The 115343-nt window shown below is 42.8% G+C and carries 71 protein-coding genes (1 of these 71 running past the window's edge); 52 read left to right on the top strand and 19 right to left on the bottom strand.

Annotated elements, in window-relative coordinates; genetic code table 11:
- The 3 genes from E0E36_RS24855 to E0E36_RS24845 all read left to right on the top strand — a co-directional run.
- Positions 1 to 1104, top strand: the 3' end of a protein-coding gene (locus E0E36_RS24855; protein WP_242627393.1) for a TonB-dependent receptor domain-containing protein. It extends 1353 nt beyond the left edge of the window; 1104 of the gene's 2457 nt are visible here — the last part of the coding sequence; its start codon lies off the left edge, out of view; the stop codon is at positions 1102 to 1104.
- Positions 1105 to 1374: 270 nt separating this feature from the next.
- Positions 1375 to 2712, top strand: coding sequence for a M16 family metallopeptidase (locus E0E36_RS24850; protein WP_130858209.1), 1338 nt, complete (start codon positions 1375 to 1377; stop codon positions 2710 to 2712).
- A gap of 210 nt (positions 2713 to 2922) precedes the next feature.
- Positions 2923 to 4971, top strand: a complete 2049-nt coding sequence (locus tag E0E36_RS24845) for a M16 family metallopeptidase (protein ID WP_130858208.1) — start codon at positions 2923 to 2925, stop codon at positions 4969 to 4971.
- Positions 4972 to 5038: 67 nt separating this feature from the next.
- Here E0E36_RS24845 and E0E36_RS24840 read toward each other — a convergent pair whose 3' ends face one another.
- Complete coding sequence (locus E0E36_RS24840; RefSeq protein WP_013663829.1) at positions 5039 to 5491, bottom strand: GNAT family N-acetyltransferase; 453 nt, start codon at positions 5489 to 5491, stop codon at positions 5039 to 5041.
- A 297-nt stretch (positions 5492 to 5788) separates the two neighbouring features.
- On the opposite strand from E0E36_RS24840, the gene rhaT reads away from it, so the two are divergent.
- The 4 genes from rhaT (at position 5789) to E0E36_RS24820 (ending at position 11972) form a co-directional block, all read left to right on the top strand.
- A complete protein-coding gene (gene rhaT, locus E0E36_RS24835) occupies positions 5789 to 6865 on the top strand; it encodes an L-rhamnose/proton symporter RhaT (RefSeq protein ID WP_013663828.1) in 1077 nt (358 codons plus the stop codon).
- Positions 6866 to 6952: 87 nt separating this feature from the next.
- Positions 6953 to 9079: a bifunctional aldolase/short-chain dehydrogenase gene (locus E0E36_RS24830; RefSeq protein WP_130858207.1), complete on the top strand. Its 2127-nt coding sequence runs from the start codon at positions 6953 to 6955 to the stop codon at positions 9077 to 9079.
- A gap of 103 nt (positions 9080 to 9182) precedes the next feature.
- Positions 9183 to 10457 carry a sugar isomerase gene (locus E0E36_RS24825; protein ID WP_130858206.1) on the top strand — a complete coding sequence of 425 codons (1275 nt, stop codon included), beginning with the start codon at positions 9183 to 9185 and terminating at the stop codon, positions 10455 to 10457.
- A gap of 132 nt (positions 10458 to 10589) precedes the next feature.
- The gene (locus E0E36_RS24820) at positions 10590 to 11972 is read left to right on the top strand and encodes an FGGY-family carbohydrate kinase (RefSeq protein WP_130858205.1); all 1383 of its coding nucleotides are present in this window, start codon (positions 10590 to 10592) and stop codon (positions 11970 to 11972) included.
- A 28-nt stretch (positions 11973 to 12000) separates the two neighbouring features.
- Here E0E36_RS24820 and E0E36_RS24815 read toward each other — a convergent pair whose 3' ends face one another.
- From E0E36_RS24815 to E0E36_RS24800, 4 genes are read right to left on the bottom strand one after another with little or no spacing between them, the layout of a single operon-like run.
- Positions 12001 to 13311, bottom strand: a complete 1311-nt coding sequence (locus tag E0E36_RS24815; protein WP_130858204.1) for a sensor histidine kinase — start codon at positions 13309 to 13311, stop codon at positions 12001 to 12003.
- Between the two features lie 23 nt (positions 13312 to 13334).
- Positions 13335 to 14009 (bottom strand): response regulator transcription factor, encoded by a 675-nt coding sequence (locus E0E36_RS24810; protein ID WP_130858203.1) that lies wholly within the window; start codon positions 14007 to 14009, stop codon positions 13335 to 13337.
- 9 nt (positions 14010 to 14018) lie between these two features.
- Positions 14019 to 14861, bottom strand: a complete 843-nt coding sequence (locus E0E36_RS24805) for a hypothetical protein (protein WP_130858202.1) — start codon at positions 14859 to 14861, stop codon at positions 14019 to 14021.
- A gap of 14 nt (positions 14862 to 14875) precedes the next feature.
- On the bottom strand, positions 14876 to 15172 hold the full coding sequence (locus E0E36_RS24800; RefSeq protein ID WP_013663821.1) for a hypothetical protein: 297 nt from the start codon (positions 15170 to 15172) through the stop codon (positions 14876 to 14878).
- A gap of 243 nt (positions 15173 to 15415) precedes the next feature.
- Between E0E36_RS24800 and E0E36_RS24795 the strand changes: the two genes are divergently transcribed.
- Together E0E36_RS24795 and E0E36_RS24790 are read left to right on the top strand one after the other, a co-directional pair.
- Positions 15416 to 16219 carry a DUF4382 domain-containing protein gene (locus tag E0E36_RS24795; RefSeq protein ID WP_130858201.1) on the top strand — a complete coding sequence of 268 codons (804 nt, stop codon included), beginning with the start codon at positions 15416 to 15418 and terminating at the stop codon, positions 16217 to 16219.
- 40 nt (positions 16220 to 16259) lie between these two features.
- A complete protein-coding gene (locus E0E36_RS24790; RefSeq protein WP_207303810.1) occupies positions 16260 to 16775 on the top strand; it encodes a hypothetical protein in 516 nt (171 codons plus the stop codon).
- Positions 16776 to 17018: 243 nt separating this feature from the next.
- On the opposite strand, the gene E0E36_RS24785 is transcribed toward E0E36_RS24790, so the two are convergent.
- The gene (locus E0E36_RS24785; RefSeq protein WP_013663815.1) at positions 17019 to 17237 is read right to left on the bottom strand and encodes a hypothetical protein; all 219 of its coding nucleotides are present in this window, start codon (positions 17235 to 17237) and stop codon (positions 17019 to 17021) included.
- A 341-nt stretch (positions 17238 to 17578) separates the two neighbouring features.
- Between E0E36_RS24785 and E0E36_RS24780 the strand changes: the two genes are divergently transcribed.
- The gene (locus tag E0E36_RS24780; protein ID WP_130858200.1) at positions 17579 to 19873 is read left to right on the top strand and encodes a GH92 family glycosyl hydrolase; all 2295 of its coding nucleotides are present in this window, start codon (positions 17579 to 17581) and stop codon (positions 19871 to 19873) included.
- A gap of 65 nt (positions 19874 to 19938) precedes the next feature.
- Here the strand turns inward: E0E36_RS24780 and E0E36_RS24775 are convergent, their stop codons facing one another.
- The 4 genes from E0E36_RS24775 to E0E36_RS24760 form a co-directional block, all read right to left on the bottom strand.
- The gene (locus E0E36_RS24775; RefSeq protein ID WP_130858199.1) at positions 19939 to 21423 is read right to left on the bottom strand and encodes a SusD/RagB family nutrient-binding outer membrane lipoprotein; all 1485 of its coding nucleotides are present in this window, start codon (positions 21421 to 21423) and stop codon (positions 19939 to 19941) included.
- 12 nt (positions 21424 to 21435) lie between these two features.
- Complete coding sequence (locus tag E0E36_RS24770) at positions 21436 to 24672, bottom strand: SusC/RagA family TonB-linked outer membrane protein (RefSeq protein WP_130858198.1); 3237 nt, start codon at positions 24670 to 24672, stop codon at positions 21436 to 21438.
- Positions 24673 to 25061: 389 nt separating this feature from the next.
- Positions 25062 to 27953, bottom strand: coding sequence for a glycosyl hydrolase (locus E0E36_RS24765; RefSeq protein WP_130858197.1), 2892 nt, complete (start codon positions 27951 to 27953; stop codon positions 25062 to 25064).
- A gap of 47 nt (positions 27954 to 28000) precedes the next feature.
- Positions 28001 to 29110: a glycoside hydrolase family protein gene (locus E0E36_RS24760; RefSeq protein WP_130858196.1), complete on the bottom strand. Its 1110-nt coding sequence runs from the start codon at positions 29108 to 29110 to the stop codon at positions 28001 to 28003.
- 314 nt (positions 29111 to 29424) lie between these two features.
- Between E0E36_RS24760 and E0E36_RS24755 the strand changes: the two genes are divergently transcribed.
- The 3 genes from E0E36_RS24755 (at position 29425) to E0E36_RS24745 (ending at position 36073) form a co-directional block, all read left to right on the top strand.
- Positions 29425 to 32613, top strand: coding sequence for a SusC/RagA family TonB-linked outer membrane protein (locus E0E36_RS24755; protein ID WP_130858195.1), 3189 nt, complete (start codon positions 29425 to 29427; stop codon positions 32611 to 32613).
- Between the two features lie 12 nt (positions 32614 to 32625).
- Positions 32626 to 34506, top strand: coding sequence for a RagB/SusD family nutrient uptake outer membrane protein (locus tag E0E36_RS24750; RefSeq protein ID WP_130858194.1), 1881 nt, complete (start codon positions 32626 to 32628; stop codon positions 34504 to 34506).
- Between the two features lie 187 nt (positions 34507 to 34693).
- Positions 34694 to 36073, top strand: a complete 1380-nt coding sequence (locus tag E0E36_RS24745; protein WP_130858193.1) for a glycoside hydrolase family 88/105 protein — start codon at positions 34694 to 34696, stop codon at positions 36071 to 36073.
- A 66-nt stretch (positions 36074 to 36139) separates the two neighbouring features.
- On the opposite strand, the gene E0E36_RS24740 is transcribed toward E0E36_RS24745, so the two are convergent.
- The 6 genes from E0E36_RS24740 to E0E36_RS24715 form a co-directional block, all read right to left on the bottom strand.
- Positions 36140 to 37507: a glycoside hydrolase family 28 protein gene (locus E0E36_RS24740; protein ID WP_130858192.1), complete on the bottom strand. Its 1368-nt coding sequence runs from the start codon at positions 37505 to 37507 to the stop codon at positions 36140 to 36142.
- Between the two features lie 211 nt (positions 37508 to 37718).
- Positions 37719 to 40646 (bottom strand): glycosyl hydrolase 115 family protein, encoded by a 2928-nt coding sequence (locus E0E36_RS24735; RefSeq protein WP_130858191.1) that lies wholly within the window; start codon positions 40644 to 40646, stop codon positions 37719 to 37721.
- Between the two features lie 511 nt (positions 40647 to 41157).
- On the bottom strand, positions 41158 to 42582 hold the full coding sequence (locus E0E36_RS24730; RefSeq protein ID WP_130858190.1) for a family 43 glycosylhydrolase: 1425 nt from the start codon (positions 42580 to 42582) through the stop codon (positions 41158 to 41160).
- Between the two features lie 65 nt (positions 42583 to 42647).
- Positions 42648 to 44327: a RagB/SusD family nutrient uptake outer membrane protein gene (locus E0E36_RS24725; protein ID WP_130858189.1), complete on the bottom strand. Its 1680-nt coding sequence runs from the start codon at positions 44325 to 44327 to the stop codon at positions 42648 to 42650.
- Between the two features lie 11 nt (positions 44328 to 44338).
- On the bottom strand, positions 44339 to 47560 hold the full coding sequence (locus E0E36_RS24720) for a SusC/RagA family TonB-linked outer membrane protein (protein WP_242627392.1): 3222 nt from the start codon (positions 47558 to 47560) through the stop codon (positions 44339 to 44341).
- 232 nt (positions 47561 to 47792) lie between these two features.
- A complete protein-coding gene (locus E0E36_RS24715) occupies positions 47793 to 48812 on the bottom strand; it encodes a FecR family protein (protein ID WP_165447071.1) in 1020 nt (339 codons plus the stop codon).
- A 188-nt stretch (positions 48813 to 49000) separates the two neighbouring features.
- On the opposite strand from E0E36_RS24715, the gene E0E36_RS24710 reads away from it, so the two are divergent.
- Complete coding sequence (locus tag E0E36_RS24710) at positions 49001 to 50347, top strand: rhamnogalacturonidase (RefSeq protein ID WP_130858186.1); 1347 nt, start codon at positions 49001 to 49003, stop codon at positions 50345 to 50347.
- Between the two features lie 181 nt (positions 50348 to 50528).
- Here E0E36_RS24710 and E0E36_RS24705 read toward each other — a convergent pair whose 3' ends face one another.
- From E0E36_RS24705 to E0E36_RS24695, 3 genes are all read right to left on the bottom strand, one after another.
- Positions 50529 to 50801 (bottom strand): hypothetical protein, encoded by a 273-nt coding sequence (locus E0E36_RS24705; RefSeq protein ID WP_130858185.1) that lies wholly within the window; start codon positions 50799 to 50801, stop codon positions 50529 to 50531.
- Between the two features lie 36 nt (positions 50802 to 50837).
- Positions 50838 to 51467 carry an RNA polymerase sigma-70 factor gene (locus E0E36_RS24700; RefSeq protein ID WP_165447070.1) on the bottom strand — a complete coding sequence of 210 codons (630 nt, stop codon included), beginning with the start codon at positions 51465 to 51467 and terminating at the stop codon, positions 50838 to 50840.
- Positions 51468 to 51599: 132 nt separating this feature from the next.
- Positions 51600 to 52895 (bottom strand): acetylxylan esterase, encoded by a 1296-nt coding sequence (locus E0E36_RS24695; protein WP_130858183.1) that lies wholly within the window; start codon positions 52893 to 52895, stop codon positions 51600 to 51602.
- 728 nt (positions 52896 to 53623) lie between these two features.
- Between E0E36_RS24695 and E0E36_RS24690 the strand changes: the two genes are divergently transcribed.
- The 38 genes from E0E36_RS24690 (at position 53624) to E0E36_RS24510 (ending at position 115188) form a co-directional block, all read left to right on the top strand.
- Positions 53624 to 55402 carry an alpha-L-rhamnosidase-related protein gene (locus tag E0E36_RS24690; RefSeq protein WP_130858182.1) on the top strand — a complete coding sequence of 593 codons (1779 nt, stop codon included), beginning with the start codon at positions 53624 to 53626 and terminating at the stop codon, positions 55400 to 55402.
- Positions 55403 to 55491: 89 nt separating this feature from the next.
- Positions 55492 to 58362: a glycoside hydrolase family 2 protein gene (locus tag E0E36_RS24685; protein ID WP_130858181.1), complete on the top strand. Its 2871-nt coding sequence runs from the start codon at positions 55492 to 55494 to the stop codon at positions 58360 to 58362.
- Between the two features lie 389 nt (positions 58363 to 58751).
- On the top strand, positions 58752 to 62021 hold the full coding sequence (locus E0E36_RS24680; RefSeq protein WP_130858180.1) for a SusC/RagA family TonB-linked outer membrane protein: 3270 nt from the start codon (positions 58752 to 58754) through the stop codon (positions 62019 to 62021).
- An 18-nt stretch (positions 62022 to 62039) separates the two neighbouring features.
- Entirely contained in the window at positions 62040 to 63851 is a 1812-nt protein-coding gene (locus E0E36_RS24675; protein ID WP_130858179.1) for a RagB/SusD family nutrient uptake outer membrane protein, read from the top strand.
- A gap of 641 nt (positions 63852 to 64492) precedes the next feature.
- A complete protein-coding gene (locus tag E0E36_RS24670) occupies positions 64493 to 67735 on the top strand; it encodes a SusC/RagA family TonB-linked outer membrane protein (protein WP_130858178.1) in 3243 nt (1080 codons plus the stop codon).
- A 58-nt stretch (positions 67736 to 67793) separates the two neighbouring features.
- The gene (locus E0E36_RS24665) at positions 67794 to 69299 is read left to right on the top strand and encodes a RagB/SusD family nutrient uptake outer membrane protein (RefSeq protein ID WP_130858177.1); all 1506 of its coding nucleotides are present in this window, start codon (positions 67794 to 67796) and stop codon (positions 69297 to 69299) included.
- Between the two features lie 480 nt (positions 69300 to 69779).
- Complete coding sequence (locus E0E36_RS24660; RefSeq protein ID WP_130858176.1) at positions 69780 to 71054, top strand: oligogalacturonate lyase family protein; 1275 nt, start codon at positions 69780 to 69782, stop codon at positions 71052 to 71054.
- Positions 71041 to 72123 carry a glycoside hydrolase family protein gene (locus E0E36_RS24655; protein ID WP_130858175.1) on the top strand — a complete coding sequence of 361 codons (1083 nt, stop codon included), beginning with the start codon at positions 71041 to 71043 and terminating at the stop codon, positions 72121 to 72123. Before E0E36_RS24660 ends, E0E36_RS24655 begins: the two co-directional genes overlap by 14 nt.
- A gap of 18 nt (positions 72124 to 72141) precedes the next feature.
- Positions 72142 to 73578 carry a pectate lyase family protein gene (locus E0E36_RS24650; RefSeq protein WP_130858174.1) on the top strand — a complete coding sequence of 479 codons (1437 nt, stop codon included), beginning with the start codon at positions 72142 to 72144 and terminating at the stop codon, positions 73576 to 73578.
- Positions 73579 to 73676: 98 nt separating this feature from the next.
- Positions 73677 to 75056 (top strand): glycoside hydrolase family 28 protein, encoded by a 1380-nt coding sequence (locus E0E36_RS24645; protein WP_242627391.1) that lies wholly within the window; start codon positions 73677 to 73679, stop codon positions 75054 to 75056.
- A gap of 310 nt (positions 75057 to 75366) precedes the next feature.
- Positions 75367 to 78765, top strand: coding sequence for a DUF4450 domain-containing protein (locus E0E36_RS24640; RefSeq protein ID WP_130858172.1), 3399 nt, complete (start codon positions 75367 to 75369; stop codon positions 78763 to 78765).
- A gap of 181 nt (positions 78766 to 78946) precedes the next feature.
- Complete coding sequence (locus E0E36_RS24635) at positions 78947 to 81115, top strand: hypothetical protein (RefSeq protein WP_130858171.1); 2169 nt, start codon at positions 78947 to 78949, stop codon at positions 81113 to 81115.
- A 534-nt stretch (positions 81116 to 81649) separates the two neighbouring features.
- Positions 81650 to 82435, top strand: coding sequence for a rhamnogalacturonan acetylesterase (locus tag E0E36_RS24630; protein ID WP_013663780.1), 786 nt, complete (start codon positions 81650 to 81652; stop codon positions 82433 to 82435).
- 66 nt (positions 82436 to 82501) lie between these two features.
- Positions 82502 to 83659 carry a glycoside hydrolase family 88/105 protein gene (locus E0E36_RS24625; protein ID WP_130858170.1) on the top strand — a complete coding sequence of 386 codons (1158 nt, stop codon included), beginning with the start codon at positions 82502 to 82504 and terminating at the stop codon, positions 83657 to 83659.
- A 55-nt stretch (positions 83660 to 83714) separates the two neighbouring features.
- Positions 83715 to 84023, top strand: a complete 309-nt coding sequence (gene rhaM, locus E0E36_RS24620; RefSeq protein WP_130858169.1) for an L-rhamnose mutarotase — start codon at positions 83715 to 83717, stop codon at positions 84021 to 84023.
- An 84-nt stretch (positions 84024 to 84107) separates the two neighbouring features.
- On the top strand, positions 84108 to 86861 hold the full coding sequence (locus E0E36_RS24615; protein ID WP_130858168.1) for a glycosyl hydrolase: 2754 nt from the start codon (positions 84108 to 84110) through the stop codon (positions 86859 to 86861).
- A 261-nt stretch (positions 86862 to 87122) separates the two neighbouring features.
- The gene (locus E0E36_RS24610) at positions 87123 to 88433 is read left to right on the top strand and encodes a Gfo/Idh/MocA family protein (RefSeq protein ID WP_242627390.1); all 1311 of its coding nucleotides are present in this window, start codon (positions 87123 to 87125) and stop codon (positions 88431 to 88433) included.
- Positions 88434 to 88461: 28 nt separating this feature from the next.
- On the top strand, positions 88462 to 89205 hold the full coding sequence (locus tag E0E36_RS24605; RefSeq protein WP_207303809.1) for a 3-keto-disaccharide hydrolase: 744 nt from the start codon (positions 88462 to 88464) through the stop codon (positions 89203 to 89205).
- A 31-nt stretch (positions 89206 to 89236) separates the two neighbouring features.
- On the top strand, positions 89237 to 91876 hold the full coding sequence (locus tag E0E36_RS24600) for an alpha-L-rhamnosidase (protein WP_242627389.1): 2640 nt from the start codon (positions 89237 to 89239) through the stop codon (positions 91874 to 91876).
- Complete coding sequence (locus E0E36_RS24595) at positions 91860 to 92132, top strand: hypothetical protein (protein ID WP_130858166.1); 273 nt, start codon at positions 91860 to 91862, stop codon at positions 92130 to 92132. Before E0E36_RS24600 ends, E0E36_RS24595 begins: the two co-directional genes overlap by 17 nt.
- A 668-nt stretch (positions 92133 to 92800) precedes the next feature.
- The gene (locus E0E36_RS24590) at positions 92801 to 93367 is read left to right on the top strand and encodes an RNA polymerase sigma-70 factor (RefSeq protein WP_013663773.1); all 567 of its coding nucleotides are present in this window, start codon (positions 92801 to 92803) and stop codon (positions 93365 to 93367) included.
- 109 nt (positions 93368 to 93476) lie between these two features.
- The gene (locus tag E0E36_RS24585) at positions 93477 to 94652 is read left to right on the top strand and encodes a FecR family protein (RefSeq protein WP_130858165.1); all 1176 of its coding nucleotides are present in this window, start codon (positions 93477 to 93479) and stop codon (positions 94650 to 94652) included.
- Between the two features lie 189 nt (positions 94653 to 94841).
- Positions 94842 to 98312, top strand: a complete 3471-nt coding sequence (locus tag E0E36_RS24580; RefSeq protein ID WP_130858164.1) for a TonB-dependent receptor — start codon at positions 94842 to 94844, stop codon at positions 98310 to 98312.
- A gap of 34 nt (positions 98313 to 98346) precedes the next feature.
- Positions 98347 to 99825 (top strand): RagB/SusD family nutrient uptake outer membrane protein, encoded by a 1479-nt coding sequence (locus tag E0E36_RS24575; protein WP_130858163.1) that lies wholly within the window; start codon positions 98347 to 98349, stop codon positions 99823 to 99825.
- A gap of 143 nt (positions 99826 to 99968) precedes the next feature.
- Positions 99969 to 100124: a hypothetical protein gene (locus tag E0E36_RS27855; protein ID WP_165447069.1), complete on the top strand. Its 156-nt coding sequence runs from the start codon at positions 99969 to 99971 to the stop codon at positions 100122 to 100124.
- A gap of 202 nt (positions 100125 to 100326) precedes the next feature.
- Positions 100327 to 103023, top strand: a complete 2697-nt coding sequence (locus E0E36_RS24570; RefSeq protein WP_130858162.1) for a c-type cytochrome — start codon at positions 100327 to 100329, stop codon at positions 103021 to 103023.
- Positions 103020 to 104102 (top strand): aldose 1-epimerase family protein, encoded by a 1083-nt coding sequence (locus E0E36_RS24565; RefSeq protein ID WP_242627388.1) that lies wholly within the window; start codon positions 103020 to 103022, stop codon positions 104100 to 104102. The genes E0E36_RS24570 and E0E36_RS24565 overlap by 4 nt, the downstream gene beginning before the upstream one ends.
- Before the next feature lie 19 nt (positions 104103 to 104121).
- Positions 104122 to 105336, top strand: coding sequence for a cupin domain-containing protein (locus E0E36_RS24560; protein WP_130858161.1), 1215 nt, complete (start codon positions 104122 to 104124; stop codon positions 105334 to 105336).
- A gap of 34 nt (positions 105337 to 105370) precedes the next feature.
- Positions 105371 to 106417 (top strand): TIM barrel protein, encoded by a 1047-nt coding sequence (locus E0E36_RS24555; RefSeq protein ID WP_130858160.1) that lies wholly within the window; start codon positions 105371 to 105373, stop codon positions 106415 to 106417.
- A gap of 25 nt (positions 106418 to 106442) precedes the next feature.
- Positions 106443 to 107606 carry a Gfo/Idh/MocA family protein gene (locus E0E36_RS24550; RefSeq protein ID WP_130858159.1) on the top strand — a complete coding sequence of 388 codons (1164 nt, stop codon included), beginning with the start codon at positions 106443 to 106445 and terminating at the stop codon, positions 107604 to 107606.
- Between the two features lie 24 nt (positions 107607 to 107630).
- Positions 107631 to 108416 carry a 3-keto-disaccharide hydrolase gene (locus tag E0E36_RS24545; protein ID WP_130858158.1) on the top strand — a complete coding sequence of 262 codons (786 nt, stop codon included), beginning with the start codon at positions 107631 to 107633 and terminating at the stop codon, positions 108414 to 108416.
- Positions 108417 to 108427: 11 nt separating this feature from the next.
- On the top strand, positions 108428 to 108799 hold the full coding sequence (locus E0E36_RS24540; protein WP_013663763.1) for a transmembrane 220 family protein: 372 nt from the start codon (positions 108428 to 108430) through the stop codon (positions 108797 to 108799).
- Positions 108800 to 108810: 11 nt separating this feature from the next.
- Positions 108811 to 109521, top strand: coding sequence for an EboA domain-containing protein (locus E0E36_RS24535; protein WP_130858157.1), 711 nt, complete (start codon positions 108811 to 108813; stop codon positions 109519 to 109521).
- Positions 109522 to 109534: 13 nt separating this feature from the next.
- Entirely contained in the window at positions 109535 to 110521 is a 987-nt protein-coding gene (locus tag E0E36_RS24530) for a TatD family hydrolase (RefSeq protein ID WP_130858156.1), read from the top strand.
- Position 110522: 1 nt separating this feature from the next.
- Entirely contained in the window at positions 110523 to 111407 is an 885-nt protein-coding gene (gene eboC, locus E0E36_RS24525) for a UbiA-like protein EboC (RefSeq protein ID WP_130858155.1), read from the top strand.
- Positions 111408 to 111420: 13 nt separating this feature from the next.
- Positions 111421 to 112611, top strand: coding sequence for a 3-dehydroquinate synthase (locus tag E0E36_RS24520; protein ID WP_130858154.1), 1191 nt, complete (start codon positions 111421 to 111423; stop codon positions 112609 to 112611).
- A 10-nt stretch (positions 112612 to 112621) separates the two neighbouring features.
- Positions 112622 to 113824 (top strand): metabolite traffic protein EboE, encoded by a 1203-nt coding sequence (gene eboE / locus E0E36_RS24515; RefSeq protein WP_165447068.1) that lies wholly within the window; start codon positions 112622 to 112624, stop codon positions 113822 to 113824.
- Between the two features lie 5 nt (positions 113825 to 113829).
- The gene (locus E0E36_RS24510; protein ID WP_130858152.1) at positions 113830 to 115188 is read left to right on the top strand and encodes an alkaline phosphatase family protein; all 1359 of its coding nucleotides are present in this window, start codon (positions 113830 to 113832) and stop codon (positions 115186 to 115188) included.
- The last annotated feature ends 155 nt before the right edge of the window (positions 115189 to 115343 follow it).

The following is a 115343-nucleotide window of genomic DNA, read 5'->3' as shown; positions in this document are numbered from 1 at the left end:
TCTTCCGACGTCACGGTCGACACCATGCTGCAGAATGGTTCATATATCAATCATGCACAACGATCTTATGATTTCGGTTACAAACAAAATGTGGGTGCCGGTTATTTTACGGTGAGTGTTCCCTTTGCTAAAGATTATGAATTGAAAGCGGGTGCGCGTTATGAATATACACTGCTTGACGGTGATGCAGTAGCAAACTTTCCGGCCTTTGAAAACAATTATCACAACCTGCTTCCCAGCGTGGTGTTATCGAAAAAGCTGGGGCAGATGTCTAATGTTAAACTAAGCTACAACCAGCGTATCCAAAGGCCAAGCTTGTTCTACTTGAATCCCTTCCGTAATGAAGCAGATCCGGTGAATCAACGGCAGGGAAATCCTGAATTGGATCCCGAGCTATCGCACAACGTTGAATTGGGTTATTCAACCATGATCAAAAGTACGATTCTGAATGCATCGCTTTATTATAGGCGTACAAATGACGTTATAGAGTCAATATACACCAATATTGGAACGGAGGAGCAACCAATCGTACTGCAGAGTTTTGAAAATATCGGACGGAATAATTCATTTGGTACCAACCTGTTTGCTTCTGTCAATCCGATTAAGATTTTGACGTTAAGAGGTAACCTGAATTTGTATACTTATGATATTAACCTTCAAAATATCGATGACAACTTAACTTCGCAAGCAGGTAATGTTTACTGGATGTACCAGGCTTTCCTAAGTGGTACGGTGAATTTAAAAGGAGGGCTTATTGCGGAAACGTTCCTTATATTGAATGCGCCGAGACGTACTTTTCAAGGTTACAACCCTGCATTTAATATGTGGAGTATTGGTATGAAAAAAGAAATATTCAAAAAACAGGCAAGTATCGGGTTGAATATTATCGATCCATTTAATGAGAAAAAGAATTTCAGATCAAAAATTCAAACCGCTAGCTATAAGCAAGAATCGAATTTCGCCGTACCATTCCGTTCCTTCGGTATAACATTCAGCTGGAAATTTGGTAAAATGAATTACAATGCTAAACCGCGAAAAGAACGAGGTATACAGAACGACGATCAAAAAGCGGGTGAAAGTGGACAAGGGCAACAAATACAATAAAGCATAATATCATACCGACTTAAGGAGCTGGGCTATTTATTTAGCCCGGCTTTTTTGTTCAAAATAAACTGATTGCCTCTTCTGTTGAAGTGAGGTCGTGAATAAAGGCATTTGTTAAGCTGGTAGGTCAGAGATAGAATGATTATGGCGCAATTTTTTTTGTATGAGAAAGTAAAAATAGGTTAATTCGTGTAACAATATAGGCTTAAACAGATCAAATGCAAAAATACCAAACCAAATGCTTCCAACGCATTACAACAATCAACACATATGAATAAAGAAAAGCTAGTAATAGGCAGTATGCTGATTGGTCTACTTGGCTCGAGCAGTTTACTGAATGCCCAAGAAAAAATCCAATTCAAAGAATTTAAGCTCGACAACGGATTAGATGTTATTATGCACCAGGATAAAACCACCCCTATTGCAGCCGTTTCTGTGCTTTATCACGTGGGTTCAAAAAATGAAAAACCCGATCGTACGGGATTTGCACATTTCTTTGAGCATTTGCTATTTGAAGGAAGCGAAAATATTGGCAGAGGCGAATTTATGAAAAAGATACAGGGCATAGGAGGGACGCTAAATGCCTATACCTCAAATGACCAAACCTATTACCATGAAGTCGTTCCGTCTAATTATTTGGAAACTGCCTTGTATATGGAAAGTGAACGAATGTTACACGCAAAGATCGACTCAGTTGGAGTGGAAACGCAGAGAGAAGTTGTTAAAGAAGAAAAACGCCAACGAATGGATAATCAGCCTTATGGTTCCATACTGATTGAAGTCTTAAAACGAGCCTATCACAAACATCCGTATCAATGGGCACCCATCGGCTCCATGGATCACTTGAACGCTGCTTCCTTGCAGGAGTTTATGGACTTTTATAAAACCTACTATGTACCTAACAACGCCGTTTTGTCCATCGCCGGAGATATCGATTACGAACAAACGGAAAAGTGGGTTCGTAAATATTTTGCAGAAATACCCAAGGGAGAAAAAGAAATTGTGCGGCCATCAATCGTAGAGCCCAAGCGAAATCAGGAAATCCGTGATGTCGTCTACGATAATATCCAATTGCCGGCAGTGGTGGAAGCATACAACCTTCCGCGTAAGGATAGCCCTGATAGTTACGCACTCAACATGTTGTCTACCTATTTAGCGGGTGGAAAAAGTTCGCTGCTTACAAAAGAAGTAGTGGATAAGCAGCAGAAAGCGGTACAAATAATGGCTATGCCTTTAGATTTGGAAGATGGCGGCCTATTCCTATTTTTAGGGATTGCTAATATGGGTGTCAGCGCTGATTCATTAGAAGTTGCGATTGATGCACAGATTGAAAAACTCAGAACTACCGGAATAACCGATAAAGATTTTGCGAAATTAAGGGCGCAAACAGAAAACGCTGTGGTAAGCCGTCACGCTTCCGTTGCCGGTATCGCCGAAAGCCTGGCCGAAGCGAAGGTGTATTATGGTGATGCAGAAGAAATCAATAAAGAGCTGGCCAATTATAATAAAGTCACCAAGGAGGATATACAACGCGTAGCCAGAGAATACCTGAACAAAGACGGTAGAGTCGTGTTACATTACCTACCTAAAAAAGGAGAAAGCAAATAGATGGGTTGTTTCTAATAAAAATTAAGACTCGATAGCCACGAGCTTCCAAAAAAATAGTTATGAATCGTCCATGTTTAAAATTTCATTTTCATCTCACAGGAATATCAAATTTAAAGCATGGTAAGCTCCATCTGACCGATGGAATAAAAACCGGTTCGCGGTTCATGAGTGCGAAATAGTAAAATAGAATTGACGAATAATTATTTACAGATGAAAAGAATTTATATATATACACTGCTATGTTTTCTATCAACCGGCCTTTCTCAAGCGCAAGTTGATCGTACGAAATATCCTGAGCCTGGTCCCGCTCCTCAAATTAATATTGGCGATGCTGAAACTTTTACACTGCCTAACGGATTAAAAGTATTTGTTGTTGAAAACCATAAACTGCCCCGTGTTACCTATTCGCTAGTGTTGGATCGTTCACCTTTGCTTGAAGGCGAGAAGGCTGGTTTAACCAGCTTGGTAGGAGATATGCTGATGGGAGGTACAAAAAATCGGACGAAAGACCAGATCGACGAGGAGATCGATATGATTGGCGGAAAAATTTCTTTCGGATCTACCTCCGCTAATGCAAGCTCATTAACCAAGTACCAAGATAAACTGTTAACGTTATTTGCAGACATTCTATTGAACCCGTCATTTCCGCAGCCGGAACTTGATAAGCTGAAGAAACAGGCAATTTCCGGCATTGCCAGCTCAAAAGATAGCCCGGATGAAATTTCGGAAAAGGTCTCCAACGTTGTATTATATGGTAAAGACCACCCCTACGGAGAGTTTGCAACCGAAAAGACAGTTTCCAATGTGCAGCTATCTGATATCAGAGAGTACTACAATGCATACTTTAAGCCGAATATTGGATACTTGGCAATTGTTGGTGATATTACAATAAAAGAAGCAGAGCGTTTAACTAAGCAATATTTTGGCGCCTGGCAAAAAGGAGAGGTCAAGAAGCGGGAATGGCCCGTACCTGCTGCGCCGCAAAAAAATGAAGTGATTTTAGTCAACCGCCCTTCGAGTGTACAATCCGTTGTTGACGTAACTTATCCGCTTGCGCTCAAACCTAACGACGCTGATGCAATTCCTGCTCAATTGTTGAACAATATCTTAGGCGGAGGTTCTGCGGGGCGTTTGTTTCTAAACCTTAGAGAACGTAAAGGCTATACGTATGGTGCCTACTCTTCTTTATCGCCTGACAAAATCGTCGGAAATTTCAGCGCCGGGGCGAGTGTTCGGACGGAAGTGACAGACAGCGCTGTATACCAGTTTTTGGAAGAACTGAAACGGATCGATAAAAAGACCATTACTGAACAAGAATTAACCGATTCCAAAGCTATATTAAGTGGTAGTTTTGGCCGTTCGTTGGAACAGCCCGCTACCATTGCCCGCTTTGCCATCAATACGGAGCTGCAAAATCTTCCTAAAGATTATTATAAGAATTATCTTAAAAACCTAAATGCCGTTACCGTTGAACAGCTCAATACCTTAGCCCCTAAATACATAAAGCCTGAACACGCATATATTGTCATTGTTGGAAATACGGATGCTTTTAAAGATCGAATAAAGCAATTTGGTGAAGTAAAATATTATACAAATGCGGGTGAACCGGAGGTGAAAGCCGCTATTCAAGACGCTAGCTTAACGGCAGAGAAAGTGATTGATAAGTATCTTGAAGCGATTGGAGGGAAAGATAGACTTATGAAAGTTAAAACATTGAAAAGCGTGCAAGAAGCAGAGATACAAGGTATGAAAATAACGGCGGAGTTATTGGTTGACCAAACGAAACCCATTGCGATACAGTCAATGAAAATGGGTCCTCAGGTCATGTCGAAGTTTATTATTCGGCAAGATAAGGCTACGATGATTAATCAGGGGCAACAACAGGCTGTGCCTGATGATATGTTCAAATCCTTAAAGAACGCGTTGGAGATTTTTCCGGAACTAAATTATATGAAAAATGGAACGAAGCTTGCTTTGGATGGTATGGTAAAGGTAAATGACGAAGAGACCTATAAAGTGTTAGTTACAACGGCCGATGGATCAAAGTCTGTAAACTATTATAGCGTTGTTAGTGGTTTGAAGTTAAAGTCAGAGAGTGCCAGCGAAGGGGAGGCGGAAATAAATGAATACAAAGACTACAGCGGTATTAAATTGCCGGCCGTTAGTACGATTAAAAGCCCCAACATACCGGTACCACTAAAAATGGTAGCAATTGAACAAGTTATAAACCCGGCACTTACACCGGCTGATTTTCAATAGTAATATACAAGGAGGTAATACATTATAGTATAGCCTCCTTGTTATTGTCGATAACCTTTCCTGCTAGTTAAGAATGACTATTCTCGGTAATAAATTCGTAGTTGATATAATCCGTCTTTCTAAATCCGAATTTTTCAAATAAGGTCTGAGAGTTTACATTATCGACCTTAGTTGCTAGGTATACTTTGCTTTTATTGGTTTTCTTGCTAAAGAAAACAGCTTCGCTGAGCAGCGACTGAGCAACGCCCTGATGCCTATATTCATCAGCAATATAAATATCGTTTAACAACCATATCTCCTTAATTCCTGCTGGTGTAAAGAATGGAAACAGCAGTGTAAATCCCGTAATGCTGTCGTCTATAATGGCGATGAAAATAATGCAATCTTTCTTCGTTAAACGATCTCTTAAAAACTCCTTCCCACCCGCTAGATTGTAGTCTTGGCCCGCAGTTGTTCGGTATTCGGCAAAAACAGCGGCAAGTGGTTCCAAATCTTGCAAATTGGCTTGTCTGATTTTCATTTTGTTCTTTTTAGTAATGAAGCCCCGCTTGTAGCAACCGTATTGTTCAAAAGGGCGTCACAATATAAATGAATTATTCACCATCGTTCTTTTTTCTAATGGAGCCATTAAAAATTTGTATGGTAATGCAATCTCATAATTTCTACTACAAACCTACTATAAAAATTTGCCATTTCCGTCATATAATCGACAATTAATGGAATTTTAATGTGTTTTTGGCATAACAGGGCATGACAGTTCCCTGCTATAGATGCTTTATCTTGCACCACATGATAACCAACAAGAACCTTAGTATATATGCAGGCATTATTAGGTGTATTTTTTCATTTTATCGGTGGTTTTGCTTCAAGCAGTTTTTATATACCTTATAAAAAGGTACATGGCTGGGCTTGGGAAAGTTTTTGGATTGTCGGAGGCTTGTTTTCCTGGCTAATAGTACCACCTTTGGCCGCCTGGCTTACTATTCCAAATTTTGGTCATATTATTAGTCAGACAAGTACAGCAACTTTAGGTTACACGTATCTTTTTGGTCTTCTGTGGGGAATTGGGGGGCTAACCTATGGTTTAGGCGTACGGTACCTGGGCGTTTCTTTGGGTAGTAGCATTATGTTAGGGCTCAGTATGGTTATTGGATCCATGTTGCCATCCATTTACTATGAATTCGTTCCTCAAGAAGGGAAAGACACGATCAGTATGTTCTTTGCAAACGCTTGGGGTTTATATACATTGGGCGGCCTGCTGATTTGTATTATCGGTATTTACCTATGCGGTTTAGCAGGAGTAAGAAAGGAACGGGATCTAGGAGGGCATAGTGATGCCAGTGGAAATAAGGAATTCAATTTAAGCTTGGGTTTGATTGTTGCAATTATCTCAGGAGTATTAAGCGCTTGCTTTAATTTCGGTTTAGAAGCTGGAAAACCCATGGCGATCGTAGCCAACGATCTATGGAAGGCAGCCCATCCAGGCGAAGGGGAATTCCTGTTTCAAAATAACGTTACCTATGTTGTCGTGCTTTGGGGAGGGCTTACCACCAACTTTATCTGGTGTCTTATCTTGAATGTGCGCAACAAAAGTTTCGGGAATTATGTAGACGCAAAAACACCGCTGTTAAGAAATTATGTACTATGTGCATTGGCCGGTACCACCTGGTATCTTCAATTTTTCTTCTATGGGATGGGAGAAAGTAAACTGGGTAACGGCGCCAGCTCATGGATTTTGCATATGGCCTTTATTATCTTATTGGCAAATGTTTGGGGCGTAGTATTAAAAGAGTGGAAAGGTGTAAGTAAGAAAACCTACGCAACAATTTTGGCAGGAATACTTGTTATCATCCTGTCGGTATTGATTGTGGGGTTCGCTAAAGAGATGGGTTAATAAATGGGGTTTAAAATTGGCAAATTAATATTGGTAATAAAGTGACAATGGCCGCTAGGCCTTAAAATGCAGTAAAAACATAAGAACATGGCTGAAATAGAAAAAAGAAAATCATTTAAGCACGTTAGCTATTTATGGGATGATCAAGAAGCCGCCAAACTAGCGGGAGATGAGGTAGGCTTGTTAATTTATCGCTCTAATCTTTTAGGCGCCGATTTGCGCCTTACAAATTACGGTGGAGGGAACACCTCATGTAAAGCCATGGCAAACGATCCGTTAACAGGAGAGGAAGTGGAGGTGATGTGGGTAAAAGGCTCAGGAGGTGATTTGGGAACACTTAAAAGAAGTGGATTGGCGGCGCTTTATGTGGAGCGGTTACGCAATTTGAAAAAGGTTTACAGAGGGATTGACCATGAGGATGAAATGGTGGAACTCTTCAACCATAGTATTTACGATTTAGCGTCTAAAGCGCCCTCTATCGATACACCATTACATGGCTTTCTACCATTCAAACATATCGACCATTTACACCCCGATGCAGCCATTGCCATTGCGGCAGCAAAAGACGGTAAACGCATTACTCAGGAGTTATTTAAAGGTACGATTGGCTGGGTTGAATGGCAGCGGCCCGGTTTTGATCTTGGCTTGAAATTAAAACAATGCCTGGATGAGAACCCTGGAATCAGGGGGATTATGTTAGGTTCGCACGGTCTATTTACTTGGGGAGATACTGCGTACGAAAGCTATATCAATACGTTGGAGGTTATTGAAAGCTGCGCCGAATATCTAGAGCAGCATTATGGTAAAAAAGGGCCTATCTTTGGAGGCCAAAAAATAAGCAGTCTTCCTGCAGAACTTCGTAAAAAACAAGCCGCTGCTATTGCGCCCATACTAAGGGGGTTCTGTTCTTCTGAAAGACCTATGGTGGGCCATTTTACCGACGACGATCGTGTACTTGAATTTATAAACTCCAATGATTTAGACCGACTAGCACCCCTGGGTACAAGTTGTCCTGATCACTTTCTTCGCACCAAGATAAGTCCATTGGTTTTAGAACTGCCGGCTGACGCAGACTTAACGGATGTGGAGCAATTAAAAGTGAAGCTTAAACCTGCATTTGAAGCTTATCGCGCGATGTATGCCGATTATTATGAGACTTGTAAGCATCCCAATAGCCCGGCCATACGTGATAAGAACCCTGTTATTATACTGTTCCCCGGAGTCGGTTTATTCTCTTTTTCAAAAGATAAACAAACAGCCAGAGTGGCAGCGGAATTTTATATCAATGCCATTAATGTCATGAAGGGTGCAGAGGCCATATCGGAGTATACCTCGTTACCTCGACAAGAGGCTTTTAATATCGAGTACTGGCTCTTAGAGGAAGCGAAGTTGCAGCGCATGCCAAAACCGAAAGCTCTCTCTGGTAAAATTGCCCTTATAACGGGAAGTGCAGGCGGTATCGGAAAGGCGATTGCCGTTAAATTTGTGGAAGAGGGAGCGGTGGTCGTTATCAATGATAATGATGGAGAGCGGCTAAAAAAAGCTGACGACGATTTTAAAGGTCGTTATGGAAAAGATGCTTATATCACGGCGAAGCTAGACGTAACCAACGATGCCGACATCGCAGCGGCTTACGATGCAGCAAATTTAGCCTTTGGAGGGGTAGATATTGTGGTTAACTGTGCCGGACTATCTATATCTAAACCGCTACAAGATCATACAGACAAAGATTGGGACTTACTTTATGACGTGCTTGTAAAAGGACAGTTTAAAGTAACGCAGCAAGGTGTAGCGATTTTAAGAAAACAGGAAATCGGAGGAGACGTTATTAACATCGTTAGTAAAAATGCATTGGTGTCCGGACCGAATAATGCGGGATATGGTTCTGCAAAAGCTGCACAACTACATTTGAGTAGACTAAACGCTGCTGAACTTGGTGGCGATAAAATTAGAGTGAATGTGGTAAATCCGGATGCCGTAATTTCAGATAGTAAAATATGGGAAGGTGCGTGGGCAGAGGGGCGTGCTAAAGCATATGGAATAAAAGTGGAAGAACTTCCTGCGTATTATGCAAAACGGACCTTGCTTAATGAGATTATCCTGCCAGAGGATATTGCCAACGCTTGTTTTGTGTTTGTAGGAGGATTACTTAATAAATCAACGGGCAATGTTTTAAATGTGGATGGCGGTGTGGCTATGGCATTTGTGCGATAAATTTGGAATATTAGCTAATTAGCCAATCGGTTAATTAGCTAATGGAAAAACTTGAATGGATTTAGTAAATTCACCTGCTAGTAGTGGCTAACTGATTAGGATTATGAATATAGAAAAGTATAAAATCGAGGAATATAACCAACAAGCAAAAGCGAAACACGTTCGCAAATTGGAAAGTTTGGTTGAAGATATAAATAACTACCATGAGGTTTTAGAGAAACTGATTGATTTTCAGATTGCCATTCCAAGTTGGGCGCTTGGATCAGGGGGAACACGCTTTGGGCGTTTTCCCGGTGGTGGTGAACCCAGAAGTTTAGAGGAGAAAATCGAGGATGTCGGATTACTACATGCCTTGAATCAATCGAGCGGTGCCATTTCTTTGCATATCCCTTGGGATGTGCCAAAAGATTATCAGTCTATAAAGGCCTTAGCGGCACAGTATGGGCTTGGCTTCGACGCGATGAACTCAAATACCTTTCAAGATCAGCCTGATCAAACCTTTAGCTATAAGTTTGGATCTATGCAGCATGTAGACGCTGCCGTTCGTAAGCAGGCAGTCCAGCACAATATCGAGGTCATACAGCATGGGATCGAACTTGGGTCAAAGTCGCTCACAGTTTGGTTGTCTGATGGATCCTGCTTTCCTGGTCAACTGAATTTTAGAAAGGCTTTTCAACGAACCCTGGAGAGCCTTCAGGAAGTGTATGCGGCGTTACCGGCAGATTGGAAAATTTTTGTTGAATATAAAGCTTTTGAACCCAATTTTTATTCAACAACGGTGGGTGATTGGGGCCAGTCGTTATTATATGCCAGTAAATTAGGGCCTAAAGCATATACCTTAGTTGATCTTGGACATCATCTGCCGAATGCCAACATTGAACAGATTGTTTCTTTGTTACTCATGGAGGGTAAACTTGGGGGCTTCCATTTCAACGATTCTAAATATGGTGATGACGATTTAACGGCCGGCAGTATCAAACCCTATCAATTGTTTTTAATATTTAATGAGCTGATTGAAGGTATGGATGCTCGAAAAATGAATCATGCAACTGACTTAGGCTGGATGATCGATGCCTCGCATAATGTAAAGGATCCACTGGAAGATTTACTACAATCTGTTGAGGCAATCATGTTGGCTTATGCACAGGCGCTTTTGGTGGACAGAAAAGCTTTATCCGCTGCACAAGAAGATAATGATGTTGCCAAAGCCCAGGAGATACTACAAGCGGCTTTTCGCACCGATGTTAGACCATTGGTAGCAGAAGCGAGGTTACGTGCAGGAGGTGCTTTAAATCCCATAGAATTGTATCGATCATTAAATGTTCGTGGAGAGCTGATCAGAGAAAGGGGCTCTAAGACAGTGGCCACTGGGTTATAAGTTATAGGTTCTAAGTAATAAGTTTTAAGTGATAGGTTTCGAGGCGTTCCGAGCTTATGACTTAAAGCGTAAAACTTAGAACCTATAACGTACAACTTAAAACGTATAACTTAAAACGTATAGCCAACAACGATGAAGATACCGGTTATTGCCATATTTGATGTAGGAAAGACTAATAAGAAATTATTTTTGTTTGATGAACATTACAGGATTGTATTCGAACGTTCCGCTCGTTTTACTGAAACGGTAGACGAAGATGGCGATCCCTGTGAAAATCTTGCCAGTCTTCGCTTATCCGTTTTTGACTCCTTACATGAAGTATTCAGAAAGGATGAATTCGAGATTAAGGCTATCAATTTCTCAACCTATGGGGCAAGCTTCGTATATATTGATGAGAGTGGTAAACCCTTAACGCCGCTATATAACTATTTAAAGGATTATCCCCAAACCTTAAAAGATCAGTTTTACAAGCAATATGGTGGCGAGGAGAATTTCGCCTTACGGACCGCTTCGCCGGTATTGGGAAGCTTAAACTCCGGTATGCAATTGTATCGATTAAAGCATGAAAAACCGAGCATCTTTAAGCAAGTATATAAAGCCCTGCATTTGCCCCAATATATGAGTTTCCTAATATCGGGTAAGGTTTACAGCGATATGACAAGTATTGGTTGTCACACCAATTTATGGGATTTTCAGAAGAGCGGATACCACGAATGGGTAGAACAGGAAGGAATTTTAGACAAATTGGCGCCCATTGTACCTGCTGATTCAGTCTTTCAGGCCTCCTTTCCGGGTAATAACTATGCTGTTGGTGCGGGCTTTCACGACAGCTCAGCCGCGCTAATTCCTTATTTAGTAAGTTTCACTAAACCTTTTGTGCTCCTTTCTACGGGTACTTGGTGTATCAGTTTAAACCCTTTTAACGAAGAGCCGCTAACAAGTGAGGATTTAAAAGCTGATTGCTTATCCTATATCCACTACCAGGGAAAACCGGTTAAAGCTTCCCGTTTATTTGCCGGATATGAACATGAACAGCAAACCAAGCGAATTGCTGCCCATTTCAACGTGTCTACCGCCAAATTTAAAAACATTGCTTTTGATACGCATTTAGCCAATAAATTGCAAGAACAGACGGATCAATCGGCAGGGATGAGTCCTCAAGAAAGCTTGGCTATTTTCGGTAAACGAGATTTAGGAAAGTTTAGAACCGAAACAGAGGCTTACCATCAGCTGATGATCGATTTGGTGAACGCTCAAAAGATATCAACTACATTGGCTATAGGTGCATCTACCGTGAAAAGACTCTTTGTTGATGGCGGTTTTGGAAAGAATGTTATTTACATGAATCTGCTTGCTGAAGCATTCCCGCAAGTGGAGGTATTCGCAGCTTCTATGGCACAGGCAACAGCGGTCGGTACAGCTTTAGCTATCCATCAATCATGGAATAGCCTCCCTTTTCCGAACGACATCATTGAGTTGAAATATTATGCCCCGGTGAAAAAAGTAGCCTCTTAGCACAAAGATTAACATGTTGTCTTGGGTGTTAAATAGGAAACAGCAGTTTAAAGACAGTTCCTTGATCAGTATCGGATTCAACACTAAGGGCTATATGGTGATAATTGCAAATACTTTTTACAATGGTAAGCCCCAGCCCGTAGCCGCTGTTTTCGCCATCGGTCGACTTTTTGAATCGATCGAAAATAAACGGAATTTGTGCTTCCGGAATGCCAACACCTGTATCTCGAATGCTGATTTCATAACCGGGGATTAAAATACGATCGCTGATATATATACGGCCGTGCGCTCGGTTAAATTTGATGGCATTATTGATTAGATTATAAAACAGATGGAAGAGTAGATCTCTGTTCACGTTTGCTAAATTTTGATTGATGGTTAGGTTTACTTTGGTTTCAATTTGCTTTTCTTCCAGTTTTATTGCCAATTCCTCTAAGATTTCTCGAACCAATTCCAAAGGATAGACTAAGTCTTTTCTCGCAAATTGCGCATTGTCGATTCTTGAGATTAACAATAAAGAACTCGATATTTTTTTTAATCGAGTTAAGGTTTTCATCATTTCAACGATGTGTTGTGCGAACGGTTCTTCAAGCCCTTCTTCTGTTAGTAAATTTTCCATTTTGCTCTGGAGAACGCTGATGGGAGTCATCAGTTCGTGAGAAGCATTTGCTGTAAATTCTTTTTCTTTTTCAAAGGCTTCGTTTACTTGTTTCATTAAGAGTAACAACGATTCATCTAAGTATCTGAAGTCATAAGTACTTGTTTTTATTGAGATTTGTTGGCCTTTAAATGGAAATTTACGATTGAGTAACCGGGTCTTTATAATTTTATTTAGTGGCTGAATCAATAAACGCAAGAAGCTTAAATCAATTACTAAAGTAAAAGCAATTAATACAATCAAGGTATACAACGTGAAGCGCTGAAGTGGTTTGTTGTATTGTGTTATGCTGTTTACTGTCTTCCCTATTTCTAACAAGTAGGTTTGTCCTTTATCTTGGAAAGTATAGCTCAAGATACGGTAATTTAACGTGTCATGTTCTACAATGCGTTGAGACTCTTTTATATTGTCGATGTGCAGGTCGGCAGGCGCAGGTTCGATGGCAATGTACTCTTCTTTTAACATCGTATAGCTTCCGTATTCCTTATCGCCTTGTAAATAGTACTGCAATCCATTCTGCTCCAGATCGGCTAAGACTTTTGTCTTTTGCTGACCTAGGATGTAGTTTGTATATTCAGACGCAATTTGCTCCACAAGCATAGGCAACAGCAGAATAAAAATGATGACGATAATCAACTTTGAACTACTGATAAACAATAAAAGCTTGGTGGATAGTTTCATGATAGAAATCGTGATAAAACTTATTATCCCCTGATTCGATAACCGACACCGCGTACCGTTTCAAGCCATTCGGTACTTGCCCATAGACCGAGTTTTTTTCTAATATTCTTGATATGAGCATCAATGTAGTTTGAGTCATTATCATCTATAGCATAAGAACCCCAAATGTGCTCACTTAATTGCATTCTCGTTAAAACCCTATTCTTATTCAACAGCAAATAGCTTAGCAAATCAAACTCTTTCCGGGAAAGGTCAATCGGGTTACTATCAAATAGAACCAAGCGTTTCGGTAAATCAATACTGAAATCACCTAAGCGTATGAGTTCGTCCTGCAATTTGAATTTCCTTCGTGCAATAGCCTGCATACGCGATTGTAATTCCAAAAGATAAAAAGGTTTTGAAAGGTAGTCATCCGCACCTAGATCCAATCCTATGATCCGATCGTCCAAATTACCTCTTGCTGTCAATATTATATAAGCGGCCTCCTCATTATGTTTTTTTGCTTTCCGTAAAATATCCAGTCCATCCCCGTCCGGTAAACCTAAATCAATCAATATGAAATCATATTGATTCAAGGCGATCTTTTCAGCCCCTTCCTGATAGGTATGAGCTAAATCGCAAATATAAAAGGCCTTCTTTAAGAAATCAGCCATCTCATAGGCTAAGGTTTTTTCATCTTCTACAATGAGTACTTTCATAGTGCGGCTTTAAAATTGATAATAAAAGGCCAATCCAAAAAAAGATTGTGCACGTTTTATTGCTTCATCTGAAGGGACCAAAAGCGATAATTGATAGCTTAATTCTATTAAATAACTACTACGACTATAACTTAAAGGCAGTTTAGCGTTGTATGTAAGCATGGAAAAGGATTTAGATGGAATATATTCGGTCACCCCTCCTGAATTTCCCGGGTTTGTTGGCGGCTTCCCATTTCCTTTATCCTGCCCACGTTGGTTCTTAGCTCGTACATAGGTCTCATAGTAATTTCTCGTTCCTGCTACCAATTCTATAGAAGGTTCTATGCTAATCAGATCTTTATCATCAAATAGGTTGCCCAGACTCGCGTCCTTGGAGTTGGAAAGCGTTAAAAAAATGTCTTGTTCATCTCCAAAAGCATAATCGACATCCAAGGCACTCTTAAACCAAGGCCAGTGATAACTTAACGAGCCATTGAGGTTATTCGTGAGCGATGCTTGAAGCAAAGGGGAATTGGTGGGATAAAACGATCGTGTATAAGCTAAACCGCTCGATATCTTTTCGTTGAAATTGTAATCGTAACCTATGCCTAGATCGGTTCCGGAAATTCCGGATCCGTAATTTAAAAATTTGTATGAACTGGCAGAAAAATATAATCCAAAGGGTAAACGAACTGTTGCATTTAGTAAGACATAAGGCAGCTTCTCATCCGTAACTTGCCCATAATAATTAATATTGCTGTTATAAAGTGCTGCAAAAGTATAGCTTGCGCTTGCTAAACTATCGTTGATTTGCCTAGCTTGCAAGTGCGAAAAAATTAAACAAGTGAATACAATCGAAATAGCTAATTTCATCTGATGCTAATCATTTAATGCTTCTTAATTTTTGGTCGAATCACTTTTGGTTTAACTTTTATATTCGGTTTTACTTTAACAGGTGCGTTTTGTTTCTTCGCTTTTGGTACTTGCTTTACCTCCACTTGCTGTTTAGTTTTTTCCGGTTTCTTATTCTTTCCTTTATCGTCCTGTTGTCTATTAGATGCAATGGAGTACTCATCATTTACCGAATTTGTAACTTCAGGTAATGTGGGTACTGTAAATGCATGGCAAATAGAGGCGTTTAAAAAGAACAAAAATACGGTATGCAAGTGATAGTGCCTCAACATGAGCTTATGATTTTGATAATTCAGAACCCATTTCTGAGTCCTATTAACAAAGATCTGTTCTTTGTATGAAAAATAAATGAAATGTCGAAATAAAAAAGATTTAAAATTTCATGTTGTTTTCATCTTGTCTCCTCAATTTTGAATCAACATCTATTTATGGGAAACATGTTTAAGCAATAGGGTGTGCATGTTAAACGGATGAAACAAGCGCACACACCGAAGGAAACATAAAAAACAGATCGTATGAAAACGAAAAGCGTTTATTTAGCATTAGGAATAGCAATTATAGGACTTTTAGCCTTTGCCGGCTGCGATAAAAACGATGATAGTGCCGGGGGCGGAACAACTAGGGTAGAGGTACGTATGACAGATGCTCCAGGTAACTTTGATGCAATCAATTTACATGTCAAAGAAATTGTATTAAAGTCGGACGAACGATCCTATACTTTTGCCGCTGAAACGGGTTTGTTTAATATTCTCGATTACAGAATCGGAACCGCCAATCCTGATATTTTGGTGGCTTCAGGTGAAATGCCCAGTGGCGACATTACTGAAATCAGGTTGGTGCTTGATGACGGAAATACGATAGTTGTAGATGGAACGGAATATGCATTAACAACACCAAGCGGCCAATCTTCCGGTTGGAAAGTAAAATTGACAGAAAACCCTGTCTTGGTGCCGGGAGTGACTTATACACTTTTATTAGACTTCGACGCGGCTAAGTCCATTGTGCAAACCGGAAATGGAAAATATCTACTAAAGCCTGTTGTTAGGGGAGTGACGGCGGCTACCTCTGGACTTATATCCGGTTCCGTATCACCGATAGAAAGTTACCCCGAAGTACTTGCTATTCAAGGTACCGATACCGTGGGAACCGTTGCCGATCCATCAACAGGCGCATTTACAATCGGAGGTTTAGCTGCGGGAACTTATTCGCTGAAAATTGTTCCGCAGGATACTCTTGCCTTTCCTGATAGCACGATTGCTAATGTATCTGTTTCACTTGGTCAAAATACCAACATGGGTGTTATCAACTTAGAAAATTGATAAACGCGGAGCAGGCAGCCGACAACTAAAAAAAATAAAAATGAAAAAGCTATTATTACTTGTCATTTTAGTGACAATAGGGTTTATACCAATAAAGTCCGCAGCACAGGTGCAAGTAAGCATCAATATAGGATCACAGCCTCTCTGGGGCCCCGTAGGATATGATTATGTCGATTATTATTACTTGCCGGAAATTGAGAGCTATTATTACGTGCCATCCAGACAGTTTATTTATCTAAGCAATGGATCCTGGGTTTTCAGTTTAAATCTACCGCCACGATATAGAGGATATGATCTATACACGGGATATAAGGTAGTGATGAACCAGCCCCGACCTTATATGTATTTTAATAACCATAAGGTTAAATATGTTAAATATAAATCGAATCATTCGCAAGGAGTGATTGCACGGAGTAATAATCCTAAATACTATGTTGTAAAAGGACACCCAAAATACATGAAAGCCGGAAATGGGGGCAAGGGGAAAGGGAACAATCTTATTAAAAAAGGTGGCGGCCAGCACAAGGGACATGGCGGTCACGGACATAGTAAATAAAAGTCCCTATTCTAGCTTTGTGCCATTGCACCTGGCCTAATTTTGGCCGGGTGCATATGGTTTTGCTGACTTGGACCCCGTTGCTTTTTTGACCTGGCCCGGAGGCACTTTTCCACTTCTGCCTGCGGTTCTTGTGGTATAACAGGAACTAAATAAAAGTATGCTAGACAATGTGAGTAAGAAGTAAATCTTTTTCATGGCGTTATTTTTAGCACTTCTATCGAATATAGTGCCAAAAATAAGTTAACTCAAAATCCCCGCGCTTATATATTCCTGCTCTCTAACATCCGGGATGTTATTGCTGATCAACCAACTCTTGAATAGGTTTTCATCCGGGGCAATGTAATGTACAATGCTGCCATCCGTTAAAAGCAAAGTGAAAAGTTCTAAATTACTTATATATCTTTTTATTTTATAGGCTGGATATTCAAATCCGTCCAAATTGGTAAAGGAAGTTTCCATAAGCCAGCGATCATTTAATTTTAATTATAGCCTCTAAATTATTGGTTTTGTTTTGTAAATAGCTGATAAATAAAAAGTTGGTCAATTAACGCGAAAGTGTGTGTATAGCTGTTAAGAGCTTTCCTAGCTTTCAAGAAAATCTGAGTTATTGGGTGACCTTTTTTTACCACAGTTTGCGCAGAATTGTATTTTTTGGCTAAAAAATGTCCATTGATCGTAGCCCTTCACCAAATGATAGGCATACCTCGCCTAATCAAAAAAGCCAATCATTTTGTTTAGTGATTTACTTGATAAATGGTATCTTGCCTTATCAGCTAGCAGCTAGTTTCTTTAACATTCATATGAAAGAATTTTTAATTGTATATAGCACTTTCGTCGCTTTGTTTTTCCATAGTCCTGTTTTTGCCCAACAGTCCCAATTGATTCATTTTGTACAACCTTTGGCAGGAACCGCGGTTAGCGGCACTGACGCAGCAAAAAAGCATAGTGAGGCTAGCTCCGAACAATATGCCAATACAATCCCGGCAGTAAGTACACCGTTTGCTATGACTCAATGGACGGCTCAAACAAGAAAGACGGAACAGAAATGTGTAGCTCCTTACTATTATAGCGATTCGTTAATCAATGGTTTCCGAGCGAGTCATTGGCTAAGCGGTTCTTGTACGCAAGACTATGGTAGTTTCAGTGTAATGCCTGTTAGCGGCTCTTTACAGAAGGCGTTGCGACAGGCATCGAGCTCCTTTTCACACAACAATGAACAAAGCACCCCGGCTTATTATCAGGTAACACTCGATCGTTATCAATTGCTTGTAGAATTAACCGCTACTGCAAGATGTGGTATAATACGGGTCACTGCCCAGAAAAGTGATAGTGTTTATTTGCTAATAAATGCAAATAGCGATCAACATCAAGGGCAGTTGCATTTTGGAGGAAAGGGAAAAGTTCTTGGAAAGAACCCGGTTCATCGTATTTATCAGGGATGGGGTGAATATGCGGGATTCGATGGTCATATGTGTCTAATAACAGAGAGCGTACCATCAATTAGCGGGAGTTTTCATCAGGGTAAGATACAAAAAAGTGTTCTGGGTAGAAGTGACGAGACGAGTGGTATTTACCTGGGGTTTTTTCTAAAAAAAGGAGAGAGTATTTGCTTTAAAATAGGTACTTCCTTTACTGATATAGCCGGCGCCGAACAAAATCTAAAAGAGGAAATTCCCTTTTGGGCATTCGATGAGGTTAGGCAAAAAACAACAGATTTGTGGGAACAAGCTTTGGGAAAAATTGTGGTAGAGGATAATGACCTACAAGGCAAGCGAATCTTTTATACAGCCATGTATCACGCGATGCAACATCCACGCTTGTTTAATGATGTTGATGGCAAGTATCCCCGGTTTGCAGGAAGCAGCGGGTATGCACTGGCCGGACCAGCTGATTATTATGACGACTTTTCAATGTGGGATATCTATCGTGCACAGATACCCTTACTGGAAATTATAGAGCCGGAATTGGTGAATAATTTTGTGAGCTCCCTCATCAACAAGGGCGCACAGGGCGGATGGATGCCGATTTTTCCTTGCTGGAATAGTTATACTGCCGCCATGATCGGCGATCATGCCACGTCGGTCATTAGTTCAGCTTTTCTTAAAGGAATCGGACGGACCGACCCTTATGAAGCTTATGCGCTCCTTCGTAAAAATGCATTTATTGTGCCTGATACGGTCAGTTATCATGAGGGTAAAGGTAGACGCGCTTTGGCAACTTACCTGCAATATAATTATATTCCAATGGAGGATAGTGTGCCAATTGCCTTCCATAAAAAAGAGCAGGTGAGCCGAACACTGGAATATGCTTATGATGATTATGCATTGGCTATGTTCGCAAAATCTATCGGACAAACTGCAGATTATAAGCGGCTGCTCGCACGGGCAAAGAATTATGAAAACGTGTTCGATAAAGAGACGGGGATGGTCCGCGGACGCTATATTAATGGAACATGGTACAAACCATTCAATGCAAATAAGAGGGAACCCTATATTACGGAAGGAACACCGCACCAATATACATTTTATGTGCCTCAGGATATCCCGGGTCTCGCTAAATTGATGGGAGGACGAGACGTATTGAAAAATAGTTTAGATAGTTTATTCTCAAGCGGAGGCTATTGGCACGGCAATGAACCGGGGCACCAGATTCCCTTTCTCTATAATTTTACAAGTTCGCCGTGGAAGACACAGGAACGTGTAAGGCAGCTTTTAAAGGAAGAATATACGGACGGGCCGGGCGGACTCAGTGGGAACGATGATGCCGGGCAGATGTCGGCCTGGTATGTTTTTGCCTCGCTTGGCTTTTACCCGGTGGATCCGATCTCAGGTAGTTATCTGTTGACAAGCCCTTTTTATAAGAAGTATGAAATGTTGCTGCCTGACGGTAAAAAATGGATAGTAACTTGTGATAAAGATCCCGAAGACCATCCCTATATCCGTTCGGTTAGTTTAAATGGACGAGATCTCCGAAGGAACTATATTAAATACGAAGAGATCATGCAAGGCGGCAATTTGAAATTTCAATTGGCAAAAAAGCCCACGCAATGGGGAAGTACTGAAAAAGAACAAGTGCAGGGACTCAGCATTAGATGAAAAAAAGGCCCTTTCTCTTGTAGAGAAAGGGCCGAATATTTGTAACTTCTCAAAGAAGTTAGTAATTACTTAACACCTGTTCGGGTATCCCACCACATTTGTTGGCCCCAAGCGTAATCAGAGACATTGCTTAATACTACGTCTAGATTTTCTCGATTAAAGAGATACTCATTGTTTGGATACGGAATGCGGAAGGGCTGGTCATTGTGCGCGTCGCCGTATATTGAGTTTAGCGATGGATAGTTCGTCGAAGGTATTCCTGTTCTACGATATAGCGCCCAAGCCTCGAAATTATCTTTGAAAAGTGCAACCCATTCATCCCACCAGATGCGCTCTTTAGTATTATCCCATTTGCCCTTCCCCGCAAGGTAGGCTTCGGTAGCTGCTTGGCTAATGCCGTTATCTTCCATTGATAACCGTACGGCGTTTTCGTATGCCTCTTGTGCGCTAATGCCTACATTATAATCCAGCATAGCGGCCTCTGCCATAATATAATAACTTTCACAAGATTTGAAAAAAGGTGTAAAGCCCGCGGCATTCTTCATATAACGGTCGCCTATGTATGAAATCCGGGTTAATACAGGAGGAGGAGTCTTTGCACCATTCTGATAGCCACGATATTCCCCATCCGAAGCAACATTGGCCACGCTGGCAATCCGTGGATCTTCCATTTCTTTTAGGTGATCAATAAAAATATCGGCCATGCCAAAGTTATTTACACGCGAATCCCCGGTATACCCAGTTTCATACCATGGTTCATAATATGGTGCTGCACCAGGCCAGTATAAATAGCAATTAGCCGCATTAGAATTGATTACAGGATATTTCTCGGGTTGCGTGCAAATTTCTTCAATAGTGCTCTTCGCTAAATCTGGGGCAACACCCGAAATATGGATAGCCATACGAAGTCTTAAAGAATTGCAAAAGCGTTGCCATTTTTCCATGTCACCTTGGTAGATAAAATCACCTTCTCCAACTTCATCAGTACCGAAACCTGTGGCCATTTCATCTGCAATGGCTTTTAAACTAGCCATCACTGCGGGATAAATATCCTCCTGTTTGTCATATTTCGCTTTTAATATACTACCTTCTTCTTCAGCCCCCTGAAGCGCTTCCGAATAAGGAACGTCCCGCCAACCATCTGTTAAATATTGCCACATATAACATTGCCACAAACGGGCAACTAAGCGAATATTTTTGTACGCATCGGCAGCTTCTTCCGTTTTAGCCAACAGATCCTTTAATTGTGTATTGTTATAATAGCAAGCATACCATCGGTTGCCATAACCATTATTGGTAGGGACAAGCCCTCCGAAATAGTCCAAATACTGTATTTTGACAATATAGCCAGCAAAAGTGCCATAGCCATCAATATCCCCGCCAAACTGTTCCCCGGAATTTCGTAAAACGTTTGCGAGCATATTCGTTGGTGGTACATCCGGTAGTGCATCCGGATCGGTGTTGACTTCGTCAAAAGTTCTGGAACATCCACTTATCGCCGTCATTATTGCAACGATAGCTACTGTCATCAATCTATTTCTAATTTTCATATTTTTTCTTTGTTAAAATGTAACGCCTAACTTCAATCCAAAACTACGGGATGTAGGTACGGACGCTTGTTCAAAGCCTACACCGCGGCTATCGCTCGACACACCTCCGGTTTCAGGGTCAAGACGCATGGTATTCGATTTATGTACCCAGAGTAAGGCAAGATTAGAGCCGATAAGCGAAATATTCGCCCGTTTAATGCCTTTAAAACGCTGAAGGTATTTTTGCGGAACGGTATAAGTGATGGAAGCTTCACGAAGTTTCAAGAAAGACCCGTCGAACACATACATTTGATCGATACCCCCTGATTCATACCATGTTTGAGCATCCGTAGCGATGGTGTTCTGTACCCAAGATCCGTCCGCTGCTTGCATAGCAAAACGTTCGTTAGGCATGACATCTACACCAGCTACAATGGCTCTTTCACGCACACCATTTTCAGCGGTAATTTCTGCAGTTCCCGCTACATAGCTATGCGCCATGGTTTGCGACCAAATATCCCCTCCCTTACGCATATCTAACATGAACCCGAAAGAAAAGTCTTTAATGGTAAAATCATTACGCCAGCTTAACAGGAAATCAGGATTGATATTTCCCAAATTCTGACTAGCTTTACTTCTGACCAAACCATCAGAGGTTACTTTTATCGCACCTGCCATGGGGCCATCCTCCACACGATCATATCCGGGACCCACCAACATACCCCAAGGCTCTCCGGCTCTAGCCATTGTGGCAATCCCCCAAGTCCAGCCAATCTGATAATCGTTAACGCCTAGTTGTGGATATAGCTCAATTACCTTACTTTGGTTTTTAGCAAAATTAACCGTGCTTCGCCAATTTAAACCGGTCTCTTTTTTAATAATATCGCCATACACCATAATTTCAACACCTTTGTTTTGTATCTCACCGGCATTTAAAACCATGCGGTTAAAGCCTACTACATTGGACGTATTCACATTTAGAATCTGATCCACGGTTTTTTTGTAGTAGTAAGTGAAATCGGCGTGTAAGCGGTTATTTAAAAAGCCTAATTCCGTTCCTACCTCCCAGGTAATAGTGTTTTCAGGTCTTAAGTTCTTATTTGGATAAGTCATACTCTTATACATTTGCGCTACACCGTCAAAAGAATTGTTTTGCGCATAGTAATACAGCTGATTCTGATAAGCTGAGGTCCCTGCACCAATTTCGGCCCAACTGCCACGTAATTTCCAGAATGACAGGACTGTTCCGCTTAGACTAGGAAAGCTTGTAGTAGGCAGCCAAGTTAAACTAAGTGAAGGATAAAAGAAGTCGTCTTTTACGGTTGAGCTCCAATCATTACGCAAACTAGCATCGAGGTACAATTGCTCTCTCCAGCCTAGTGATGCAGACCCATACACGGAATTCGATCGGATATGTGTATGATCCATTTCGGTAATCGCGTCTCCTTTTTTATTGGCAATAGTATAGACTCCCAATACGGTTAACGCATCGGCGCCTTGCATTGTTCTTGACCATTTCGCATCTCGATAGTTGACTCCCGCCATGGCAAATAGGCTGAAATCGTTTAGTTGTTTATTGAAAGATGCAATAAAATCCAGGTTTAACTCCGTGTTATCCTGTTTGATGTCTCTGAACATGCCCTCCCGATAAGAGGTGTTGTAGTAATTCTTTTCCAACGCTTTTGACCCATAGTAGTCAAATCCCATTCTACCTTCAAATTTTAAAAATTCAAAAGGTTGATAATACATGGAGGTTTTTCCGAAGAACCGATCCCGTTGAAAGCTATTGGTGTTTTCATATACATTAAAAAAGGGATTGATATGGTAGCTTTGGTTCCAGTTATAATAGGTATAATCGCCTTTCTCATCCCGCTGATCCCAGTTAGCTTTTAAGCTCGCCATATTAACCTGGCGGCCAGACCAAATGAACCCGTTGATTGGGTTATTTCCTTCGTAACCTTGGTTTAGCAAATTATCACTTTCGGTTCTTGAATAATTACCCATCACGTCGTAGGAAACCTTGTCACTAATATTCATGTTATTATTCAATTGTAAACTGTACCTCCGTTGGTCTGTATTTGGAACAGTACCTTGTTGATTTCTGTACGACATTGATACGCGCGTACTTGATTTATCCGTACGAGAAAGTAATGATACGTTATGATTCATTGAATAGCCGGTGCGTAAAAATTCCCTCACATTATTTGGGTGTGAAATCCAATCGGTTGCTTGGCGCACCCCATCAATTACCGGGCTGTCAAATTGGGGTAACTTTAAGCCTATATCCAAACGAGGGCCCCAAGATTCGTCGAAGCCATCATTGACACTGTTTTCATCATTTCCGGTGCCATCTACATATCTAAAGCTTTTTTGAGCGGCATAATCTTGATAGCTCAAACCGTCTTCGTCTAGACCGTAATGGTACTCGTCACCGTCATGCCCTTGTCCATATAAATTCTGGAGCTTAGGGTAGGTGTACGCGCGATCAAGGGTAAAATTACCATCATAGGATATGCTCACGCCATGGTTGGCATTTTTGCCTGATTTGGTGGTGATTAAAATAACACCATTTCCTGCGCGCATACCATAAAGGGCCGCTGATCCACCTTTTAAAACATTAATCGATTCAATATCCTCTGGATTGATATCATTCAACCCCGAACCGTAGTCAACCCCTTTATAGGTGTTATCGCCCGAGCGCTGGCTATCACCATTAATTGGTACCCCATCCACTACTATAAGTGGCTGCTGATCACTGTTTAATGACGAATTTCCACGGACTGAAATGCGTGAAGAAGCACCAACCGTTCCGCCGAATTGATTCACTTGCACACCTGCTACTTTGCCCGAAAGTGCACCTGTAACGCTTAGCTGTCCGGATTTCGTCAAATCTTCTGACTTTACTTCCTGAACTGCGTATCCTAGAGACTTCCGCTCTCTGGTAATACCAAGTGCAGTGACCACCACCTCATTTAATGTTTGCTCGTCAGCATTTAATACGATTTCTAATGTGGTTTGTTTTTCAATGGTTATTTTCTTTTTTTCGTACCCGATGGCGGTTACGTTTAAAACAGTTGGACCGTCATAAGTAACGGAAAATTCCCCATTAGGTCCTGTTGATGTTCCTGTTCCATTTGCTAATGTAATGGAAACTCCCGGGATTGGCTTTTGTTCGCTGTCTACCACCCTTCCTCGCAGAAGCGTCTGCGCATAAAGAGTAGTAGACAAGAAAAAGCAAAAAACCAAAAAGGTAAAGATCTTTTTTCTCATGGTGTTTAGTTTTTGTTGAATTGGGTTGATCTTTTTATTTTTTTTAAAAAGTACAGCTCAAATTTATCGTTCTGAGTTAGCTGTTTTTAATCGGATTTTAACCTAAATTTATCTAATTTTAACCTTATTTTAATGTGGGGTTATTGAGAGAAGGTGCGATTGTGGTTTGGATTGGTGCTTCTATAGTGTCTGTGGTACTTAATTTGGGTGTTTTTCTGTTTTTTGTGATAGGTTTTTGTTTGTTTTTGAGATATTTTGTGCTATACGTGTGCATTTTCTTTATGCTAACCCTTATATAGTGAATTGTTAATACGTTTTAGCAGAAAAAAATTTAAAAGAATATAGAAAAGCATGCCTGTTCCGGTCGTACTGAGTACTGATAACAAATGTCAATTACCGGAAAGAGTTAATGGAGTTAAAGTAATCTCGCCTATAAGGCCGGATGGTTTTGGTGTCCAATTTTTCGCTGTAAATTTTCCATCTTCGCCCATATTTTTTTTCTTCCGTGCGTTAAAATTTGTATTGTAGAAAATTCGCCACTGAACGTTCCTTTTATCGAGATCAGCAATTCGGTTAGCCATAAGATTCGATACCTTTATCTCCAATTCATCATTGCCTTTCAGTTGATCACTTGGAATTTCTAAACTGTAGGGTGTGCTGAACAACGTTGTTAGATATCTACCATTTAAGTATACGGCAGCACTTTCGTGTACCTCGCCAAGATCCAAGCGCCAGGCATCAGCTTTAGTAGGAAGTGCCGGGATTTTTGTTTTATAGGTTGCGGTTCCTGAAAAGCTTGTATAAGCTTCTCCATAATCTGTCCACGATTGCAATTCTTTTGTGTATAGGCTATTTGGAAGCGTGGGACCACCTTTTATAAAGTTTATTTGCCACTCTTTTGCGAGTGTAATCGCATCGCCACTCACTTCATAGTAAGGGTAATGGTTGCCTTTGTAGCTGCATTTAAAAGTTTCTAATACGATCGATTCAGCTGGTTTCAATTGAAGGTAGATTTCTACCTGATTCCCATGCCGACGTGTCTTGGCGTAACCATCGATACCTGTCATCAAATTATATAAGGCAGCCGACTGATAGTCCGCATTTAAGGTAATCCAACCTTCAAAAAGCGACTGCAATGGATTGTGAATAAAATAATAATAGTTACCATCTTCTTTCACCCTCCGGATGCTTTGAAGTCCAACGGCATATATCCTTTCCGGGACAACGTCGGTATGCCCGCTTAAGTCAACCAACCCTTCGCTCAGGACGATTTGGCCTTTTCCATATTTCGCTATTTGGCTGCCTTGATATCCTGTGAAAGCGAGCTTTTCTTTTAGTAACTGCATTCGTTGCCTAGCTTCAGTCAAATTGGCGAAACCTGGTATGTCAGTTGGCAAGTTTTTGTGAAACACAATGCTTGCTCCCTTTTGCGCAAGCATCATTAGCTTTTTAAAAGTCGCGACAGGCATATGGTGTGTTTCAGGCACTACAATGGTTTTATAACTATTGCCACCAATAAGCAAAGCGGTATTTTGGTACTCAACATCCAATAACTGCTTATCACTAATGGCGTCCCAACTATAACCGTGCTCACTTAAATAAGTTCCGCAAGCTTTTAGTGATAGTTCATCAAAGAAGCGGTTGGAATGAAAATGATGGAGCATACTTTTGCCCGTTTCAGACCAAAGATCGGATACACCAAAATAAAGTAAGATATCGTTCGAGGGTTTGCCGGCTTGTAGGAAGGCCTGTCCTCTTGCTACATATTGATTAAAAGCACCGAAATGATCCCAAAGGCTATTATTAGGTGTAAAATGTACGGCCGCGTAAAAAAGCCATCCGGGCCATGTAGCGTCTTGAGGAGAATAGGCAGTGCCATGATAAAATACATGATTAACACCGGCAAGCCACAATTTATCAATGGCTGTTTTGACATCTCCTAAGTTCGATTCAAAATGCTCGTTTAACCAGGTAGCCGATTCGGAAGAAATTAAGTTCTTTCCTGTCACATGCCCTGCGGACGGAGCACTTTTGAGATTGACGATATCTGTACCTTCAATTTCCGGAATGTCACTGGCTGCATATAAGTCAAGTACATTAGCCGGTGAGCCATGCGCTTGATTGCGGATCCCCTTTCCTTGTTTAGCGGCCCAACGTTGCCAATTTTTGGTGTATACTTCCAATAATAGATCACTAACAGTAAGTCGGTAGTCGTACAATATTCTTTTATTTTTCTCTTCGGTGTCAATTCCCAGCAAAGCCGGGATATGTTGGCGGAGGTCATACCCTCGCATTTTTTTAAATGCTGTAAAAAAGTCGGGTGTCCAATTTGCCTGTCCTTGTGCATCGTCTACTTCATATGAATCATTAAAGAAATAACGGAGGTAACTCAAATCATATCCTTTAAAGGCTTTGTCAAATTGGAGCAGATATTTTTCAAGTGCTTCTGCCGAAAAGTGATCGATCACGTTGCCTTCGCCGCCTGGTCCTGCACGTTCCACCATTTTTCCATGGTCGCCTTGAAAAAGAGCACATACTAGCCATTTGCCATTCGGAGCAGTCCACTCCAACCTGCCATTTATCACGTTGTCGGTTAAATCAATAACCTCATCAAAGCCTTGGCTAGTTATTTTATTGGCAGTTACCGAAATGAGTGGGAGTTCTTTTTCAAAACGTACCTGATCAAAAGCATAGGCTTGTAGATTGTTGTTGGCGGTGATGGGGTCTTTTAGCTCCCTTATGTCAACCTTCTTATCACCGGCAGTACGTACAAGTGGTTTCTGTACATATTTTATAGATTCCGTTACCTTTTGCCCGCCTTCAATAGTAAATGTTTTTGAAACCATATTTTTACAGGCGATTGTTTCATCGACCCACGGACCGCCGAAAGGCCAGCCGGAAGCGTTGGCTAAATCGACTCCTAAGCCCAGCCTTTTTGCTTCCTGTAAAGTGTAGCTTAATTTGTCCATCCAAGCGGGTGAGAGAAAATTGATAAATTGGTCTTCCGCTCCATGCACACCATAAATCGGTGTTATTTCCACGCCACCCAATCCTGCTTGTTTATAGGCTTCAAGGGCAGCCGTTAAGTCCTTTTCCGTAACGGCATTGCCGAACCACCACCATCGCGTCCATGGCTTTACTTCTTGTTTAAGTTCGGGCCAGTGAATTCTTCCATTTTCTTTTTCCTTTATCGGTTTTTCTATACGAAAACTGAAAAAAGCAGCCGCCATTACGAGCAACAGAATTACTTTTCGGGATATACTTAAAAATGGTTTGAACATCACGAGCTTTCCTGGTTTATACTAAAAATCACACAATAATTTTTGTCTTATTCCCATCCAAGTGTGCACTTGCCCACAGCGTAGAACTTTTTACCATTCTTGGACGTCAGCGCTGTATAAATAACCGTAAAAGTACCGTCTTCTTCTTCAATGGCGCAAAGTGGTGTACGCATGGCATGATCCCCCGGGTCTCCCCAAAGATTCTTTTGAGATTGTACTTTGATGCGTGTCTCATGATTCCAATGTATCCCATCCTTTGAAAGGCTGTAGCCGATTTCTTGATCACCAAATGAGTCAAAAACGGTTAAATAACGTCCGTCTTTCAACTCAGTAACCTGAGCATTTTCGTTAAAAATCTCCGTTAAAGGGATCGGATTATGTCCTTCCGGCATTCTTGTCCAAGGCCCACTCAGCTTGGTTGCCGTTGCCATACCGGTAGGCCACGGTCCTTGGGGTACATGATTGTGCCCGTCGTAAAAAGCATACCATCGATCACCCACTTTATAGGGATTAAAGGTCGCTACGGCCTGCTGACCTTCCCACGGTTGCGAGTTTTCATCCGGTTGTAGCACGATACCCATATCGGCATAAGGGCCGGCAATACCTTTGCGGCCGGGTATAACTGATTTGGCTCGCCAAATCCGGCCCGCATAGTCATTTCCCTCGATCTCGTCTTTGGTTTTATCGCCTGCGCGATAAGCTACATAAAAAATGTTCCAGGCATTTTCATCTTCGTTAAATTCAACCGCGGTGACCCATACTTCTGATCGCGGATTGGATGGGCTCCGTCCGGGAATACTTTCGACGAGTGTAGATTGGCGTTTCCAATGAATAGCGTCCCCACTTGTCCAATAAGCAATTCGCATATCCCGATGTGGCCGTTCAAACATCTCATTAATAAACATATGATAAGTACCATCGATTTTTACCACTTGTCCTGTTTCAAAGCCTGCCCGATTTTTACTGGATAAAACATCAGGGTGGTTTGGACCAATGACCGGTTGCTCAAACTCTCCGATACGTTTTAAGCGAATCTTAGATAACTCGTCCTTTCTAGTAGCTTTCACCGTTTGCGATAATGCGATGTCGGTACTGCTGAATACTAAAATGGTCAATAAAATTAAGTGACGTATTAATAACAAGGTGTTTTTATTCATGATCAGGTCAACGCTACGATCTTAGGATTATAAAGCCATTGGTTATCTTTCAAAAGAAAGATTTTCCAAGCTTAAATCCATCCTGTACTGTTATGCATTCTTATATCGTGAACTCCGGAATCGTTTGCGTAGATTTTTTATGTGTTTAAGCGCTCCTCTGCTAAAACGTTTCCTTTTTTTTCTTGATCCATTTACACGTATAATCGTTAAAAAAACACAGGATGGGGCAGGTTGCGCCAACTCAACAAATATTGTTCTTTCGTTAGTAAATGTCTCGCTAACATTTATTGAGACACACCAAAACCAATTATTTTATGAAGAAAAACCTATTGCAACCGAATGCTTTGTTAACCCTGTTGCTTGGCATTTTCTTAATGCTTATTACTGCTCGAAGTTTTGCCCGGCAAAGCACCCCGATATCCGGGCAGGTAAAGGATGCTTCAAGTGGAGAGCCCCTGCTGGGAGTAAGTGTCTTTTTAAAGGGAGGTACCACCCAATCAAAGACAGATGACAAAGGAAATTTTGTTATTTCAGCCGAACGTGGTCAAACCCTTATATTTAGGTATGTAGGCTACGACGAAGTTCAACAAGCTATTGTTAATTCGACCATGCAAGTCGTGATGGCGAGCAACTTACAACAACTGGAGGAAGTTGCCGTGGTAGGCTACAACGTCGTCAAGCGTGAAAATTTGACCGGTGCTGTTGCTAGTATAGGCAGTAAACAGATTGAGCAGCTACCTGTCCAAAATCCCTTGCAGGCCATGCAAGGACGAATTGCGGGCGTCGATGTAACTGCCAATGCGCGCCCTGGTGAAATGGGAAGTATCCGGGTACGTGGTAATCGGTCTTTGCTGGCTACTAACAATCCTTTATATGTGGTAGATGGCATCCCGTTATCAGCCGGTGGGATTGATGCCATTAACCCGCATGATATTGAAACGATCGATGTGCTAAAGGACGCTTCCGCAACAGCCGTTTACGGTTCCCGGGCGGCAAATGGTGTCATTATGATCACAACAAAAAGAGGAAAGCAAGGGACCGCACAAATTAATTATAACGTTATCAATACATTTGAACGCATTAACGATCTGAACACCGTGTTCAATGCGGGTGAGTATGCAGAATATCGACGTAATGCTTTTCGTTCGGTTTCTACCACAAATGCTACAACGGGTTATACTACCCCGTATCCAAATCCTGTACAGGACAAAAGAATATTGGGCGTTGACCCCTATGCCTGGGAAAGCATTGCAAAGGGGTATACGTGGGTAGATAAGGATAATCTGATTGCTCAAATGCGGCCTACTACCGCTGAGGAGAAGGCGAAGTGGGGCGTTGATGAAGTACCCATGTATGATGCAAGCCAGGTTCCTACCACAGATTGGACCGATTATGTCACGCAGACAGGATTTACAACTGATCACACCCTGGGAGTGTCCATGGGATCTGATAAGATGACTGCTAATTTTACGGGTGGATATCTTAATCAGAAAGGGACTAATAAGGGGCAAGATTATAAACGCTATAGCGGAAGAGTGGGTTTGGAGCTCCGTCCAACAAATTGGTTTACACTGGGAGCGTCGATTAATGGCACATGGTCTGTTCAAAACTACGGCTATACCGGATCCGGGAGTCGGGCTGCTAATGCCATCTATGGTGCGGCACAAGGTATGCTACCCTATGCGGTGCCTTATGATAACCAGGGCAACTACATTTACCTGCCGGGCGGCGACATCAATATTGTAAATCCTATTTTGGAACATGAATATGTAATTAATGAACGAACGGCTTTGCGTGCCCTGGGAAGTTTTTATGCAGAACTCAAATTATTCGATGGTTTGAAATATCGTATGAACTATGGGCCTGATTTTAGAAATTTCCGTAATGGCCAGTTCCAAGATGCCCGCTCTATACTTAGAGGAGGTGGTGCTTCTACGTCGACTAATTATGCGCGTCTTAATAAGACGCAAAATATCGCCTGGACATGGGATAATCTCTTGTATTACAACAAAACCTTTGCTGAAAAGCATAATCTGGACATTACGTTGTTGCATAGTATGACATCGAATCGATCCGAAAGTTCAGACATGACTGCTATCGATTTGCCTTATAACAGCCAATTGTGGTATAATTTATCTTCAACCGCTCGAGGTGAATTGCAAGGTTGGGGCTCGGGTTATTCCAAAAACACCTTAATGTCCTATATGGCTCGGGTTAATTATACCTTTGCCGATAAGTATATTTTAACAGCCTCTAACCGATGGGACGGAGCTTCTGTTTTAGCACCTGGTAATAAGTGGCAATCTTTCCCCGCAGCGGCATTGGCCTGGAGAATGGAACAGGAAAGCTTTATTGAAAACAGCTCATGGCTCAATCAATTGAAGCTTCGCGTAGGAGTAGGTACTACCGGAAACTCCGCGATTGATCCCTATACCACGATGGGCGGGTTAATTGAAATGCCCATTGTATTTGGCAATCAGGTAGAGATGGGATACATTCCATCGGACCCAAAAGCTGCTAACCCCGGAACCATGGCCAATCGCGATTTAAAATGGGAGCGCACCACGCAATGGAATGCGGCGGTCGACTTTGGTTTATTCAAAAATCGGCTGAATGGTTCATTGGATTTCTATATGTCTAAAACGAGTGATCTATTAATGAATCGTCCTATTCCAACTGTAAATGGATTTACCACCATGTATTACAACGTGGGTAAAACTAAAAATCGTGGTGTTGAGTTAACGCTGTCTTCCATGAATATTGATCGACCTAATTTCAAATGGTTAACTGATTTTAATATAGCTACTAACAAGGATGAAATTGTCGAATTGCTCGATGGCGAATCCGATCTTCCGGCATCTAGTTTCTTTATCGGACAACCTTTATTTGTTTACTATGATTATGAGAAAATAGGCATTTGGCAAACTGCCGACGCCGCGGAAATGGCAAAATTTAATGAAAACGGTGCAACTTATAAGGCCGGCGATATCCGCGTGGCGGATTTAAATGGCGATTATATTATTGATAACAATAATGACCGGAAGGTGTTGGGTAGCAGATTTCCGCGCTGGACTGCCGGTATAACCAATACCTTAAATTATAAAAATTGGGAATTGTCCTTTTTCTTTTATGCGAGATGGGGCTTCTTGATCGAAGGAGGAGCGGTGGATATGCAAGGGCGCTACGCGTCACGAAAAGTAGATTACTGGACACCGGAAAATCCTACAAACGCTTATCCGCGAGCAGATTATGGTAATGGTGGGCAGCCGATTCATTATTCGTCTATGAACTACCAGAATGGATCTTTCATTAAACTAAGGAATGTTTCTTTAGGTTATAATTTTGCGCCCAACGTGTTAAAAACGCTTCATATGAGCAACTTAAAGTTATACGCGCAAATGATTAATCCGTATATCTATGCAAGGAACGGTTTTATAGATCCTGATATCAATTCATCAATTTCATCAAGAAGTTTTGTTCTTGGACTTAATGTTACCTTCTAAGTAGACCTAATTATGAAGACTCTTAATAACAAAATATATATAGGCTTGCTGTTGGCAAGCACGATCTTACCCAGTTCTTGCTCCAAATTTTTAGAAGAAGAGGTCGTAGCCACACTGACTAATCAACATTATCAAACCGTGGAGGGTTTAGAAAGCTTGGTGGTTGGTATGTATGATGGATTGCGCTTTCATTTTAATTATGAATGGGCTTATACGACCACTAACTATGGTGTTGACGAATTTACGAATGGCGGCGGCTTGGACAAAGTACATTTCAATACTTATTCAAGTGTATTGGATCCGACTGTCGGGGAATTCGCTAACGTGTGGGATAATATGTACGCTAATATTAATACCGCCAACACCGGCATTAAAAACATACCCGGTGTTTATCCGGACGGAGAGCAGAAGAATACGCGCTTGGGCGAATGTTATTTTATGCGGGCATTCGACTATTTTAAGCTGGTAAAACAGTTTGGCGGTGTTCCGTTAAAACTGGAACCATCCGAAAGTTTGCAAACCGATTTTGTCCGGGCACCCGCAGAGCAAGTTTATGCGCAGATAATAAGTGATTTTAGACGAGCTGTGGATTTATTGCCTAGCACGGCCGCACAAGTTGGTCGTATTACAAAGGCTGCCGCACAACACTGCGTGGCTAAGGCATACCTCTATCGAGCCAGCGAATTGAACGCATCTTTTAGTAAACAGACCGACTTAGATAGTGCCATCTATTACGGAGAGCAGGTTATAAATAACTCTCCCTATCAATTAGCCTCCGATTATGCTGATTTATTTCGCTATACCAAAGTGAATGACGTAAATGAAACGAATTCGGAAATTATTTTGGCAGCGCAGTTTGATAACCAAGATGCCTTGGCCGGACGCTACGGTAATCAAACGCACCTTTACTTTCTTTCGATTTATCAAACACTACCAGGTATGGTAAGGGATATTGCGAATGGTCGGGAATTTCAACGATTAAGACCCACTGATTACGCGCTTGACGTTTTTAATAGAAAGATTGATTCTCGATTTTATAAGAGTTTTAAATTCGCGTACCTTGCCAATAATGCAAATACGCTACCTAAATGGACTGAAGCTAATGCGCCGAGTTCTAACCTGATAGGACAGGCTAAATTTAATCTTGGTGATACCGCGGTAGTTTACATCGCTAATAGCAGCAATGATAACCGTTTTACTGCCGAAACCATCAATAAATCTGCACCTACTCTTTTTGTTCGTTACTACCTTGATAACGGAGAAGTTAAATCTAACTGGACGATTAGCCAGTATCTTTCTTTATCTAAATATATTGATCCTTTCAGAACAACTGTCGCCAGTCAGTTTGGAACACGGGATGGTATGATCGCCCGTATTGGCGAAACCTATTTAATAGTAGCAGAAGCATATGGCAGGAAGGGTGATTACGGTTCCGCTTTACGCTATATCAATATATTGAGACAGCGAGCAGGATTTAATGAAGGTGAAAATCGTACGCCGGTTTACTATCGCGCTGAAAATGTACCCGCCGGTACGGTAAGTTCAACAAAAAACGAAATGATCGTAACGGAGGCTGCTTTTACACCAGGGACAACACAAGCCGCTGCTGAAATGTATCCTCCTTCAGCTAATTCCATGGCGCAATGTTTCATCCATTTTATATTGAATGAACGCTCAAGGGAGTTGCTTGGCGAATTCCATCGGTGGGAAGATCTATCACGTACCAAAACGTTAGTGGAACGTGATCAACAATTCAATCCGGAGGCGGCTCCAAATGTGCGTGAGAAACATTTGCTGCGCCCTATCCCGCAGAGCTTTCTGGATGCGGTGCAACGTAACGGCGCCTCTTTGACTTCAGAAGAAAAACAAGCGATGCAGAACCCTGGCTGGTAAGAAACCCTTTTTTACATACATATTGTTCTAGTTCATGTTGGTTCGGCGAGGCTGCTTAAGGGCAGCTTCGTCGTTTTAAAGTAGGACGTTTTCGTCGTCAGGACAGTCCCTGACAGTTAGCTTTGTCGGAATGATTATCTTGTGCCTTTATTTAAATGAAACTTAAATTTGATATAACCAATTAGTAATGAACTTCAAATTGAAACCTTTTCGAACAGGCATATTATCGGGTGCACTAAGCCTGTTTTACTGTATGTCTTCCTTATCCTTAAGTGCACAATATATCAGTAAGGGCGGAAATGATGCCTCGGCGCCTTTGCATCTTCTTAAGCCCGGCTATGATATACCTTATGGTGAAACAAAACCGGAAGGGGTGAAAAACACTTTGGATCGGATATACCGATATTTAAATACCACAACCCCCGCAGCTTTAGTTGATAAGTCTACCAATAAGGTAATCGACCTAGGGCAGGCAAATGACAACAGTATCTTTCAACCTGGCGATTTCAGACTAATCAGTTATGAGTGGGGGGTGACTTATACCGGTATGTTGGAAGTGGCTTTGGCAACGGGCGATCAAAAGTATAAAGATTATACGATAAAGCGGCTTGATTTCATTGGTGCTGTTGCCGAGCAATATAAAAAATATCTTCGTCAGCATAAAAATGCTACGACCCCTGTTCGGAGTGTACTGGAGCCGCATGCCTTAGATGATGTGGGGTCCATGGCTGCCGCTATGATAAAAGCTTTGGACGCAGGAGCTAAGCCAGCTCTTCTACGTCCCTTGGTAGACCATTACCTGAATTATATCTTACACAAGGAATTTCGATTGAAAGATGGGACTTTGGCACGTAATCGACCGTTACCGAACACACTGTGGTTGGATGATTTGTATATGAGTCTACCTGCGCTGGCACAAATGGGTAAATTAACAGGAAACAAAAGTTATTTCGACGAGGCACTGAAACAGTATAAGCAATTTGCCGAGCGTATGTTTAATGCGGAAAAAGGGCTATATATGCACGGCTGGGTGCAGGATATGGATCCGCATCCGCAGTTTCATTGGGCCCGAGCAAATGGTTGGGCTTTGATGACAAAGGTAGAACTGTTGGACGTATTGCCAGCTGATTATTCCAGTAGAGCAGAAGTGCTCGAAAAGCTTCGCCGCCATGCTGTAGGGCTTGCCGAAAGGCAGGATAAAACCGGCTTTTGGCATCAGTTGCTGGATCGTAATGACTCGTACCTTGAAACATCCGCAACAGCCATCTATGCTTACTGTATTGCGAGAGCAATTAATAAAGGTTGGTTGGATGCGAAAGCTTATGGCCCCATGGTTTTGCTTGCTTGGAATGCAGTGAATACAAAAGTAACGGAACAAGGACAGATAGAGGGTACATGTGTCGGAACGGGGATGGGCTTCGATCCGGCCTTTTACTATTATCGTCCGATCAGCAATTTTGCTGCCCATGGCTATGGTCCCGTACTCTTGGCGGGTGCAGAGATCTATCGCTTGTTACAACAGCACCCCTTTGAAATTAACGACAGTGCGGGGCAGATGGTTAAATAAAATCGTAAACATAAAAGGCATCCATTAACGTTCAGTTCACCTCAATGGATGCCTGATAAAGGTTTACTATTGCTGTTGAAAGTTTAACACATTTTCATGAATATGTTTTTTTTCTTCTACTGTTTTCCCCTCGACGTTTTTTAAAACAATGTTTTCTATGGGAAGTTCCTTTTGACCCAATATCCTGGAAACAAATTGCACATTTTTAGCTGTTACGTTGTTTAAATAAACGTCTTTTATTGGTGTTAGTCGACGTTCAACAGTGGGTACTAAATTTCTCCATTGATACAAAACATCCGTCTCAATTCCTAATATGCCGAGCTCTATTCGTCCCGCCTGAAGATTGGAGGCATAGATGTTACGGACATAGCCACCCATGCGTTCATTGGTTTTTATAAAGAGCAGATGGTTTAATTTTGCCCCGTCCATCACTACGCAACTGTCCACGAATACATTTTCAATACCTCCGGAAAGCTCACTGCCAATGGCGATCAGTTGATGCCCGTTTTTTACCGTGCAATTGCGGATTATAATATTCTTTGACGGGGTCTTCAGTCGCCAACCTTCGGGATTCCTGCCGGATTTTATAGCAATCGCATCGTCGCCCTGGTCAAATACGCAATTTTCTATCAATACATTTTGACTCATCTCTGGATCTACACCGTCATTATTATGACCATGTGCATATACATTTAGGTTACGAATTATTATATTTTTCGATAGATAGGTGTGGATGGTCCAAAAAGGACTATTGGTGATGGAAATCCCTTCCAATAGAACGTTTTCACTTCGATTAAACTGGATGAACTGTGGGCGTAGGTGTGCGGTGTCATTCACCATTTGTCTTTGCTCCACAGGAGTATAAGCGGAGGCTAAATTATATAGTCGTTTAATGCTCTCCATATGTGGTTTGGGTCGTGTAAACCACGTCTCCCATACATCCATTTTAGCTTTGATCTCACCTTGGCCGGTAATGGCTATATTTTTACATTCATAGGCATAAATGAGTGGTGAATAATTATAACATTCCATACCTTCCCAAGAGCTATGAACAGCGGGTAAATAATCAGCAGGATTTTCCGAGAATAAAAGAAGAGCACCTTTATCCAAGTGAAGATTTACATTGCTTTTCAGGTGAATTTTCCCGGTTAGCCATTCGCCGGCAGGTATAACTACAATACCGCCTCCAAGCTTATGGGCTTTTTCAATAGCAGTTGTAATGGCTTTTGAAGTAGCTGTCTGATTGTCCTGTAGCGCGCCGTAATCGGTGATTGGCAGTCGCTCACAGCTATTAAAATTCGGACTTTCAACAGAAACAACGCCAAAAGGAGTCTTTATTTTTCGCTTATCTAAGGTAACTTCGGTTTCCGTGTCATTGCCGGCGCAAACGAAAATAGGCAGTAAACATAGAAGATAGACAAAGAATTTTTCCATACTATTTAAGATAACTCATTTATTTCATTCCAAACAAATCGTTGCGTTATGTGCCTTCACGACAGCAAATCCATATATGTTATATTACTGCATCTGCCAGGGCTGCTATTAATAACTCAACTAGTTAACAATTCAACAAGAAACAATAGGTCTCACTTCAAAGAAAAGCGATTTAAAGCTTATCACTGTCATGTTCTGTTAGGCAGGAAGCTCATAACTTTTTGATGTATGTTTCGGGAAGAGTACGGTAAGCCTTCTTTAAGCCACCTAAATCTATACGGATTTCATCTACAATAACGCCTGGGTCCACACAGAAAATTTTCAGCTGATGTTTGCCGGTTTTCAAAAAAGGCATCTCAATTTTTCGCTCGGCCCGGTTTCGCAAGACATTTTGTTTCCACTCCTCGCTTCTTCCGACCGTTCGGATATTGACCATTTTTAAAGGGCCGTCGTCAATGGATACGGCATAACGGACCTGATAGTTATTGTTGATGGGATGTGTAGGTAAAGCAAAAATGGTAACGGAAGGATTGGTCTCCGTAAAATTGTAAAAGTCATACGCGACAAACGTACCATTTTTCTTCATCGCATCGAGATCGGTTGTGACATTTCCTTCCACCGTTAAGGGAAAGGCCTGGATGGCATTTTCCGTATACCCTAAGCCTGGGATCACTTTCCACTGTTTTGCTTGTTGACTATTTTGTCGATTAAAATGATTGGCGTGTATACTAACAAAACCATTGTTTTCAACAAAGCCCTTATAGTTAGCTAGCTGTAGTATGGCAGGATTACTGGCTGATAATGAAAGCACTATTTGCTTGCCGCCCCCCGTGATCGTAATGCTACCGGGTACGCTTTCTTTTTTATTTATGTTTTTCCAATCAATATCTACCCACAGACGCACTTGGCTTTTTCCCGAATCAGGAAAAAGCTGTCCGTTCATTTTTGATAACCGAATCCACGGGTGCGAAACGGAGGCTTTCCATTGCATAGGCTGGCTCTTTTTTAAGAAAACATCAACAAAATACCGCTGCTTATTGAACACATCAAAGGGAGGTAAAGATAACCGAGGCTGATTCGTTAATAAAGAAGAATCTTTTGTCACCAAACCTTCAGGAGCTATATCCCAAACGTCGACGCTATCGATATGAATAGGGGCTATAACCGGTTCTTGATATACGGCCAAATCTCGTGGTTTCATAGACATGATATGTTTCCATTTCCCCTTGGCTAGTTTTGTGTTGTAATTTGTTGTTTCCGCTATGATTCGTTCGTAAGCCTTCTTTGCCAATCGGGCATATTCATGAGCGCTAATTCTATTTTGCTTGGAGTAGAAATAACTTTTGTCGCGGTACAAGAACTTTTTATTAATCTGTGAGGCGCCAATCACCGGATAATATACCAGTTGAAAAAAAGCATCGGCGTCGTGGGGGGATATCTGTTTACGCAAATCACTAACTGCTAACTCCAATGCTTGGTACTGATCGATCCGCTTTTGCGCTTCATCTCCATAGTAAAAATGATTAAAATCGGTATATGTAGTCTCGGTATTGGGTTCCGTCTGGCTCCATCCCATAAACTCAGGACGACGCTCAAATGCTAGCTGATAGTACTTCCAAAGAATCGATTGAATTAACGGTGCTTTTTCCGCTCCGAAAATACCTTGCGTCCAGTGCAATAAGTGTTGTTGCGTATACTTGCCATCTTGAAAGGGAGCGGGGTTTAATGCCATGTCCAAAAATTGCTGTATGTTATATTCTTGCGGTTTAATATCTCCTACATTAAGTACCCATAAGGTACGGGCACCCGTTTCATATGCCTTGATCATTTCTTCAGCCATTAAGGCTGGATGCATTGATGGCAGCCATAGATAGTCGTGGGGACGGCCCCAGTAGGAGGCGTGATAATAAACGCCGGCACCTCCTGTACGATTCCGTTCCTGTTCGTTGTTCAGTCGATGAATATAGCCATAATTGTCGTCGGGCCATACTAAAGTTACATCATTGGGCACCTTTAAGCCATGGTCATATATCTCCAGTACTTCTTTATAGGGAGTAAGAACTTGCGGTACGGCTGTTACATCCTTGTTAATATACTTGGAAAGCAAGGTTCTTTCCTCATGGATGATACTTTGTACCAAGGGGACAGCCTCTTTCAAATCATTCACACCCTCCATTTGGCCGTCGTGAATACCACGCATACCTAGTGTATAAATAGCATCAATCCCTTTACTTTCTTGTATTCGTCCTTCCCAATATTGAAGGATTCTCTTCTTGTTAGTAAGGTAGTTAAAGTGTCCCATCGCCTTTGTGTCCCACTCATCTACATTATTGCGGAGCATCGGTTCAGCATGAGAGGAACCGATAACGATTTGATAGTCTTCGGCCGTTTTTCGATTACCTGGGTAATGAAAGAAGGCTTTCGTACTCGGGTGCATAGCAGGCCATATAAGGTTTGCTTTTAACCGTAATAATAATTCGAATACCTTAGCATAGGTTTTAGGGCCAATATCACCGGTTTCAGGCTCAAAAGTTTTTGCCGCCCAAGGTTGTAATCCCCAGTCCTCGTCATTAATAAAGATTCCTCGGTATTTAACAGCTGGTGATTTCGAAATGTAACTTTCCTGTTTTAATATCAATTCTTTGCTCTTTTTTACAGGCGCATCTGCCCACCAGTACCAAGGGGAGACGCCAATTTTCTCGGAGATCGTAAATACACCAAATGCCGTACCGCGCGGATCGCTTCCCGCAATTACCAGTGCTTTCGATATGTTTTTGGTCGGTTTATTTATGATATTTAATCCAAAGCTTTCCCATTTGCCCTTGAGTTTTTCTGTAAAGTCATTGTCTTTATGCAGTACTGTTCTTATCATCGCAGATTGTATACTGCCTATAGCAATAACGTTTCCACTTACTTGGGAAAGTTCGGTAAACACCTGCGGTTTGCAAGATGTGACTCTTTCGATATCTTCGGCAAGCAGATTCGCGATAATTGAATCTAGTTTAGGAGCCTGTTTATCGTATAGAATCGATACTTTGTCTGTTTTGGTAACGAACGGAAACAGATCGTCTTGCGCTATGGCACAGGTGGAAATCGTTAATACGAGAATGAGTAAACAAAAACTTTTTTTCAAATTCATTATTTAGTAATGTTACATTAAACATTGATTAATTTTCAATAAAATTGCTCCAACTGACAGAAATCTCGCTTTTAAAATCTAAAAAAGGAACCTTTTTAATCATTTGTTAACTTTTAAAGGCATTCAAGCTTCCCTACGGAAGGTTTCTTGGCAAAAAGTTGAACAAACCGAAGAACGTAGTGATGAGTTCATGAGCACCTTTTAAAATAAACAAGGGCGAATAAACCCAAGGCCGTTTTTCCGACACTCGATACCTTTTTGGTTATTCGCAGGAACCCCCCGTTCTACTTGAAATGCCACATCGGATATCCTGCGGTTTTGCAGGTTGATGCACTACCATTGCAGCAGGAGATCCAAGTGGCGAGTTTATTCGCGTTCCGTTCATTTTTGGCGCTCATGAGCTCCCTACGGTCGGTTTTAGTTTCTTTTTTGCGGAAAAAAGAAAAACAAAAAGGTTCTTTTAATATAAACACCTTCATCTGTATGTTAAAAAGCGAAGCCTTTGCTACAATTAGTGGTCATTTTGATCAATTACAATTTTATTCAGTGAAACCATGTATCCTGTACTTCCGTAAAGACGTTTTCGCTTGTCTGACCAGTTGCCGCGTTCGCCCATTACGGTAACTGTCAAGGTATAATCATCCTTTGAAAGACGAGGACTCAGAAATTTGAGCGTTGAAATGGGGTACTTGCAGTACATATCAACGATAGAAGAAAACACGGTTTGTCCATTGCTGTTTTGAAGTTCTACAAGCGCATAGCCTCCATTGGAGCGTGCCATCCCATAAAAACCAACCTGCGTACCTTGGAACTGTATGGAGAAAGAAGCTCCTTTTACATCAGAACTTCGTGAAGACAGGGTGTCTTGTTGCCAATTGCCCGAATACTTTATTCTGTGCATATTAGCACTTTCGATAGTTGTACCTTCCAACAACGTTGGCGATGCCATTCCGGTTGAAACATCGACATTCCAAGCTTCCAAGTATACCGGAATAGATAGGGAGGTGCCATTAACAATCAGCGGCTGCCAGACATAGGTAGCAGCAGAATTTTGTTTGGGGAAAGACCAACGATCACCCATATACATATAAGTAGTGTCTTTTGTTCCTTCAATTGGTAATACAAAGGTGCATTGCGAGTTCCATGTGAGGGAACCTACCGGTGCTAATAGACCTCTTTTTATCCAAGGTCCTTGTAGCGATTTAGCGGTGAAGTAATAGTTGTCATTTCTTTCCCAGCTCGTTAAGTTAGAACCTAAAAAATAGTACAGACTATCTTTGCGGAAGATAACTGGTGATTCGAATCCGGACGTCATGGTTTCGTTTACCTTTTCTTTTACACTTTTATAATCGTTTGCTAGCTTATAAATTTCGCCACCGTGTATCAGCACGTAGCCGGATCCATCCCGATCCTGAAACGCACCCATATCCCATTGCCTAATAGGATTACCTTCGAAAAGCAAAGCTCCTTGAAAAGTGTAAGGGCCGGTAATTTTTGGAGAAGTGGCGTAACCCACAAATTGATCCTTATACCCCAATGTATCCACATGCATATACATAATGTATTCGCCTGTTGGGCATTTCATGACTTTAGGTCGTTCACCCACCCTGTTTGGTCCTAACTTGCCTGCTGGCTGCACGGGAAGAGCCATGCTTTCAAATTTCCAGTTACATAAGTCGGTAGACGAATAACAAGAAAAGCCATTAAATACATTAGCAGAATCAGTTTTGTATTCTCCAAAAAGATAATATTTACCGTTTTCCCTTACGATGTTTGCCCCATGGGCACTCAGGGTTTTGCCTTGATTGTCCATCCAAGGAATACCGGAGTGAATGGCATTATAGGCTTTTCTGCTTTGTGCCGAGGTGATGGATGTGCTCAGTACAAATGTTATTATTAATATGGATTGAGCCAAGCGTCTAATTATGATTAACATCTTGTTTTTAGGTGTTATATAATGAATCCAAGCAAGCATGCCATATCTCCCTTGGATTCATTTCGTTAGTAACCGGGGTTCTGCGGGTAACCTTCCGTATCGCGATCTATAACGGATTGCGGAATAGGACGTAGATAGTATTTATCTACTAGGCCTCCCGGGTTTGCCATTTTTGTTAAAATATTATATTCGAATGCACGAGCTAAGCGTTGTGTTCGTTTAAGATCCAACCACCTTTTGTACTCCCCGGCCTGTTCACGTGCTTTTTCATCCAAAATAAAATCGATGCTTACATCTGCAGCATTGATGTTCATGTTCTGCCCAGGCTTTGCTGCACGTTGACGGATCGCATTCAGCTTCTCTGCTGCTTTGTCGAGCTGGCCGAGCTTAAAATAGGCTTCGGCAGCTAGTAAATAGGTTTCAGCCAATCGAAATAAGAATACGTCTTTTGTACTTGCGTAGGCAAATTCATTGTTATAAGGAAGACCGGCATTTGGATCATAAAACTTATTGATCATAGGAAACTTCTCTAATCCTCCTACATTGTTAAAAGCTTGCTTCCATTTATCAAGGCGAATGATTTCAACATTCGGATTGGACGCCTTGAGCGCAATGGAATCGGCTATTGTAAAAGGTTGGTCGGGGTAGGGGAAATAATAACGAAGGTCACCGGCCTGTATCGCCCCGTCTGTTTTGGTTGCATAAAACCGACTTAAAAAGGTGGCATCGTAGCGAGAATCCTTGGTGGTATTGTATAAGGTGTACAAAAATTGGGTAGGCATAAAATTCGAAATCCGCCTGTTGTAATCTCTTAATCCGGTTACCTCGTCAAAACCTTTCTCGCGCCAATATCGCCAGCCGAATAGGATGTTTTGGCCGTTACCATTGTATCCCGGCTGTGCTCCATACTGAACAGCGAAAATGATTTCTCTATTCAGTTCATTACCAGGTTGAAATACTTCGGCAAAAGTTGGAATTAGTGCGTAATAAGAACTGCCAATCAATTCTTCTGCCAGTTGGGCGGCACGCTCAAAATCGGCCGCCTCACCGAAGGATTTATATCCACGTGTTAAATATAACAATGCAAGCAAATGCCGGGCGGCCCCTTGCGTTGCCCTTCCCGGTTCTGTGCTTGCGGGGTTTGCCTCTAAATTAGGTAAGGCGACATTTAATTCGGCAATCATAAAATCATATACCTCTTGTTCAGAATTGGGAGCGAAATGCGTAACCGGTGAACTGATCTCTTCCTGCACAATAGGTACATTTCCAAAATTTTCGACCAGTAAATAATAAAAATAAGCGCGTAAAAAACGTACTTCCGCAAGTCTTCTATTTTTGATGTTTTCTGCTAAATCAGGAATACCCTCCGCTCGATTAACCGCTGTATTGCAACGTTGTATTCCTCTGTAGGCTACTGTGAAAAAAGTGTCGATGGGAACATTGTCAGCGGTTAATGAGCGGTATTCGTTAAGCTGAATGGCGGGGACCTCATTCGCCTGCCCACTTACCAGTTCTATTTCGCCTCTTGTGGTGATGTCGGTTCCCCATTCAAATAAATTAGGGTTAGGGCTATAGATACCCCTAAGCGAAGCATAGCAGGAGTTAATTAATGATTCGTAGCCGGCCGCATTAGTATAGTAATTTTCTGCAGTAATGCCGCTTAAATTTTCTTCGGTCAGAAATTTTTTACAGGAAGTGAATCCCGCAAAGATTATGACAACTATAATGATAAGTTTCTTCTTCATTTGATTCAATTTTAAAAGGAAAGATTTACCCCAAAAAGATAGGTAGCAGTACTTACAGCGGTCCCATAAGTGTTTTGAATGGCCCACTCGGGATCATATCCTTTGTAATTAGTAAACAAAAATGGATTCGTAGCCGTTGCGTAAACCCGTAAGCGGTTTAGTTTAAGCTTTTCGATAAGGCCGCTTGGAAAAGTATAACCTAAAGTAATGTTGCTGATTCGGACGAAATTTGTCTTTTGATAATAGGCTGCATTTACAAAAGGACCTGGGTTACCAGGTTGAAAATGGGCCTGAGAGGGACTGCTTGGTGTCCAATAATCTACTTTTACCTGGTTATAAATCTGATTGTAATTCATAAAAGAACCATCAAACGAGCTACTAAACTGCTCGCCTTGTCGGGTATAAGCCAGCACATAAAGGTCCACGTTACCGTAGCGGAATGTATTGGCAATCGAACCTGTCCAGTTGGGGACTCGCTTACCAATAATCTGCCGATCGCTGGCATTGATGACACCATTATTGTCTATGTCTTTTACGCGGACCTGGCCGGGGAGTTGATTATATTGTGCGGCAAGGCTTCGTTCACTTTCTTGCCAAATACCGTCAAAAACGTAGTCAAAATTTACCTGAACGGGTTGCCCAATAAACAAACGGTTTCCAATGTCATCGTTTTTACCATTGGCTGTTTCCAGTATTTCATTTTTGTTAGCATCGAAAACGAAATCGGTTTTCCACGAAAATTTGTCTGTTTGAATATTAACGGTACTCAATCCGATTTCAATTCCTTTGTTTCTCAGTTTGCCCAAGTTGTCTGTAACAAAGTTCCATCCCGAAGGTGCCGGCAGATTGCGGTTTAATAGAATATTGTCGATTTTTCGGTTATATAGGTCGATCGTTCCATAAATGCGGTTTTGTAGCAAAGCAAAATCTAATCCTAAATTGATTTCTTTCGTCGTTTCCCAAGTTAATGCTTTGTTCGCTAAACGATTAGGAGAATAGCCCTGTATAAGGGAATTTCCGAAAAAATAAGTGGATGCTCCAAGTGTTGCTTGTGTAGTGTAGGAGTCTATTCGGTCGTTTCCGGAAGCACCGTAACTTAATCGTAATTTCAAGTCATTAATGGCATTTATTTTTTTGACAAAGCTCTCTTCCGACAATCGCCAGGCAAAAGATGTGGAAGGAAAAAAGCCCCATTGATTGCCTTCTGCAAATCTTGAAGAACCATCCCATGTACCCGATGCGGTTAAGAGATATTTATCTTTATAACTATAATTAATACGGGCCCGTGCAGAAGCTAAAGTATATTTTGTATAGCCGGAACTTACGGTAGGTCCACGGAAGGTTCCGTTGAAGTCGGTATTTGTTGCCGAACCTACATTGTACCACAAAGAATTATAAGGTAAATTGTAGACATCGATTCCACTGGTTTCCAGGCGGTCCTTCTGCATACTCTGTATGGCTGTAACGGTCAATTTATGCCCTCCATTAAGCTCTCGCTCATAAGTTGCTTGGTTATCCCAAAGCCAGTTTATTTGTTCATTCGTGTCGTAGTCCCTTGCCTGCGCGTAACCTCCATTGCCTGCGCCCTCCTTGGATAGCGCACCAAAATACCAACCTCCTCGGCCTATGTCCAAGCTTGGTGAAAAAGTCGTTTTTAAGGTGAGGTGGGCAACAGGCTTTACTTGAATATAAAGTTGACCAAATGCCCGAATGGATCGGTTTTGACGAATATCGTTTTCTTGATCAAATAAAGGGTTGATAACCCCATCTCCTCCTAGTACACGGAATACCCTATTGCCATTGTTGTCGTAAGGAGATACAGTAGGTGGCATTCGATACGCTGAACGAAGTGATTCATAACTGCCTAGGTTTTGTAGGTTCTGTGCAGCATAGAAGCTCATGCCTGCTTTCCACTTCTCATTGATCTGTCTGTCAACACTTCCGCGGAAGGAATAGCGTTTAAAATCTTCGGGGCTCACATTGCCTTCTTCGCTTAGTATACCGGCGCCAAAAGCAAACTGGGTTTTCTCATCTCCTCCGCTTGCAGATATATTATGATTCATTTGCAAACCATTTTTTAGCAAGAGAGAAGGCCAATCTGTAAACCTTCCTGCGTCTATATTTTCCCATTGTTCAGGTGTGAAAAACGCTGCATTCGTGCGTGAGGTATCTCTCCCCGTCGCTAGAAACTGTTGGGTACGGAGCTCTACATATTCCGGACCGTTGAACATGCGGGGCAAATTAACCGGCTTTCTTATTCCCATATAACCATCATAAGAGATAGTGGTTTTTCCTTCCTTCCCTCGTTTGGTGGTTACAATAACGACCCCTTTAGCACCGCGGGAGCCATAAATAGCGGTAGCCGATGCGTCTTTTAAAATGTCTATTTTTTCAATATCTGCCGGGTTCAAATCATTTAATCCCGAAGTAGTAGGAATTCCGTCGATCACAAACAAAGGTGAACTTGGGCCACTAAAAGAACTGATCCCCCGGATAGTGATGTTGTAACCCGAACCTGGTTTCCCTACATTTTTTACCACTACCGCACCGGGCGCCTGGCCCTGTAAGGCACCGGCAGCGTCGGGGGTAGCAGCTCGTGCAATGGCGGTTGAGCTTACGGAGGCTATTGATCCGGTAACGTCGGCTTTTCGCTGCGTGCCATAACCTACAACCACCACCTCATTCAGATCCTGTCCGGCTGACGAAAGCTGTATAGTGAGTGATGTTTTTCCCCAAACAGGCATCTCTATCGTATTATAGCCTAAGTAGGAAATTACCAAAACAGCATCGCTGGCCGCTTCAATTACAAAGGCACCATTGTTATCCGTTGACACCTCTCTGTTGATACCCTTTACCTTTACCGTCGCACCAGCTAGTACTTGTCCGGTTTCATCCACAACCTTACCTGTAATCTTAATATCGGCTCGTATCGGATTTTTCGGAACAATGGCTAGCAGTTGATCGGGTAAAATTTGTAGTGTAAACGGGGTGTTGTTAAGGAGATCATTAACAACCGTTAATACATCTTTATCTTGCACGGAATAATTCTCATATTGTTTAAGAGGAATATTCCTTTCGCTGAATACAAATCGATAGCTGCTTTTCTTCTCAATCTCCGAGATGATTTCCTTAAAACCGGCCTTTCCGATATTTAAGGTAACCTTGGTTTGGGAATATCCCGCTGCTAACATTTGAAAGTTGAAATACACAATCAATGCAAATGTTAATTTCATAATAAGAATTGGCTTTTTGAGGCAATAAATCCCCGAAACACCTCGATGGTGTCTGAAAAATTTCATAACTTTAAAAATCTTAAGGATGGTCAAAAGCAGACTCCCGGTCAAAGCAGTCTGCATTAATTACAATCGTCTTTAATGTAGCGGGGATGGCGAGTCCCCGTTGCTTTTTAATCGGGTCCTAATTCAGTTTTCATAATGTTTTGTTAATGGTTAGCTGTTCGTAGTTTTAATAAATAAGTATTTTTTTGTCTTGCATGGTGTAAGAAAATGGTTCAACTAAACGTAGGGCATTTAAAATGTCCGTTACCGACTCCCGCTCAAAATGGCCAGTGAACTTTAGTTGCTTCAGGTGTTGGTTTTTGAAGTCAATTTTTACGTCATAAGCTCTTTCGAGCATTTTGGATACATCCACAAAAGATTGTTCTGCGAAAATAAGCTTATTGAATATCCATGAGGTTTCTATTACTGTATTGTCCATCTTTTGTAAATGCGTAATTTGGGTTATGGCACTCGACTTGCTTTCCGGAAGTTCATCTTTGGCAGTCGGATTCCTGACAATCAGTTTTTCAGAAGGCATTAATGTAAGTCGGTCAGCGGGTCGATCCTTTAACGTTACCTCTATAGCCCCTGTCAATAAGGTTGTTTCGCTAAACGGGTCATCAGGATAAGATTTAAGGTTAAACGATGTTCCCAGCACCTTAATATCCATTTGTTCGGTATGGATAATAAAGGGATGTTTGGGGTCTTTAGCAATGTCAAAAAATCCCTCTCCCACCAAGGTAACCTGTCGTTGCTTATCCTTAAATGTTTTGGGGTAGATGAGCTTGCTTTCCGCATTTAAGACTACTTTACTTCCGTCGGGTAAAGTAAAACTTTTCTTAGCTGCTCGTTCAGTGTAGGCAATTTGCCGCGTAGAAATTCCGACGAGATAGGTCATAATTGCAATAGAAGCTATAATAAGCACAAAAACGGCGGCAGCAACTTTCCATAGATACCGTTTGTTCTTACTTTTTTGCGAAGAAATAGGGAACGCTTCCTGCTGTGCGATTTTTGTCCGGATCTTGTTAAAGACACGCTCGTCCGATGAGTGGTCGGATTGATTATTAGATAGATAAGCTTTGAACAAATCGTACCGCGCCTTAAGCAAAGGATCTTGGAGCAAGCCTGCTAATTCGCTCACCTCTGATGCTGTTAATTCATTGGTGAATTCTTTTGTTATCAATGTTATGAATCGATCCTGTGACATATGCGGTTTATACCTGTATATGGAGAGGACAAATTTTTTGAAGAAATTACCTACAAGAAAATAAAAAAATGTTATTTCTTTAAAATATATCAGGACAGCACAGGTTGCAGTTAACAAAAGAACACCCTTTTTTTGGAATAAATGCAAATGGCAGCTAGGCACTAACCTTATTATAATCATTAGAAAAAATGCAAGATAAAAACCTGATCATTTTAGCTTTCATGTTATTCTTCTATTTCCTTGGTTTCAAAAATACCGGGAATTTATTCGCGCAAAATTTTCCGGATGGAACGCCTATTCCGGCTTGGTTTTCAGATACAAATAGGATCGAAGCGAATGCGCTCGGGGAAAAATATATCATTACTGACCATGGTGTAAAAAACGATAGCACCCTCGTACAAACAGAAAGTATCCAAAAAATTATTGACAAGGCGTCTGAAAATGGTGGTGGTGTTATTGTTATTCCAAAAGGCGTTTTCCTTACGGGATCACTCTTCTTCAAACCTAAAACACATCTATACCTAGACGAAGATGCGACGCTCAAATGCAGTGACAATATTGCTGATTTTAAAGTGCTTACTACCCGTATTGAAGGACAGTCGCTGAAATATTTTGCGGCCTTGATCAATGCCGATGGTTTGGATGGATTTACGATTTCAGGAAAAGGGATAATCAACGGCAATGGATTACGTTATTGGCAGGCGTTCTGGCTTCGCCGCGAGTGGAATCCGAAATGTACTAATATGGACGAACAGCGCCCGCGGCTATTATACATATCGAATAGTAAAAATGTACAGGTATCAGGCGTTCAGTTGCTTAACTCGCCCTTCTGGACCTCGCATTATTACAAATGCGAAAACCTAAAGATTTTGGGTGTGCGCATTCTTGCAGGTTCAAATAATGGAAGTGAGGTTCGCGCACCAAGCTCGGATGGCATTGACTTGGATGTATGCCAAAATGTGTTAATAAAAAACTGCTATATATCAGTAAATGATGATGGTATTTGCTTAAAGGGTGGTAAAGGGCCGACAGCCGATAAGGACCCAAATAATGGGGCTAATCGCAATATCATCATAGAAGACAATACGATTGAAAACTGTCCGTCTCTTACATTGGGTAGCGAATCGGTTTTTAGTGATAACGTCATTATGAGGCGTTGTACTGTGAAAAATACCTCTTATGTGCTTCGATTGAAGATGCGGCCCGACACACCGCAAAAACATAAAAATATATGGGTAGAAGATATTACCGGGACTGCACGTAACTTTCTTTCCATAGATGCATGGACGCAGTTTTTTGATTTGAAAGGGCAACCGGAGCCCAAATCTTCCGTGAGCCATTTGACTATGCGTAACTGTAAGGTAGCTTGTGATCGCTTCCTCCATATCAAATCTTCGAAACAGTACACGCTTTCCAATTTTACGTTTGAAAATTTAACTGTTTCAACGCCGAATGAAAGTGGTGTCGTGTTTGACTTCATCAGAGGTTTACAATTGAAGAATATCATTGTAAATGATAAGAAAGCGGTGAAATAAAAGGAACCTTTTCTTTAGTCACTTTTATTCGTTATTGTTTGTTTTAAAAGGCACTCATGCTACTTCGTGGTTTCCGCAAAAAGTGACGCAAAACCGAGCAAGGCGAGCTCATGAACCCCTAATGAAATAAACAATATGTGAATAAACTCATCGCTTGGAACTTTGCTACGATGGTAGTGCTTCAACCTGCAAACCGCAAATTTCCTAGGCGATATTTTAGCAGAACGGAGGGCTTTTGCAGGCAGCCAACAAGGCCCCGTGTATGGAAAAAACGGCCTTGGAGGATACCAACGCAACGAGCAGCAAAGCATTTGCACGTCTGTTTATATCGCAGTATCCAAGCGGATTGAGGAAGTGAAACGGCTCCAATACGCGGAATGGATGCTTTGCAATCAGGTGCAAGGTAGCCTACACCGCCTTGATTTTGGTTCTTTTCATCTAAGGAAAAGAACATACGTTAAATAAAGGTTGACTAAATAAATCCTTTTTTTCAAAAACAGCTGCTCTGTAGAAAAAGAAACAGCGCGATGGCTGAAGCAATGTTCTTAATAATTATTGCAGCATCAGACGCTTGGTGTTTGGTCATGACGGTGTTTAATTTGGTCATGGCTCGGTAGATTTGTGCATGTACCGTGCGTACCGAAATATTCAAAATTTCGGCCACTTCAGCGCATTTCATTCCATCTTCCTTAACGAGCTTAAAGATGACGCGGCATTGATGGGGTAAAGAGCCTATCGCCCGATCTAACTGCATAAAAAGTTCTTTCCTTTCCAGTTCTTCGTCGGGGCGATAGGCATCAATTATTTCGTTTGTTTCTTCGTCTAGTGACACTAACTGCATGGAAGATTTTTTTTTCCAATGATTGAGTGCTTTATTCTTTACACAAATTAGGAGATAGACCTCGGGCTTTTTAACATGCTCCAATTTACTACGATTAAGCCATAAATCTACAAAAACGTCTGAAACAATCTCCTCTGATGTCTCCCGATCGCTAATATACTGTTGGCAGAATTTAATAAAATTGGCATTGGTCAAGCGGAATAATGCTTCAAAGGCATTGACATTGCTTTCAAAAAGCACTTGCTTCCAACACTTCAATATCTGTGTATCTCTTTCCAATTTTTGCGTTTTTGACTTGTAAGGCAAGGATTATCGGTTTATAAAAATAAAACTCCGGTTACACAAAAAAAAATATATTTCAATTGATTTTCATCCTGTACCGTTATGTTGGCTTCATTTACTAAATTTCCGCTATTTAATAAGCCTTTCTTCCAGCCATTCACCTACTGCCTCATTCTGTTCTTTATAAGTCCAATGTCCGGTTTCTAAAGCAAGATAGAGTTCTTTTGGAGACTGGATTACGTTATACACGGCATATAAAGAAGTTGGCGGACAGGTTTCATCGTTAAACCCCCATGAATAAATACCAGGCACTTTAAGTTGTCTTGCAAAATTGACAACATCATAATAACCCATTGTTTGTAGCTTTTCTTTCGTATTATTAACTTCCCGGCTCGCTGAATCGAGATAATGTGGCCAGCCACCGGCTCGGCCTTTTAGGTATCCTGTTAAATCACTTAGTGCGGGGTAATAGGAAGCTAAAAATTTGACACGAGCATCTAACGAAGCGGTTACAATCGCAAGTGCTCCGCCCTGACTGCCGCCAATCACTGCCAGTTGCTCACCATCAAACTGAGGTAATGAAGTAATGAAATCATTCGCTCGCACGCAACCTAAGTATACGCGTTTATAGTAAAAGCGGTCCCGATTATCTAAGTTATAATTAAAGTAGTTCCCCAACCCACCCAAACGGAGACTGGCATAAAGTTCAGGGTCCATGTTTACCGGTATGCCATGAATGCCTATTTCTAGGGTTATAAATCCCTTCTCGGCGGTTGCAATGTCGCCATTGTAAGGTCTAACGCCGGCGCCCGGAACTCTTAAAATAGCGGGGTATTTGCCCGTTGCTTTAGGGATGCACAGAATACCGTAAAGCCTGGAATTACCATAGTTCTGCATGTTGACATGATAGACGTTCACTTTTTCCGTACATCGTTCGGGCAATAGCGTCATCTTTGCATCTAGCGGAATTCCGGCCAGTTCTTTCTTGGCTTGATTCCAGAATGCGACAAAATCATTCGGCAGTTGGGCTGTTGGTTCAATTTGTTCCGGTGTAAATCCAGCGGTGGCAAGGCCTTTATATGCTTTGCCATTTACATAGGCATAGGCAGTTAAGCGAAGAAAGCCTGGCTGCTTCATGCCTTCACTTTTAACGGTATAGGACGCGGACGTCAACAACAGCGAATCTTTCTTAAGTGCTGGCATTTTTTCCGGGCCGAGCTCATAACGTAAAGGAATATTCTTTAATGGATTGCCATTTTGAAGAATGGTAACCGTGAATTTCACCGGTTCATTTAGCTTGTATTCCCAGTTCTCATGATCGGGTGCTACTATCACCTTAATAAATTGCTCGCTGGGCTGGGCAGTTACTCGAAAAACAATTACAAATAGTAGAAACGCCCATAAATAAATAAATCGCATAGTCATAATTTAAGTTTAATAATGCCATTATAGCAAGGTTGTCGTTTACTTTTGCTAAAGTAATGAGAATTCGATATTGTTCAATTGTTATCTTCGATTTTTTTCAAGCCGATAAGTATCAAGATATAAGTATCGAGACATAAGTATCAAGACATAGAGTACACACGCTTTAATAAATTCGCTTTTAACATACAGCAGAAGGTGTTTATATTAAAAGAACGTTTTTTTTAATCACTTTTATTCGTTATTGTTTGCTACAATGGTAGTGCATCAACTTACAAACCGCAAATTTCCTAGGCGATATTTCAGTAGAATGAAGAGATTCTGCCAAGCAGTGTAATACTTTGTAAACGATTTAAGATCTGTAAACTATGGCAGGTTTGGTTAGAAGCAAATACTTTTCGCTTTCGACAATGCCGCCTCCAAAATTTACGTCATGCAGTGGGAGGCACTAACATTCCTGTAAATTTTGCAGCGGCGAGTTTATTCACTACTTAATTATTTTCAAAGGTGTTCATGGACTCGCTACGGTCGGCTCTTTGACTACTTTCTTTGCGGAAAAGAAAGTAGTTGGCGGTGTCGCTGCCATTAAGCGACAAATTAATTTTTCCTTTTTTAAAAAGGAACCCCCTAAGTCAGGACGGCGCAGGTTGCGATTGCATAGCGTTTATGTGTATGTTTGCTTTAAGTCATTATATACACAGTAAAAACCGATTAAAGCCAACATAATAAGTATGAAATCATTCCTTCTCACAATCCAGCTATGTCTATGGACTTGTGCCTCTTCCATATTATATGCACAGTTACCCCCGGTATTTGAATCAATATATGATGGAAAAATACAAAAAGATGAATTGACACGGATTTTTATATCACCCCAACGGATTGTTTGGAAATATGCTGGAGATGGCAGTTTGGTAACAAATGAAAATGAACTCTTAAAGATAGGGAATAGCCAGACCGAACTCGGTAAAAAAAATATGTGCGAAATGGTGAGTAACCAAAATGAGACCGCCTCCATCTTATTGGATTATGGAAAGGAAATACACGGGGGGATACAGCTTGTATTGGGAGGCTCTACACGTCGCGAACCATCTTTGGTCCGTATTCGTTTTGGCGAATCGGTAGGGGAGTGCAATAGCCAAACCCGAAATTATGAATGGGGAGTTGGGTATTCGACTGACGACCATGCCAAGCGAGATATTATCATGGAAATACCTCGGGATGGGTTAATAGAACTCGGCAATACGGGGTTCCGCTTTGTTCGTATTGACCTATTGCAGAAGAATACCACCATCCATATTAAAGAAGCGAGGGCAATTTTGCGATACCGTGATATACCTTATTTGGGATCATTTAAAAGTAACGATGAACGGCTCAATAAAATTTGGCTAACGGGAGCCTATACTGTGCATCTGAATATGCAAGAGTATTTGTGGGATGGTATTAAACGGGATCGTTTGATATGGCTAGGTGATATGCATCCGGAAGTATCTACCATTGCACGAGTGTTCGGTGACAATGACGTGGTGCCAAAAACCCTGGATTTGGCTTGCCAACAATATCCCTTGCCGCAATGGATGAACGGCATGAGTGCATACTCTTTATGGTACCTGATTATTCAGCACGATTGGTATAAATACAATGGGAATATTGATTTTCTAAGGAAACATCAAAACTATATTTTGGGCTTGATCGATTTAATTGACAGTAAAGTTGATGCTGAAGGCAGAGAGAATCTAGCTGCGGAACGCTTTTTAGATTGGCCGTCTACTCCCAATAAGGAAGGAGTAGAGGCGGGGTATAGAGCGCTCATCGTCTGGGCGATGCAAGATGCTGTCAAATTATGTGAAATTTTAAAACAACCGATTGCTGCAAAGAAAGCAGAAGCCTGTGTTGCACGTATGAATAAATATGTAAAAGATCATCATCAATTAAAGCAGGCTGCTTCCTTAATGGCTATAGCCGGGCTTATTGATCCGGAGAAAGCTTGTAATGAAGTAGTTTCGGTTGGCGGCGCTAAAGATTTCTCTACCTTTTATGGCTATTATATGTTACAGGCACAAGCAAAAGCCGGACAATATCAGCAAGCCATGGATATCATTCGCCAATATTGGGGGGGCATGTTGGACATGGGCGCTACTACCTTTTGGGAAGACTTTAATTTGGATTGGACAAAAAATGCTACGCGCATTGACGAGGTACCGGTACCAGGTAAAAAGGATATACACGGAGATTTCGGTGCCTATTGCTATCCCGGGTTTCGACATAGCCTTTGCCATGGTTGGGCATCCGGGCCTACCGCTTGGATGAGTGAACATATACTTGGTGTGAAGATTTTGGAAGCTGGCTGTAAGGTCATCAAAGTCGAACCTCATCTGGGTGACTTGCAATGGGTAGAAGGTACTTTTCCTACTCCGTACGGGCTGATTGAAATTCGGCATAGTAAGCGAGCTAACGGGACGATTGAGTCTACCGTAAAGGCGCCGAAAGGTATTAAGGTAATTAAATAGATGGTGGCAGGACGCGTCAGGATAGTCTTTTAACCTCATTCTTTTATTTTTAACGTATATAAACAATGCTTATAAATAAATGCCGGAGCATGCTTATCGCACATAAAACCTTCTTACTCTTTATTTTCATGACCTTTGGTCTGTACACCGCTTTTTCCCAAGAAGTCGAAAAGCGGGTTCAGTATCTATCCGGTACAGATAATGAACATACGGTGAAGTGGGACTTTTGGTGCTCGGGCGGACGGAAGAGTGGTAAATGGGGAAAAATTGCTGTTCCGGCTCATTGGGAACAACAGGGGTATGGGCATTATAATTATGGAAGGGATTATGTTACCTATGGCAAAAACTTTCGCTTTCATGACGAGAAAGGAGTATATCGACATACTTTTCCGGTTAATGAACAATGGAAGGGGGAAAAAATATTTATTGTCTTTGAAGGGGTAATGACCGATGCTGAGGTAAAAATAAATGGCCAATCCGCCGGCCCGATCCATCAGGGCGCTTTTTATCGCTTTCGTTATGATATAAGTGACAAGCTCCGCTACGGAAAGGAAAACCAATTGGAAGTTACAGTTAGTAAGATGTCCGGGGATCCGTCCGTTAATAATGCCGAACGACTAGCCGATTACTGGATTCTCGGCGGAATTTTTCGCCCGGTGTATCTGGAAATAGTACCGCCATCATTTATTGACTATGTAGCCATTGACGCAAAGGCTGATGGTTCTTTTCGTATGCAAGCTCACCTTGAAGGAATATCCGCACAAATGAAAGTGAAGGCGAGTATTATTGATCAACGAGGCAAAACGGTGGATATGCTGGAAGCTTTGGCCAGGGAAGGGGATTCCGTCGTGTCTTTTAATACCAAAGTGAGTAATCCTGCTTTGTGGACCGCCGAAAGCCCTAACCGTTACCGTGCGAGAACTGAGCTCTATAAAAATGGGAAGTTGGTATACTTAACGCAGCAGCAATTTGGCTTTCGTACCATTGAAATACGCAAGCAGAACGGCATTTACCTGAATGGGACGAAGATCAAAATGAAAGGAGTAAACCGACATGTATGGTGGCCCGAAACGGGACGATCAGTAAATGCTCGTATTGACTTGGAGGATGTGAAGCTGATGAAATATATGAACATGAACGCCGTTCGTTGCTCACATTATCCGCCCGATCAGTCTTTCTTGGATATCTGCGATTCTTTAGGACTCTATGTTATCGATGAATTAGCGGGCTGGCAAAAGGCTTATGCAACACCGGTGGGAACAAAATTGGTAAAGGAAATGGTTCTGCGCGACCTAAATCATCCATCCATTATCTTTTGGAGCAATGGGAATGAAGGCGGACATAATTTTGATCTAGACACCATATATGGGCATTACGACCTGTCGAAAAGACCGGTAATTCACGCGCATCATCGTCCTGGCAATGATTTTAATGGGATCGATTGTAATCATTATGAAGATTATTACAGTACGCAGAAGATTTTAGCGGATACGAATATCTATATGCCCACTGAATTTCTACATGCACAAGATGACGGTGGTGGAGCCGCCGGGCTCGCCGACATATGGGAGCTGCATTGGAAGGCTAAAAGAGGCGCGGGCGGTTTCCTTTGGGCTTTGGTGGATGAGGGATTAGTTCGTACAGATGAGCAAAATATGATTGACGTCAATGGCGTCAACGCGCCCGATGGTTTAGTAGGTCCCCATCGTGAGCACGAGGGAAGTGTGAATGCGATCCGGGAAATTTATGCACCTATTAAAATCGACGGGAAGGAACTTCCTCCTGATTTTGATGGGCGTATTTCAGTAGAAAATCGCTATCATTTTACGAACCTGAATCAGTGTACTTTTAAATGGGAACTCTTAAATTTTGACAAACTCTTACAAAATGGTGAAGGCTCTACCACTGTATCAAGCGGAAAGGGCAGGTTTCCCGCTATTGCACCTTTAGCAACCGGTCATTTGTCTATTGATTTACCAGCAAATTGGTCTAACGAAGATGCCCTGGCTTTAACGGCATTCGACTCCCAAGGGAATGAGATCTGTCGTTGGGTATGGAAAATCAAACCTAATGAGCAACTCGCGGTTCATCAATTTGATGAGCCCATCGACGGAACAGTTAACATGCAGGAAAAGGATAGCCTGATACAGTTAACGGCCAATGGTATAACGGTCTCAATTCATAAAAATACAGGTCTATTGGCGCATTTAGCGAATGCTTATAGTAAAGCACTTTCTTTTAAAGACGGGCCTGTTTTAGTGAGCGGACAAGCAAAGGCCGTATCAGTAAAGCATTACCGGGAAGGTCATATTGCTGTTGTGGAAGCGTCATGCAACGGTGATTTAAAGTATATCAAATGGAAGATGGATAAATCGGGATGGCTCGAAATGGACTACGCTTACGCGTTAAGTGGTGATCAACCTTTCGCCGGCATCAGCTTTTCTTACCCCGAAAATTTTGTTTTGGGTGTAAAGTGGCTTGGTAAAGGTCCCTACCGTGTATGGAAAAACAGGCTGCAAGGCACTACGTATGGTGTTTGGAAGAATCGGAATAATAATACGCAAACGGGTAGTTATCCTTGGCGCTATCCCGAATTTAAGGGTTATTACGCGGATGTTACTTGGATGGAAATGAACACCGTAGAAGGTAAGTTCTATATGTCTTTTCCAACGGAAGACCAATATGTACGCCTGTTTGATTTTTACGGACTAACCGGCGCAAAGCCACATCCGGATCTACCTGTCGGGGATATCTCTTTTTTGGATGCGATACCGCCTATTGGTACTAAACTTGCGTTGAATATGACCACTGATACCAAAGGACTGGGACCGCAAAGCGAACTGAATCACCTCTCCGGAAAGCTCATCGAAAGAAAGGTTTATTTTTACTTCGGAACTCCAAAAGTGAATGGGGAAAACAAACAATTTGAGATGCCGAAGGTAAATGTACTAACGGATTAGTTATTGGTTATTAGTTGCCGGTTTTTAGTTGTGGGTTGCGAATTGCCAGTTGTGAGCAGAGGCACCCCTAAAGGCAATACTACTTAACTACTCAACTATTTAACAACTTAACTATTCAACAATTCCGGAAACGATTGCGTAGTTTAACCTACAGTTAAAAAGTGGCTTTATTGTTATGTCAGCAGCTTTTTTGATGCTCTTGGTTTCCTTAAGCAGGACACTACAGGACGCGGAGGCTTTCTTCACTCTTTAATATTGCGCTCAGCTAACAAATACCTAATCGACATAAACTAACCAATATCATTCGATTTTAGCATTACTTGTTAGGCGAATTAATTATTGAACGGATATATCCCGATTCAACTAATGTAATCTAATAAACTAAACTTATGAACCGAAAAATTACTAAAATGTATGTAGGGCAATTAAAGTTACCTTGGCGCATCAATGCCTTGCGGACTTACTGTTTACTTACTGTTCTTTTGTTTTATGCACTGTTGCCCTCCGCTTTTTCGCAACAACCTGTTCGTGGAAAAGTAATTAGTAGTCAGGATGGCGCATCGCTGCCCGGTGTATCTGTCTTTGTCAAAGGCACAAAGCAAGGAACTACTACCGATGCGGACGGAAATTTTGTCTTACAAGCCGGTGAAGATGCCGTGCTGGTTTTTTCCTTTATGGGATACCTCAGTAAGGAAGTCCCTGCAAAAGGAGTATCAACCGTGTCATTGGAAGAAGATAGTCAAGGTTTGGATGAAGTGGTCGTCATTGGTTACGGAACGGCGAGAAGACGGGATTTAACGGGCGCCGTTGGTACGGTCAAAGGGAGCGAAATCAGGAATATACCGGTAACCAACGCAGCACAAGCGATTACCGGTAGGGTTGCTGGGGTTAATGTAGTGACGCAAAGTGGGGCACCTGGTGCTGATATTAATATCACTGTCCGCGGCGGGACTTCCATAACGCAAGGAACCAACCCCTTGTATATTGTGGATGGCTTTCAAATGGAAAACGCATTACGTAATGTTGATATCAACGACATCGAATCGATCGAAGTCTTGAAGGACGCGTCAGCCACCGCCATCTATGGTGCACGCGGTGCTAATGGTGTAATTCTAATCACTACCAAGTCAGGTAAATCCGGTAAAACCGAGGTAAATTATAACACATATTTCAGTTTTGAAAAGCTGAGCAGTAAGCTTGATCTACTGAGCACAGAACAGTATGTGAAATATCAGTATGAATTTCAGACACTTGCGGGAAAGGAAAGCCAGTGGGCGAACATGTTTGGTGGTGATGTGTCGAGCAGCGACTTCTATACCGGAGCTTACGATCGGATTGCACGCGACTATGGGTCACGGGCTGGCATCGATTGGCAGGATTTAGTGTTTGGGGATCAAGCTATTTTGCAGAACCATAACGTTAATATTAACGGTGGTTCTGAGAAAACGAAGTTTATGGTCAGTTATAACTTCACCGGGCAGGATGGAATTCTTGCAAAAACGGGTTATGAAAGAAATAGTGTCCGTGCTAAATTCAACCAGCGATTGGCCGAAGGGATTAGTCTTGATTTCAACACAAACTTGCAAGCCACCAAAACAGAGGGAGGTGGTTCTTTAGGCGGCATGCTCAAAATGTCTGTTTTGCAGCCTCCAACGGGTGGTATCCGATTTACGGACGAACAATTGATCCAAAGTGATATAGCAGAAGAGCTGCAGGCAGAGGATTCCCAATACGATATCTATAATCCGATTATTACAAATGATGCGGTTACCCAAACGAAATATGCCCGTTTAGCGGGAGTCAATATGGGCTTGAATGTGGATTTTCTTAAGGATTTCACGTTTCGTACCGCTGGAAGCTACCAATGGACACAAACACGCAGTGATTACTGGGATGATGGTCGTACGCGAACGGCACAAAATAATAAAGGGCCCTACGGTAGTCGTAACAACAGTGAGAAATTTATATGGCAGATCGTCAATACCCTTTCTTGGAAAAAAACGTATGATAAACATAATTTCAATGCGGTATTAGGACAGGAGACAACTTATGAGGAGTCGATGTCGTTAAACAATACGTATTATGAATTTCCTGAAAATAATTTCGGCTTGAATGACGTCGGTATGGCAGGAAGGATCGACCGTCCTTCTTCTGATAAATCACGCTATGGCTTGGTTTCCGGCTTTGCCCGTTTGATGTATAACTACGATGATCGTTATCTATTAACGGCCACGATTCGACGCGACGGTGTATCGAAGTTTATGCCCGGTCGGCAGTGGGGCACTTTACCTTCTGCGTCCGCTGCTTGGAACATTGATCGAGAGCAGTTCATGGAGAACATCGATTTCTTCGACCAGCTGAAGTTCAGGGTAGGTTATGGGACAACCGGAAATTGTGATATCGGGAATAATACTTATACCACTTTGTATCAATCCACCACTTATGCCATTGACAATGTAGAGGTTAATGGATTAAAACCGACAGATAAATTGGGTAATCCACTCTTGCAGTGGGAGAAGACACAGACCACCAATATTGGCTTAGACTTTTCTATTCTTAAGAATCGGGTGTCACTAACGGCCGACTATTATAATAACATCTCCAAGAACTTGCTTATTAGTGTGGCTATACCCACTTCTACGGGTTATACCAGCCAAAATCAAAATGTGGCTTCCATCAGAAATAGAGGCTTTGAGTTCCTGCTAAATACAGTGAATGTTCGTTCAAACGACTTTCAGTGGACAACAAGTTTAAATATCTCCTTTAACCGATCGAAAGTATTATCACTCTTCGGTGGCGACCGTGATTATATGCGCACCAATTTGAGCTCTCGTGTCGATTTCTGGACGGAGCTCAATAATACGGTCGGACTGTTTTATGGCTATCAATACGATGGTATTTATACAACCGATGATTTTATCCAAAATGGCGATGGCAGTTATACCTTAAAAGACGGTGTGGCCTCTTTGAAAGGGAAGGCGCGTTCATCCATAAAGCCAGGGGATGTTAAGTATGTAGCGCTCAGTGGTGAGACCGATGCCGACGGTAACCCGGTTTGGTCCACTAATGATCGCACCGTCATTGGAACCCCTGAACCCAAGTATTTCGGCGGTATCAATAATACTTTTGCCTATAAGGGTTTTGATTTAAGTGTATTCCTCAATTTCAGTTACGGTAACCAAGTTTTTAATATGAACTCCCAGCGTTACATAGGACCTTATCTGCCCAATCAAAACTCGCTGTCTGTCATGAATAACCGCTTCACTTTAATTGATCCGGCAACTGGTATGCAAACAAGCGATTTGGGTCGGTTGGCGGAGCTAAATCCTAATCAGCATGATAAAAAAGCGATGTGGAGTCTGCATTCACCGAATAATATTGCTATTACTGATGCCTTGGATTACTACCTCGAAGATGGTTCTTTCTTACGCATCAATAACATCACACTGGGATATACTTTACCTAAATCATGGTTACAGAAAGCCTTCATAAATAATGCAAGAATTTATTGCACCTTGAATAATATCCATACATTCACCGGTTATTCGGGCTATGATCCGGAAGTTTCAGCTACCGGGTCTATTCTCACCAGAGGCGTAGACAATTCGGCTTATCCAAGAACAAAAAGTATTGTCGTAGGCGCTAACTTAACCTTTTAACCGTAAAGCTTGTCAATCATGAAAATGAATATAAAACTTATTTTTTTGTTGGGAATTGTTCTTTGCAGCTCCTGTAAGAAATGGCTGGAGATGCCGTCCGAAAAAGAATTCGATAGTGAAACTATTTTTGATAACGTCTCCCGGGCCGAAATGGCGGTATTGGGTGCCTATAGCAGCACCTTCAATCGTGAATTATATTATCAATTCGGTATGGGAACCGACGAATGTTTCTCTACCGAAGGAGAAACCAATTCAAAAAATCAGGTAGCGAATTATGTATATAATACTTCCAACATTCCTACTTCTACTTATACAGCGATGTATGCCGGTGTCGAGTACGCAAATGTATGTATTAAAAATCTGCCACAAATGGAGGCCGCCAATGAGCAGGAAAAGCGCAAACTGGATATGCTCTTAGGTGAATCGTATGCCATCCGGGCGATGAATCTACTTAATGTGGTCCGTTTCTTCGGAGATGTTCCGTATCCCAAAATTCCGGTTGTGGATGCAGGAACCTTCAATTCGTCAAGAGTAAGTCGCGACACCATCTTGGATGGGTGTATTGAGGATCTTCAAAAAGCGATCGAACTGTTACCTTGGAAAGGGGAGGGGATGGTGGCCACGCCGGAGCGTTTTACTAAAAATGCTGCTTATGGAGTGCTTGCCCGGGTAGCGTTGTATGCTGCCGGTTATTCATTGCGCTGGGACCTGAATTCGTATTCTCCAGGTTCTGTTAAGATAGCACAACGCGACGATGTCAATCGCATTACACAGCTGTACGAGATTGCTCGAGACGCCTGCAAGGCCATTGTAGATCGTGGCGAAAATAATTTAATTGCTTATGAGACGGTATTCCGCGATTTGGTAAATGGACAATATAATGTTGAGACAATGCTTGAATATGGTCAGTATGGCGCGAATAGTAATGATGGTTCTATTAGTTATACAAACGGAATGTTTGCCCATACGAACTGCATGTTCGGTAAGGCTCAACCGGCCATGGGAGCTTTGCCAACTTACTATTTCGATTTTAGTGAGGGTGATGTCAGAAGGGACGTAGCGATTTGTAATTATAGCATCGCGAGCGATAATACCCGGCAGATGAACAACTATGCCGGTATGACCATCGGTAAATTTCGGGTGACATGGAAAGCGGAAATTGGAACAGCTATTAATAAACGGGATATCAATTGGCCGGTACTGCGTTACTCGGATGTCTTGTTGATGTATGCCGAAGCTGAAAACGAACTGAACCATGGTCCAACAGCCCTTGCCGTTGAAATGTACGAAAAGGTACGGTCAAGAGCTTTTAACAATGATCGAGCTAAAATGGGGGCAACACCGAGTGGTTATGAGGACTTCAAAAAAGCCGTTATTTCGGAGCGGAAATTAGAACTCGGCTTTGAAGGCTGGCGCAGGACCGACTTGGCTAGGTGGGGTATTTTATACGAAACACTTAGTGAAACGAAGCAGAAACTCATCCAATTGGCAAAAGGTGAAGGGCCATATGCCGATGTTGACAAATATCGAGCTTATAAAAAAGAGCAAGCTAAATCTTTCCTCGATCCAGTCGTCGCAGTTCCTTTTATCGGTTATTCGCAAGCTCCAACAGCGTCTGAGCAGCAGGAATTAAACACTCAAGGCTATACCTTGCTTGAAATGCATGGTAATGTTTCGCTCTTTAACGCGAATAGAACCGATGCCACCTCGGCTTGGATAACAGGATTGTTCCGAGGCCTCGAGAAAAATAAAGTGGAAATTTTACCATTAAATGCCACAACGATTGATGACAACCCGGGATTACAAGGACAGCAACATCCGCTTTATTAGAGAGTAGTTAATAGGGAGTAGGGAACTAGTTAAATGGAATTTCCTACTCTCTATCCCCTGGTCCAAATTTATCACTTCATAATTCCTGCCTACCGGCAGTCATCACTACTAAACTACTTCCCTACTCAATTATTCAACAATTCACTGATTTCTTTACTCCCCCGCAGGCCCCATCATCACATTAGCTAATTCATCAATTGGCTAATTAACTACTCAACCACTCAACAATTTCTCTGCTCCACGCCCATGCTTCATTGGCTAATTTACCAATCGGCTAATTAACTACTTCCCTACTCAACTACTCAACGTCTCAACTACTTAACGTCTCAACTACTTAACTATTTATCAACCCATCAATTCCGGAAACGATTGCGTAGTTTAACTCATAGTTAAAAAATGCGTTTATAGGCTTCTAACGCTGTTTTTGATCTTCGGCCTATCGGCAAACAGGACACTACAGGATGCATCCATTTATTGAGCTCTTTAATATTGTATTAGCTAGAATCGCCGGTATAGGTCTCTATGCTAACCAATGAGTAAATAATTCACTCGAAAACAAACGCAGATACACAACCAACAGGCTTACTGAAGGAGTTTTTTATCGTCTCCGAAGTAAAACCAACAATTTAACCATGTTTAAAATGAACCAAGAATCAGAACGGAACCAGACACGGAGACAGCAAGTACACTCACTTGTAATACAGCGAGGGATCAGCTGGTTTTTCATGTGTCTGCTATTGTTTAGTTTTCCCGTGCACTTATGGGCACAGGAAACTGTAAAGGGAAAAGTAATAAGTGCGCAGGACGGTCAAGCCTTACCGGGCGTATCGGTGCTTGTAAAGGGGAAGAAGGCAGGAACTAGCACAGATGCAAATGGAAATTTTGCTATTCAAGCCGCAAAAAATGAAATCTTGATTTTCTCCTTTGTGGGACACAAACCAAAAGAGGTAACCGTTGCGGGGCCTGTTGTAAATGTTACCTTGGATCAAGATAGCCAAGGTTTGGATGAAGTTGTCGTGGTAGGATATGGCCAACAAAAACGGGGTAATATCACTGGGTCAGTAGCAACCATGAATACTGAAAAATTAACGGAAAGACCACTTCCACGAGTTGATCAGGCCTTGGTTGGACAAATGGCCGGTGTCCGTGTCAAACAAACTACCGGGAATCCCGGGCAAGGTTTGAGTGTCCAGGTACGTGGTGTTGGTTCAATCTCCGCCGGAAATGAACCGCTGTACGTTCTGGACGGCTTCCCGCTATCGGGAGCAACGCCTAATCAAAATGGTGGCTATTCTACCGGCAATCCATTGGATAATATCAACCCGAATGATATCGAATCCATCCAAGTGCTAAAGGATGCGTCATCGGCAGCTATATACGGTTCCCGCGCAGCCAATGGAGTGGTTATTATCACGACTAAAAAAGGAAAGTCTGGAAAGCCGTCCATTAATTTAAATACCTACGTAGGCTATAATGAGCGCAGTAAAAAGCTTGATATGTTAAGTGGTCCGGAGTGGATAGATCGTGCTATTGAAATGATCAATTACCAATGGGTCACCTCCGGCTCGGGTAGAACGGCCGATCAAACAACGGAAGAAAGACGTGCTATTCTGGGCATAGCAGCTGATCAGGTCGATACACGGTACATGATTGATGATCGTTGGGTACAGCCGGGTTATCCAGGACTAAATATTATTGATTGGCAAGATGAAACTTTCCGTAAAGGTTTAGTGCAAAATTACCAACTTTCTGCTAGTGGCGGTACCGACGCGGTTAAATATTATGTTTCGGGTAATTACAACGGACAACAAGGGATGGTGAAAGAGCAGGACTTTACCTCCTATGCGGCGCGTGCCAATGTAGAGGTGAAAGCTAATGAAAAACTGACTTTTGGTATTAATTTAACCCCCACCTATTCGATTAATAACGATCCGGGTGTGGAAGGAAAAGATAATATCCTGCATCAATTAGTTTCATTTACACCGGTACAGGAAGCAAGTGCCGGCCTATATCCTAATGTTGGTGACAACCCTCAATACCGCTGGAGTACTTCGGCCAACAGTCCGGTAGGTAAATTAGAGCAAACCTTGGCCGTGACCAAACGCTTCCGTACAGTCGGGTCTTTATTTGGTCAATACGAGATTGTTGATGGACTGAACTTCAAAACAACCCTCAATTTAGACCATGTGGATAATACCTTTAAGCGTTATATTCCTTTTACGATTACCGGTAGTTTACCGAATAGGCAATCGGATTTAACCAAACGTACTTCCGGAACGTATAGTACTTTCAGAAGACAAACACTGGTTAATGAAAATACGTTGAATTATAATAAGACGATTGCCAATGACCACAGCATCTCTGCGCTTTTGGGTTTTTCTTATAACTCCGATAAACTGGATAATGCAACCATGTCATCCCAAAACGGCTATGGAAGTAGTACCATTACGACCTTGAATTATGCATTGGGCGTGACGGGTAATACAACGGAAACCAAGAATGTCTTACTCTCCTATTTCGGACGTTTGCAATACGCGTATCAAGATAAGTACTTACTGAGCGTGTCGGCTAGACGAGATGGTTCATCTCGCTTTGGTGCAAATACCAAATGGGGCTGGTTCCCTTCTGCGTCTATAGGCTGGCGTGTGTCGCAGGAAGATTTTATGCAAAGTATTAAGGGAACATTGAGTGATCTTAAATTGCGTGCCAGCTGGGGTAAGTCGGGGAACTACAACATTGGCGACTATAGTAGCCTGTCGGTCCTCGGAAACTATGCCTACTCTTTAGGTGGGCAGCTGGTTACAGGATTAGCTCCTAATGGTATCGTGAACCCCGATTTAACTTGGGAAAAGTCGAATACATTTGATGTCGGACTTGATTTAGGGTTCATTAATAACCGTATTACCGCTACAATCGATTACTATGATCGTAAGAGTACCGGACTGCTCTTGAACGTGCCGGTGTCGCAAATCACGGGCTTTGCGTCTTCCCTGGATAATGCAGGAAGCGTACGTAACAGAGGATGGGAATTGGAAATCAACAGCCAAAATATTACAGGGACGGCGGATGCATTTCAATGGAGTACTTCTTTTAACTTGAGTCATAACAGCAATAAGCTGACTTCATTACCTAACGGGCAGTCGCAAATCCTGATCCCATCTTCTTTTGATATCTCACATAGTATTTTACGCGTGGGCGACCCGATGTACAGCATTTATGTGGTTCGGCAAGAGGGTATTCTATCGCAGGCCGACATTGACAACGGAGCGGCTTTGTATGGAAATCAAACAGCGGGTGATCCGAAATATTTTGATGCCAACGGTGATGGCATCATTAATGAGAACGACCGTGTTATTGTAGGTCAGCCTAATCCAAAATATACATGGGGTATTACCAATACCTTCCGATATAAGGGCTTCGATTTGAGTGTACTCGTACAAGGCCAGTGGGGCGGTGGTATCTACTCTTTATTTGGTCGGGCTGTTAACCGGACCGGAACCGGTATTGTGGATAATGTGCTGGGCAGCTGGCGCGATCGCTGGCGCTCACCGGAGGACCCGGGGGCCGGTGAAGTAGGAAAGACAACCGGAACTTTCGGCCGAATCAAAAATACGGATTGGTACTATCCTTCCGACTACATTCGGGTACGGAATATCACATTGGGTTACGATTTGGGACGGATCATTCCGAAGACAACTTTCCAAGGTGCGCGCATATTTGTTACGGCTGAGAATTTCTTTGGTCATGATAAATACAAAGGTGGTTTTAACCCAGAAGCAACGAACACGAACTTAAGTGGTAGCACGCAGTTTCCGGAAGCGGGTGATTATGGCGGTCTACCGATTCCGAAATCGTTGATCTTCGGATTGAACGTAACGTTTTAACGATAAGTCCTCGTCAGACAACATACATAGTGATGATCATTATTAAAGATATAAAGTGATGAACAAGATTTTTTTAGTGCTATTGGTCCTTGCGGTTCTTACAGGTTGTGAGAAGGAGCTCGATCAACAACCTATTTCTGATCCTACGACAGAAACTTTCTATGCAATTCCCAATGATTTTATTCAGGGAGCAAATGCCATATATGCTGCTTTGCGCGGCTATCCGGACCGACAATTAAATTTATCGGAAACACGTTCTGATAATTTATATGCTGTATCAGATGGAGGTGTGCGTGATTGGGAAGGCATCAACGGATTTCACCGCAATCTGGCAGCGAATCCGTATATCGCGGAAGCTTGGTTAACCAACTACAATGGTGTTAACCGTGCGAACGTCTTACTTGAACAACTAGATAAAAATGGGCACATAGTAACCGACGAAAATTTGAGAGGTCGCTTACAAGGTGAAGCCCGCTTCTTGCGCGCCTTCTTCTATTTTGATCTCTTGCGTTGGTTTGGGCGGGTCCCGATCGTCGATCGCGTTATTACAGCAAGTGAAGCAGCTACCATTCCACAAAGTGATATTGCTGCAATTTACGACTTTATTATTGCGGATCTGCAAACGGCAATTCCTCTTTTGCCCTCGAAAAGTGAGTATGCAGGAGTTGATCGCGGTCGCGTCACCAATGCGGCGGCGCAAACGCTCTTAGCTTTGGTATATATGACCCGCTCGGGCCCTAATTTAGGTGTAAATGGGTCTGGCTTAGCTACTAACAATTGGCAAGAGGCAGCTGCTTTATTGGATGAGGTGATCGGTTCGGGTGAATACCAATTTTTGGAGGGTAACAATGCCTATGCTTCCATTTTTTCTTACGATAATGAAAACAATGCCGAAGTGGTATTTGATGTTCAGTATATCACAGGGCAAAATCCGGTAGCAGGAGCCACTTTTGCGTGGCTGTTAGCTCCTGACACATGGTTTAATGCCAATGGACATCCCAATCAGGGCGGTTTGACCATTCGTCCGGTATCGAATGATTTGTTGAATTCGTATGAGTCAGGCGATGTTCGAAAGGCCTTTTCTATTCAAACAGGATACGTTTATAATGGGGTGGCGGAAACCAGATCATTCTTTAAAAAATATATTGATTTATCCCGTGTGCCGAATAATCGCGAAGACTGGCCCATTAATTTCATTGTTTGGCGTTTTACCGACATCTTAATGTTAAGGGCTGAATGTACACTGCATGGTGCTTCCGGATCACAAGCGGAGGTAGATCAGGTGGTCAATCGGGTTCGTGCAAGAGCGGGTTTAGCGCCTAGGAGTCAGGTAGACCTTGCCGGTTTGATGGAGGAAAGACGAAAAGAATTTGCTGCCGAAGGATCAAGGTGGCACGACTTGATTCGAAGTGGTCTAGCGGAATCGGTCATGAGTAGCTGGATTGAAAAAGAGGACGTTCAGTCACGTATTGATCCCTTTCAATTAAATTATACACTTTATCCCATTCCGCAAGCCGAATTGGATGCGAAGCCAGGGGTGTATACGCAGAATGGAGGGTATTAATGGGAGTTGTAAGTCATAAGTGGTAGGTTTTAAGCTCAGCTTATCCAACGACCGGTGTAGGCGAATTATAGGTGACAAATCGTCACTCGACAAGGTATATTAATTAGCTAATGTGAGCCACTTGTGACTTACATACATGTGTTAACATAAGGGATACTTATAGCGTATAACTTTAAGTTTGGTTTAACCAACGGCCTGTGTGTGTGGATTATAGGTGACAAATCGTCCTTCGACAGGGTATATTAATTAGCTAATGTGAGCCACTTGTGACTTACATACATGTGTTAACATAAGGGATACTTATAGCGTATAACTTTAAGTTTGGTTTAACCAACGGCCTGTGTGTGTGTATTATAGGTGACAAATCGTCCTTCGACAGGGTATATTAATTAGCTAATGTGAGCCACTTGTGACTTACATACATGTGTTAACATAAGGGATACTTATAACGTATAACTTATTACTTAGAACTCAAAAGGTATGAAAAAGCATTTATTGTTTTTCTTTGCTCTGCTGCAGGTAGCGATCCTACCTGCGCAACCATTATTGGAAACCGGCGGAAAGGAAATGCCGGATGAATGGGTCGACAACGTAACACATCATCGGGTGATGCGTTTGGTGCGGAGGCAGGGAATCAATTTGAGCTTCTATTTTCATAACAATCCTTTTGTAGGAAATGAGATGGTTTTTTACGGAAGTAATGAGCGACAGAAAGAAAGTTATACCGGAGAGCTAAAGAATAAGGCACAAGAAATTTATAACCTTAATGTGAAAGACAAGCAGCTTTATGTAGTTAATTTAGAAAACTTGAAAGTTCGCCGGTTAACGCAAGAATCCGGAAAAATCCAAGGGGAAATCGTGCATGCAAAAAGCGGGAAAGTATATTATCAATGTCAGGATAGCGTATTCAGCGTAGCGGTAAAAACAGGTAAAAAGGAACTGATCTTTGTATTTCCGGCAGATTTCAAGGCCTCGATTACAACGATCAATGCTGATGCTTCCCTACTAGGCGGAGCCTATGCCACGGAGGAAGAGAAAGAAATTTCAAAACGCTATCCGGAAAAGAGCCAGTATTTCAATCGCATTTATGAAGCAAGATTACCGAGAACATTATTTACCATCGATATCAAAACAAGACAACTGCAAAAGATATTTACGGATAGCGCCTGGTTAAATCATGTACAATTTTCTCCTACAGATCCCAACTTATTAATGTTCTGTCACGAAGGCCCTTGGCATAAGGTCGATCGGATCTGGACCATTAACGTAAAAACAAAAGCTACGCCCAAACTCATTCATAAACGTAGCATGGATATGGAAATTGCGGGCCATGAATGGTTCAGTAAGAACGGCAACTACATATGGTACGATCTGCAATTGCCTCGCGGTCAAACATTTTTTGTAAGTGGTACGGATCTTAAAACCGGAAAGGAGATAAAATACCAATTGCAACGAAACGAATGGTCTGTTCACTACACCTCCGCAGTTGATGATAAAACCTTTGCTGGCGATGGCGGCGATCCAGGGTCGGTAGCTAAAGCACCGGACGGACAATATATTTATCTTTTTAAACCTCAAGGTGATCATTTTGAGGCGGAGCGCTTGGTCAATATGAAACATCATAATTATAAGTTGGAACCGAATGTGCATTATTCACCAGATGGGAAATGGATTATATTTCGGGCAAATTTTGAGGGCTTTGAAGGTATATATGCAGTTGAGATAGAAAAGCGAAGAACTAATGACAGTCAATAGAAAGAAATTCATCCACACCTTATCCTTTTCTTTGGCGGCACTGTGGGTGCAAGGGGGAAGAATGCTCCATGCGCGAACCAAAGATGATGCCCCAATATCAGATTTTTGCAAAAAGTTGAAGCCAGTTGGTAGGGCTTTGGAATTGCCCGGTTACTATGTATGGTGCAATAGCCCAATTGAAGCTCCGGATGGCAAAACGCATGTGTTTTTCTCACGATGGAAGGCAGATCTGGGAATGAGCGGATGGATCAAAGGCTCTGAAGTCGCTCATGCGGTAGCAGACGCTCCTGACAAGCCATTTGAGGTACTCGAAACGGTATTAGCCCCGCGTGGCACCGGGTTTTGGGACGCCACGACTTGTCATAACCCACTGATAAAGAAAATAGGTAACACTTATTATCTTTTTTATATGGGAAACTCTAATGGTAAAACCAATACAAAGCGCATTGGTTTAGCCACATCCTCTTCCCTCGACGGTCCATGGACACGCACCGATGCGCCTATTCTCTTGCCGGGTGCAGCGGGCGCATGGGATGATCATTGCACCACAAACCCAGCTTGGGTAAGAGGAAAAGATGGCAGAAATTGGCTCTACTACAAGTCATGGAATACCCACGACTATGAAACAACAAAGGGACCGATCCGGGGAAACAGAAAATATGGCGTAGCCTTCGCCGATAAGCCGGAAGGTCCGTATGAGAAGTATGTCCATAATCCGGTTATTGATTTTTCAGCAAAGGGAGCTAATCGCCAGTTTGAGGATGCCTTTGTTTGGCGTGAAGGGGACAAGTTCAAAATGATTGCGCGCGACATGGGTGTCTTTAACCATGAAGTAGGACTGATTATGGAGTCTGATGATGGATTGCATTGGTCAGAACCACAAATAGCTTTTCAGCCATTGAGTCATTATGTACAAGAACCACCAGCCCCCGCACACTTGAAGCGATACGGCCGCTTAGAGCGACCCATGCTTTTATTGGAGGATGATCAACCGGCGTGGCTTTTTGGCGCCTCGCAAGGCGGAAAGTATCAAACATCCAGTGCTTTTATTTTTAAATGTGAGGTATAACCAATAAAATCCTGAATTATGATGAAAACTATTCTTTTACAAAAAAATCGCTGGCTTGCCGGCTTTTTAGGAATGGCCGCATTGCTAGGGGCCTGTTCTAAATTACCACAATCAGACAACAACCATCCTTATATGGAAAATGGGCGAGTTATTGCTTTCCCGGGAGCAGAGGGCTTTGGCCGCTTTGCACAGGGTGCTCGTGGAGCCGCTAATCCTTCGGTCTATATAGTCACTAATCTGAATGATAATGGCCCCGGGTCATTTCGTGATGCAGTGAGTCAGCCGGGTCGATTTGTCGTTTTTGCGGTAAGTGGCATCATTCGTTTGCAATCTAATTTAAGTGTCGCAGCGAATACAACTATTGCCGGACAAACGGCTCCCGGTAAGGGCGTTGTACTCTATGGTCGTAAAGTCACCTTTACCGGAGCAAACAATTCCATTACCCGCTATATGAGAATTAGGCTGGGAGTGAATGGAGGTGCATCGCGCAATGATGATGCTTCAGGCGTAGCTAATGGTAAAAATATGATTTTTGATCATGTATCGTTTTCTTGGGGGCAGGATGAGGTCTTCTCCATTAACTGGGATAATAAAGGAAATGAACCCGATAGCATAACTATACAGAATTCCATCATCGGACAAGGCCTGCATCGGCATAATCACTCGGCAGGCGGTCTGATTCAAACGGTGAATGGAAAAATTAGTATGCTAAAGACCCTTTATCACAGCAATAAAACCCGCAACCCTAAAGTAAAAGGGTATAATGAATTCGTTAATAATGTAGTATACAATTATGGAAATTTAGATAATCCAATGGGACATACCGTTTCAGGGGATGCTTATATTATGGGTGGATCGGCCGGTATTTCTGAGGTTAATATTCTCAATAATTACTTTATTTCCGGTCCACTTACGCCACCAAAAAACACACCTTTCTCACGTGGTACAGGAACTTTTTATCTGCATGCCGCGGGAAATTACTTCGATCCTAATAAGAACGGCGTTTTAGATGGTAGCTTGGTACCCTTCGACACCATCGGATATCCAGGATTAGCGGATTCAAATTTTGTACAACAGCCTTTCGCCTATCCGGCAAAAACGCCGAGCATGAACGCGGAACAAGCTTATCATTATGTATTGAATAATGCCGGTGCTACCTTGCCAAGCAGAGATGAAGTCGATTTATCGATGATCAATGAGTTGCGCTCAAAAGGAAAGCAGGGCAACTATATTTATACGGAATCTGATGTAGCCTTACCTAATGATGGGCTGGGATCTTTTCCCGAAGCCACTGCATTGAAAGATACCGATCAGGACGGGATTCCTGACGTGTGGGAGCAGCGTTTAGGGCTCAATGCAAATGACGCTACCGATGCGCTACAAACTAATACGTCTTTCCCTCAATACCTAAATATAGAAGTTTATATTAACGCTTTAACACCAACATCGAGATAGTGCCAAAAAACGATTCATTCATGTATAACAAGTTAAACAAAACGTATTCTTTTTTATCAAAACGATCTTTCCAATTCAGGTTTTTATCTTTCATTTTTATGTTAGCTTGGTCAATTAATAGTTACGCGCAAGAGAAGGCATGGACTTCCGCTAAGCAACCGGAGCAGGAAATAGAAATGCTTAAGCGACAGATTAAAGCGCCTGTTTTCCTAGAACGGGATTTTTTGATAACGGACTTTGGTGCGGTTGGTGACGGACAAACCAAAAATACCGAAGCCTTCAAAAAAGCGATTGAAGCCTGTCATAAAAGCGGTGGAGGAAGGGTCGTTGTTCCTTATGGAAAGTTTCTCACCGGTGGAATATACCTAAAAAGTAATGTAAATCTACACTTAGCGGACAGTGCCACGATTATATTCAGTCGGGATAGCTCGGATTATCCGATTGTTTTCACGCGTTGGGAGGGGATGGAATGTATGAACTATGCCTCGTTTATCTATGCTTATGGGGAGGAGAATATTGCCATTACCGGAAATGGTATACTGGATGGGAATGCCAATAACGATTATTGGTGGTGGTGGTGTGGTGCTAAAAAATACGGTTGGCGAGAAGAGCTCGGTAAGCAAACTCCTGCGCGGAATGCTTTGCATGAGATGATGCATGAGGAAGTAGATCCCAAAAAGCGGATTTTTGGTGATGGGCATTATTTACGACCTAATTTTATACAGCCCTATCAGTGTAAAAATGTATGGATTGCGGATGTGAAGTTGATTAACTCACCCATGTGGAACCTTAATCCCGTATTGTGCGAAAATGTACTGATTGAAAAGGTAAAAGTGATTAGTCATGGGCCCAATAACGATGGCTGCGATCCGGAAGCTTGTAAAAATGTATGGATACGCGATTGTTATTTCGATACAGGCGACGATTGTATTGCCATTAAATCGGGAAGAGATGAAGACGGCCGCAATATCGGTCGCCCGGCAGAAAATCATATTATCGAGAATTGTGTGATGAAAGATGGGCATGGTGGCGTCGTCATCGGTAGTGAGATTGCTGGAGGCGCTAAGAACATTTATGCTATCAATTGTGAAATGGATAGTCCTAACTTGGATCGTGTCTTGCGGATAAAGACGAGCTCGAGCCGTGGAGGGATCATTGAAAATGTATTTATGAAAAATGTACAGGTCGGCACGTTCAAAGAAGCCGCTGTCAAGTGCAATATGTTTTATGAAAAACCGGGGAATCACATTCCTACGATCCGTAATATTTGGGTAGAAAATCTGAACGTCGAAAAAGGTGGGCAATACGCGCTGATGGTTGCAGCCTATCAGCAGTCGCCGGTAACGAATCTGCGAATGATTAATTGCAATTTAAAAGGAATTAAAGAACCCTTTAAGGTCGACCATGTTAAGAACCTTGTCTTTGAGGATGTGAAGATCAATGGAAGGGTGATGGAGGCGCCAAAAGGAGTTAATTAGTTATTGGTTATTCGTTATTCGTTATTGGTTATTCGTTTAGCGTAAAGCGATCTTCATTCAGCCGCTCAAAGGTTTAGCGTGTAGGCCCGAATGGCCATATGGAATGAGTGTTTGAATTTTATTTGATACTTTGTTGTTGGTTAAAATATAGGGAATCGTCGAAGGAATTAACTTTCATATAAATAAAGATCGGCCTCAAAAGGTTCGGGTAGCACAAGCTATGTAACGGCATAGAGGCTCAAAGAACATTTTCAGCCGAGAGCTTTCTTTGTTACTTTCTTTCGCGGAGAAAGAAAGTAAATAATTGGTTATGATAAAAAAAAGAACATTTTTTCTGAGCATGATCATATCGATAAGTATGATATTATCGAGCGATCCATCCTACGCGCAGGAAAATGACCATAAGCCTTTATGGCACGGTATAGAACGAGTGGTACATTACAAACCCGAGGGCGAAGACTTTGTGTTGGTGCAAGGGAGGCGGCGATTTAATCGCGCCTTGTATGGCACGAATACGGCTTTTCGCGTGGAAGCGGGCGATTTGCCTGAATTTGCTTTATACTTGCCGGGCATGGGCGGTAACTTACAATTTGTGCTGACCGATGGTAAGAACTATAAAAGACTGATTGATGCGGATCATATTGAAACTCGGTATCGTCCGGGGACAATGATTTACTGGATTAAAGATACACTGTTAGGTGATGGACGATTGACGGTGCAAGTTTTGGCACAAGCGGAGAATGAAGGTTTGATTCTTCGCGTAGAGGGAAGAAATATCGCACATTCAATTAAACTTTGGGCCATCTATGGAGGAGCTAGTGGGCAAAATTTCAGTCGTGCCGGCGACATAGGTGCCGACCCGGAATCGAGCTTTTATTTATTGCCCCAGAATTGCGAAGCGAATACGTTTACCCTAAACAATCGCGGATTCCATTTGAACTTTTTAAATAAGAAAAAGCAAACGCAGGAATTGTTCGGTGCTTTTTCCGGACAACCGTCCCTGAAGCTGCTAAATGCAGATAAGCTGACGGAGTTGCCTGAATTATGGGAAAGTTCATCCATTGATCGTCCGGTGTTGGGTGCTCAATATCTGCTAAAAGACGAACACCCGGTTTATATAGCAATCCAACGGGAAAAAAGTCAGGCGCCATTGGAAGTAGTTTTTCAACAGGCTGAAGAAAAACGGAAGGGCTTAACGGAGCGCGTAAAGCTTAAAACCCCCGATCCTTATATCAACACGCTGGGTGGTGCATTGGCGATTGCGGCGGACGCCATATGGGAGTTTCCAACCTACTTACACGGCGCCGTGGCTTGGCGCATGCGCTTAAATGCCTGGCGAGGGGCTTATGTGGCTGATCCGCTGGGCTGGCATGATCGCGCTAAATTGCATTTTTCAGCTTACCTTCGTTCTCAGGTACTGGAGCCTGAGAAGGGGCCAGTGGTACCGGATACCTCGCGGCATTTGGCAAGACAGCTTGAAGAGATGGGCACAACCGTGTTCTCCAGTGGATATATCTCTAGAAATCCCAATGATAATACCAAACCGCATCACTATGATATGAACTTGGTGTTTTTTGACCAATTATATAACCATTTTCAATATACAGGTGATACCGCCTTTATAAAAGCTAGCTGGCCTGTCATCAAAAGGCACCTGGCATGGGAGAAACGGAATTTTGATCAGGACGGTGATGGGCTATACGACGCGTATTGCGCCATTTGGGCAAGCGATGCCCTGCAGTATAGTGGTGGTGGCGTAACGCACACCTCGGCCTATAATTATCGGGGTTTTGAGATGGCGGCGCGACTCGCCGCAATCGTTGGTGAAGATCCAAGCCCTTATAAACAGGAGGCTGCTAAAATTAAGGACGCAGTAAACAAGTATTTGTGGTTAAAAGATAAAGGCTGGTATGCCGAATATAAGGATCTCTTAGGTGAGGGCTTAAGGCACGAGCAACCAGGATTGTGGACAATCTATCATGCGCTGGATACCCGCATGGCTACACCCTTTCAGCGCTATCAGTCGTTAACTTATGTTGACGAGCATATTCCCCATATCCCCATACGGGCGGCCGGCCTATCGGAGCAGCAACTTTACACGTTGTCTACAACAAATTGGCAACCGTACACTTGGTCGATCAACAATGTGGCACTTGCTGAAAACCTACAAACGGCTCTTGCGTACTGGCAGGGAGGCAAAGCGGAAGATGCCTTTCGATTGTGGAAAAGCAACCTTATAGAAAGCATGTACTTAGGTGCCAGTCCGGGTAATTTTCAGCAATTGTCTTTCTATGATGCGCAAAGAGGCGAGTTATACCGTGATTTTGCCGATCCGATCGGCGTCGCAGCGCGCACATTAACGGAGGGGCTATTCGGCATTTTACCGGATGCATTAGTTGATACGCTTACTATACGTCCCGGTTTACCACAATCGTGGAATGAAGCGGATTTAGATGTTCCCAATATAAGTTTTTCTTTTAAGCGCTCGGGATTGCTTGATCACTATGAAATCACGCCAAGATACCAAAGGAGTATGAACTTGAAATTGCTGTTGCGCACTAAAAAAGCGGCAGTAAAGCAGGTAAGGGTGAATGGAAAAGACGTTAACTGCACATGGATAGAGGAAGCACTGGGGCAGCCGACACTTCAGGTGTCGATACCCAAGACTGCAAGCTACAACATTGAGATCGAGTGGGCTGATAAAGAAATAGCCGAACTGGGCTATCAAAATAGTGTCGTTTTGGGGCAGGATCTGAACTTGGATATCCGTGAAGCACGGCTTGAAGAGGTGTACGATCCACAACGAGTATTGGTGGATTCCTCAAATGAGAAACGGAAGTTTTCCTTCAAGCGAGTGGGGAAATCATTGTTCTTTGTAAAGCTTAGACAAGGGAATGCGCAATGGTGGATGCCTGTGGATGTACGCGTTGAAGATGCTTATCGTCGCAGCGCGTCTCTGGAGAAAGCAGCTATACGGACAGGAAAATATGAAATGCTGGACTTAAGTAAGGAGTTCAACGGAAAAATAACAGAATTGTTTAAGCAACGTTACTTAAGTCCACGACCGGGTGCGCCGACCTTACAACTACCTTGGCAAGGTATCGGTAATTGGTGCTATCCCTTGATTGAACCTGTTTTAGATGATCAAGGGACCAAACGGTTAGCGAAGGCACAGGGTCATATACGCTTGCCAAATGGTGTACCAATAAAATTATCGGTTGATGGAAACGATATCCTGTTTACCTCGCAGTGGGACAACTACCCAACAAAGAAGACCCTTGCCCTAACAGGCAAAGCCTCGCATGTTTATTTGCTAATGGCCGGCACCACCAACCCCATGCAGAGCCAGTTCATCAATGGCCTAGTGACTATTGTTTACGCGGACGGGACCAAAGAAAAGCTGGAACTCCGAAATCCCGATAATTGGTGGCCGATCGAGCAGGATTATGAGGATGATGGTTATGCTTTTTCCCTACTGAAGGAAAAACCCTATCGGTTGCATTTGAAAACCGGCCGGTTCGTACGCGGAGGGGAAGGAAGTTATGATGAAATCAAGGGATTTACGAAGCGGGCAATCGACGGTGGCGCCGCCACGCTATTGGACTTCTCGCTCGATCCGACGAAGGAACTGAAGACACTTGAATTGCGAGCGATAGCCAATGATGTAGTAATAGGCTTGATGGGAATGACACTAGAAGTTGTTGAGTAGGGAATTATTCATTCGTGTTCACTTTAAAGGTATTTATGAGCTCGCTACGCTCGGTTAGTCAATTAGCCAATGTAGTAACGTAGGCAGGTGCGCTTAAAGCTTACTGCCTTGTAAGTAGTTAAATAGCCTAATGGTTAAGTAGTCAGTACGAATAACTAGTAACAAATAACCAATAACAAATATGATATACAAGAAAAGACATTATTTATCGATATTAACTTGCTGTTTGATTGGAATACTCTCCTGTAATCAAAAGCAAACGAAGAAGAACGATTCTATTGATCGAAAAGCCGTAGTAACCCGGCATAATGTTGTTAATGAGTCTATTGATTCATTGAGCTCTTTAACCGTGGGTAATGGAGAATTTGCATTTACAGTTGATGTGACAGGCTTGCAGACTTTTCCTTTATTGTACGAAAAGGGAGTGGCCTTGGGAACGCAATCGGAATGGGCGTGGGATAGCTTTAAAAACGAAAAAAACTTCCGCTTTGAAGAAACATTGAAGAGCTACGACTTTAACAACGAAGGAAGAGATGCCAAATATAGTGTACAATGGAAGGAACCTCAACGAAATAAAGAAGCCACTGATTGGTTTCGTGAGAATGCGCATCGACTTCAATTGGGAAATATTGGTTTTGAATTGTACAAAAAAAATGGTCAACGCGCAGAAGCAAAAGATTTAACGCATATTCACCAGGAACTGAATTTATGGACAGGTGAAATTCATAGTTCATTCCAAGTGGAAGGCGAGCCGGTTGAGGTGTATACCGCCGGCCATCAAGAGCAGGATCAGCTGGCAGTTAAAGTGCAATCGCCTTTAATTAAGGAAGGGCGCTTGGCAATCTATATACGCTATCCTTACCCAACAGCGGAGTTTTTGGATGAGGGAACCTTTTGGGAGCACCCCGAGCTGCACCAAACTAAAATCGAAGTAAGCGATACACATTTTGCCAATATTAGTCATCAGCTCCAGGGAACGCGTTATGAAACTAGCCTTACTTTTACCGAAGGTAAGCTCAACAAAGGTAAAGAAGATCATTATTTTGTTTTTCAACCGGGAAGAAACACGGATCTGTTGGAGTTCAGTGCTGCCTTTTCGCAAAAAAAGATGGAGGGAAAGCTGTCTTTATACGATGAGACTTTGGCTAGCAGCACAAAAGCTTGGGCCGACTTCTGGAACCGGGGGGCAGCTATTGATTTTGCCGGGAGTAAAGATCCACGGGCGAAAGAACTTGAGCGACGCGTGGTGTTGTCGCAGTACTTAACGAAGGTACAGTGTGCGGGACATTATCCACCGCAAGAGACGGGTCTGACATTCAACAGTTGGTTCGGTAAACCACATACGGAGATGCACTGGTGGCATGCTGTGCATTTTGCACTTTGGGGTCGTGTAGACCTGATGGAAAAAAGCCTCGGCTATTATGCTAATACGGTGGAGAAGGCAAGAGCAATTGCCAAACGTCAGGGATATGAGGGTGCCAGATGGCAAAAAATGTCAGACAACGAAGGCAATGAAAGTCCTTCTTCCGTGGCCGCGTTTCTTATTTGGCAACAGCCGCATTTTATTTATTTGGCGGAACTGGCCTATCGGGATAAGGAAGACCCCAAAGTCATTGATAAATATAAAGACCTGGTTTTTGAAACGGCCGACTTTATGGCGTCATTTCCGACTTACGATAAAGTAAAAGCCCGTTATAATTTAGGTAAAGGCGTAATTCCGGCACAAGAGGTTTTTAAAGCGGCTGAAACTTTCAATCCAACCTATGAGGTTGCCTATTGGGATTGGGCCTTGCGCATTGCACAACAATGGCGCAAACGGGCAGGCATGGAACCCAATGAAAAATGGAATGAGGTGATTCAGAAGTTGGCAGCACTGCCGGTTCAAGGAGGTGTTTACTTAGCAACTGAGAGCGCAACGGATTCTTATACCAACCCAAAATGGCGGACGGATCATCCTGCCGTGCTGGGCGCTTTAGGCATGGTTCCTGAATCACCCAAACTAGATAAGAACGTGATGAAAAGTACCTTGGATACGGTTTGGAAGACCTGGTCGTGGGCCGATACTTGGGGCTGGGATTTCCCGATGACTGCCATGAATGCAGCACGCCTGGGCCTGCCCGAAAAAGCACTTGATGCACTCTTTATGGATATACAAACAAATACATATCTTAGGAATGGTCATAACTACCAAGATGGGAGATTACGTATTTATCTGCCTGGAAATGGAGGCGTATTAGCAGCGATAGCCATGATGGCCGGTGGATGGGATGGAAGCGAGGGCGAGCTTCCGGGATTTCCAAAAGACGGTTCGTGGCAGGCGAAAGCGGAAGGATTTAAAAAAATGCCTTAGCTCGCTCTTCGGTTTTGGTTACTTTTTTCCATCATTAGTTCGTTTTTAACGGCATTATTTATAAGTATTTATTTTCAATGGTATTACTCACCATTTAAATTATCTAATAGGCGTTCGTGAGAACGCTGCGCTAAGTTCATGAGCTCGTTTCACTCGGTTCAAGCTATGTCGTGGTCTTCGGAAGAAAGTAACATAACAGGACGCTACAGGTTGCCGGCCTGCTTGATTTGATGTATTATAGTAGCATAAAAAGTGATATAGCCATACGATTCATATATTAAACAATAGATTAATATTTAATAAATTTGGTTAAAAGTAAAGGCCCTCCATTCTACTAAAGTATCGCCTAGGAAATTTGCGGTTAGCACGTGGAGGCACTACCGATGAAGCAAAGTTCCAAGCGATGAGTCTTTGGTTACTTTCTGCGGAAGAAAGTAACAATAGCATAATCAATAAATTTTTTCTGCCATTGGGCAGGCGAGAGCAAACCTTTGCACCATATTTAAAAGATATTATATTAAGCCAAATAAATCGATGCATTCATCAAAAATTAAACCATTCGTCAGTATACTGTTGCTCCTACTGTTGGCAATGAAGCCGGTTGACAGAAAGCCAACCTTATATATTATTGGCGATTCTACCGTCAAAAATGGTAAAGGTGATGGCAGCAATGGTCAGTGGGGCTGGGGGAGCCTACTGTCTTCTTATTTTGACACCACGCGTCTTTCCATCGAAAATCATGCTTTGGGAGGAACGAGTACACGTACTTATATAACCAAAGGCTTATGGGATAACGTGTTAAACCGAATCCAAACCGGCGACTATCTTATGATGCAGTTTGGGCATAATGACGGTAGCCCCTTGGACGATACGGCCAGAGCACGTGGAACATTGAAAGGCATAGGTGAGGAACAAAAGGAGATATATAATCCCATTACAAAGCAGCAAGAAGTTGTTTATACATACGGTTGGTATTTGTCTAAATTTATTCGCGAAGCGAAAGCAAAGGGGGCTCGGGTGATCGTATGTTCGCCTATTCCTCGTGATAGATGGGAAGAAAATAAGATAGCGCGTGACACGGATGGATATCCGAAATGGGCAAAAGAAGTAGCCGCTCGCGAAGGGGCGACATTTATTCCACTGCACGATTTGGTTGCTGATTATTATGATCAAATAGGACGGGAACAGGTGAGAGCCTATTTCCCCGACGACCATACGCACACTGATTTGGAAGGTGCAAAGAAGAATGCAGCGCTGCTTGTAGAAGCGATAAAGAAAGTACCTAAAATGGGCTTGAAAAAATTTATTAAACGAAAATAGGCTGATTTGGGATAGCTGATCGCTGAAAGCTGTCAGCTAATACCTAATTGCTAATAACTAATAACGATGAATAAAATACGCAATAGAAACTTACGGAAAACGCTAACAACACTATGCTTCTTGTTAGTGGTTGGCTTACCTGGTTATGGGCAAAAATTGCCAAAGAAAGACGAAATATTACAGCAGCTTCGGCTGGCTAATAACTATTTTATGGAGAAATGGCCCGACGCGGGAAAAACAATCATTACGAATAAAGAGCGCCCGGCGAATATCTGGACCAGGGCGGTGTATTACGAAGGCTTGATGGCATTGTATACAATTGATGCTGATAAGCGTTACCACAACTACGCTACGCAATGGGGAGAAAAACACCAATGGGCACCTGCACGTGATTTGTTTACGCGCAATGCGGATAACCAATGCTGCGGTCAAACGTATATCGACTTGTATCGCTTAGATAAGCAAGCTATTCAGATCAAAGCGATTAAAGATAACATCGATGCGATGGTCAATAGCGATCAGGTAGATGATTGGGATTGGATTGATGCCATACAAATGGCTATGCCTATATTCGTAAAGTTGGGTGTAACCTATAATGATCCGAAATATTTTGATAAAATGTACGCACTGTACGCGCATACCAAATATAAGGAGGGAGGAAATGGTTTATACAATCCCGAAGATAAACTGTGGTGGCGCGACAAGGATTTTGTTCCGCCTTACAAAGAACCAAATGGTGAGGATTGCTACTGGGCACGTGGTAATGGCTGGGTAGTAGCGGCTTTGGTGCGGGTCTTAGACGAATTGCCAAAAAGCGACGCGCATTATCAGGAATATTTAACGGATTTGACCAATATGCTAGCGGCATTGGCTCCTTTGCAACGGAAAGACGGTTTTTGGAATGTAAGTTTACACGATCCTACGCACTTTGGAGGGAAGGAAGCGACGGGAACAGCGCTATTTACCTACGGGATGGCTTGGGCGATCAACAAAGGCTTGGTGGATAAAAAGGTATACTTGCCGATCGTAACCAAGGCTTGGAAAGCGTTGTCAAAGGAATCCTTACATAAGAACGGTTTCTTGGGTTATGTACAAGGCACTGGAAAAGAGCCGAAGGACGGCCAACCGGTTACCTATACCAGCAAACCTGACTTCGAGGATTACGGCTTGGGTTGTTTTCTGCTGGCCGGAACGGAAGTGTATAAATTAGCTAATAGCCTTTAGACATAAGGCATTAGCGATGTGTTAACTGCTAATAGCTATAAGCTAATACCTCAAAATGAAAATCGCTTTTAAAATGAAATTAATGCCGGGATTCCAAGAGGAATACAAAAAAAGGCATGATGAAATATGGCCGGAAATAAGCGCACTGCTAAAAGAAACAGGCGTAGCCGACTATTCTATTTTTTTGGACGAAGAAACGAATACCTTGTTTGCGGTACAAAGGCAAAATGGCAGTTCTTCGCAGGATCTGGGAGATCATCCATTGGTGAAAAAATGGTGGGCCTATATGGCGGATATTATGGAAACAAATGCAGATAATTCGCCCGTGAGTAAACCTTTGAAAATGATGTTTCATTTGGAGTAGACAGTAGTTAATAGGGAGTAGTTAATAGGGAGCATGGAGTATGACCGGTTCCCAACTAACAGGTTCCCTTGTTCACTAATAAAGATGTTAAAAAAACTTCAATACCTATTCATTATAAGTCTCGCGCTAACAGCAGGATGCCAGCGCGAACCCGATACCCTTTGGCCGGAAGTTACTAAAGAGATGAAACCTTGGACGCGCTGGTGGTGGATGGGAAATGCGGTAGATAGTGCAAACCTACGTAGCCTCCTTCAGGAATATCAACAACGCGGTTTTGGCGGGGTAGAAATTGCACCCATATATGGAGCAAAAGGTTATGAAGATCAATACATAGAACACCTTTCGGACGAGTGGATGAAGCGCTTACGGTTTACCTTGCAAACGGCCGATAGCCTGGGGATGGGAGTCGATTTAACTAATGGTACCGGTTGGCCTTTTGGCGGACCGCAAGTTGATACAGCCGATGCGGCTACCAAGCTAATAGTAGGCACGTATAAATTACAAGGGGAACAACCGTTGCAAGAAAAGATTAGGTCTTCAGATCCGAAACAACCCAACGCTCCCTTAATCTCTTTAACCGCATATGGTCCCGATAATAAAACGCTTTTATTGACGGATAAAGTGGATAGCTCCGGTACACTCCATTGGATGGCCGATAAGGGTACGTGGGAATTATATGCTTTGTTTCTGGGAAAAACCAAGCAGCAGGTAAAACGTGCAGCGCCAGGTGGTGAAGGTTTAACGCTCGATCACTTTTCGAAAGGGGCACTGGATCGCTATCTTCAACCGTACACACAGGCATTAGGTAAAGAGCGTATTGGAATAAGGGCTTTCTATAACGATAGCTATGAGGTGTATGGAGCAGACTGGACGGAAGCACTGTTTAAAACCTTCCGAGCTAACCGAGGTTACGATCTACGGTATTATGTACGCGATTTGCTAAGTCGGGATTCAACTGAGCAGGTCGCGCGTATCAAATCTGATTACCGCGAAACGGTGGCAGAGATGCTTTTAGATAATTTTACCAAGCATTGGACTCATTGGGCGCATGAACAGCATGGTATTACAAAAAACCAAGCGCACGGTTCGCCGGGTAATCTCTTGGATTTATATGCGGCGGTGGATATACCGGAGGCAGAAACCTTTGGTTCGAGTTATTTTCCGATACCGGGGCTGCGTCGTGATAGCGCCGATATACGTAATGTGGATCCCGATCCAATGATGTTAAAATTCGCTTCTTCCGCTGCGCATGTAACCGGTAAGAATCTGGTATCGAGTGAAACCTTCACCTGGCTGACGGAACACTTTAAAACGTCCTGGGCGCAATGTAAACCGGAAGTGGACCAAGTGTTTTTGGCCGGGATTAATCATGTGTTTTACCACGGTACGACTTATTCTCCGCGAGAGGTGCCTTGGCCGGGATGGCTCTTTTATGCGTCCGTGAATTTTGTGCCGGCTAATAGCTTATGGAGCCATTTAGACGGGATGAACCGGTATATCACCCGAGTACAATCGATCTTGCAATCAGGAAAAGCGGATAATGAATTACTGATTTATTGGCCGATCTATGATATATGGCATCAGCCAAAGGGAGCTTTAAGGGCCTTGAAGGTTCACGATATCGATGAATGGTTACATCCTACTGAATTCTATAAGCAGGCTTTGCAATTACAGGAAGAAGGCTATTCTTTCGATTTTGTATCCGATCATTTGCTTGAAAAGCTGCAGGTTCAAGATGGAAATTGGGTGACAGGTAAGGAGTCCTTACCTTATCGTGCTTTATTGATACCGAAAACCGACAAAATGCCCGTAGAAACCTTAGAAAGACTTATTCACTTGGCGGAAAATGGCGCTACGCTTATTTTTCAATCCTTGCCGAAGGATGTTCCCGGTGCTCACGATCTGGAAAGGCGTAGAATGAAACTTGCTCAGGTCTTGGAAAATATAAAGAAGATGTCGAGGCAACCGAAGGTTGGTAAAGGTAAAATTTTAGTGAAAGAAATCTTGCGTGACGGTCTCCGGGAAGTAAGTTTGCCCGGGGAAGCCTTGGTGAAGACAGGACTGCGATTTGTTCGGCGGAAAGTTGGAACAGATCACTATTATTACCTGGTCAATTTAACCGGAAAACGGGTGGACGAATATGTAACATTTAATGGAGCAGGTGCTTCTTGGTATATTTTGGATCCCCTTTCGGAAAAAACCGGAAGAGCAGCAATCATGTCTAAAAATAACCGACTGAAAGTGAGGGTACAGTTGGAGCCCGGTGAGTCCTGGATTTTGGCAGGTTTACATAAAGAGCACCAAGAACTGGTAGATTGGCAATACCTGGAAAAGCCCACTGCGTCTATCGCTATAGAAGGAAAATGGCGATTAACCTTTAAGGATGGGGGGCCAACGATTCCAAAAGCACGAAATCTGGATCGCCTGATGCGGTGGACAGATCTACAAGATAGCGCAGCAAATAATTTTGCCGGAAAAGCCGTTTACATGTCTACTTTTGAATTACCCGCAGGCTTTGCAAAGGAATATGTTTTAAAGTTGGACAGCTTATTTGAAAGTGCCCGTATAAAAATTAATGGAAAAGATGCTGGATTGATTTGGAGCCTTCCTTATAAATTAAGACTTGGAAATCTTGTTCGTCCAGGGAAAAACACCATTGAAATCGAAGTAGCGAATTTAATGGCCAATCGAATCCGCTATATGGATCGACGGAAAATGAAATGGCGGGAGTATAATGGAAGTCAATTCGTCAACATCGACTATGAACCTTTCGACGCGTCAAACTGGAAAACAATCCCTGCCGGCTTAGCGGGTCCGGTGTATATCGAATGTTACTAAACTGTTTCATGTGAAACTTGAACATATCATTTTGTAAGATTAATCATCTTATTAAGCGTTAATTTATTATTTTCAGATATATTAAGGGTTTCTTTCGTGGAGACCCTTAGTCTTTTTACAGGACGGTACAGGTTGCTGCGCTTCTTGTTTTAACCTTTATTTGCTAAAACGTATACGCTTCCATGGAATCGTTGTGTTCAACAATACTGATTTTTTTACGCGGTTATTTTTTATACTTTAGTGAACTAAACAAACCGTATTATGATGAAGTATAACCAGTTTAAACCGCAAAAAACGGATAGAAGAACATTTTTGAGAAAATCAAGCTTGCTGGTGGCAGCGGGTACTTTGGCTTACCGTCAACCTTCATTCGCTGCTTGGCAGGTGAAGGAATCTGTGTTGAAGGTAGGATTGATCGGTTGTGGCGGTAGGGGGACAGGCGCTGCAGCTCAAGCTTTACAGGCCGATCCGAATGTGTATATTACTGCCATGGGCGATATCTTCGAAGATCGTTTGGAACAGGCGCTCAACGCGTTGTCGCAAATAGATGAGAAACGAGTGAAGGTGGACAAGAAGCACCGTTTCATCGGGTTCGACGCTTATCAAAGGGTATTGGAGGCCGATGTGGACGTCGTGTTGTTGGCTACACCTCCCGGATTTAGGCCTGATCATTTAGCCGCAGCAGTAAAAGCAGGAAAGCATATTTTCTGCGAAAAGCCCGTGGCTGTTGATGCGCCTGGTGTGCGTAAAGTGCTTGATGCCGTGAGGCAGGCAAAAGAGCAGCGTTTATGCCTCGTCTCTGGCTTTTGCTTTCGTTACGATTGGGCGAATAGAGCGGTATTCGGTAAAGTGCTTGATGGCGAGATCGGTTCGATAAACACGGTGTCAACTTTTAGGAATGGAGGCGAGTTATGGTCGATTCCCCGACAACCGGATTGGTCCGAAATGACTTATCAATTGCGAAACTGGTATTATTATAACTGGCTTTCCGGTGATTTTATTGTAGAACAGGCCGTTCATAGTTTGGATATGATGTCGTGGGCAATGGGTGACAAGATGCCTGTAAAAGCAACCGGTACGGGTGGTCGACAGGTACGGACCGACGAGATCTACGGAAATATTTATGACCATTTTGCCATTGAATTTGAGTATGAAAATGGTGCACGTGGTTTTCACTTTACCAGACAACAGGCCGGTACGTCCAACAGAAATAGCGTTGAGGTCTTGGGAAGCGACGGCCGGGCTGTCGTTAATATAGGCGGTCCGGTTGAAATTATAGGGAAAAACAATTGGAAGTACCGCGATAAAAAGAATAACATGTACCAAACCCAGCACGATGAATTGTTCGCGGCCATACGCAAAGGCATAGTCATCAACGATGGAGAGTGGATGGCTAATAGTACCATGCTGGCTATTTGGGGCCGGATGGTGGCTTATAGCGGACAAACGATCACCTGGGAGCAAGCCATTCAATCGGAGCACCGTTTAGGGCCCGCCATCGAGGAATACGCGTGGGATCTAAAATGGGAAGGACCGGGAATAGCCGTACCGGGAAAAACGAAGTTTGTCTAATCGGGGGCTCGCTGAAATGATTTTAACGATGAAGATATATAAATTTGTGCTTCCGCTGCTTTTGGTGCTCAGCTCGAATCATTTGCGAGTTTATGCGCAATCGGAAAGTATAAGCTTTGGCCACGCTGTTGCTTTGGAAAATATAATAAATAAGGAAGCAGGAGGGGAACATACCCTAAGATGGCTTAATGTCAACACGGGCCCCGGTACTTGGCGGGTGGATGGTGAGCTTTTGAAATGTACAGGAAAGCCGATCGGCGTCATGCGTTCTGAAAAAATATACGAAAATTTTATACTGCACGTCGAGTGGCGCCATATGGAGGCGGGAGGAAACTCGGGTGTCTTTATATGGAGTGATGCCAAGCCGGATGCAAAAACTCGTCTTCCAGCCGGGGTTGAAGTCCAAATGCTGGAGCTTGATTGGGTCAATCAACACCTGCAGGACGGACGAAAACCACCGATAGCCTATGTGCATGGTGAGCTTTTCGGTGCTGGTGGAACGACAACAATACCGGATAACCCGCGAGGTGAGCGAAGTAAATCCATAGAAAACCGATGTAAAGGAAAGGGAGAATGGAACACCTATGATGTGATATGTGTAGACGGAACGGTAAAACTTTCTGTTAACGGTCGTTTTGTAAATGGCGTGCGCAATGCATCGTCTAAAAAAGGCTATCTCTGTCTCGAATCGGAAGGTGCTGAAACTCACTTTCGCAATTTCAAAATTATAGAACTCCCGCCAAATGCGGACGTCCCAAAACCTAATCTTTAAAAATCAAAAACAACAAATTTATAATAAAATCATGCATTCCCGTAAATCCTTTACCGTTATAGGTGTTCGTTTTTTTGCCATTCTACTCGTTTTATTCGCTTATGGAAATTTAGCTGCACAAGAGGTTAGACTCGTTCACTTGCAGGTTGAACATCTTCCGTCGCCTCTTGGTATCGATCAGGAGCATCCCCGATTTACGTGGAGATTTGAAACTGCAAAGCAAGGTTTCAAACAATCGGCTTATGAAATATATGTAAATAGCGATTCCCTTGCAACGCAGCGAGGTGAGGGGAACCTATATCATAAGGGGAAGATTGTCAGCGATCAAACACTCGCACATTATGATGGGGCGGCACTGAAAGCCTTTACGAAATATTTTTGGAAAGTGAGAGCCTGGGATCGCCAAGGTAATGTATTAGAAAGTCCTGTTAGCTCATTCGAAACAGGCATCATGCAGACGGCTAATTGGAAAGGGAGCTGGATTTCCGATGGTCAGGACATACATGTAAAACCCGCACCTTACTTTCGAAAAACGTTTACTCCATCAAAGCCGATAAAATCTGCGCGTGCTTATGTTGCAGCTGCCGGGTTGTATGAATTGTATTTAAATGGCAAACGAATTGGGAACCATCGATTGGATCCGGCGTACACACGCTTCGATCGACGGAATTTGTACGTTAGCTACGATGTAACGGAGCAAATCCAGCAGGATAGGAATGCGATAGGCGTCTTGCTGGGAAATGGCTGGTATAACCATCAATCAACGGCTGTTTGGTTTTTTGATAAAGCGCCATGGAGGGCACGACCGACCTTTTGCTTGGACTTGCGAATTACTTATGAGGATGGTTCAGTTGAAACAATTGTCAGTGATAAAACTTGGAAAACCAGTACCGGTCCTTTGGTGTTCAACAGTATTTATACAGCAGAGCATTATGATGCACGCCTAAAGCAAGAGGGGTGGAGCAAGGCTGATTTCAATGATAGTACTTGGAAAGAAGTTTTTTACCGTGCTGCACCCTCACAGCAAGTGGTATCGCAGACGATGCATCCTATTCGAAATGTGAAGCAGTTGAAGGTTAAGGATTTTAAAAAATTGAATGATACGACGTATGTCTTTGATTTTGGTAAAAATATTTCAGGCGTTACGGAACTACATATTCAAGGGGAGAAAGGGACCGTCGTTCGCCTAAAGCATGGGGAGCGACTTTATGAAAACGGACATGTGGATATTTCCAATATTGATCAACATTACCGACCTACGGATCATAGAGACCCTTTTCAGACCGACATAGTCATCCTTAGTGGAAAGCATGATCATTTCATGCCTGCCTTTAATTATAAAGGGTTTCAATACGTGGAAGTAACGGCCAGCCGTCCGATAATCCTGAAAGAAGAAAGTTTAACGGCTTATTTTATGCATAGTGATGTGCCTCAGGTTGGTACTATTCATGCCTCTAATCCCGTTATCAATAAAATCTGGGAGGCTACCAATCGTTCGTACCTATCAAATTTATTTGGCTATCCAACCGACTGTCCACAACGAGAAAAAAATGGATGGACGGGTGATGCGCACATCGCAATTGAGACGGGCTTGTATAGCTTTGATGCCATTACAATTTATGAAAAATGGTTGGCCGATCACCGGGATGAACAGCAAGCTAACGGCGTTTTGCCTTCCATTATTCCAACAGGCGGCTGGGGCTATGAATGGGGCAATGGTCCGGATTGGACGAGCACGATTGCCTTAATTCCCTGGAATGTTTACTTGTTTTATGGTGATAATAAACTGTTGAAAGATTCCTATTTTGCCATTAAACGTTATGTCGATCATATCGATGCTCTATATCCTAGTGGACTCACCACTTGGGGTCTGGGCGACTGGGTGCCGGTAAAATCAAAATCCCCTGTGGAACTATCATCTTCAATCTACTACTATGTGGATGCAATGATTTTAGCCAAAGCGGCCAAGTTGTTCGGAAAAGAACAAGATGCGATACATTATGAGCAATTGGCGGGAAAGATAAAGGACGCTATTAACGCAAAATATTTAAATAAGGAAACGGGAATTTACGGACAGGGCGTTCAAACTGAACTAAGTATGCCGCTCTTTTGGGGTATAGTGCCTGATGATTTACGTGCAAAGGTGGCAAAGAATCTTGCAGAGCGTGTTACAGCAGATAACTATCATTTGGATGTCGGGCTTTTAGGAACCAAAGCCATCCTAAATGCTTTAAGCGAAAATGGTTATGCTGATATAGCTTACAAAATTGCGGCTCAGGAAGATTATCCCTCGTGGGGATGGTGGATTAAAAATGGTGCGACTACGCTTTATGAAAACTGGAATATCCAATCGGCGCACGATATCTCGCTTAACCATATTATGTTCGGTGAAATTGGGGCATGGTTATATAAAGGATTAGGTGGCATTAAACCAGACCCTGAAAAGCCGGGCTTTAAACATGTTCTTATCGAACCCCATTTTGTCGAGGGACTGGAAAGTTTTGAAGCTTCGCATATAGGACCTCATGGTAAAATCACAACGCGCTGGGAAAGGAAAGGAAAACATATAAAGCTTTGGCTGACGATTCCCCCTAATAGCGATGGAACATTGACGCTACCGTCTGGAGAGAAAAGAACGTTGGCTGCCGGTAGTCATGAATTTGATATATAAGGAAAAGGAAGGTTTTTTTATTCAACTTTTCTTGATAAAAGTTGAGCAAAATCAAGGCGGTGTAGGCTACCTTGCACCTGATTGCAAAGCATTACCGGCGCGTATTGGAGCCGTTTCACTTCCTCAATCCGCTTGGGTATTGCAATATGAACAGACGTGCAAATGCTTTGCTGCTCGTTGCCTCGGTATCCTCCAAGGCCATTCTTCCCACGCACAGGGCTTACCAGCTGCCCGCAAAAGCCCTCCGTTCTACTGAAATATCGCCTAGGAAATTTGCGGTTTGCACGTTGATGCACTACCGCTTGTGGCAAAGTTCCAAGCGAGGAGTTTTTGGTTACTTTTTGCGGAAAAAAGTGACTAAAGAAAACCTTCCTTTATATACAACACTCGAGCTTTTCTTCTCTATGCAATAGCAAAAATTTCCGTATCTTTGTAAAGAATCTCCAACACCGAATCAACCAATCAAAAACCGTCTTTTCCCTTTAAAATTACAATCTAGAAATCCACCTCAGGTCCACCTCAAGTCCACGTTATATCCACGTTACATCCACCTGTCCTCCGTTATCCCTTTTATTTCCATCCCTGTTCCATTGCTTTTCTTTAGTACGTATCTAGTACGGCTATCACTGGAATGACTTAAGTAGGGAACTAGTTAGGTAGTGATGAGTTATAAGTGATGAACGATGAATAAACCGATAGATCATAAACTCACCGACTTGTCAGTAGGCAGATGCTGTCTAAAGCTTACCGCTTATAGCCTAAAGCCTATAGCTTATAGCCGCTAAGGCCTTGAGCTAGGGAAATAAGCTGATATCCGAAAGCTGATCACTTAAATAAATGTTTTGCAGACGCTTAAATCAGGACGGTACAGGATAGCGGTCTTACTGTTTTTATTAGTTTTGCTATCTACCGAGTTAACCAATAATGAAGCCGATTTATAAGAACCTTTCAGATATAGATTTGGTAACGCGTTTAACGAACAATGACCAAGAAGCTTTTACTGAAGTGTATAATCGTTATTGGAAAAAACTTTTAACGGTCGCCAGTAACAAAGTAGAAAGATTTGAAGACGCGGAAGAAATCGTACAGGATATTTTTGTGAATCTTTGGAATCGGCGACAGGAATTGGAAATTCATACTTCACTGAGCAATTATTTAGCAGTATCGGTTAAATATCGCGTCATCAAAATGTTGGATAAATACTTTAACAAACAGCATTACATCAATAGCTTGGTATCCAGTAGTTTTGTTGATAACTCAACGCAAGAGTGGCTGCAATTTAATGAATTGTTTAGCCAATTAAACCTTTATGTGCGCGATTTACCCGAGAAATGTAGGCTTGTCTTCAAATTAAGTCGAGATCATGGTTATTCTCAAAAACAAATTGCGGAAGAATTAAAGATTAGTGAGAAGACTGTGGAAGCTCATATGGGCAAAGCAATACGCGTTCTGCGGGCAAAACTAAGCCATTTTATATTTACCCTTCTATAACCAATACTGCTCATTTCAGCAGTACGAAAATATTTTTAATTTTTTTTTAAATCGAAGTAAGGGATTTGCTTTCCACAAAGGACATCCTTATAAAGACCAATTATTTACAATGAAATATAGCGCACGATATCAGGAACTAGCTGCGAAGTGGTTAAGTAACACGATCAGTGAGGAAGAAAAAAAAGAGTTCGCCGCCTGGTATAATGAGGGGCAGGATGAGGAGCTTATTATTCAATCAAAATTTGCCGGTAATGAAGAAGCCTATCGGAAACAGTTGTTCGACAAAATTAAGCACTTAACTTCCCTAAGTGATAACAAGGTTGGTCCGAGAAGCTTAAATAAGCGGTGGATGTATGTCGCTGCGTCTATCATTAGCCTTACGGTAATTGGAGCTTTAATTTACCTTGATAGGCCTGATACACAAAGGAAGGAATTGGTTAAAAAGGAAGGTTCGATCCCCAAAAAAGAAAGAGCTTGGAGCGATGATAAAACGATGCTGCGTTTATCCAATGGAGATGTTGTTAACCTAGACGATGTGCCTGTCGGCACGTCGCTAAATGTGGAAGGGGTAACTATACATAAGTCAGAGGAAAATGTTATCCGCTGTGTTAGTGATCGCAAAGTTTCTGCACGAGATGGGCAAGCATATAGTACCATTATTAAAACACCGGTGGGTAAAGACTATAAATTGGTATTGGCAGACGGTAGTGTGGTGTGGTTAAACGCGGCATCTGAAATTCGTTTTTCACTCCATTCATGGGGTCAGCGGCGTGTTAAACTAGACGGTGAAGCTTATTTTGCAGTGGATCCTGCCGAAGGAAAGGCCGTTCCTTTTATTGTCGAAACGAGGCAGCAAGAAGTATACGTATTGGGTACTGAATTTAATGTTGATGCTTACCGCGACGAAAAATGGGCGCGCACCACGCTTGTTAAAGGTTCTGTTAAGGTGAAGCAAATGCATACAGATGCAGTAGCTATATTAAAACCTAATCAACAAGCCAAGGTTAGCCATCATATGTCGAAAATAAAAATAAGAAGTGTCGATGCCTCCGAGATCGTTTCATGGAAAAACGGCTACTTCAGTTTTCATGATTCGGACATTCAAAGCGTATTAAAGCAGTTCGCTCGTTGGTACGGTGTCGAGGTAATCTACCGGCGAACCGAGTTTGCGGAAACCTATGTGGGTAAAATTCCACGATCATTAAGTCTGACCGAGGCGATCAGCGTATTGGAAACCGTTGGTGTGAAATGTAAAATGGAGGGTAAAAAATTAGTTATTATATAATTATTCAATTCAAAAAAAGGAGGGGTCATGTATGAGCTTTAGTGTATAAAATCACAAAGCGGATTTACATAAATAAACCGATAGTGTTGCGAGCACTATCGGTCTCAATGAGGGTAAATCTGAGTCAATTAGGCATAGCGTGATGAGCTATATTCTTTAACCAAGATAAACCACAAACCTTGCAAAATTATGCAAATTAATCAATTTGACAAAAGACTGTATCTGTGCAGTCTGTGCATCAGCGCGAAGGATACTTTATTAAAAGATAGGCGCTGGTTAGAATACCTAAAAAATCTTTTTTTCATGAATATGTGGCTAGCGGTATTAACCACCGCCTGTTTGCAAACGACAGTTGCTGAAACGATTTTGGCACAAAAGGTTAGTCTAAATCAAAAAAACGCTACGGTAGCGCAATTGCTGGTCAATATTGAACAGCAAACAGGCTATACGTTCTTTTACAGAAAAAATGATATCGAGTTAATGAAGCCGCTTAATGTCTCATTGCAGAATGTCAGTGTTGAAACGGCCTTGAACTATATTTTCAAAGACCAACCCTGTAGCTTTCAAATCAAAGATAAATTAATCGTCCTTCAGAAGCGACTTGTTAACAACGAACCGGAGCAGTTATTGCAACAGCAAGAGCATACTGTTTCGGGTACCGTCACAGACTCCTCGGGGATGCCGATTCCAAGTGTATCGGTGCTTATTAAAGGTTCCACAAAAGGTACATCAACCAACACGGATGGCGTTTATCAGATCAAAGTCAACCCCGGACAAGCATTGGTATTCCGTGCTATTGGCTTTCAGGAGAAAGAGATGCAAGTAGGAGAAGAGGCTCGAATCGACGTCGTGCTGGACGCCTCATTTGAAGGACTGGAAGAAGTGGTTGTTGTTGGCTATGGTAGCCAGCAACGTCGAGATGTTACCGGGTCAGTGGCTCCTATATCGATGGAAAATGTGCGTGGGCAAGCCATATCAAGTCCGGACCAAGCACTTACGGGGCAGGTTTCCGGTGTTAATGTAAGCACCTCAAATGGTACACCTGGTGGAGGACCCCGAATACAAGTAAGGGGAATTGGTGCCATTGGTGCCGGTAGCGAGCCTTTATATGTTATTGACGGTTTTCCAATCCCTTCGTCTTCCGGACAGCAGTCTAACCCAATGAGTGCACTGAATCCACAAGACATTGCATCGATGACGGTCCTAAAAGATGCTTCGGCAACTGCCATTTATGGTTCTCGAGGCGCGAATGGTGTCATCATTATTACAACAAAACGGGGTTCGAGTGGAAAGCCGAATATCCAGTTATCGGCAAGTACAGGTCTTCAGGAAGTACCGCAAACCGGGCGCCCGGATTTAATGAATGGACAGGAGTTCGCTCAATGGCGCAAGGAGGCGATTATGGATAAAATTCGCTTTGAAGAAGGTCGTGAACCAACATTGGAAGATGTACCGGAAATCTATCGAAATCCTGAATTAATTGGAGAGGGAACAAACTGGTTTGATGAGGTCACGCGTGTGGCCCCCATGACTGACCTTAACTTAAGCGTTTCGGGCGGTACAGAGAAGATCAAAACCTATATTTCGGCAGGCTACTTTAATCAGGAAGGGGTGATGCTGAATACGGGGTTCGACCGGTTTTCACTTCGTACCAATGTCGATGCCAATTTATCGGATCGGTTTAAAGTTGGATTGAATGTGTCGCCTTCTTTGACCTATACACGGGGAGGCGTGAGAGGTCAGGGCCGCGACGAAGGTTTTGATATTGCAAGCCCCATTCCATCCGTATACAATCCGGACGGCAGTTATAATGCTTATATCCAATCCCCGGGAACCTTCGGCGTACCCAATCCGGTAATGGTGCTGAATGAGACCACCAATAAAGCGAGTCGAATTAAGCTGTTAATGAATACCTATGCTGAGTATAGCATATTAAAAAATTTGCGGTTCAAAACAACTTTTAATGTTGATTATGAGGACGGAAACAGCGAATATTTCCGCCCGTCGATCTTAGGAAACCAAAATGCCGCCCCTCCTTCGGTACCGAGCGGACGCTATATACAATCGAAATACTTAAACTGGTTGAATGAAAATACCTTGAATTACGACCTCAGTACCGACAATGGACATTCATTGACTGCGCTTGTTGGTTTTAGCGTTCAGTCTCAGAAAAATCAATCGGCCGATTTTACAGGAAATCAGTTCCCCGATGATGATATCGAAACCCTAAACGCTGCTGCTCGTATAACCGGTGGGACGGATAAAAGTGATTGGTCTTTGATATCATATCTCGCCAGGGCAAATTATGCGTATTTGGATAAGTATTTGGTAACCGCAACGGTACGGAGCGATGGTTCATCACGCTTTGGTTCGAATAATCGCTGGGGTATCTTCCCTTCTTTGGCCTTAGGATGGCGAATTTCGAATGAAAATTTCTTAAAAGATGTGCCTTGGTTGAATGAGCTTAAAGTACGTGCATCATACGGTTTTACAGGAAACTTTAATATTGGAAATTACTCCTATATGAGTAATATCGGAACGAATGATTATGTATTTAATGGCACTTTGGCGAGCGGACGTGTGATGAATACTTTAGGGAATCCAAATTTAGGCTGGGAAAAAATGCGGGAATTGAATACGGGTATCGATTTCGTAGGATTCGATAATCGCTTGACTTTCAGTGTAGATTATTACCATCGCAATACACAAGACCTATTGTTAAATGTTGAGATTCCTGAATCGTCAGGTTTCAGTACCGTTACGGAAAATAGAGGCGATGTGCTGAACCAAGGTCTTGAGCTGGGCATTAATTCCGTGAACATTGCAAAAGACCATTTCAGTTGGAGCACGAATATTAATGTGTCTTTCAATCGTAATAAGGTGCTTGCATTAGGCCGAAGCAGCGATCCGATTTATTCCGGTACCAGCAGCGAGGGCAACCCGACCAATATCACAAAAATTGGCAGTCCGGTAGGTATGCTATTTGGTTATGTGGTAGAAGGAATCTATCAAAATGAAGCAGATTTGGAGCGATATCCGTCTTTCCCGGGGGCCATACCGGGTAATATGCGCTTTAAGGATGTGAATGGCGATGGGCAGATCACGCCGGTAGAAGATTTTGACGTCATTGGAAATCCCTATCCCGACTTTACATGGGGTGTTACCAACACGTTAAAATACAAACAGTTTGATTTTCGGGTATTAGTAGTAGGATCTGTAGGTGCTGAAATGCTGCGAGCAACGAACTTTTACACCGGCAATATCGATGGTGTCTTTAATGTTAGAAAAGAAATTGCCGATCGATGGCGATCGCCGGAGCAGCCAGGTAGCGGACGGGTGCCTACCACTAATGGAACTGGTCGTGGTCGTGTTATGTTTCGTGATACGCATTCGTATTCAGTGGAAAAAACCGATTATGCTTGGATAAGAAACATTACGTTGGGCTACACTTTGCCCAATGGGATCGGGAAAAATAAATTTATTCAGCAGGTGCGCCTCTATGGTACGGTTCAAAACGCTTTCTTATTTACCGGATACAGCGGTAATCCGGAAGGGACGAATTACAATCGGGATGATACAGGGGCCTTGGTACCGGGTATAGATTATTCCAATTATCCCGTCCCACGCATATTTACCTTGGGTGCGAATTTATCCTTTTAAGCTTAAACACAGACATTAAAAGAAAATTATTCTCATGAAGATCAGAATCTATATAGTAGGATGTTTGCTATTGCTTAGTGCATCCTGTAAGAATCTACTGGACGTAGAACCTTACTCATTTTCAAGTGATCAGAATTATTATCAAACGGAGGGACAGATTTTAAGAGCTGTAAATGGAGCATATGCATCCTTACAGACTTTATATACAAGTGATTTCTGGGCGCTGACCGAAATGCGCGCAGATAATACCAACTATCAGTTCGACGAAACAGATCGGGGGGCACAGCAACGCGAGGAGATTGATGAATTCATGATTACTTCAACCAATAATTATGTCAACACGTGTTGGCGAATTTTATACGATAATATTCAACAAACCAACGTTATATTGGATCGGGTAGATGCCGTGCCTTTTGCGGATGAAACGTTAAAAAATAGATATATTGGAGAAACGAAGTTTCTAAGGGCCCTACAATATTTTTACTTAGTTCGTCTTTTTGGCAAGGTGCCTTTATTGATTCATGAAGTTGCCGAACCCGAAAAGGCCTTTTCAGAAGGACGCGCAGCGATTGAACAGGTTTATGAGCAGATTATAAGCGATGTGCAAGGAGCCGTGGCAAGTTTACCCGAGTCGTATAGCGGTGCAGAAATTGGTCGCGCAACAAAAGGCGCTGCGCTAACCCTATTGGGGGAGATCTACCTAACGAGGAAAGAATATGAGCTGGCCGCGTCCACTTTAACCCAAGTAACAACCTTAAACTATTCTTTGTTACCTAATTATGCGGATAATTTTAATCCTGCAACAAAGAATAATGCGGAAGATGTCTTCTCTATTCAATACGATGCTGCATTACAAACTGAGGCAGGCAATTTTATTTTCATATTTGGCCCCAACAACGGGAAGATGCAGCTCACCGGCTTTCCCGGGAAACTGGGAGGAACAAACATCCCCACGCCAAGTATATGGAACGCTTATGAAAACGGCGACATTCGTAGAGATGCCTCTATTCAATTATTTGACGATCCGTCCAATGCGTCATTTCAAGAAGCGGTAGCTTTTGGTGGCAAAATCCCCTTTATTAAAAAATACTATCATCCACCTTTCTTGGAAGACGGTCGCGCTAATGAAAATTGGCCTATATACCGCTACGCTTACGTGTTACTCATGCTGGCAGAAGCGATAAACGAACAGGGAGGAGATCCTTCCCCTTATCTAAATCAGGTACGTACAAGAGCCGGCTTACAACCACTGTCGGGTTTAAGCCAGACGGAACTTCGTGACGCGATTGCGCACGAACAAAGGGTAGAGGTTGCTTTTGAAAATCATCGATGGTTTCAATTACTTCGAACGGCTAAAGCGATCGAAGTGATAACGCAACACGGAATCGAAGAAAAGCAGCGACTATCTCGTTTAAGCAAGGCCTCCTATAACATACAGGAATATATGCTTTTATACCCAATTCCCGAGCGTGAAATTCGGTTAAATGGATTTGAACAGAATCCGGGATGGTAATCGTTTAATCAGGCACCGCAAAATGGATTTTTTTCTTTTTGCTAAAATGAGTGATGGACTAATGTTTTGTTGCTCGTTGCTACGATATTCTTCAAGGTCATTCAAGCATTTCTGAACGATTATGCCGGGATGGCGAATAGGGAATGATGGCCTTCCAGGATGAGCGTAAAGAAAATTCAGTTAGAAGGATCGGAAAAAACGTTCTGCGAAAAAGCGAAGGGATGGAATTGAGAGCGGGAGCGGCTCCGCAGAACGGTGTACGGGGAACGGAATTTTTAGCGAGAACTGGACAGCCTTGATTATTCATTTGTGTTTGTTTTAAAGGGTATTCATGAGCTCGAAGCAAGCTTCTCGGTTGTTTGGTTCTTTATGATCAAGCATAAAGAACAATCAATAAGAACAATCAATAAAAACGATTAATAAACATAAACATCCTTTAGATGCTAAATGCAGTAGCCCTGCCTTTAATGTATTATTCTAAAACAATTCAAGAAATCGTATATGCAATCATATAAGCGTAACGTGTTATGGCTGGCACTGATCATATCGTTGATCTTTGTTGGCTGTCGCGAAGAACCGGAAAAAATAATAGAAGTAGACCCTAAAGTAAAAAAAATCGTTTTGCCACCTGATTTTGTGGCAGAACATATTTATAGCCCTTCAGACAATGAATTGGGCTCTTGGGTGGCTATGACATTCGACCAGAAGGGACGAATGATCACATCCGATCAGTTTGGTTCTCTCTATCGTATCGAATTACCGCCTATCGGTTCGGATTCAACGGTGAAACCGGTAATCCAAAAACTTGACTTTCCTAAAGTGGAGGGATCCGGGAAGGATACTACTGATAAAACGATCGGAATGGGTTTCGCTCAGGGACTTTTATGGGCACATAACAGCCTGTATGTTATGGTGAATCATAAAGCAAATGACGAGTTTTCAAAGGGTAGCGGTTTATATCGCCTCCAGGACACAGACAATAACGACCAGTTTGACAAAATTACTCAATTGGTCGCATTGGAAGGGGCGGGTGAACATGGACCGCACAGCGTTGTCTTAGGCCCTGATAGTACATCCATCTATGTAGTGGCTGGCAATTTTACCGATCTCCCGCAAATGGATCACTACAAATTACCACCCACTTGGCAAAGGGATAATCTCTTCCGTATGATTTTAGACCCTCAAGGGCACGATGCGGATAGCTATGATAAGGGTGGATGGATTGCCAAAACAGATTCCGTGGGTTCGCAGTGGGAACTGATTAGTTCCGGTTTCCGAAATCCTTTTGATATTGCTTTTAATCGGGAGGGAGAGCTCTTTACTTATGATTCGGATATGGAATGGGACTTTGGAATGCCTTGGTATCGTCCGACGCGAATTTGCCATGTAACCAGTGGCGCTGAATTTGGTTGGCGAAAGGGCAATGATAAGTGGCCGGCGTACTATCCCGATAACTTACCGGCGCTGTTAAATATCGGACAAGGATCACCAACGAATCTGATGTTCGCTTATAATGCCCGATTCCCTGAAAAGTACCGAAATAGCCTGCTGGCTTTTGATTGGAGTTTTGGTATGATTTATAGCATACAGCTTGGGGCAAAAGGGGCAAGCTATCAAGCCAAAGCAGAGGAGTTCATTTCCGGCTCACCGCTCGCCTTGACCGACGGTGAAATCGGCCCGGATGGTGCCTTGTATTTTTTAACAGGTGGAAGAAAACTGGAATCAGATCTTTATCGGGTCTACTATAAGGACTTCAAAAAAATAAACCTCGATAAAACAAAAGAAAACCAGGCTCAGACAAGCTATCTGCACAAGCTTCGGAAAGAATTAGAGCAGTATCACCATGCCGCTGCTCCCGGTACGGCTGCTAAGCTTTGGCCCTATCTTAAATATAAAGACCGTTTTATACGTTATGCAGCCCGGATAGCCATTGAGCATCAACCGGTGGCAAGCTGGATAGACTTAGCCCTGCGTGAAAGAAATGTAACGACCTTAACAGAGGCGATGATCGCTTTGGCGCGAACGGGTGAGCCGGCATTACAAAGCAGCATGCTGAAAAAAATGGCAACGGTTGAGATTGCCAGTTTGCCATTGGTCATGCAGCAAAATTTGCTTAGAGCTTATGAACTGACGATCGCGCGCTTAGGTATTCCTAAAAGGCAGGACAAGGAGGTGATTATACAGCAGATCGGAAGTTTGTATCCTTCGGGGAATAATGCGTTAAATCAACAATTAAGCAAGATCTTGGTCGCCCTTGATGCCAAAGATGTAGTAGAGAAAACCGTTCCTTTGTTATATACGGCTAAAGATGACACGGCCGGTCGAGAAACCGTTACACAGTCTTCCGACCTGATTTTGCGGAACCCACAATATGGCTTGGATATTGCCAATATGTTGGCCAAAATGCCACCTGCACAGCAAATCTATTTTGCTACCGTATTGAGTGTGGCAGAAAGCGGGTGGACAACGCAACTGCGCGAGGTATACTTTAAATGGTTTTACGATGCCTTTGGATATAAAGGAGGCAATAGCTATATCGGCTTTTTGGACAGAGCGCGAAAACGGGCCTTACAAAAGGTTGGGAAAAGTGAATACGTCCATTATAATAAATTATCCGGCGATTCGCTTTTGAGTGCTACCGGCACTTCCTTGGCTTTTGAGGGGGAAGGACCAAAGGGTCCGGGTAAAAATTGGAAGATGGAGGATGCCCTGCCGATTGTCGAAAAAGACTCAGGCGATCGTGATTTTAAAAGAGGGGCAGCGCTATTTGCCGCGATTCGTTGTAAATCATGCCATACGGTACGGGGTGAGGGTGGTTCTATCGGGCCCGACTTAACGCAGCTGGGTACACGTTTTACCATGAAGGACATTTTGGAATCAGTTATCGAACCCAATAAGGTTATTTCAGATCAGTATGCCTCCACGGTCTTTACGCTGAAAGATGGCAGTTCTATTTTAGGCCGACTTAAAAATGAGGACGAAGAGAATTATTATGTTTCGCAAAACCCTTATGCACCACAGGTCTTAAAGCAAATCCCTAAGAAAAGTGTGATGGCTAGCAAGATAGCAGAAGTTTCCATGATGCCTCCGGGTACGATCAATGTATTAAATCCAGCGGAACTTAAAGACCTGATGGCCTACCTGAAGTCGGGGGGAAATGCCGAAAGTGAATTGTTCAAACCCAAGAAAGCTAAATGATGGATGACAAGCAAAGAGGTAACTGGTTAGAAAAAGTCACTAATCCCAGTCAACTGGGTGGGATAGAAACCTCGGTGTTGGATAATGGCCTTGGGGCGGGAACCCGTATTGCTTGGATTAATACCGGCGCAGGCTTGCGGTTTAAGGTCGTCATCGATCGGGCAATGGACATCGCGGAGGCCTTCTTTAATCAGCATAGCCTATCCTGGTTAAGTCGCTTAGGCGTCATGAAGGCACAACCATTTGCAGATCGCGGTACCGATTGGCTGCGAACTTTTGGAGGTGGTTTATTAGTAACCTGTGGGCTTACTCATACAGGTGGGCCCGAGCAGGATGATTTTGGTGCACGCGGTTTACACGATCAAATCAGTAATTCACCTGCTGAAATAATCGCTGTTATCCAACCGGATCTGCGTGATGCTGAACCTACGATGTCTATGACGGGAATCATCAGACAAGGGCACCCGCTAGGGCCTAATCTTGAGCTAAAAAGGACGATCCGGGCTGTGTTGGGAAAGCCCGCAATCTATATCGATGATCGTATTACCAATTACGGGAATACGGCCGTACCTCATATGCTACTCTATCACTTCAATTTCGGTTGGCCTTTAGTGGACGAAGGAAGCCGACTGTTATGGCATGGGAGCTGGGAAGCACGAGAGACGGGAGCAAAAAATAAACTCTTTAAGGAAGGTAAAGCTTTCAAAAAATGTAGCGCGCCTTTGTCGATCCATAACGGACAAGGGGAAGAGGCTGCCTTTATCGACGTCAAGAGTGATCCGAACGGGAAATGCCAATGTGGTGTGTATAACGAGCACCTCGGCTTGGCTGTTTCCTTATCCTTTCAAAAAAGCCAGCTTCCTTGGCTAACAAACTGGCAGCATTGGGGGCGGGGCGAATACGTTACCGGCTTGGAGCCGGGTACGCATCCGCCGATTGGTCAACATAAAGCGAGAGCGCAGCAGCAATTGATTTTATTGAAACCGGGCGAATCGCGTGGTTACACGCTAACGCTTGACGTGATCAGCCAACAGGCGGCTATTGAAAAGCTGCTTTCAACGTATACAGACGAATTGTAAACTTTTAAATAAAGATAGGATGAATATTATTCAAAAAGCAATGGAACAGGGAGGGGGGATATTAAGATTAGCACCCAATTGGGTGCCCCGATCTTTCTGTGTACCCGGTAGGCGTATTAAATTACATCCGGACGATTACTACATATTGGGTGGCGAACGAGGGGGTATTGACGAACGCTGGCTCTCATCCACGACACCCGCTAAAAATGGCCCATTAACAGGCGAGCACGAGGGCTTAAGCTTTATTGTGTATGAAGAGGGTTCTACCGTGCAAAAGGCCCTGCTCCGTGATGCTGTTGAACTACTCAAAGGCGAATTAATCGGTCAACGTCTATGGGATGCTTACAAAAGCTGGCCGATGTATTCCAAATTTTTTGACAATATGGGCCCACTTCCACATCATATCCATCATAATGATGAGAAAGCAGCACTCATCGGTCAACAGGGCAAACCGGAAGCCTATTATTTTCCGCCACAGCTGAATAATCATGGGGGCGACTTCCCTTATACGTTTATGGGAATCGCGCCCGGTACAACGAAGGATCAAATAAAAACTTGTTTGATGAATTTTTCAAAAGGCGATAATAAGATTACCAATTTTTCACAAGCATTCCGCTTGGAGCCTGGTACGGGGTGGGACGTCCCACCCGGTTTGCTTCACGCACCGGGCAGTTTATGTACTTATGAGCCGCAGAAAGCTTCGGATGTCTTTGCGATGTACCAATCGCTCGTCAACGAGGCCGTTATACCCGAAGAGCTATTATGGAATGGTACGCCCAAAGAGCGTATCGGCGATTTTGACGAATTGCTGGATGTGATCGATTGGGAGTTGAACGTAGATCCCCATATGATGAAAAATCGCTTCATGCGTCCTGTGCCGGTAAAATCAATGGCGGAGATGAGAGAAATGGGTTATGAGGAAAAATGGATATGTTATAAGTCTGACGCCTTTAGCGCGAAGGAACTGACCATTCTGCCAGGCCAAACGGTGACGATATATGATGGCGCCGCCTACGGATTGATTATGATGCAAGGCCGTGGAAAGCTAGGTATTTGGGAGGTTGAAACTCCGGCGCTCATTCGGTACAACCAGCTTACTAATGATGAGTTTTTCGTATCGGAAAAGGCTGCAGTAAATGGTGTTACCATCAGCAATTATTCACGTGTTGATCCGATGGTCTTATTGAAACACTTCGGTCCTGCTAATCCTGATTTAGATAAAACCAACTTTTAGGCAAAATCCAAATTCATTGTAAAACAATCAAATTATGAAGAAGAACAATTTTCCCAAACTACATAATGCTACCTGGCCCGGTGTTGTTGGAAAAGGTGAAGGAGCTGAACCAATCATTTCGCTGGATACGCTGCTGGAACGGACGGCAACAGCGGTGGTGGATGGTGTTAAGTTCGACGGTATAGATTTGGGGCTTTTCGACGAGCATATTCGGATGGACGCTTCTGATGACGAAATCAAACAATTGGTGGATAAAGTAGGGACACTCGACCTGGTAATCGGCACCTTGGTAGCGCCGGTTTGGCACCCTTCGGGCGGAGCAGCAATGGGATATGCGGAGGAGAGAAGGCGCTTCGTGGATGTGGTACGCAGGGCCTGCCGTTTCGGTGAAAAACTGCGAAAATTAGGAATCAGGACGAATAATGTAATCCGCATTGATTCGGCTTCCAGTGTAAATGAGTGGCTAAAAAATCCAGTGGCAAATAGCAAACTGATAGCACAAACCTTTCGCGAGGCTTGTGATGTTGCCGAAGGTTTCGGAGAAAGGCTTGCGGCAGAGGGCGAAATATGTTGGGGAGGGATGCATAGCTGGCGGGTGATGTTAGATACCTTGGAACAGGTAAATAGGCCTAATATCGGTTTTCAGGCAGATATGGCGCATACACTTTTATACTTGCTAGGGTATAACAGTCCGGAAGATCGCATCTTGCCGACAGATTTTGAATGGAGCGATCGAGGAACCTTTCAGGCGGGCTTACGCGAACTGACTGAACAGTTAAGACCCTGGACAATTGATTTTCATGTGGCGCAGAACGATGGCACCGTTTTCGGATCCGGCTCGCACGATAAGACCGGACGCCATTGCCTAGCGAGTGATCCTAATGGAAAGCTTGATATCGCTACGGATGCCGGGTTTTGGTTAAGAGATAGTCATGGTGAATTAACAAAAGCTTTTAACCACATCTGTTGGGATGGCTGCATGTTTCCCAATACGGTTATGGAAAAACAAGATACTTGGGATGATATCTTAAGGGCTATGGTTCAGGTAAGGGAGCGACATGGCTGGTACGCAGCTGAATAAGGTGTTTACTAAACATAGAAAGATCATGACGAAAGAAATTAGAATAGGTTTGGTTGGATGCGGTTTTATGGGAAGAACGCATACAAATGGCTACAAGAGAGTGGGCGATTTTTTCCCCGAACTTAGTTACCGGCCAATTTTAAAAGCTGTTTGTGCAAGAAATAAAGAAAAAGTAGCCGCTTTTGCCCAACAATGGGGGTATGAGTCTTACGAAACGGATTGGAATAGGTTAATAGCCCGCGATGATATTGACGCGATTGATATCTGTACGCCCAATAATATGCACGCCGAAATAGCAATTGCCGCGGCTAAAGCAGGGAAAATGATTTTATGTGAAAAGCCATTGGCCCGAACGTTGCCAGAGGCAGCATCCATGGTTAAGGCCATTGAACAGGCAAGGGTAAAAAACACCGTGTGGTATAATTACCGCAGAATACCGGCTGTTACGCTGGCAAAAAAGATCGTTGATAGCGGCAAATTAGGTCGTATTTTTCATTATCGCGCTAATTTTCTGCAAGATTGGACGATTAATGAGCATCTTCCACAGGGAGGAAAAGCTTTCTGGCGTATGGATGCAAACGCCGCCGGCTCAGGAGTCACAGGCGATTTATTGGCACATTGCATCGATACGGCGATGTGGTTAAATGGTGCTATCAAGGATGTATCGGCTGTAACGGAAACTTTTGTTAAACAACGAATGCATGAGGAGACGGGACGGCTGCAGGATGTAAAAATTGATGATGCCTGTATTTTTCATTGCCATTTTGAAAATGGCTCTCTTGGACTTTTTGAGTCGACACGCTACGCCCGTGGTCATAAAGCATTGTACACCTTTGAGATTAATGGGGAGCACGGCTCATTAAAATGGGATCTGCATGACTTGAACCGATTGGATTACTTTAACCACCGGGATGAGTCGGAGCTAAGGGGATGGCGATCGATTCTCGTTACCGATGGCGATCAACCTTATATGGATAAATGGTGGGTTCCCGGCCTTTCAATAGGCTATGAGCATTCTTTTGTACATCAGGTAGCAGACTTTCTGCATAGTCTGGAGAGCGGACAAGCTTGTGCACCAAGCTTTCGGGATGCCTTAGAAACGCAAAAGGTCTGCGAAGCCGTCCTTCATTCTGCCTCGTCCGGCCAATGGCAGCAGACGGATGTGGTATGGGCAGCGGAAACACAATAATTGATCTGAAAATCTAAATAGATTATGGAAAAAATAATAAAGAAGCGCTTCGAGCGAGACTTAATCGCTTGTTTACTGCTTATACTGCCGTTCGGCGCTTGCAGTCAATCCACCAGCGAAAGCAACAATAGCCATCAGGCGTCGGCAGACGGCGAATACGTGCTTATGTTTGATGGTCAGACACTTAGGGGATGGGAAGGTGATACGAGCTATTGGCGGGTAGAAGACGGAAAAATAATAGGTGAACGTAAGGCCACTGACGAACCCTTGAAGCGGAATACCTTCTTGATATGGAAGGGAGGGCAACCCGCGGATTTCGACTTGACTTTGCAGTATAAAATTTCGGACGCCGGTAATAGTGGAATAAATTATCGGAGCGAACAGCTTGAGGATACGCCATTTGCCTTAAAGGGATATCAAGCCGATATAGATGGGAAAAATAACTATACCGGGCAACTTTATGAAGAGCGTAAACGGACCACACTCGCTTATCGTGGACAGGTCGTTGAAGTCCCGGATGCTAATGGTGGTGAAGTAAAGAACAATGCCTGGACAGGATTGATGGTAAAAGGCACCCTTGGTGAAGACGCGAAGCTTCGGGCAGCGATTAAAGCAAACGATTGGAATACCTGTCGGATCGTCGCAAAAGGAAATAGCTTGCAACATTATATCAATGGTGTTTTGATGAGTGAAGTGCTTGACAATGACGGTAAAAATCGCCGCGATGCAGGCTTCATCGGTGTTCAGATTCACGTTGGTCCGCCAATGAGGGTGGAATTTAGGGATATGAAATTGAAAATACTGCACTAAAACTATTGATTATGTGGTGGTTACAGATACTGAATATTATTTTCTTTTTGTCGTTCTTACTCTTTGCTTATTTCAATTTAAACGACAAAGACTCTTGGTTATGGGTTCCCATTTATGTGTTAGCAGCGGTGCTCTGCGGACTTGCCGTATTGAATAGGTACTTCCATATAGTCTATTTAGGGGCCATCGGATTTTACCTCGCCTACGCCTCTATTCTCTTTTTTGTGAAGGATGGGGTGCTGGATTGGTTTACCAAATATAAGCGGCAGAGCATCGTGGAAAGTATGCAGGCCACGAAACCCTACATTGAAAAAACGCGGGAATTTTTTGGGCTACTGATTATCAGTACCGCATTGGGATTGAATTATTATGTAAGTGCCTGATCTAGCAAGATATGAACGAAGAAACTAAAAGCCAGCTTAATGGGTTAGCTTATCGCATTGGGCAATTAAACTTTGAAATCAATGATTGGAAGTGGCTGGAGGAACAGCTTGGTAAGGTGAAGATGAGTTCCGATCATATTTATGGTACCTTTTCATCGCTGAGTAGAATATTACCGAAAAAGGCGGTTGAATTATTGGACGCGGATCGCGAAGCCTTGCAGTTGATCGCGCCGGGTTTTCAGATGCGTGCCTGGGATACGCATCGATTAGCGCGTATGTTACTACTGCTAAATTTAAGAGACTTGATGGAAGCTGATTATGTCCAGGTGTTAAATCATTTATTTGATTATGCCGATATATCCGAAATGGTTGCCTTATATAGTTCGCTGATCGTTTTGGAATACCCTGATCATTGGAAATCGGTCTGTGTGGAAGGAATTCGGATGAATATTGGACTTGTACATGAGGCTATTATGTATGACAACCCCTATCCCTTTTTCTATCTGGATAATGCCGCATGGAATCAACTCATCTTGAAAGCAATCTTTAATGACATGCAGTTAGCGTATATAGTCGGAATATATGCACGTATGAATGAACCGCTTATTTCGGCGCTTTTAGATTATGTAGCGGAACGTGAGGCGGCGGGTAGGACTGTAAGCCTCCCTGTGCGGGAATTGCTCAGTTTGAGCGAAAAGAACTATTCTTTTAACATGAATTAGTAGCGTAAAACTTATGTGTGGAAACCAATTGTTTATAAATGGGGAAGATGCTGTATCCCCTTTAAGTGTCGACTTGTTGGAAACGGTAAAAGAGATGAATTTCTTTGATCCGCATATCCATATGACATCCCGTACAACCGACGATTATCAGGCGATGGCGGATGCAGGTATTGTTGCCATTATTGAACCGGCCTTTTGGTTAGGTCAACCCCGAACCAGCGCGCATACCTTTAAGGATTACTATAGTAGTTTGATCGGATGGGAGCGATTCCGAGCGTCGCAATTTGGGATTAAACATTATTGTACGATTGGATTAAACGCCAAAGAGGCGAATAATACCGCTTTGGCGGCGCAAGTAATGGAATTATTGCCTTTGTTTTTACATAAAGAGGGGGTGGTGGGTATTGGCGAAATCGGTTTTGACGATCAAACAGCTGCGGAGGAGCATTATTACCGCCTGCAACTGGAACTGGCGAAAAAGGCAAGGTTACCGGTGCAGGTTCATACACCTCACCGCGATAAAAAACGAGGTACGCTTCGGAGTATGGAAATTGCTTTAGAGCATGGGTTGGCCCCTGATCAACTCATTATCGATCACAATAACGAGGAAACTGTTGAAGAGGTCCTGAGCAGGGGCTTTTGGGCAGCTTTTACGATTTACCCTTTTACGAAGATGGGCAACGAGCGCATGGTAGAATTGGTGAAAAGATATGGAGCAGCGCGTATCATGATTAATTCGGCCGCGGATTGGGGGATTAGTGACCCCCTAGCGGTTCCAAAAACCGCGGCGCTCATGAAAGCGAAAGGAATCAGTGATGAAGAAATTCGCCTGGTAACTTATCAAAATGCCATAACGGCTTTCGCCCGGAGCGGTCAACTTGATCCGCAGGATTTCGTCGTGAAAGCAAAGGTAGACCAACGCGAAAAGTTTGCGGGTAATAGTGTGCTCCGCGGAGGGCAGCAACCACGGATAGACAAGTCATCGATCATCATTAGCTGATATGGGAAAAATAAAATACTACCTACGGTTGTTGCGACCGGCAAACATTTTAACCGCTATAAGTGATGTACTGGCCGGGATAGCTTTGTCGACAGCCTCCAGCGATGCCGTCGGCATTGGCGAGACGGATATCCTGTGGCTCTGCATGGCAACGATCGGCTTGTATGGTGGTGGAATTGTTTTCAATGATGTTTTTGATGCGGCAATCGATCGATTCGAACGTTCCGAAAGACCTATACCCAGCGGAAAGGTCTCTGTTAGACAGGCTGCGCTGTTTGGAAGTCTTTTCTTTGTATTCGGACTTTTAGCTGCTTGTACGGTCAATATTGCAGCGGGTACGATTGCGGGCTTCATTGTATGCGCAGCACTTCTTTATAATAAATGGGCAAAACATCACCGGCTGTTTGGCCCACTGGTGATGGGACTTTGCCGAGGGGCTAATCTTTTGCTGGGAATAGCGATTGCTTCCCACAACCTGTTAGCTATGGGATACATATCGCTCGTGCCCATCGTTTATATTGCCGCAATCACCTTGATTAGTAGCGGGGAAGTTCATGGAGGTCGGAAATCCAACGCTATGATAGCCACCGGTGCATATACGCTCGTGATTGCGGCTATTGGCTTATTTGCATATATCCATCATTCCTTTGCTTATACCCTATCCTGTTTGGTTGTGTTGGTGATCGTCATCTATCCTCCCTTGTTTCGAGCCATGCTAGATGCCGATGCAGGAAACGTTGGTAAAGCGGTAAAAGCGGGTATCATCGGCTTGATCGTCGTGAACGCCGCTTGGGCAATGGCTAGCAGTGCCTTCGTCTTAACCGGAATCATCTTGTTACTATTGCCCCTTTCGATTTGCATTGCGCGATTTTTCGCGGTTACTTAAACAAAACTATCGCATGAAACACATTTTAAAGCAGCATTTGACAGTGACCTTTCAGTACGAGGTATACTTTAGTGAAAATATCTTTTCAATCGATAATTCTTTATTTAGGGATGCGCTAGCGCCTTACCTAAAGCCTGGTTTGGTTCGTCAATTACTTTTTGTAATAGACGAGGAGCTGAGCCTTGCTCATCCGGGCCTCCTCGAGCAAATCGATGTGTACTTTCAGCGGCAGGTACATTTAGCGCTTGTGAAAGAAAAAATAATCCTCCCGGGTGGCGAGGTGGTGAAGAATAGTCCGTATTACTTTAATCAAATTGTTGAAGCTATCCATCGGCATAAAGTCGATCGCCATTCATTTGTGGTTGCTATTGGTGGCGGAAGTGTATTGGATGTGGCCGGTTATGCCGCGGCTGTTTCGCACCGAGGGATCAAACACATCCGCATACCCACCACCGTGCTGTCTCAAGACGATTCAGGGGTCGGCATAAAGAATGGAATCAATTTTTTCGGTAAGAAAAACTTCCTCGGAACCTTTGCACCACCGATTACTGTTTTTAATGACTATCAATTATTAGAAACATTGAGCGATCGGCATTGGGTTGCCGGGATTGCTGAAGCGATTAAAGTAGCGCTTATCAAAGATGCAACTTTCTTTGAATGGCTGCGTGATCAGGTGGATGGTATTCTAAAGCGAAATGCTGATACCATGAAATATTTGATCTGGAGAAGTGCGCAATTACATATGGACCACATCGCGAGTGGCGATCCTTTTGAACTGGGATCTTCACGTCCCCTAGACTTTGGGCACTGGAGTGCGCATAAAATAGAACAGCTGAGTGACTTTCAAATATTGCATGGCGAAGCTGTTGCCATTGGTATTGCACTGGATACAACGTATTCTTTTTTACAGGGATATTTAAATGAATGTGATTACAAGGAAATACTGCGTGTACTGCAAGCTTATGAATTACCTATTTTCCATCAACTATTAAAAGATGAAAGGGTCATATCCGATTTACTCGACGGTTTGGAAGAGTTTAGAGAACATTTAGGAGGTAAACTGACCATTATGCTGCTACGTGCGGTGGGTGTAGGTCTGGAGGTACATGAAATGGATCACGATCGGATTAGGGAAGCGCTTGCACGTTTAAAGAAGTTAGATGAAGCTCAACAACAAAGGAAATTGGTTTCGCTTCCAGATTAAATTTGAAATTATGTATACAGCAAATGGACATTTAACTTATTGTACGAATATACATGCCGGCGAAAGTTGGTCGGCACACTTTAAAGTGTTACAGACATTTCTTCCGGCGATTAAAGAGCAAGTAGCTCCGCTACAACGGATGGGGATAGGGCTCCGCGTTTCGGAAGAGGCCAGTCGAACATTGATTCAGCCAGCGGAGCTGGCAGCCTTTAAAGACTGGCTAAAGCAAGAACAGCTTTACGTATTTACTATGAATGGGTTCCCCTACGGTGCTTTCCACCAAACCAGCGTGAAAGACTTGGTACACCAACCGGATTGGACTACCAATGAACGTTTAAGTTATACAAAACGACTCTTTGATATCTTGGCTGTGTTGTTGCCGGAAGGAATGCATGGGAGCATATCAACCTCTCCATTAAGCTATAGGCATTGGGAACCGCACAATTGTCAGGAAAGGCGAAACGTAGCGACCCAAAACATCGTCGCTGTGGCGATCTATCTCCGACAGATTGAGCAGGAAAAAGGTATACACTTGCATTTGGATATCGAACCCGAACCGGATGGCCTTTTGGAAAATGGAGACGAGTTTTTGGATTGGTATATAAACGACTTAATCCCTACCGGTAGCCGCTTGCTTTCCGCTGCTCATCATCTATCTGATGTGGAAGCAGCAGGGATACTGAAGCGTTACATTCAGCTATGTTACGATGTCTGCCACTTCGCTGTGGGTTATGAACAACACGAGGAGATAATAGAAGCCATTAGAAGTGAAGGCATACAAATTGGGAAAATACAGGCCAGCGCGGCCATTAAAGCCTCCATGTCACCCCTAACGGGAGATAGGAACCAGCTAAAGGAAGTGTTTAATGCATTTAATGAAGATACCTACCTCCATCAGGTGATTGCAAAAACCACCGGGAACGGTTTGATCCGATATCGTGATTTACCCGATGCACTCTTGGATGTGGACAACCCTGATGTGGAAGAGTGGCGGGCGCACTTTCACGTACCTTTGTTTATAGATAATTATGGAAATATTGCTTCTACACAAAACGATGTGCGGCAAATTTTAAGTTTGCAGCGATCAGCAAAATTGAGCGATTATATTGAGGTCGAAACCTATACCTGGGAAGTCTTACCGCAAGCATTGAAAATGCCTTTGGTAAGCTCGGTAGCTAGGGAGATTAACTGGGTCAAGGATCAAATTATTTAATGGAGATGTTACATAAGACCGTTGTACTGGATGTGGTTGGCTTATCAAGTTCGCTGATAGGGGAGCACACCCCGTTTTTACAAGCTTATGCCGCGGAACATGGATTGCAACGTATTGCGCCGATGTTGCCGGCGGTAACAACGTCGGTGCAATCCACCTATCTAACAGGCAAGTGGCCCAAGGAACATGGGATTGTAGGAAACGGCTGGTATGATCGGATCGATTGTGAAGTAAAATTTTGGAAACAATCGAATAAATTGGTGTTAAGCGACAAGATTTGGGAAAAAGCGAAGGAGCTAGATCCTGACTTTACATGCGCGCAATTGTTCGGTTGGTATAATATGTACTCGCAGGCAGACTACTCGGTTACGCCTCGACCAAATTATCTGGCCGATGGACGGAAAATTCCCGATTGTTATAGTCGGCCTGCCGAGCTGAGAGATTATTTACAACATCGTCTAGGGCAATTTCCTTTGTTTCAATTTTGGGGTCCCGGTGCAAATATTAAGTCAACCCAATGGATAGCCGACGCCGCCATGCTTACGGATAAACGTTTTGATCCGACTTTAAGCTTTATATACTTGCCGCATTTGGATTACGGTTTACAAAAATATGGCCCTCATGCCTCCGAAATAAGGCAGAGTCTAATGGAAATTGATCGCGTTGTGCAACAGCTGGTCCATTATTATCAGGAACAACAGGCGCGAATTATTATTTTATCGGAGTACGGAATTTGTCCCGTTAATCGGCCAATCCATGTGAATCGATTATTGCGGAAGGAGGGTTTGTTGCAAGTTAGGGTAGAACGCGGTTTGGAACTGCTCGATCCCGGGGCTTCGGCGGCATTTGCTGTAGCTGATCATCAAGTTGCTCATATTTATGTACAGGATAAGCGTAAAATTCCGATGATCCAACAATTGTTAGCGCAACTTGAAGGGGTGAAATTAATACTGGATCGGGATGCGCAACAGGCTTATCATATACAGCATGAGCGGTCGGGCGACCTCTTGCTAATGGCGGATGCACAGAGTTGGTTTACTTATTATTTTTGGTTAGATGATAAAAAGGCACCGGATTATGCCCGCGCTGTAGATATTCATAAAAAACCCGGCTATGATCCGGTGGAGCTCTTTATGACATCTAAAGGACGAGCTTTTTATAAACTGCTGCGGAAAAAACTGGGTCTCCGCTATGTGATGGATGTGATCCCTTTAGACGCAACCCTTGTTAAAGGTTCGCATGGTAGCCTGGCAATCGATCCCGCTTATTATCCGGTAATCATGAGTGACGCAACGAAGCAAAATACGGGTGAATTGACCGCTATAGACGTTTATCGAGTTATGTGGGAGGCGTTGAGTAGTTAAAGAGTTGAGTAGGGAACTAGTTAGGTAGTGATGAACGATCGTTAGTTTGTACTCTAAAGAATAAAGAGAAGAAATGGGAATAAAACGTGCGATATATCTTTGGATAAAAAAGCTCCATCTGCTGCCCTAACTTTAGATGAATGACAGGCAGAACC

Origin of the sequence: Olivibacter jilunii, from assembly GCF_900607235.1 — a bacterium.
Lineage (GTDB): Bacteria > Bacteroidota > Bacteroidia > Sphingobacteriales > Sphingobacteriaceae > Olivibacter > Olivibacter oleidegradans.
This window is presented reverse-complemented; position numbering and strand designations above follow the sequence as displayed.

Bases quoted from the DNA above. Each gene is read 5' to 3' on its own strand.
- E0E36_RS24850 (WP_130858209.1), top strand. From the start codon at position 1,375: ATGAATAAAGAAAAGCTAGTAATAGGCAGTATGCTGATTGGTCTACTT.
- E0E36_RS24845 (WP_130858208.1), top strand. From the start codon at position 2,923: ATGAAAAGAATTTATATATATACACTGCTATGTTTTCTATCAACCGGC.
- E0E36_RS24840 (WP_013663829.1), bottom strand. From the start codon at position 5,491: ATGAAAATCAGACAAGCCAATTTGCAAGATTTGGAACCACTTGCCGCT.
- rhaT (WP_013663828.1), top strand. From the start codon at position 5,789: ATGCAGGCATTATTAGGTGTATTTTTTCATTTTATCGGTGGTTTTGCT.
- E0E36_RS24830 (WP_130858207.1), top strand. From the start codon at position 6,953: ATGGCTGAAATAGAAAAAAGAAAATCATTTAAGCACGTTAGCTATTTA.
- E0E36_RS24825 (WP_130858206.1), top strand. From the start codon at position 9,183: ATGAATATAGAAAAGTATAAAATCGAGGAATATAACCAACAAGCAAAA.
- E0E36_RS24820 (WP_130858205.1), top strand. From the start codon at position 10,590: ATGAAGATACCGGTTATTGCCATATTTGATGTAGGAAAGACTAATAAG.
- E0E36_RS24815 (WP_130858204.1), bottom strand. From the start codon at position 13,311: ATGAAACTATCCACCAAGCTTTTATTGTTTATCAGTAGTTCAAAGTTG.
- E0E36_RS24810 (WP_130858203.1), bottom strand. From the start codon at position 14,009: ATGAAAGTACTCATTGTAGAAGATGAAAAAACCTTAGCCTATGAGATG.
- E0E36_RS24805 (WP_130858202.1), bottom strand. From the start codon at position 14,861: ATGAAATTAGCTATTTCGATTGTATTCACTTGTTTAATTTTTTCGCAC.
- E0E36_RS24800 (WP_013663821.1), bottom strand. From the start codon at position 15,172: ATGTTGAGGCACTATCACTTGCATACCGTATTTTTGTTCTTTTTAAAC.
- E0E36_RS24795 (WP_130858201.1), top strand. From the start codon at position 15,416: ATGAAAACGAAAAGCGTTTATTTAGCATTAGGAATAGCAATTATAGGA.
- E0E36_RS24790 (WP_207303810.1), top strand. From the start codon at position 16,260: ATGAAAAAGCTATTATTACTTGTCATTTTAGTGACAATAGGGTTTATA.
- E0E36_RS24785 (WP_013663815.1), bottom strand. From the start codon at position 17,237: ATGGAAACTTCCTTTACCAATTTGGACGGATTTGAATATCCAGCCTAT.
- E0E36_RS24780 (WP_130858200.1), top strand. From the start codon at position 17,579: ATGAAAGAATTTTTAATTGTATATAGCACTTTCGTCGCTTTGTTTTTC.
- E0E36_RS24775 (WP_130858199.1), bottom strand. From the start codon at position 21,423: ATGAAAATTAGAAATAGATTGATGACAGTAGCTATCGTTGCAATAATG.
- E0E36_RS24770 (WP_130858198.1), bottom strand. From the start codon at position 24,672: ATGAGAAAAAAGATCTTTACCTTTTTGGTTTTTTGCTTTTTCTTGTCT.
- E0E36_RS24765 (WP_130858197.1), bottom strand. From the start codon at position 27,953: ATGTTCAAACCATTTTTAAGTATATCCCGAAAAGTAATTCTGTTGCTC.
- E0E36_RS24760 (WP_130858196.1), bottom strand. From the start codon at position 29,110: ATGAATAAAAACACCTTGTTATTAATACGTCACTTAATTTTATTGACC.
- E0E36_RS24755 (WP_130858195.1), top strand. From the start codon at position 29,425: ATGAAGAAAAACCTATTGCAACCGAATGCTTTGTTAACCCTGTTGCTT.
- E0E36_RS24750 (WP_130858194.1), top strand. From the start codon at position 32,626: ATGAAGACTCTTAATAACAAAATATATATAGGCTTGCTGTTGGCAAGC.
- E0E36_RS24745 (WP_130858193.1), top strand. From the start codon at position 34,694: ATGAACTTCAAATTGAAACCTTTTCGAACAGGCATATTATCGGGTGCA.
- E0E36_RS24740 (WP_130858192.1), bottom strand. From the start codon at position 37,507: ATGGAAAAATTCTTTGTCTATCTTCTATGTTTACTGCCTATTTTCGTT.
- E0E36_RS24735 (WP_130858191.1), bottom strand. From the start codon at position 40,646: ATGAATTTGAAAAAAAGTTTTTGTTTACTCATTCTCGTATTAACGATT.
- E0E36_RS24730 (WP_130858190.1), bottom strand. From the start codon at position 42,582: ATGTTAATCATAATTAGACGCTTGGCTCAATCCATATTAATAATAACA.
- E0E36_RS24725 (WP_130858189.1), bottom strand. From the start codon at position 44,327: ATGAAGAAGAAACTTATCATTATAGTTGTCATAATCTTTGCGGGATTC.
- E0E36_RS24720 (WP_242627392.1), bottom strand. From the start codon at position 47,560: ATGAAATTAACATTTGCATTGATTGTGTATTTCAACTTTCAAATGTTA.
- E0E36_RS24715 (WP_165447071.1), bottom strand. From the start codon at position 48,812: ATGTCACAGGATCGATTCATAACATTGATAACAAAAGAATTCACCAAT.
- E0E36_RS24710 (WP_130858186.1), top strand. From the start codon at position 49,001: ATGCAAGATAAAAACCTGATCATTTTAGCTTTCATGTTATTCTTCTAT.
- E0E36_RS24705 (WP_130858185.1), bottom strand. From the start codon at position 50,801: ATGTTCTTTTCCTTAGATGAAAAGAACCAAAATCAAGGCGGTGTAGGC.
- E0E36_RS24695 (WP_130858183.1), bottom strand. From the start codon at position 52,895: ATGACTATGCGATTTATTTATTTATGGGCGTTTCTACTATTTGTAATT.
- E0E36_RS24690 (WP_130858182.1), top strand. From the start codon at position 53,624: ATGAAATCATTCCTTCTCACAATCCAGCTATGTCTATGGACTTGTGCC.
- E0E36_RS24685 (WP_130858181.1), top strand. From the start codon at position 55,492: ATGCTTATCGCACATAAAACCTTCTTACTCTTTATTTTCATGACCTTT.
- E0E36_RS24680 (WP_130858180.1), top strand. From the start codon at position 58,752: ATGAACCGAAAAATTACTAAAATGTATGTAGGGCAATTAAAGTTACCT.
- E0E36_RS24675 (WP_130858179.1), top strand. From the start codon at position 62,040: ATGAAAATGAATATAAAACTTATTTTTTTGTTGGGAATTGTTCTTTGC.
- E0E36_RS24670 (WP_130858178.1), top strand. From the start codon at position 64,493: ATGAACCAAGAATCAGAACGGAACCAGACACGGAGACAGCAAGTACAC.
- E0E36_RS24665 (WP_130858177.1), top strand. From the start codon at position 67,794: ATGAACAAGATTTTTTTAGTGCTATTGGTCCTTGCGGTTCTTACAGGT.
- E0E36_RS24660 (WP_130858176.1), top strand. From the start codon at position 69,780: ATGAAAAAGCATTTATTGTTTTTCTTTGCTCTGCTGCAGGTAGCGATC.
- E0E36_RS24655 (WP_130858175.1), top strand. From the start codon at position 71,041: ATGACAGTCAATAGAAAGAAATTCATCCACACCTTATCCTTTTCTTTG.
- E0E36_RS24650 (WP_130858174.1), top strand. From the start codon at position 72,142: ATGATGAAAACTATTCTTTTACAAAAAAATCGCTGGCTTGCCGGCTTT.
- E0E36_RS24645 (WP_242627391.1), top strand. From the start codon at position 73,677: ATGTTAGCTTGGTCAATTAATAGTTACGCGCAAGAGAAGGCATGGACT.
- E0E36_RS24640 (WP_130858172.1), top strand. From the start codon at position 75,367: ATGATAAAAAAAAGAACATTTTTTCTGAGCATGATCATATCGATAAGT.
- E0E36_RS24635 (WP_130858171.1), top strand. From the start codon at position 78,947: ATGATATACAAGAAAAGACATTATTTATCGATATTAACTTGCTGTTTG.
- E0E36_RS24630 (WP_013663780.1), top strand. From the start codon at position 81,650: ATGCATTCATCAAAAATTAAACCATTCGTCAGTATACTGTTGCTCCTA.
- E0E36_RS24625 (WP_130858170.1), top strand. From the start codon at position 82,502: ATGAATAAAATACGCAATAGAAACTTACGGAAAACGCTAACAACACTA.
- rhaM (WP_130858169.1), top strand. From the start codon at position 83,715: ATGAAAATCGCTTTTAAAATGAAATTAATGCCGGGATTCCAAGAGGAA.
- E0E36_RS24615 (WP_130858168.1), top strand. From the start codon at position 84,108: ATGTTAAAAAAACTTCAATACCTATTCATTATAAGTCTCGCGCTAACA.
- E0E36_RS24610 (WP_242627390.1), top strand. From the start codon at position 87,123: ATGATGAAGTATAACCAGTTTAAACCGCAAAAAACGGATAGAAGAACA.
- E0E36_RS24605 (WP_207303809.1), top strand. From the start codon at position 88,462: ATGAAGATATATAAATTTGTGCTTCCGCTGCTTTTGGTGCTCAGCTCG.
- E0E36_RS24600 (WP_242627389.1), top strand. From the start codon at position 89,237: ATGCATTCCCGTAAATCCTTTACCGTTATAGGTGTTCGTTTTTTTGCC.
- E0E36_RS24595 (WP_130858166.1), top strand. From the start codon at position 91,860: ATGAATTTGATATATAAGGAAAAGGAAGGTTTTTTTATTCAACTTTTC.
- E0E36_RS24590 (WP_013663773.1), top strand. From the start codon at position 92,801: ATGAAGCCGATTTATAAGAACCTTTCAGATATAGATTTGGTAACGCGT.
- E0E36_RS24585 (WP_130858165.1), top strand. From the start codon at position 93,477: ATGAAATATAGCGCACGATATCAGGAACTAGCTGCGAAGTGGTTAAGT.
- E0E36_RS24580 (WP_130858164.1), top strand. From the start codon at position 94,842: ATGCAAATTAATCAATTTGACAAAAGACTGTATCTGTGCAGTCTGTGC.
- E0E36_RS24575 (WP_130858163.1), top strand. From the start codon at position 98,347: ATGAAGATCAGAATCTATATAGTAGGATGTTTGCTATTGCTTAGTGCA.
- E0E36_RS27855 (WP_165447069.1), top strand. From the start codon at position 99,969: ATGATGGCCTTCCAGGATGAGCGTAAAGAAAATTCAGTTAGAAGGATC.
- E0E36_RS24570 (WP_130858162.1), top strand. From the start codon at position 100,327: ATGCAATCATATAAGCGTAACGTGTTATGGCTGGCACTGATCATATCG.
- E0E36_RS24565 (WP_242627388.1), top strand. From the start codon at position 103,020: ATGATGGATGACAAGCAAAGAGGTAACTGGTTAGAAAAAGTCACTAAT.
- E0E36_RS24560 (WP_130858161.1), top strand. From the start codon at position 104,122: ATGAATATTATTCAAAAAGCAATGGAACAGGGAGGGGGGATATTAAGA.
- E0E36_RS24555 (WP_130858160.1), top strand. From the start codon at position 105,371: ATGAAGAAGAACAATTTTCCCAAACTACATAATGCTACCTGGCCCGGT.
- E0E36_RS24550 (WP_130858159.1), top strand. From the start codon at position 106,443: ATGACGAAAGAAATTAGAATAGGTTTGGTTGGATGCGGTTTTATGGGA.
- E0E36_RS24545 (WP_130858158.1), top strand. From the start codon at position 107,631: ATGGAAAAAATAATAAAGAAGCGCTTCGAGCGAGACTTAATCGCTTGT.
- E0E36_RS24540 (WP_013663763.1), top strand. From the start codon at position 108,428: ATGTGGTGGTTACAGATACTGAATATTATTTTCTTTTTGTCGTTCTTA.
- E0E36_RS24535 (WP_130858157.1), top strand. From the start codon at position 108,811: ATGAACGAAGAAACTAAAAGCCAGCTTAATGGGTTAGCTTATCGCATT.
- E0E36_RS24530 (WP_130858156.1), top strand. From the start codon at position 109,535: ATGTGTGGAAACCAATTGTTTATAAATGGGGAAGATGCTGTATCCCCT.
- eboC (WP_130858155.1), top strand. From the start codon at position 110,523: ATGGGAAAAATAAAATACTACCTACGGTTGTTGCGACCGGCAAACATT.
- E0E36_RS24520 (WP_130858154.1), top strand. From the start codon at position 111,421: ATGAAACACATTTTAAAGCAGCATTTGACAGTGACCTTTCAGTACGAG.
- eboE (WP_165447068.1), top strand. From the start codon at position 112,622: ATGTATACAGCAAATGGACATTTAACTTATTGTACGAATATACATGCC.
- E0E36_RS24510 (WP_130858152.1), top strand. From the start codon at position 113,830: ATGTTACATAAGACCGTTGTACTGGATGTGGTTGGCTTATCAAGTTCG.